Source organism: uncultured Sphingomonas sp., assembly GCF_913777625.1.
Classification (GTDB): Bacteria; Pseudomonadota; Alphaproteobacteria; order Sphingomonadales; family Sphingomonadaceae; genus Sphingomonas.
The window spans coordinates 56438-171780 of sequence record NZ_CAJYTI010000020.1 but is presented as its reverse complement, the minus strand read 5'-3'; the positions used below and the strand labels follow the sequence as shown (position 1 = coordinate 171780).

The 115343-nt window shown below is 67.0% G+C and carries 83 protein-coding genes, 1 tRNA gene and 1 pseudogene (2 of these 85 running past the window's edge); 42 read left to right on the top strand and 43 right to left on the bottom strand.

The window, feature by feature from the left end; all coding sequences use genetic code 11:
* Nucleotides 1-211, bottom strand: the 5' portion of a protein-coding gene (locus tag QZ814_RS10745) for an EAL domain-containing protein (RefSeq protein ID WP_294331824.1). The gene continues 548 nt to the left of window position 1, outside the view; the window shows 211 of its 759 coding nt (coding positions 1-211); the start codon lies at nucleotides 209-211; its stop codon lies beyond the left edge, outside the window.
* Between the two features lie 78 nt (nucleotides 212-289).
* Nucleotides 290-1174: a LysR family transcriptional regulator gene (locus QZ814_RS10740; RefSeq protein ID WP_294331821.1), complete on the bottom strand. Its 885-nt coding sequence runs from the start codon at nucleotides 1172-1174 to the stop codon at nucleotides 290-292.
* Between the two features lie 106 nt (nucleotides 1175-1280).
* Between QZ814_RS10740 and QZ814_RS10735 the strand changes: the two genes are divergently transcribed.
* From QZ814_RS10735 to QZ814_RS10700, 8 genes are all read left to right on the top strand, one after another.
* A complete protein-coding gene (locus QZ814_RS10735; RefSeq protein WP_294332594.1) occupies nucleotides 1281-2828 on the top strand; it encodes a proton-conducting transporter membrane subunit in 1548 nt (515 codons plus the stop codon).
* A gap of 4 nt (nucleotides 2829-2832) precedes the next feature.
* Nucleotides 2833-5235, top strand: coding sequence for a DUF2309 domain-containing protein (locus tag QZ814_RS10730; RefSeq protein ID WP_294331819.1), 2403 nt, complete (start codon nucleotides 2833-2835; stop codon nucleotides 5233-5235).
* A complete protein-coding gene (locus QZ814_RS10725; RefSeq protein WP_294331816.1) occupies nucleotides 5232-5474 on the top strand; it encodes a hypothetical protein in 243 nt (80 codons plus the stop codon). The genes QZ814_RS10730 and QZ814_RS10725 overlap by 4 nt, the downstream gene beginning before the upstream one ends.
* 51 nt (nucleotides 5475-5525) lie before the next feature.
* Nucleotides 5526-6467 (top strand): hydrogen peroxide-inducible genes activator, encoded by a 942-nt coding sequence (locus QZ814_RS10720; RefSeq protein ID WP_294331813.1) that lies wholly within the window; start codon nucleotides 5526-5528, stop codon nucleotides 6465-6467.
* Nucleotides 6468-6540: 73 nt separating this feature from the next.
* Nucleotides 6541-8226 (top strand): ABC transporter ATP-binding protein, encoded by a 1686-nt coding sequence (locus QZ814_RS10715; RefSeq protein WP_294331810.1) that lies wholly within the window; start codon nucleotides 6541-6543, stop codon nucleotides 8224-8226.
* Nucleotides 8216-9277, top strand: coding sequence for an HlyD family efflux transporter periplasmic adaptor subunit (locus QZ814_RS10710; protein WP_294331808.1), 1062 nt, complete (start codon nucleotides 8216-8218; stop codon nucleotides 9275-9277). Before QZ814_RS10715 ends, QZ814_RS10710 begins: the two co-directional genes overlap by 11 nt.
* The gene (locus tag QZ814_RS10705; RefSeq protein WP_294331805.1) at nucleotides 9274-10659 is read left to right on the top strand and encodes a TolC family protein; all 1386 of its coding nucleotides are present in this window, start codon (nucleotides 9274-9276) and stop codon (nucleotides 10657-10659) included. The genes QZ814_RS10710 and QZ814_RS10705 overlap by 4 nt, the downstream gene beginning before the upstream one ends.
* A 149-nt stretch (nucleotides 10660-10808) precedes the next feature.
* Entirely contained in the window at nucleotides 10809-11708 is a 900-nt protein-coding gene (locus tag QZ814_RS10700; RefSeq protein ID WP_294331802.1) for a VacJ family lipoprotein, read from the top strand.
* Here QZ814_RS10700 and QZ814_RS10695 read toward each other — a convergent pair.
* A complete protein-coding gene (locus QZ814_RS10695; protein ID WP_294331800.1) occupies nucleotides 11698-13482 on the bottom strand; it encodes a thiamine pyrophosphate-requiring protein in 1785 nt (594 codons plus the stop codon). The two genes, QZ814_RS10700 and QZ814_RS10695, sit on opposite strands and share 11 nt — an antisense overlap.
* 349 nt (nucleotides 13483-13831) lie before the next feature.
* Here QZ814_RS10695 and QZ814_RS10690 point away from each other — a divergent pair, with 349 nt between their 5' ends.
* Genes QZ814_RS10690 through QZ814_RS10680 form a run of 3 tightly spaced genes read left to right on the top strand, consistent with a single transcriptional unit; the run spans nucleotide 13832 to nucleotide 19591 of the window.
* Nucleotides 13832-16939 carry a response regulator gene (locus QZ814_RS10690; protein ID WP_294331797.1) on the top strand — a complete coding sequence of 1036 codons (3108 nt, stop codon included), beginning with the start codon at nucleotides 13832-13834 and terminating at the stop codon, nucleotides 16937-16939.
* A complete protein-coding gene (locus QZ814_RS10685; protein WP_294331795.1) occupies nucleotides 16924-17796 on the top strand; it encodes a CheR family methyltransferase in 873 nt (290 codons plus the stop codon). The genes QZ814_RS10690 and QZ814_RS10685 overlap by 16 nt, the downstream gene beginning before the upstream one ends.
* Complete coding sequence (locus QZ814_RS10680) at nucleotides 17789-19591, top strand: response regulator (protein WP_294331792.1); 1803 nt, start codon at nucleotides 17789-17791, stop codon at nucleotides 19589-19591. The genes QZ814_RS10685 and QZ814_RS10680 overlap by 8 nt, the downstream gene beginning before the upstream one ends.
* A 5-nt stretch (nucleotides 19592-19596) precedes the next feature.
* On the opposite strand, the gene QZ814_RS10675 is transcribed toward QZ814_RS10680, so the two are convergent.
* The 9 genes and pseudogenes from QZ814_RS10675 to QZ814_RS10640 form a co-directional block, all read right to left on the bottom strand.
* Nucleotides 19597-20583, bottom strand: coding sequence for a substrate-binding domain-containing protein (locus QZ814_RS10675; protein WP_294332590.1), 987 nt, complete (start codon nucleotides 20581-20583; stop codon nucleotides 19597-19599).
* Nucleotides 20584-20642: 59 nt separating this feature from the next.
* Nucleotides 20643-22712 (bottom strand): phosphocholine-specific phospholipase C, encoded by a 2070-nt coding sequence (locus QZ814_RS10670; RefSeq protein ID WP_294331789.1) that lies wholly within the window; start codon nucleotides 22710-22712, stop codon nucleotides 20643-20645.
* A gap of 129 nt (nucleotides 22713-22841) precedes the next feature.
* Nucleotides 22842-23582, bottom strand: a complete 741-nt coding sequence (locus QZ814_RS10665; protein ID WP_294331786.1) for a Crp/Fnr family transcriptional regulator — start codon at nucleotides 23580-23582, stop codon at nucleotides 22842-22844.
* A gap of 57 nt (nucleotides 23583-23639) precedes the next feature.
* Nucleotides 23640-24281: a hypothetical protein gene (locus QZ814_RS10660; protein WP_294331783.1), complete on the bottom strand. Its 642-nt coding sequence runs from the start codon at nucleotides 24279-24281 to the stop codon at nucleotides 23640-23642.
* 178 nt (nucleotides 24282-24459) lie between these two features.
* Entirely contained in the window at nucleotides 24460-24702 is a 243-nt protein-coding gene (locus tag QZ814_RS19205) for a hypothetical protein (RefSeq protein WP_365898516.1), read from the bottom strand.
* Nucleotides 24703-24779: 77 nt separating this feature from the next.
* Nucleotides 24780-25232 (bottom strand): annotated as a pseudogene (locus QZ814_RS19200) (NAD-dependent epimerase/dehydratase family protein); the annotation flags it as partial.
* Nucleotides 25166-26557: a glycosyltransferase gene (locus QZ814_RS19195; protein ID WP_365898514.1), complete on the bottom strand. Its 1392-nt coding sequence runs from the start codon at nucleotides 26555-26557 to the stop codon at nucleotides 25166-25168. The pseudogene QZ814_RS19200 and the gene QZ814_RS19195, both read right to left, overlap by 67 nt.
* Entirely contained in the window at nucleotides 26454-27659 is a 1206-nt protein-coding gene (locus tag QZ814_RS10645; RefSeq protein ID WP_294331781.1) for a glycosyltransferase, read from the bottom strand. Before QZ814_RS10645 ends, QZ814_RS19195 begins: the two co-directional genes overlap by 104 nt.
* Entirely contained in the window at nucleotides 27656-28648 is a 993-nt protein-coding gene (locus QZ814_RS10640) for a glycosyltransferase (RefSeq protein WP_294331779.1), read from the bottom strand. The genes QZ814_RS10645 and QZ814_RS10640 overlap by 4 nt, the downstream gene beginning before the upstream one ends.
* Before the next feature lie 196 nt (nucleotides 28649-28844).
* Here QZ814_RS10640 and QZ814_RS10635 point away from each other — a divergent pair, with 196 nt between their 5' ends.
* Nucleotides 28845-29369, top strand: a complete 525-nt coding sequence (locus tag QZ814_RS10635) for a hypothetical protein (protein WP_294331777.1) — start codon at nucleotides 28845-28847, stop codon at nucleotides 29367-29369.
* The gene (locus QZ814_RS10630) at nucleotides 29273-30352 is read left to right on the top strand and encodes an inositol-3-phosphate synthase (RefSeq protein ID WP_294332588.1); all 1080 of its coding nucleotides are present in this window, start codon (nucleotides 29273-29275) and stop codon (nucleotides 30350-30352) included. The genes QZ814_RS10635 and QZ814_RS10630 overlap by 97 nt, the downstream gene beginning before the upstream one ends.
* Nucleotides 30353-30363: 11 nt before the next feature.
* Here the strand turns inward: QZ814_RS10630 and QZ814_RS10625 are convergent, their stop codons facing one another.
* Nucleotides 30364-30888, bottom strand: coding sequence for a DUF1003 domain-containing protein (locus tag QZ814_RS10625; protein ID WP_294331775.1), 525 nt, complete (start codon nucleotides 30886-30888; stop codon nucleotides 30364-30366).
* Nucleotides 30889-30935: 47 nt separating this feature from the next.
* On the opposite strand from QZ814_RS10625, the gene QZ814_RS10620 reads away from it, so the two are divergent.
* The 6 genes from QZ814_RS10620 (at nucleotide 30936) to QZ814_RS10595 (ending at nucleotide 35774) form a co-directional block, all read left to right on the top strand.
* Nucleotides 30936-31895, top strand: coding sequence for a zinc-binding dehydrogenase (locus tag QZ814_RS10620; RefSeq protein ID WP_294331773.1), 960 nt, complete (start codon nucleotides 30936-30938; stop codon nucleotides 31893-31895).
* Entirely contained in the window at nucleotides 31892-32866 is a 975-nt protein-coding gene (locus QZ814_RS10615; protein WP_294331772.1) for a Gfo/Idh/MocA family oxidoreductase, read from the top strand. The genes QZ814_RS10620 and QZ814_RS10615 overlap by 4 nt, the downstream gene beginning before the upstream one ends.
* Nucleotides 32867-33028: 162 nt before the next feature.
* Nucleotides 33029-33178: a hypothetical protein gene (locus tag QZ814_RS10610; protein WP_294331770.1), complete on the top strand. Its 150-nt coding sequence runs from the start codon at nucleotides 33029-33031 to the stop codon at nucleotides 33176-33178.
* 16 nt (nucleotides 33179-33194) lie between these two features.
* Entirely contained in the window at nucleotides 33195-33788 is a 594-nt protein-coding gene (locus QZ814_RS10605; protein WP_294331767.1) for an SRPBCC family protein, read from the top strand.
* Nucleotides 33788-34978 carry a zinc-dependent alcohol dehydrogenase gene (locus QZ814_RS10600; RefSeq protein WP_294331763.1) on the top strand — a complete coding sequence of 397 codons (1191 nt, stop codon included), beginning with the start codon at nucleotides 33788-33790 and terminating at the stop codon, nucleotides 34976-34978. The genes QZ814_RS10605 and QZ814_RS10600 overlap by 1 nt, the downstream gene beginning before the upstream one ends.
* 13 nt (nucleotides 34979-34991) lie before the next feature.
* Nucleotides 34992-35774, top strand: a complete 783-nt coding sequence (locus QZ814_RS10595; RefSeq protein WP_294331760.1) for an SDR family NAD(P)-dependent oxidoreductase — start codon at nucleotides 34992-34994, stop codon at nucleotides 35772-35774.
* A 40-nt stretch (nucleotides 35775-35814) separates the two neighbouring features.
* Here QZ814_RS10595 and QZ814_RS10590 read toward each other — a convergent pair whose 3' ends face one another.
* Nucleotides 35815-37398 (bottom strand): family 43 glycosylhydrolase, encoded by a 1584-nt coding sequence (locus tag QZ814_RS10590; RefSeq protein WP_294331758.1) that lies wholly within the window; start codon nucleotides 37396-37398, stop codon nucleotides 35815-35817.
* Nucleotides 37399-37526: 128 nt separating this feature from the next.
* Here QZ814_RS10590 and QZ814_RS10585 point away from each other — a divergent pair, with 128 nt between their 5' ends.
* The 5 genes from QZ814_RS10585 to QZ814_RS10565 all read left to right on the top strand — a co-directional run bounded on the left by QZ814_RS10585 (nucleotide 37527) and on the right by QZ814_RS10565 (nucleotide 44470).
* A complete protein-coding gene (locus QZ814_RS10585; protein ID WP_294331756.1) occupies nucleotides 37527-38369 on the top strand; it encodes a CoA ester lyase in 843 nt (280 codons plus the stop codon).
* A gap of 275 nt (nucleotides 38370-38644) precedes the next feature.
* On the top strand, nucleotides 38645-41800 hold the full coding sequence (locus tag QZ814_RS10580; protein WP_294331754.1) for a TonB-dependent receptor: 3156 nt from the start codon (nucleotides 38645-38647) through the stop codon (nucleotides 41798-41800).
* A gap of 145 nt (nucleotides 41801-41945) precedes the next feature.
* The gene (locus QZ814_RS10575; protein WP_294331751.1) at nucleotides 41946-42662 is read left to right on the top strand and encodes a SapC family protein; all 717 of its coding nucleotides are present in this window, start codon (nucleotides 41946-41948) and stop codon (nucleotides 42660-42662) included.
* A complete protein-coding gene (locus QZ814_RS10570; protein ID WP_294331748.1) occupies nucleotides 42659-43693 on the top strand; it encodes a cupin-like domain-containing protein in 1035 nt (344 codons plus the stop codon). Before QZ814_RS10575 ends, QZ814_RS10570 begins: the two co-directional genes overlap by 4 nt.
* A 144-nt stretch (nucleotides 43694-43837) precedes the next feature.
* Complete coding sequence (locus QZ814_RS10565; RefSeq protein WP_294331746.1) at nucleotides 43838-44470, top strand: PEPxxWA-CTERM sorting domain-containing protein; 633 nt, start codon at nucleotides 43838-43840, stop codon at nucleotides 44468-44470.
* A 71-nt stretch (nucleotides 44471-44541) separates the two neighbouring features.
* Here QZ814_RS10565 and QZ814_RS10560 read toward each other — a convergent pair whose 3' ends face one another.
* On the bottom strand, nucleotides 44542-46401 hold the full coding sequence (locus tag QZ814_RS10560; RefSeq protein ID WP_294331743.1) for a methyl-accepting chemotaxis protein: 1860 nt from the start codon (nucleotides 46399-46401) through the stop codon (nucleotides 44542-44544).
* A 280-nt stretch (nucleotides 46402-46681) separates the two neighbouring features.
* Between QZ814_RS10560 and QZ814_RS10555 the strand changes: the two genes are divergently transcribed.
* From QZ814_RS10555 to QZ814_RS10500, 12 genes are all read left to right on the top strand, one after another.
* Nucleotides 46682-48109 carry a glycoside hydrolase family 28 protein gene (locus tag QZ814_RS10555; RefSeq protein ID WP_294331741.1) on the top strand — a complete coding sequence of 476 codons (1428 nt, stop codon included), beginning with the start codon at nucleotides 46682-46684 and terminating at the stop codon, nucleotides 48107-48109.
* Nucleotides 48110-48221: 112 nt separating this feature from the next.
* Nucleotides 48222-51077, top strand: a complete 2856-nt coding sequence (locus tag QZ814_RS10550) for a TonB-dependent receptor (protein WP_294331737.1) — start codon at nucleotides 48222-48224, stop codon at nucleotides 51075-51077.
* 235 nt (nucleotides 51078-51312) lie between these two features.
* Nucleotides 51313-52044 carry a 2-keto-4-pentenoate hydratase gene (locus QZ814_RS10545; RefSeq protein ID WP_294331735.1) on the top strand — a complete coding sequence of 244 codons (732 nt, stop codon included), beginning with the start codon at nucleotides 51313-51315 and terminating at the stop codon, nucleotides 52042-52044.
* 31 nt (nucleotides 52045-52075) lie between these two features.
* Nucleotides 52076-53368: an MFS transporter gene (locus QZ814_RS10540; RefSeq protein ID WP_294331732.1), complete on the top strand. Its 1293-nt coding sequence runs from the start codon at nucleotides 52076-52078 to the stop codon at nucleotides 53366-53368.
* A 34-nt stretch (nucleotides 53369-53402) separates the two neighbouring features.
* Nucleotides 53403-54827: a glucuronate isomerase gene (uxaC, locus tag QZ814_RS10535; RefSeq protein ID WP_294331729.1), complete on the top strand. Its 1425-nt coding sequence runs from the start codon at nucleotides 53403-53405 to the stop codon at nucleotides 54825-54827.
* A gap of 111 nt (nucleotides 54828-54938) precedes the next feature.
* A complete protein-coding gene (locus QZ814_RS10530) occupies nucleotides 54939-55574 on the top strand; it encodes an RpiB/LacA/LacB family sugar-phosphate isomerase (protein WP_294331727.1) in 636 nt (211 codons plus the stop codon).
* Nucleotides 55575-55714: 140 nt separating this feature from the next.
* Nucleotides 55715-56485: a 2-dehydro-3-deoxy-D-gluconate 5-dehydrogenase KduD gene (gene kduD, locus QZ814_RS10525; protein WP_294331725.1), complete on the top strand. Its 771-nt coding sequence runs from the start codon at nucleotides 55715-55717 to the stop codon at nucleotides 56483-56485.
* A complete protein-coding gene (locus QZ814_RS10520) occupies nucleotides 56482-57486 on the top strand; it encodes a sugar kinase (protein WP_294331722.1) in 1005 nt (334 codons plus the stop codon). The genes kduD and QZ814_RS10520 overlap by 4 nt, the downstream gene beginning before the upstream one ends.
* Before the next feature lie 41 nt (nucleotides 57487-57527).
* Nucleotides 57528-59018, top strand: a complete 1491-nt coding sequence (locus QZ814_RS10515; protein ID WP_294332585.1) for a carboxylesterase family protein — start codon at nucleotides 57528-57530, stop codon at nucleotides 59016-59018.
* Nucleotides 59019-59096: 78 nt separating this feature from the next.
* Nucleotides 59097-60134, top strand: a complete 1038-nt coding sequence (locus tag QZ814_RS10510; protein ID WP_294331721.1) for a LacI family DNA-binding transcriptional regulator — start codon at nucleotides 59097-59099, stop codon at nucleotides 60132-60134.
* A 292-nt stretch (nucleotides 60135-60426) separates the two neighbouring features.
* Nucleotides 60427-63738, top strand: a complete 3312-nt coding sequence (locus QZ814_RS10505) for a TonB-dependent receptor (protein ID WP_294331719.1) — start codon at nucleotides 60427-60429, stop codon at nucleotides 63736-63738.
* Nucleotides 63738-65078, top strand: a complete 1341-nt coding sequence (locus QZ814_RS10500; protein ID WP_294331716.1) for a pectate lyase — start codon at nucleotides 63738-63740, stop codon at nucleotides 65076-65078. Before QZ814_RS10505 ends, QZ814_RS10500 begins: the two co-directional genes overlap by 1 nt.
* Here QZ814_RS10500 and QZ814_RS10495 read toward each other — a convergent pair.
* The 7 genes from QZ814_RS10495 to QZ814_RS10465 form a co-directional block, all read right to left on the bottom strand.
* The gene (locus tag QZ814_RS10495) at nucleotides 65075-65671 is read right to left on the bottom strand and encodes a hypothetical protein (protein ID WP_294331714.1); all 597 of its coding nucleotides are present in this window, start codon (nucleotides 65669-65671) and stop codon (nucleotides 65075-65077) included. The two genes, QZ814_RS10500 and QZ814_RS10495, sit on opposite strands and share 4 nt — an antisense overlap.
* Complete coding sequence (locus tag QZ814_RS10490; RefSeq protein ID WP_294331712.1) at nucleotides 65665-67074, bottom strand: radical SAM protein; 1410 nt, start codon at nucleotides 67072-67074, stop codon at nucleotides 65665-65667. Before QZ814_RS10490 ends, QZ814_RS10495 begins: the two co-directional genes overlap by 7 nt.
* Entirely contained in the window at nucleotides 67071-67451 is a 381-nt protein-coding gene (locus tag QZ814_RS10485; protein ID WP_294331708.1) for a diacylglycerol kinase family protein, read from the bottom strand. Before QZ814_RS10485 ends, QZ814_RS10490 begins: the two co-directional genes overlap by 4 nt.
* Nucleotide 67452: 1 nt before the next feature.
* Entirely contained in the window at nucleotides 67453-67701 is a 249-nt protein-coding gene (locus tag QZ814_RS10480) for a hypothetical protein (protein ID WP_294331707.1), read from the bottom strand.
* Nucleotides 67702-67730: 29 nt separating this feature from the next.
* A complete protein-coding gene (locus QZ814_RS10475) occupies nucleotides 67731-68093 on the bottom strand; it encodes a transcriptional regulator (protein ID WP_294331704.1) in 363 nt (120 codons plus the stop codon).
* Entirely contained in the window at nucleotides 68090-68698 is a 609-nt protein-coding gene (locus tag QZ814_RS10470; protein ID WP_294331702.1) for a hypothetical protein, read from the bottom strand. Before QZ814_RS10470 ends, QZ814_RS10475 begins: the two co-directional genes overlap by 4 nt.
* A 114-nt stretch (nucleotides 68699-68812) precedes the next feature.
* The gene (locus tag QZ814_RS10465; protein WP_294331699.1) at nucleotides 68813-71920 is read right to left on the bottom strand and encodes a TonB-dependent receptor; all 3108 of its coding nucleotides are present in this window, start codon (nucleotides 71918-71920) and stop codon (nucleotides 68813-68815) included.
* Nucleotides 71921-72364: 444 nt separating this feature from the next.
* On the opposite strand from QZ814_RS10465, the gene QZ814_RS10460 reads away from it, so the two are divergent.
* Nucleotides 72365-74404 carry an amidohydrolase family protein gene (locus QZ814_RS10460; RefSeq protein WP_294331697.1) on the top strand — a complete coding sequence of 680 codons (2040 nt, stop codon included), beginning with the start codon at nucleotides 72365-72367 and terminating at the stop codon, nucleotides 74402-74404.
* A gap of 57 nt (nucleotides 74405-74461) precedes the next feature.
* On the opposite strand, the gene QZ814_RS10455 is transcribed toward QZ814_RS10460, so the two are convergent.
* The 4 genes from QZ814_RS10455 to QZ814_RS10440 all read right to left on the bottom strand — a co-directional run bounded on the left by QZ814_RS10455 (nucleotide 74462) and on the right by QZ814_RS10440 (nucleotide 82261).
* The gene (locus QZ814_RS10455; RefSeq protein WP_294331695.1) at nucleotides 74462-76069 is read right to left on the bottom strand and encodes an alpha-glucosidase family protein; all 1608 of its coding nucleotides are present in this window, start codon (nucleotides 76067-76069) and stop codon (nucleotides 74462-74464) included.
* 5 nt (nucleotides 76070-76074) lie between these two features.
* Entirely contained in the window at nucleotides 76075-77868 is a 1794-nt protein-coding gene (locus QZ814_RS10450) for an alpha-amylase family glycosyl hydrolase (RefSeq protein WP_294331693.1), read from the bottom strand.
* Entirely contained in the window at nucleotides 77865-79376 is a 1512-nt protein-coding gene (locus QZ814_RS10445) for a tryptophan halogenase family protein (RefSeq protein WP_294331690.1), read from the bottom strand. The genes QZ814_RS10450 and QZ814_RS10445 overlap by 4 nt, the downstream gene beginning before the upstream one ends.
* Before the next feature lie 68 nt (nucleotides 79377-79444).
* Nucleotides 79445-82261, bottom strand: coding sequence for a TonB-dependent receptor (locus QZ814_RS10440; RefSeq protein WP_294331689.1), 2817 nt, complete (start codon nucleotides 82259-82261; stop codon nucleotides 79445-79447).
* Nucleotides 82262-82525: 264 nt separating this feature from the next.
* On the opposite strand from QZ814_RS10440, the gene QZ814_RS10435 reads away from it, so the two are divergent.
* Both QZ814_RS10435 and QZ814_RS10430 read left to right on the top strand, forming a co-directional pair.
* A complete protein-coding gene (locus QZ814_RS10435; RefSeq protein WP_294331687.1) occupies nucleotides 82526-83554 on the top strand; it encodes a LacI family DNA-binding transcriptional regulator in 1029 nt (342 codons plus the stop codon).
* 2 nt (nucleotides 83555-83556) lie between these two features.
* The gene (locus QZ814_RS10430) at nucleotides 83557-85047 is read left to right on the top strand and encodes an MFS transporter (RefSeq protein WP_294331684.1); all 1491 of its coding nucleotides are present in this window, start codon (nucleotides 83557-83559) and stop codon (nucleotides 85045-85047) included.
* Between the two features lie 9 nt (nucleotides 85048-85056).
* Here QZ814_RS10430 and QZ814_RS10425 read toward each other — a convergent pair whose 3' ends face one another.
* Genes QZ814_RS10425 through QZ814_RS10405 form a run of 5 tightly spaced genes read right to left on the bottom strand, consistent with a single transcriptional unit; the run spans nucleotide 85057 to nucleotide 92137 of the window.
* Nucleotides 85057-86085 (bottom strand): cupin-like domain-containing protein, encoded by a 1029-nt coding sequence (locus QZ814_RS10425; protein ID WP_294331682.1) that lies wholly within the window; start codon nucleotides 86083-86085, stop codon nucleotides 85057-85059.
* Nucleotides 86082-87614, bottom strand: a complete 1533-nt coding sequence (locus tag QZ814_RS10420; protein ID WP_294331680.1) for a tryptophan halogenase family protein — start codon at nucleotides 87612-87614, stop codon at nucleotides 86082-86084. Before QZ814_RS10420 ends, QZ814_RS10425 begins: the two co-directional genes overlap by 4 nt.
* On the bottom strand, nucleotides 87611-89200 hold the full coding sequence (locus QZ814_RS10415; RefSeq protein WP_294331679.1) for a tryptophan halogenase family protein: 1590 nt from the start codon (nucleotides 89198-89200) through the stop codon (nucleotides 87611-87613). The genes QZ814_RS10420 and QZ814_RS10415 overlap by 4 nt, the downstream gene beginning before the upstream one ends.
* On the bottom strand, nucleotides 89187-90626 hold the full coding sequence (locus QZ814_RS10410) for a tryptophan 7-halogenase (RefSeq protein WP_294331677.1): 1440 nt from the start codon (nucleotides 90624-90626) through the stop codon (nucleotides 89187-89189). The genes QZ814_RS10415 and QZ814_RS10410 overlap by 14 nt, the downstream gene beginning before the upstream one ends.
* On the bottom strand, nucleotides 90623-92137 hold the full coding sequence (locus tag QZ814_RS10405; protein WP_294331676.1) for a tryptophan halogenase family protein: 1515 nt from the start codon (nucleotides 92135-92137) through the stop codon (nucleotides 90623-90625). Before QZ814_RS10405 ends, QZ814_RS10410 begins: the two co-directional genes overlap by 4 nt.
* A gap of 335 nt (nucleotides 92138-92472) precedes the next feature.
* Between QZ814_RS10405 and QZ814_RS10400 the strand changes: the two genes are divergently transcribed.
* Nucleotides 92473-95721, top strand: a complete 3249-nt coding sequence (locus QZ814_RS10400) for a TonB-dependent receptor (RefSeq protein ID WP_294331674.1) — start codon at nucleotides 92473-92475, stop codon at nucleotides 95719-95721.
* Between the two features lie 207 nt (nucleotides 95722-95928).
* Here the strand turns inward: QZ814_RS10400 and QZ814_RS10395 are convergent, their stop codons facing one another.
* From QZ814_RS10395 to QZ814_RS10375, 5 genes are all read right to left on the bottom strand, one after another.
* Entirely contained in the window at nucleotides 95929-97008 is a 1080-nt protein-coding gene (locus tag QZ814_RS10395) for an acyltransferase (protein ID WP_294331672.1), read from the bottom strand.
* A 16-nt stretch (nucleotides 97009-97024) separates the two neighbouring features.
* Nucleotides 97025-97669, bottom strand: coding sequence for a hypothetical protein (locus QZ814_RS10390; protein WP_294331671.1), 645 nt, complete (start codon nucleotides 97667-97669; stop codon nucleotides 97025-97027).
* Complete coding sequence (locus tag QZ814_RS10385; protein WP_294331668.1) at nucleotides 97666-97938, bottom strand: helix-turn-helix transcriptional regulator; 273 nt, start codon at nucleotides 97936-97938, stop codon at nucleotides 97666-97668. The genes QZ814_RS10390 and QZ814_RS10385 overlap by 4 nt, the downstream gene beginning before the upstream one ends.
* Nucleotides 97939-98086: 148 nt before the next feature.
* Complete coding sequence (locus tag QZ814_RS10380; protein WP_294332582.1) at nucleotides 98087-99388, bottom strand: M20/M25/M40 family metallo-hydrolase; 1302 nt, start codon at nucleotides 99386-99388, stop codon at nucleotides 98087-98089.
* On the bottom strand, nucleotides 99388-102138 hold the full coding sequence (locus QZ814_RS10375) for a TonB-dependent receptor (RefSeq protein WP_294331667.1): 2751 nt from the start codon (nucleotides 102136-102138) through the stop codon (nucleotides 99388-99390). The genes QZ814_RS10380 and QZ814_RS10375 overlap by 1 nt, the downstream gene beginning before the upstream one ends.
* 161 nt (nucleotides 102139-102299) lie before the next feature.
* Between QZ814_RS10375 and QZ814_RS10370 the strand changes: the two genes are divergently transcribed.
* Together QZ814_RS10370 and QZ814_RS10365 are read left to right on the top strand one after the other, a co-directional pair.
* A complete protein-coding gene (locus QZ814_RS10370) occupies nucleotides 102300-103307 on the top strand; it encodes a cyanophycinase (RefSeq protein ID WP_294331664.1) in 1008 nt (335 codons plus the stop codon).
* A complete protein-coding gene (locus QZ814_RS10365; RefSeq protein ID WP_294331662.1) occupies nucleotides 103304-103741 on the top strand; it encodes an Lrp/AsnC family transcriptional regulator in 438 nt (145 codons plus the stop codon). The genes QZ814_RS10370 and QZ814_RS10365 overlap by 4 nt, the downstream gene beginning before the upstream one ends.
* Before the next feature lie 48 nt (nucleotides 103742-103789).
* On the opposite strand, the gene QZ814_RS10360 is transcribed toward QZ814_RS10365, so the two are convergent.
* From QZ814_RS10360 to QZ814_RS10330, 7 genes are all read right to left on the bottom strand, one after another.
* A tRNA-Thr gene (locus QZ814_RS10360) sits at nucleotides 103790-103865 on the bottom strand.
* Nucleotides 103866-104019: 154 nt separating this feature from the next.
* Complete coding sequence (locus QZ814_RS10355; protein ID WP_294331660.1) at nucleotides 104020-107031, bottom strand: TonB-dependent receptor; 3012 nt, start codon at nucleotides 107029-107031, stop codon at nucleotides 104020-104022.
* Nucleotides 107032-107131: 100 nt separating this feature from the next.
* Complete coding sequence (locus QZ814_RS10350; protein WP_294331658.1) at nucleotides 107132-109879, bottom strand: TonB-dependent receptor; 2748 nt, start codon at nucleotides 109877-109879, stop codon at nucleotides 107132-107134.
* A gap of 53 nt (nucleotides 109880-109932) precedes the next feature.
* On the bottom strand, nucleotides 109933-110922 hold the full coding sequence (locus QZ814_RS10345) for a N(4)-(beta-N-acetylglucosaminyl)-L-asparaginase (protein WP_294331656.1): 990 nt from the start codon (nucleotides 110920-110922) through the stop codon (nucleotides 109933-109935).
* Between the two features lie 259 nt (nucleotides 110923-111181).
* Nucleotides 111182-113101 (bottom strand): alpha-L-fucosidase, encoded by a 1920-nt coding sequence (locus QZ814_RS10340; protein ID WP_294331655.1) that lies wholly within the window; start codon nucleotides 113099-113101, stop codon nucleotides 111182-111184.
* The gene (locus QZ814_RS10335; RefSeq protein WP_294331653.1) at nucleotides 113098-115299 is read right to left on the bottom strand and encodes a hypothetical protein; all 2202 of its coding nucleotides are present in this window, start codon (nucleotides 115297-115299) and stop codon (nucleotides 113098-113100) included. The genes QZ814_RS10340 and QZ814_RS10335 overlap by 4 nt, the downstream gene beginning before the upstream one ends.
* Nucleotides 115299-115343: the 3' portion of a GH92 family glycosyl hydrolase gene (locus QZ814_RS10330; protein ID WP_294331652.1), read on the bottom strand. 2277 nt of this gene lie beyond the right edge of the window; only the last 45 of its 2322 coding nucleotides appear in the window; its start codon lies beyond the right edge, outside the window; its stop codon occupies nucleotides 115299-115301. Before QZ814_RS10330 ends, QZ814_RS10335 begins: the two co-directional genes overlap by 1 nt.

Here is a 115343-nt window from a genome sequence, read left to right as displayed (position 1 = left end):
CCTTGACCCGGCAAGCCTGGTCGAAGGCATAGCGGTTCTGGTCGTTTACCTGCGACAGCACGCCATGGGCGCCGGATCCGTCAGCGCCGCGGACCAGCGCCTCGAACGCGAAGGGATTGCCCGTCGTCGTATCGACGATCGGCTGGAAGGCCATGTCGAACGGGATGTCGAAATCGACGCCGTCGCGGCAGCCGGTGCAAATCTTCCGCATCTCCATCCACCTGCGGTTAGCGCCATTTCGATAAGATTTGGCGAACATCCCCGTTTGTGTCGGAAGTGGCAGCAAAAGCTATGCCTTTTGTATGTTGGCATCACGCAACAGCGCGCCGACCAGCGGATTGGGAAAGCGCCGGTCGAGCGTGACGGCGTAAAAGCTCTCATGCACCTGCGGCAGCTCCGCCAGTTCGGCGAGCATGCCGCTGGCCAGCTCGTCGCGCACGACGATGGGCGGCAGCACGGCGAGGCCGACGCCTTCGCGGGCGAGGAGGCGCATCAGCGCCATGTCGTCCACCTCGGCGGCGATCTGGGGACGCACGCCAAGCGTCGCAGCAAGCGCATCGAAGGCGGCGCGGACGCTGCTTTCCAGCGTCGGCAGCACCAGCGGCTGCGTGGCGAGCAGCGCGGCGAGGCCGGTGTCGCCAAGGATGCCGGGGCGCCCGATCAGGCTCACCCGCTGCTCGGCGATCTTGTGCGACAGATAGGGGGTCATCGCATCGCGCGCAGGGGGGCGGTTGGCGAGCACCACGTCGAGCTGCAGGCTCGCCAGCGCCTGCATCAGCTCCGCAGCACTGCCCGAGCGCAGCACCAGCTCGACATCGGCGCGGTGCAGGAGCGGCTGGACGAAGCCGATCTGGAAGTTGCGCGAGAGCGTCGCCAGCGCGCCGATCCGCACCGCCTGGCGCGCGCGGCCGGTCTCGCGCAGCACGTCGAGCAACTCGTCGCCGGTGGCGAAGATCGCGTCGGCATGGTCGAGCGCGATGCGGCCGGCTTCGGTAAGCACCAGCCGGCGCCCCTCGCGTTCGAACAGCGCATGGCCCAGCCGCTCCTCCAGCTTGCGGATCTGGGTGGAGAGCGCGGACTGCGAAACCGCCATGCGATCGGCGGTGCGGGTGAGGTTCCCGTCATGCGCCACCGCCCAGAAATAGCGGAGATGGTTGTAGTTCAGCTCGCGCATGATGGTTCTCTAAAAGCGAACGATATGCGCCATACAATGAATTTTATATGATCGTTGCGCAAGCCTAACGCTCCTTCCACGAAAACACAGGAGATTGGGTGTGAGCATGTGGTGGTTGGCGAATGCCGGGCCGGCGCTTCTCGCCGCAGCGGCGCTCGCGGCGGGCAGCGGGCGGCAATTCCGGCCGGGATGGACGCTGCGGGTCGTACCGCTGGCGGCGCTGCTGGCGCTGATGGCCGCGGGTGCGATGACGGGCTGGGTCGCATGGGCAGGGCCGCGCACGCTTGCTCTGTCCGGCGCCGAGGCGCTGGTCGCGACGCGGTTGGACGTGGTGAGCGTTACTATGCTGCTGCTGGTCAGCTTTGTCGGCTGGGTCGTGGTGCGCTTCGCCGCGACCTATCTCGACGGCGAGGCGCGGCAGGGCAGCTTCATGGCGTGGCTGGCGGTGACGCTGGCCAGCGTGATGCTGCTGGTAACCGCGGGCACACTGCCGCAGCTGGTGTTCGCCTGGATCGCGACCGGCCAGGGCCTGCGCCGCCTGCTGCTCTTCTACCCCAAGCGGGCGGCCGCCCGCCGCGCCGCCCGCAAGAAGGCGCTGAGCACCGGGCTTGCCGATGTGCTGCTGATCGGCTCGGCCGTGCTGCTCTGGCGCGCGACCGGCACGACCGACATCGCCCAGCTGCTTGCGGCGGCCCGCGCCGGCACCGCGCCGGAAGCGATGGCGCTGGCCGCCTGGGGACTTGCGATCGCCGCGATGCTCAAGTCCGCGCAATTCCCGCTCCATGGCTGGCTGACCGAAGTGATGGAAGCGCCGACCCCGGTCTCCGCGCTGCTCCATGCAGGGGTGATCAATGCCGGCGGCTTCCTGCTGATCCGGCTGGCCGACGTGATGTTCGCCTCGCCCGCGGCGCTGGCGCTGCTCGCGGTGCTGGGCGGCTTTACCGCGCTGTTCGGGAGCCTGGTGCTGCCCACCCAGCCGGCGATCAAGACCCAGCTCGCCTGGTCCACCGTCGCGCAGATGGGGTTCATGATCATGCAGTGCGGCCTTGGGCTGTTCTACCTCGCGCTGCTCCACATCGTCGCCCACTCGCTCTACAAGGCGCATGCCTTCCTCTCGTCGGGCGGCGCGGTCGAGCGGATCGCGGCGGCCCGCCGGCTGGGGCCGGTCGCCAAGCCCGACGGGACGGCCGTCGCCCTGGCGATGCTGGGCGCGGCGATCCTCTACGGCGCGCTCGCGATCGGGTTCGGTGCCTGGCACAAGCCGCCCCAGGCGGTGGCGCTCGGCGCGATCCTGGTCTTCGGCGTCGCCTATCTGATCGTGCAGGGCATGAGCCCGACGGCGCCGCGGCCGCTGCTCCAGCGCACGCTCGGCTTTTCGATCCTCGCGACCACGGCCTATTTCCTGCTGCACGGCGTGGCCGAGCGGCTGACCGCCGGCACGCTGCCTGCCGTGCCCGCGCCCGGGCCGTTCCAATGGGTGCTGCTGGCGATCGCGCTGCTCGCCTTTGGCGGGATCGCGGTGGCGCAGGCGATGCTGCCGCTGTGGTGCGACCATCCCGCGGCGCAGCGGCTGCGCACCCATCTCAGCCACGGTTTCTACATCAACGCGCTGCTCGATCGGGTGATCGGCGGCCGGGTTCTCGGAAAGGCTTGATCCCATGTATCGCACGACCGACCCGCAATCGCACGGCCTCCAGCCCAGCTATGTCGGGCTGCTGCTCGACGCCGCCGAGCAGGCCGCCCGCGGCATTCCGCCGCTCTGGCCGCTGGCGACCAGCGTCGCGGTGAACCCCTTCCTCGGCCATACCGGCCGTAGCCTTGCCCGGGCATCGGCCTGGCTGGCGCGCAGCGGCGGCGCCAAGGCGACGATGCCGCGCAGCTGGTACCGGGCGCGGATCGCCGAAAGCGCGATCTACGAGGCGGATCTGTATACCGCCTGGACCGCGACCCCCGCCGCCGAGCGGCCCGACCGCTTCGAGACCTTCCTGATGACGATCGGCGAGGACGACGCCGAGGCCGCGGTGCATCCGACGATCGCGGAACTGGCGGCGGTGTCCGGCGGGGTCGACTGGCCTTCGGTCGTGGCCGATCAGATCGGCGGCTGGGCGGGCAGCTATTTCGATGCCGGCCAGGCGCTGTGGGCCGCGCCGCAGCAGGGCGGCGCCTTTGCCAGCTGGCGGCAGCAGGCGATCCTCGATCGCACGCCGGAGATTTTCGGCCTCGCCGGCTTCCGCGCCTTCGTCGCCGATGCGCCGGAGACGGCCAGCGACACCATCGCGGTCTGCGCCGCCCGGCTGGGGCTGCGGGCCGAGGCGGCCGCACGCTATTTCGAGCGGCTGCTGATGAGCCTGGGCGGCTGGGCGCAGTTCGCCCGCTACCGCCGCTTCCAGGCGGAGCTGGCGAGCGGCGCCGACGATACGCTGGTCGAGCTGCTCGCGGTGCGCCTGCTCTGGGACGTCGCGCTGTGGGAACTGCGTGGCGCGGACCTGCGCCGGCGCTGGGCGCTGGCGGGGCAGGACTATGCCACCCCCGCTCGGCCGGACCGCGATGCGTGCATCGACGCGATCCTGCAGCACGCCGCCGAGATTGCCGAGCAGCGCCGGCTGGCGGATCGCCTGCACGCGCCGCTCGCCCCGGCCGCAGAGGCAGTGGCCCCGCTCGCCGACATGGCCTTCTGCATCGACGTCCGCTCGGAGCCGCTCCGCGCCGCGATCGAGCGGGCGGCGCCGGGCATCCGCACGAGGGGCTTTGCCGGCTTCTTCGGCGTCGGCACCGCGCATCGGCCGCATGCCGCGTGCGACGGCGAGGCGCGGCTGCCGGTGTTGCTGCGGCCGGGCCTGACCAGCGACGATGGCGGGGACCCGCACCTCGAGGCGCTCGACCATGCCAATGCCCGCGGCGACCGCGCCTGGGGCCGGTTCAAGCAGGCGGCGGTCTCGTCCTTCGCCTTCGTGGAATCGGCCGGGTTCGTCTATGGTGCCAAGTTGCTCAAGGGCGCGCTGGGGCTGGTCGCGCCGAAGCAGGCCAAGGGCAAGCCCCGCTTCAACCCGCCGCTGCCGCAGAAGGACGCCGTGGACGCGGCGGAGCGGATCCTGCGCGCCATGTCGCTGACCAGCGACTTCGCACCGCTGCTGATCCTGGTGGGACATGGCGCCGGGGTGACCAACAACCTTCACGCCAGCGCGCTCCAGTGCGGGGCGTGCGGCGGCCATGCCGGGGATGTGAATGCGCGGCTGCTCGCCGGGCTGCTCAACGATCCCGTCGTCCGCAAGGGGCTGGCGGGGCGGGGAATCGAGCTGCCCGCCGAGACGGTGGTGATCGGCGGCCTGCACGACACAACCAGCGACCGCATCCACCTGTTCACCGGCGATGTCGCGGTCCCGGCAGCCTTGCTGTCGCCGGTGGAGCAGGCGCTGGCCCGCGCCTCGGTGGAGGCGGCGATCGCCCGTGCCGCGCGGCTGCCGCGGGCCGAGGGCGCGAAGCAGATCGCGGCGCGCGGACGCGACTGGGCCGAGGTGCGGCCCGAATGGGGCCTTGCCGGATGCAGCGCCTTCATCGCAGCGCCGCGCGCGCGGACGGCGGGTCGGTCGCTGGGCGGCCGCGCGTTCCTTCACGACTATGACTGGCGGGCCGATGCCGACCTGTCGGTACTGGAGCTGATCCTCACCGCCCCGGTGGTGGTCGCCAGCTGGATCAGCCTGCAATATTACGGGTCCAGCGTGGCCCCGGAGGTGTTCGGCGCGGGCAACAAGCTGCTCCACAATGCAGTTGGCGGGATCGGCGTGCTCGAAGGCAATGGCGGCATGCTGCGCGGCGGCCTGCCCTTGCAGTCGGTGCATGACGGCACGCGGCTGGTCCATGATCCGCTGCGCCTGACCGTGGTCGTAGAGGCGCCGACCGAGGCGATCGACACGATCCTGGCCCGACAGGACGGCGTCCGCGCGCTATTCGACAACCACTGGCTGCATTTGCTCGCCATCGACGAAGCGGGGCGGATCGCGTCGCGCTATGCCGGCGGCCTGAACTGGGTGCCGTTCGCCGATGCGGAGGAGGTCGCATGAGGATCGAGGCAAGGCCCTTGCCGCGCACCCAGCGCGAGCCGGAGGTGGAAATCGCCGCGATCGAGCATCGCATCGCCTGGGTGCTGGCGCACCCGGGCACCAGCCCCTGGCTGCGCGCGGCGCTGGAAGCCGCCTTGGCCGGGGATCCGGTCGAGATTGCCAACGATGTCGAGATGCTGCGCCATCTTCTGCTTCCGCGCAGCACCGCGCATGCGATCCTCGCAGCGGCGTCGCGATGAGGAAAAGGCCTTAGGCGAAGCCGTAACATTCGTGCTTTAGTATACCGTTATATGGATCTGAAGACATCGTCCGGCTTCGAGCAACAGGTGAGCCTGCGCCAGCTACGCTATCTGGTAGCGCTGGGCGGGGAAGGAAGCTTCACCCGCGCGGCGGCGCTGTGCGGCGTCAGCCAGCCCTCGCTGTCGCAGGCGATCCGCCAGCTCGAGGAGGCACTGGGCGCGCCGCTGGTGGAGCGGGGCGCGCGGGCCTTCCTAACCCCACTGGGCCGTGAAGTCGCCGAGCGGGCACGGCGCATCCTGCTCGAGGTGCGCGATCTGGGCGAGCTGGTCGGCGCCGGAGACGCGGCGCTGCTCGGCACGATCCGGCTGGGGGTGACGCCGACGGTGGGCGCCTATCTGCTGCCGCGGCTCGTCGCCCGGCTGCACCAGCAGTTCCAGGACCTGCGCGTCCATGTCCGCGAAAATCCGCCGGCGCAACTGGTGGAGGGGCTGGTCGCCGGCGCGTTCGACGTGATCCTCGCGCAGCTCCCGCTTGCCGCCCCCTGCGCCCATGTCGAGCGGCTGTTCCGCGAGCCGCTCCACCTCGCCATGTCCGCCGACCATCCCCTGGCATCGCGCGAGACAATCGGCCGCGACGATCTGGCGGGACAGGATCTGCTGACCTTGCAGCGCGGCTACCGCCTCGCCGAACAGACCATCGCCATCGCCGAGGAGGCAGGCGCGCGGGTGCGCGACGACTATGAGGGCACCAGCCTCGATGCGATCCGACAGATGGCGGGCATGGGCATGGGGCTGGCGGTGCTGCCCGAGCTCTATGTGCGGCAGGAGATCCGGCCCGGCGACGACGTGGTCGCGCGACCGTTCCGCGCCGGGCGCCATTATCGCGAGCTCGGCTTGGTGTGGCGCAGCGGCGTGGCGCGGGCGGCGACCTATCAGCGGCTGGCGGGGGAACTGGTCGCCTGTGTCGAGGACATAGGAATATCCTATCGGTGATATAGCTGCGGCGTCATTGTGCTTATGACGCGGCGCGCGCACTTCACCGGTCGTGAAGGGAGATGACGTAGCGATGGCGAAACAGAAGATCGGCTGGGCGCAGGTGCGCGCGTGGCTGGGCGAGGTGATCGGGCCCGATGGCGGCTATCTGCGGCTGGCGATGGTCTATGGCATCGCCATCAGCCTGTTGTCGCTGGCCACGCCGATTTCGGTGCAGCTGCTGATCAACAGCGTCGCCAAGATCGCGCTGCCCGCGCCGCTGATCACGCTCTCGGCGCTGTTGTTCACGCTGCTGCTGATCGTGGTGATCCTCAGCGCGCTGCGCGTCCACATCATGGCGCTGTTCGAGCGGCGGCTGTTCGCGCGGACCGTTGCGGAGATCACCATCCGCGCGGTCCATGCCCGCAACCCGTTCTTCGCCGACGCCCGCCGCGTCGACCTGTTCAATCGCTATTTCGACCTGATGACGGTGCAGAAGAGCGTGCCGAGCCTCGTGATCGGCGGCTTCACCATCCTGCTCCAGTCGGTGGTCGGGCTGGTGGTGACGAGTTTCTACCACCCGTTCTTCCTGGCCTTCAACGTGATCCTGATCGCGCTGGTCTGGCTGATCTGGCAGCTCTGGTCGCCCGGCGCGATCCGCTCCGCCGTGGCGCTCAGCCATGCCAAGCATGATGCCGCGCGCTGGCTGGAGGGGCTGGGCACCTCGAACGGCTTCTACAAGTCCAGCCGCCATCTTGATTTCGCGATGGACGGGTCGGAGGCGATGACTGCCGCCTATGTCGAGGCGCATCGCCGCCACTTCCGCTACAGCTTCACCCAGACCTGCGCCTATCTGCTGCTCTACGCCAGCGCCAGCGCCGCGCTGCTCGCGATGGGCGGCTGGCTGATCCTGCAGGGGCAGCTGTCGATCGGCCAGCTGGTCGCGGCCGAGCTGATCCTGTCGGGCGTGTTCTACGGCCTCGGCCAGCTCGGCAATTATCTCGACGCCTTTTACGACATGGTCGCCGCCGCCGAGGAAGTCTCGCTGCTCTACGCCATCCCGCACGAGACGCATGCCCGCAGCAGCGAGGCGCCCGGCAGCGGCGAGGTGCGCCTGCGCGAAGTCGAGGCCGGCGACGCCCGCATCGACCTGACCATTCCTGCGGGTGCCCAGCTGGTCGCGGTCGGCGCACCCACGATGGACAGCCGCCTCGCGCTGCTGCTCAAGCGCAACACCCAGCCCGATCGCGGGCTGGTGATGGTGGGCGGCGTCGATCTGGAGGCGCTGGACGTCTATCGCCTGCGCTCCGACGTGATCGTGCTCGACCGGCCGACGATCGTCGAGATCAGCATCCGCGACTATCTGGGACTGGCCGGCGCGGGGATCCCTGCCGGCAAGGTGCTGGATGCGCTTGCGCTGGTCGGGCTCGATGCCCGCATCGGCCAGCTGCCGGAGGGGCTCGATACCCCGCTCGCCGCCTCGGGCTATCCCTTGTCGATCGGAGAACTGATGGCGCTCAAGCTCGCCAACGCGCTGCTCGCCCGGCCCCGGGTGCTGTTGCTGAGCACTCTTTACGACCTGATGCCGCCCGAGCGGCTGACCGCCGCGCTGGATGCCCTGCGCGCGGCCGGCACCACCGTGCTGCTGTTCACCGGCCGTCCCGAGGCGATCCGCCGCGACGGCTATTTGTGGCTGGGCCGCACCGCCCAGACCCGCTTCGAGACGCTCGACCAGCTCCACGCCGCGCTCGCCGATCTGGAGGCCCGCAATGCCCTTTAAGCCGGACCATATCGGCCACTTTCCGACGCTCGCCGCGATGCGCCCGCCGCGCATCGCCCGGGTGATCGCCTGGATGATCGTGATCGTCGTGGCGCTCGCCGCGGTGGCGATGGTCTATGTCCCCTGGGTGCAGACCGCGCCTGGGCTCGGCAAGGTCGTCGCGCTCGATCCGCACGACCGGGTGCAATCGGTCACCGCACTGGTGCCGGGCCGGGTCGAGCGCTGGTTCGTCCATGACGGGCAGGCGGTGAAAAAGGGCGATCCGATCGCCAAGGTGTCGGACAACGATCCCGAGCTGCTCGCCCGCCTCGCCGCCGAGCGTGACCAGGTGCTGGCCGAGATCGCCTCGGTCCAGAGCGCTCGGGCCACCGCCTCGATCGACGTGAACCGCGCGCGGACGCTGTTCAACGAAGGACTGGCCTCCCGCCGCGACTATGAGCAGGCGCAGATCCGCGTCGCCGATCAGGGCGCCAAGCTCGCGGAATCGCGCGCCAAGCTCAACCGGATCGAGGTGTCGCTCAATCGCCAGTCGGTGCAGATCGTTACCGCGCCGCGCGACGGCCGCATCCAGACGATCAACGCTGCCGCGGGCGCAACGCTGGTCAGCGCCGGCACCGAACTCGCGACCTTGGCGCCCGAGGGCGGCACCGAGCGGGTCGTCGAGCTGATGGTCGACGGCCGCGACATCGCGCTTGTCCGTCAGGGTCGCCGCGTGCGCCTGGAGTTCGAGGGCTGGCCCGCGATCCAGCTGAGCGGCTGGCCTTCCATGGCCTGGGGCCTGTTCGACGGCCGCGTCCGGTCGATCGACCCTTCCGCCATGCCCGACGGGCTGTTCCGGGTGCTGATCGAGCCGATGCCGGGCACCCCGGCCTGGCCGAACGACCGCTTCGTCCGCCTCGGCGCCAAGGTGCGCGGCTGGGTGCAGGGCGAGACCGTGCCGGTCGGCTATGAACTCTGGCGCCAGCTCAACGACTTCCCGCTCGAATTCGGCGCCGCCTCGAGCAAGGACGAGGACAAGGGCATGGACGTCTACAAGAAGAAAAAGAAATGATCCGGAAGCTGCTCGCGCTTTGTGCCCTGGTCTTCGCCGTGCCCGCCGCGGCGCAGGGACCGCTCACCCTCGATCAGGTGCTGCGCTCCTCGGCGCAGAACGCCCCCCAGATCATCGAGGCGCTGGCCAAGCAGCGCCAGGCCGAGGGCAAGGCGCTGAGCGCCGAGGGCGCGTTCGACGTGGTGTTCGACGTCGATGCCCAGGCCCGGCCCTTCGGCTATTATGACGGCTCGGTGATCGAGGCGAAGGCCAGCCGCGCGCTCGATAACAATGGCGGCGGACTGTACGCTGGGTACCGCGTTTCGCGGGGCAAGTTCCCGGTCTATGAGGACAAGGCTTACACCAACCAGCTCGGCGAGTTCAAAGTCGGCGCGATCTTCTCGCTGTTGCGCGACCGGGTGACCGACGAGCGCCGCACCAAGCTGCGTCTCGCCGATCAGGATGTCGACATCGCCCGGCTGGATCGCGAAATGGTCGCGATCGGCGTGCAGCGCCGCGCGATGAGCGCCTATCAGGCCTGGGCGATCGCTGGGCTGCGGCTCAAGGCCTATCGCGATCTGCTGGCGCTTTCCGAGAAGCGGCGGTCGCAACTTGCGCGGCAGGTGCAGCTCGGCGCGCGGCCCGAGATTCTGATTACCGAGAACGACCAGAATCTCGCCCGCCGCCGCTCGCTGGTGGCGCAGGCCGAGCAGAAGCTGGCGGAAGCCGCGAACGCGCTGTCCTTCTTCTGGCGCGATCCGAACGGCGTGCCGCTGGTGCCTGCGGTCGAGCAACTGCCCGAAGCGCTGCCCGAACTTGCCATCGCGCCGCGCAAGGCCGGGCCCGTTCTCCGCCCGGACCTCAAGACCGTGTTGGTGCGGATCGATCAGTCGCTCGCCCGGCTGAATCTGGCCGAGAACGACCTGAAGCCGCGCCTCGATGCGCGCGCGGAACTGGGCAAGGATGTCGGCGCGGTCGGGCTGGGCGGTCCGTCGCGCACCCCGGCCGAAGCGATGGTGGGGATCAAGTTCTCGGTGCCGCTCGAGCGTCGTTCGGCCAAAGGCCGCATCGCCGAGGCGCGGGCCGAGATCGACGGCCTGCGCACCCGCCACCGCATGCTGGAGGAGCAGATCGCGATCGAGGTGAAGGGTATCGCGATCGGCATCGAGGGCGCCGATAAGGTCGCCGATCTCGCGGCGCAGGAAGCAGCGCTGGCCGGCAAGATGGCGGCGGCCGAACAGCGCCGCTTCGACATGGGCGCCAGCGACTTCTTTCTGATCAACCAGCGCGAGGAAAGTGCGACCGACGCCCGGCTGCGCGCGCTGGATGCCCGCTACCAGGCGCTGGTGGCGCGTGCGGATCTGGCGGCGGCGACCGCGGATCGGAGCGTGCTCGGGCTCTGACTGCCCCGGCGCACGCATTTTGCCGGAGGAGGGTGCGGGAATGTTACGGCGGCGACGTCATGTTGCTGAAGCGTTAACGAAAGAAACTTCTTGCGGTCCCCTCGGTCCATTTCCCTCCTTGTCGCTCCGTCTCACGGGGCCGGCGTGCGATGATCGGCCCTGCGATCGGTGCGATGCTGTTCGTCCCGCCGGTGGCGCCGGCACTCGCCACCGCCGTCTGGACCGCGCAGTTGCAGAGCGCTCAGCACAGCGCGCTGATGATTGCGACGGAGGAAGTGGCGGCGGCGGTCTCCGAAGCGGGGATGGAAGAGGGGGAAGAGATCGTCGTCTCCGGCCGCCATCGTTCGACCCCGGGGGATCCGCTGGAAAAGGTCAACGCGATTTCGTTCAAGCTGACCCAGCATATCGACGACGCGATCACCGAGCCGGCGTCGCACGGCTATGTGAAGGTGGTTCCCAAGCCGATTCGCATGGGTCTGCGCAACTTCTTCCGCAATTTGCGGGAGCCGATCGTGGCCGCGAATTTTCTGCTTCAGCTCAAACCGGGCAAGGCGTTCGAGACCGTCGGGCGCTTTGCGGTCAACAGCACGATCGGGCTGGGCGGCACGATCGACATGGCCAAGCGCTGCCCGTTCAATCTGCCGCTGCGCGACAACCGCTTCTCGGACACGCTCGGATTTTACGGCGTGAAGCCGGGGCCCTATGTCTATGTGCCGGTCGCCGGCCCGACCACCGTGCGCGACATCGTCGGCGGCTTCGTCGACTTCTTCGCCTCGCCCTTCGCCATCGGCGGGCCGTTCCGCTCGCGTGCCTATGTGATCAGTTCGGCAACGATCCGCATCCTCGACCGCCGCGACCAGAAGGACGAGATGCTTCGCCACGTCGAGGCGACCGACGACGCCTATGCCGCGCGGCGCGACCTGTTCCTCCAGCGCCAGCGCGAGCGGGTGGAGACGCTGCACGCGATGGGGCAGCCGGTCGAGCAGCCGCATCGTTGCCGGCGCAAGGCGCCCCCAGCCGCCGCCGGGACGCCGCCGCCTAGCCTGTGATCTCCTTGGCGATCTGGCGCACCGTTTCCTGAATCACCCCGCCGCGCCGCGCGTCGCCCTTGGTCATCGAGGAGAGGAAGCCCTTGGCCTGGGCGAGCGTGAGGTGCGGCGGGAAGGGCGCGACGTCGGGGTCGGTTTTCACCTCCAGCACCACCGGTCGATCGGCGCGCAGGGCCGCGTCCCAGGCATCGCCCAGCGCCTCGGGCGTGTCGACATGGATGCCCTGCAGGTCGATCAGCTCGGCGAACCGGGCGTAGGGGACATCGGGAATGTCCTGCGTGGTGGGGAAGCGCGGATTGCCTTCCATGATGCGTTGCTCCCAAGTGACTTCGTTCAGATCCTGATTGTTGAAGACGCAGACGATGAAGCGAGGATCCGCCCAGCGTTTCCAATATTTGGCGACGGTGATCAGTTCGGCCATGTTGTTCATCTGCATCGCGCCGTCGCCGACGAGCGCGATCACCGGCCGATCGGGATGGGCGAACTTGGCGCCGATCGCATAGGGCACCGCCGCCCCCATCGACGCGAGCCCGCCCGATAGCGACGCGCGCTGCCCCGCCTGCACGCGATAGTCGCGCGCATACCAGTTGGCGCAGGAACCCGAATCCGAGGTGACGATCGCGTTCGCCGGCAGCCGCGGCGACATCTCCCACACCACGCGCTGCGGATTGACCGGCTTGGCCTCCGCCATGGCGCGTTCCTCGATCGTCTTCCACCATTTGGTGACTTCGTGCGCGATGCCTTCCTGCCAGCTGCGATCTTCCTTGCGCTGGAGGAGGGGGAGCAGCGCGTTCAGCGTCTCGACTGCGCCGCCATGGAGGTTGCACTCCACCGGATAGCGCAGGCCGAGCATCGCGGGGTCGATGTCGATCTGCACCGCGCGGGCCTGTCCCTCCTTGGGCAGGAACTCGGCCCAGGGAAAGCCGGTGCCGATCATCAGCAGCGTGTCGCATCCCGCCATCATGTCGGACGAGGGCTTGGTGCCGAGCAGCCCGATCGTGCCCGTGACGAAGGGCAGGTCGTCCGGCAGCACATCCTTGCCGAGCAGTGCCTTGGCGATACCGGCGCCCAGCGTGTCGGCCAGTTCGACCAGCAGCGTCTCGGCCCCGCGTGCACCCGCGCCGATCAGGATGGCGACCTTCTTGCCGGCATCGAGGATCTCGGCGGCCTGGGCGAGGGCGCTGGCCGGGGGCACGACCTGGGGCCGGACATAGCCGGGGCCGGAGCGGGTAAAGCCATGCTGGAGCGGCGGGGCTTCATAGGCTTCGTCCTGCACGTCCTTGGGCAGCACCACGGCGGTCACGTCGCGATTGGCGATGGCGATGCGGATCGCGCGATCGGTGACATGGCCGAGCTGGGCGGGCGCGGAGACTTCCTGGACATAGCCGCACACGTCCGAGAACAGCCGGTCGAGGTTGAACTCCTGCTGGTAGCTCGCGCCGCGTACGGTGGTCTCCGCCTGACCGGCGATGGCGAGCAGCGGCACATGGTCGAGCTTGGCGTCGTACATGCCGGTCACCAGATGCGTGGCCCCGGGCCCGCCGGTGGAGAGGCATACCCCCAGCTCACCGGTGAACTTGGCATGGGCCGAGGCCATGAAGGCGGCCATTTCCTCGTGCCGCACCTGGATGAACTCGATGCCGTCGCCTTCCGCTTCGGCCCGCTGGAGCGCGCCGAGCACGCCGTTGATGCCGTCGCCCGAATAGCCATAGATGCGCGTCACGCCCCAGGCCTTGAGCCGCTCCACGAAAAAGTCGCTCGTCTGCTTCGCCATCTGCCGTCTCCTGAAGATGGCGGGCTAACGGACGGGGAAGGCGATGGTTCAGGACGAATCGCTCCTCCCCCTTGAGGGTGGGGCAATCGCATATGAAGCAAGGGTCAGCGACATTTCAGAGAACCACCGTCATTCCCGCGAAGGCGGGAATCCATTGCCCTCGGCGCGGGGGGCATGATCCTCGGCATCAGCGCCAATGGATCCCCGCCTTCGCGGGGATGACGGACACGTTTGCCCATTAGCGATTGCCCTCCCTTCCAGGGGAGGACCGGGGTGTCCTGCCGACAGGCTTGCAGGCCCATGGGAAAGACGAGTACCTGCTCTGCAGCCTATCCCATTGAGTTTCCTTATGCCGCCAAGCCAGAATCGCGGGAAGCCGTCGCTTCCTCTCTATGCCGGCCTTGCTGCCCTGCTCGTGTTGCCCTTCGGTGCCGACACGGTGCTGCCGCTCGGCACCGCGACCTGGGCGGGGTATCTGCTGCCGACGGTCATCGCCTATGTCGCAGGTCGGCCGGTGGTACCGCTGGTGGTGGCGGCGATCGCGACCCTGCTCAACTTCGCGGGCTTCACCCTGGCGCCGCCGGGTGTCGATCCCTCGATCGTCCTGGTCAACCGGATCCTGGGCACGGCGATCATCTGGATTCTGGCGGGCATCGGCTTCGCCTTCATCCGCAACCGGCTGGCGATCCAGCGCGAGGAGTGGCTGCAGTCCGGCCAGGTAGGGCTGGCCAAGGCCGTGGCGGGCGAACTCCCGCTCGACGAACTGGCAACGGCGGCATTGCGGTTTCTCGCGGACTATACCGGCGCGCAGGCGGGCGCGATCTTCGTGCGCGATCCGAGCGGCGCCGGGTTCCGCCGTCGCGGCACCTATGCGGTGCCGGGCGACGCGCCGCTTCCCGAATGGATCAAGCCCGGCGAGGGGCTGCTCGGCCAGGCGATCGCGGACCGGCGCCAGTTCGTGCTGGACGACGTGCCGGACGGCTATCTCTATTACGGCTCGGGCCTCGGCCAGGCGCAGCCGCGCACGCTGCTGATCGATTGTACCGAGGCGGACGGCGAAGTAAACGGCGTCCTCGAACTCGGCTTCCCCGCCGCGACCGACCCCAGGGCGCAGACGCTGCTGACGCGGATCAGCGGGCAACTCGGCGTCTCGATCCGATCGGGCAAATATCGGGCCCGCCTGCGCGAGCTGCTGGAGGAGACGCAGAAACAGGCCGAGGAACTCCAGGTTCAGAGCGAGGAACTGCGCGTCAACAATGACGAACTGGAAGCGCAGAGCCGCCAGCTGCAGGACACCGCCGCCCGCCTGGAGGCGCAGCAGAGCGCGCTCGAGCAGAGCAATGCCGAGCTGGAGGCGCAGACCCGCGCGCTGGAACTCCAGCGCGACGAACTCGCCCGCGCCCAGACCGCGCTCGAACACCAGGCCGCCGATCTGGAACAGGCCAGCCGCTACAAGTCCGAATTCCTGGCGAACATGAGCCACGAGCTGCGTACCCCGCTCAACTCGCTGCTGATCATGGCGCGGCTGCTCGCGGAGAACCGCGCGGGCAATCTCAGTCCCGATCAGGTCCGCCATGCCGAGACGATCGAGACGTCGGGCAATGACCTGCTCACGCTGATCAACGACATTCTCGACATCTCGAAGATCGAGGCGGGCAAGCTGGAGCTCCAGCCGCGCCGCATCCGCATCGCCCCGGTGCTCGACAAGCTGAAGGCGGTGTTCGCCGCCTCCGCCACCGCCAAGGGGCTCACCTTCCGCACCGAGCAGGCGAGCGGCGCGCCGGGCGAGATCGAGACCGATCCGCAGCGGCTGGAGCAGGTGCTAAAGAACTTCCTGTCGAACGCGATCAAGTTCACCGCCAAGGGCGAAGTGTCGCTGGGGGTATCCCGGCGGCCGGACGGGCGGGTGGCCTTCACGGTGCGGGACACCGGCGTCGGCATTCCCGCCGAGCAGCAGCAGGTGATCTTCGAGGCCTTCCGCCAGGCCGACGGCACCGTCAGCCGCAAATATGGCGGCACCGGCCTCGGCCTGTCGATCTCGCGCGAACTGGCGCGGCTGCTCGGCGGCGAGGTGATGGTGGAGAGCGTGCCGGGCGAAGGCAGTGCCTTCTCGCTCGTGCTGCCCGATGCCTACGATCCGGCGCTGGTGCAGGCGCCCGCACCGCTGTCGAGCCCCGCGCCGGTCAAGCCGCAGCCCTCCAACCCCAAGCCGGGCCGCCGTCGCAGTACCGAGCCGTGCGAGGACGATCGCGAGACGCTGTCGGGGGCCTCGCGCCTGATCCTGATCGTCGAGGACGATCCCGTCTTCGCGCGCATCCTATGCGACATCGCGCACGAGCAGGGCTTCCAGTGCCTGATCGCCGGAACTGCCGACGAAGGCGCGCTGCTCGCCCGGCAATATGTGCCGAACGCGGTGATCCTCGACATGAACCTGCCGGACCATACCGGCCTGTCGGTGCTCGACCGGATCAAGCGCGACGTGCGCACACGACACATCCCGGTGCATGTCGTCTCGGTTGACGACGACAGCCAGGCGGCGTTGTCGAGCGGCGCCGTCGGCTATCTGTTCAAGCCGGTGAAGCGCGAGCAACTGGTCGACATGCTGGAAGGGCTGGAGGCCCGCATGGCGCAGCGGATGCGCCGTGTGCTGGTGGTGGAGGATGACGCCCAGCAGGCGGAGAGCGTCAAGGCACTGCTCGCCTCACGCGAGGTGGAGACGGTGGAGGCGCATTCCGCCGCGCAGACCGTGGAACTGCTCGGGCAGGACACGTTCGATTGCATGGTGCTCGATCTCAACCTGCCCGACGCCTCGGGCCTCGACCTGCTCGACCGGCTGAGCGAGGACGACAGCGTCGGCTTCCCGCCGGTGATCGTCTATACCGGCCGCGACCTCAGCCAGGACGAGGAGCTGCGGCTCCGCAAATATTCCAAGTCGATCATCGTCAAGGGCGCCAAGTCGCCCGAGCGGCTGCTCGACGAGGTGACGCTGTTCCTCCACCAGGTGGTTTCCGAGCTGCCCGAGCCGCAACAGGCGCTGATCGCCAAGTCGCTGGGCCGCGACGCCGCGCTGGAAGGCCGCTCGATCCTGGTGGTCGAGGACGACATCCGGAACGTTTATGCACTGACGAGCATTTTCGAGCCCCATGGGGTCAAGGTTCGCATCGCCCGCAATGGCCGCGAGGCGCTGCACGCGCTGGAGGAGTCCGCGCGTCACCGCAGTGACCCGGTTGATCTGGTGTTGATGGACGTGATGATGCCGGAGATGGACGGCCTCACCGCCACGCGCGAGATCCGCAAGCAGCCCTGGGGCAAGACGCTGCCGATTCTGATGCTTACCGCCAAGGCGATGGCGCGGGACCAGCAGGAATGCCTCGACGCCGGCGCCAACGACTATCTCGCCAAGCCGCTCGACATCGACAAGCTGCTGAGCCTGGTGCGCGTGTGGATGCCCCGGTGATCGACAACGTCTTCCCGCCGCACGAAGAGATCGAGCTGGACCTGTTGCTCGAGGCGATCTGGCGGCACTACCAGTATGATTTTAGAGGCTATGCGCGCGGCTCGCTGCACCGGCGGATGGAGCGGGCGTGCCATCGCTTCGGCTGCGCGGGGCTGTCGCAGCTCCAGCACCGGCTGCTGCGCGAGCCGGCGGTGTTCGCCGAGTTGATGGGCTTTCTCACCATTCAGGTGAGCGAGATGTTCCGCGATCCCGCCTATTTCCATGCGCTGCGCGAAAGGGTGGTGCCGCACCTGCGGACCTGGCCGTCGCTCAAGGTGTGGATCGCGGGCTGCGCCAATGGCGAGGAATTCTATTCGCTCGCCATCCTGTTCCGCGAAGAAGGGCTGGAAGAGCGGACGATCTTCTACTGCTCGGACATCAGCCCGGCGGCCCTCGCCAAGGCGGAAGCCGGCATTTTCGATCTTCAACGCATCCCGCAATTCACCGAGAACCACCGGCTATCCGGCGGACGTAGCTCTCTTTCCGATTATTATACGGCGGCCTATGGTGGCGCGGTGTTCGACAAGAGCCTTCGCGCCCGCGCCGTGTTCGCGGAGCATAGTCTCGCCACCGATCAGGTGTTTGCCGAGGTGCAGCTGGTGTCGAGCCGGAACGTGCTGATCTATTTCGATCGCGGCTTGCAGGATCGTGCGCTCGGGCTGTTCGGGGAATCGCTGGTGCGCGGCGGTTTCCTCGGGCTGGGCTCGCGCGAGACGCTGCGCTTCTCGCGCCATGCGGCGGCGTTTAGCGACTTTGATGCGGTTGAAAGGATCTACCGCCGCAACACCACCGAACTGCAGGCGCTGGCCGATGCGTGAGCCGGTGAAAGTCCTTGCCGTCGACGATGTGCCGGAGAACCTGATCGCACTGGAAGCCCTGCTGGCGGAGGAGGGGCTGGAGCTGCTCACCGCCGCCTCGGGCATGGAGGCGCTGGAGCTGCTGCTGGTGCACGACGTGGCACTCGCCCTGCTCGACGTGCAGATGCCGGCCATGGACGGGTTCGAGCTGGCCGAGCTGATGCGCGGCACCGAGCGCACCCGCCGGGTACCGATCATCTTCCTGACCGCGGTGGCCACTGACGAGCGGCGCCGTTTCCGCGGATACGAAACCGGCGCGGTCGATTACCTGCTGAAGCCGGTCGATCCCCAGATCGTTCGGAACAAGGTGGAGATCTTCGTCGAACTGGCCCGCCAGCGGCAGGAGATCGCCCGCCAGCGCGATCGTCATGCCGCCGCACTGGCCCGGCTGAATGCGCATCGCGACAATTCGCCGCTCGCCATCGTCGAGTTCGATGCCGGGCAGCGGATCATCGCCTGGTCCGCGGGCGCCGAGCGGATGTTCGGCTGGCGCGCGGCGGAAGTGTCCGGCCTGCGTCCGTCCGAGCTGGAATGGCTCGACGACCAGCATGCCGCCTTGTTCGATACCATGATCTGCGGGATGATCGAAGGCGCGCGGGTGCGGGACATGCGGCTGCTGCGGATGCGCACGGCGGTGGGCGTAACGCTCGATTGCGAGGTCTATGGCTCGGCGCTGCTCGGTGCCGAGGGCGCGCTGCTCTCGGTCAACACCCAGATCCTCGACGTCACCGATCGGATACGTGCCGAGCAGACCCAGCGGCTGCTGATCGGCGAACTCAACCACCGGGTGAAGAATACGCTTGCCTCGGTACAGGCGATCGCCACCCAGACGCTGCGCCATTCCTCGGGGCCGTCGGATTTTGCGCCGACCTTTATCGGCCGGATCCATGCGCTGGCGCGCGCGCACGCATTGCTCAGCAGCACGACCTGGCAGGGCGCGAGCCTGCAGGAACTGGTCGAAGGCCAGCTCCAGACCGGCACGATCGACCCGGCGCGATTCGAGACCGGCGGGCCGGCGGTGGACCTGGCGCCGGAGCCAGCACTCCATCTGGCACTGGTGCTCCACGAACTCGCGACCAACGCGCACAAATATGGCGCGCTGTCGGCGACCGACGGGCGGGTGGCGCTGCATTGGGACGTGCGCGGCGGCGTGCTCGAACTCGATTGGCAGGAACGGGGCGGACCGGACGTGGGCCCCCCGACGCGGCGTGGGTTCGGCACCGCGCTGATCGAACGCAGCCTGAAGGCGGAAGGCGGCAGCGCAGTACCCAGCTATGGGGCAGGGGGCGTCGGTTGGAAGCTCTCCATTCCCTATGCCAGCGCGGTCCGGCTCCGCGGGGAGGCGCGCCCGGTTCGCCCGTCGCTGCCAACGCTGCCCATGGACGGGCAATCAGGACTAGCCGGCAAGCGGGTACTGATCGTCGAGGACGAGCCGATGGTCGCGCTCGAGCTGGCGACGATCCTGGGCGACGCCGGGATGGCGGTGACGGGGCTGGCCGCCACGGCGGAAGAAGCCATGGCGGCGATCGCGGCCACCGCGGCCGATGCGGTCCTGCTCGACGGCAATCTGCAGGGCGCGCTGGTCGACGATGTCGCCGCGGCGCTGGTCGCCCGCAACATCCCGTTCCTGTTCGTCAGCGGCTATGGCCGCGAGCACCTGCCGATCGGGCTGGATACGGTGATGGTAATCGAAAAGCCGTTCGATCCGCGCAGGCTGCTCGCGGCGCTCCAGCGGCTGGTCGTCGTGGAGGCCTGACCTGCTCAGGCAGAATCGCGGACGATCAGTTCCGGCAGCATCGCGACCGATCCGACATTCTTGCCCGCGATCCGCGCCAGCAGCAGCTCGACCATCAGATCCGCGCCATACGCCACGTCCTGGCGAATGGTAGTGAGTGCGGGCGAGGTGTAGCCGGCAAGCAGAATGTCGTCATAGCCGACGACGGCGACGTCGGTCGGCACCTTCAGGCCGCGATCGGCGAGCGCCCGGATCGTGCTCATCGCGATCACATCGGAGGCCGCGAGCACGCCGTCCGGCGCAGGGTTCGACTCCAGATAGGCGCGCATTTCCTGATAGGCGTTTTCGACGGTCAGGTGAATCGGCACCACCGTGTCCTGCACGCCCTGCGCTTCGGCGATGACGCCGTGGAAGCCCTTGTAGCGATCGGCGAACTCCGGGACGTCTGGGTTGCCGAGAAATGCGAGCCGCTTGCAGCCGCGCGCGATCAGGTGGCGCGCCGCCAGTTCGCCGCCGGTCAGATTGTCCGTTCCCACCGTGATCTGGTTCGAGCCGAGTCGCGCAGCGCCCCACACCACCATGCGGGCATATTCGCTGGCGACGCGTTCGATCACGTCGATCTGGTCCGACTGACCGATCAGGAGGATGCCGTCGACTCGTCCGGACGCGATGATGTCGTCGAGCCACTCGGGACCCTGCGGCACGATGCGCGACAGGAACAGGTCATAGCCCCGCCGGGTCAGCGCGTCGGCAAGGCCGCCGAGCAGCCCCATGAAGAACGGATCGGACAGTGCCTGATCCACCTCATGCCCCAGCGGTACCACCACGCCGATCGCACCGGTACGCTGCTTGCGCAGCGCGCTCGCCGTCTGGTTGAGGCGGAAACCGTGTTCCCGTGCCAGCGCGACGATACGCTCGCGCGTGCCACGAGCGACACGGGGGTGATTAGATAAGGCGCGCGAGGCGGTCGAAACCGAGACACCCGCAATCTTTGCCAGTTCGACCAGGCCCACAGACTTCAATTGCGTCGCCCCCCGTCGGACTTGTTCTGTCAGCGCTGACAGTAACGCGTCTATGCGGTTTGTGAAACACCAACCTTCATCAAAGGCGGTTCAGACCAGCCATCCTTGCCATTTTCGATCCGTCCGGCAATTCGTCGGCGGTAACCGGTCGCATCTGGGCTGGCCAGAACGAGGTCGTACCAGCCGCCGGTCTCGTCGAGCGAGACGCGCATTTCCGCAGGGGAAACAGGGCCGTCGCGGTGAATATGGAAGTGGCGAGGCCAGCGTGCGACGAACCCTTGGGGCGCCGAAACGCGTAGCTCGGGCGAGGCGCTGGGTAGTTGCTCCCAGCGAACGGCGCCGGCATGGACCGCGCCCTTTCCAGCGAAATGACGATGGAAGCCGTTGGGGCCGAGCAGCCAGAGATCGTAGCGCCCATCCGAATCGAGCGGCCATTCGGCGATCATCGTACCGCCCTTCGCCAGCGTGAAGCGGCGCGGAAGGGCATCGGGACGCAGTCGGTCGTAGACCTGCACGACGGCCGGCGCGCCGGGGCAGACAAACTGCAAGCCGATCGCGCGCGCATCCAGCGCCGCTTCGTGAACCTCGAGCGCATAGGGCAGCGCCCGGGCGCGGCGAACGCCGGGCTCCTGCGCCGGGGCGGCGCCGGCCGCCGCCGGCGCGCTTGGCTCGGGCTGGCTGGGCAGCGCAGCCGCGCGAACGGCGAGGGGGCGCGGGTCCGGCAGCGCGATCGTGGCGGGCCGGTTCGGGCCGCGAAAATCAAAGGCGCTGGTCAGGTCGCCGCATACCGCGCGCCGCCAGGCGGAGATGTTGGGCTCGGTGACGCCGAACCGCGCCTCGAGGAAACGGATGACCGAGGTGTGGTCGAACACCTGCGAATTGACCCAGCCGCCGCGGCTCCACGGCGATACGACATAGCAGGGCACCCGTGGGCCCAGGCCGTAAGGGCGGCCGATCAATTCCGGCCGCTCGGATTTCGCATCGGCGACACTCGGTACGTGGTGATATTCTCCCTCGGTGCTGATCTGGGAAGCGCCGGCGAGGCCGCCGGGAGCAGCCGGGTCGATCGAGGGCGGGGCAGGCGGCGGCACATGGTCGAAAAAGCCGTCATTTTCGTCGAAATTGACGATCAGCACGGTGCGGGCCCAAACGTCCGGATTGGCGGTAAGCGCGTCGATCACGGCGGCGGTGTAGGCGGCGCCCTGTGCCGGGCTGGAGGGAGCGGGATGCTCGCTGCCCTTGGCATCGGCGATCACCCAGGAAACCTGCGGCAGGCGGCCGGCCAGGACATCGGCACGCAGTTGATCCACGCCATGAGTGGTCAGCGCCCGTTCGTGCAGCGGCGATCCCGGCTTTGCCTCGCGATAGGCGGCGAACCCGACCAAAGGGTTGTCGGTAAAATTGTCCGCCATGTCCTGATAGATTCGCCAGTCGATGCCGGCCGCCTGCAGGCGCTCCGGATAGGTGGTCCAGCGATAGGAGTCCGGATAGCCGCCCTTTTCCGGCAGCTCGTCGTGCGAATTGCCGATCGCCGGGCCGCCGCGCATGCCGCTGGGATCGTTGGTGCCGGTCCACAGAAACAGCCGGTTGGTATTGGTGCCGGTGTGCACGGCGCAGTGATAGGCGTCGCAGATCGTGAAATTCTCGGCCAGCGCGAACTGGAAGGCGAGGTCTTCACGGGTATAGTGGCCCATCGCCCGCTCGGTCTTGGCGGTGGCCCAGCGGCGCATCCGCCCCTCGTCCCAGGCGGCCTGGGCGTCCGGCCAGCTGTGCGGGGTGCCGGCGACGCGCATCAGCTCGAAATGCGCCTTGGTCGAAAGGTGGAACGGCGCGACGAGCCGCCCGTCGGTGGCTTCCTGCGCCCAGATGCTCCGGCCGTTCGGCAGCGGCACGGTCAGCGGATCGCTAAAGCCGCGCACGCCCTTCAGCGTGCCGAAATAATGGTCGAAGCTGCGATTTTCCTGCATGAGGATCACGACATGCGCGACGTCGGCAATCGTGCCGCTGCGGACATCGGCGGCGATAGCGGCAGCCCGCGCGATCGAGGCAGGAAGCGCCGAAGCTGCCGCTGCCTGTGCACCCGCGGCCAGGAACCGCCGCCGTGTCGTACCACCCGTCATGTCCGTCTATACCCCTGTCCCCGAAGCATTGATGCGGTCCGGTGAAGCAGTCGGATGACGGAATGATGACGCCAGGCGCGCCTGCAACGGCAAAATGCCGTCAACTACCTCATCGTGCACGCGGCGGGCTCAGCGCGTGCTTGCGAGTCCCGTGCGCGCGGGGGGCGGGGCGAGCCGCCGACGCTCGGGCGCATCGGCTGCGGACCGGCTGCGGCGCTTGAGCTGCACGACGCCGCCGCGCCACTCCAGCACCTCGTCGCGGCGCATGCTTTGCAGGGTGCGGTTGACGTGCACGCTGGTGAGGCCAAGCGCGTCCGCCAGTGTTTCCTGGGTAAGCGGCATGGCGAAACTGTCCGGGCCGGCGCGGCGGGCGAGCATCAGCCGCTCGTGCATCTCTGTCAGCCAGTCGTGAATGCGCTCATAGGCGCTCATCCGGCCAAGCCGGGCGATCTGGCGCAGTAGATAGGTCTCGTCCAGTGCGGCGCTCGCGGCATAGGCCTCGCGCAGCCCGTCTTCTTCGGAACCGGCAGCCGGGGCGGGGCAGAGCAACGCGTCGCACAGGGCCGTGATCGTGCACGGTGCCACGGGCTGCACCGTGCGGGGCTCCTGGATGACGTCGCCCGGTACAAGGAAACTCAGTATCTGCCGCCTACCGTCGCTGAACAGCTTCACCCGGCCCAGCCATCCCTCCAGAACGATCAGCGGACCGTTGGTTCGCTGCCCGGCGAGCATCAGGTCCCGCGATGCTGCCACCCGGTGCGGCATTTCCGTAGCCAACCGCAAGGCCCGGCGCGCATCGTCGCTAAGGAAAGCAAAGGCGCCAAGTCGACTGGATGCAGCCGCCTCCGCGGGGGGAAGATGGTTCAGCATGATCGACGGCAAACGCGCCGCACCGAACGGAGTTCAACACGAGCGCATTAACAAGGATCAATCAGCGACAATAGACTTTGGCAAGATCAGGGTGCAATCGATCCCGCCTGGAAGCAGAGCGAAGTGCGAGATGGCCCCCAGCTGCTGCGGCAATACATGCTCTACCATGTATTTTCCAAATCCATTTCGGCGGGTATCTGCCGATTGTACGATCGGTACGCCGCGTTCGCGCCAGGATAATTCTACATGATTTGGCGCTAATAGCCACTGGAGTCGCAAAGCAGAATTGCGACCGACGCCACCAAGCGCACCGAACTTGATCGAGTTTGTCGTCCATTCCTCCAGCATCAGCCCAAGCAATACTGCCGCAGCGGCGCGAACGCGCAATATCGGCCCGCCGACCGTGATGCCGGTACCGGCGGCGAAGAGAAACGCGCGCAGCGCGTCACAAGCCAGCAGTTCGAGATCGAGCGCGCTTGCCTGGCTTGCGGCAATATCCACTGCGCGTACCGCCTCCAGGCGCCCTCGCCGATGCGCCGCAGGATCATGCCCGGTTGCCGCTTCTGCGAGGTCCGCCGCATATTGCGCCTCGACCAGGCGATAGGGAAGGTCGTCCCCGGCGTCTGCCGTCCACGCGCAAGGGTTTGGAGTGAACCTATATGGTTCCGGATGAACGCCCGTATCGGCATTGCTCTTCAAGGGTTTCTCCACCCGGCACCACTCCTTCCGCCGGTACCAATCCCGGGCCCCGGTGCCGCGTCCCGGGGACTTGCGGCTGACGAGGGACGCGGCAGTGCGGGGATAGCCCGCTTTCCGGCGTAGGGAGCTACGGCATTGGGGACAGGGTGGATGCGTCGGGTGGAGAATCGGCGCCCGCTTATTCCGCTGCCGCCTCCAGCAAACCGGGTTCGGCGACCGGCGCGGCCATCGCCCGGGCGAACCACGCGCAGGTCCGCTCCAGTCCTTCCGCCAGCGGTACCATAGGCGCCCAGCCGAGCAGATCGCGCGCCCGGGTGATGTCCGGCTTGCGGCGACGGGGGGCGTCCGTCGGAAGCGGATGATACTCGATTGCAATTGGCGTGCCGGTAAAGGCAGCGACCTGTCCGGCCAGTTCGGCCACGGTGATTTCGTGGGGATTCCGAGGTTTATCGGCTCCATTCTCATACTATCGCTATTCATTAGCAGAACAAGCCCTCGTACGAGGTCGGAGACGTAGCAGAAACTGCGCGTCTGGCTGCCGTCGCCGTAGAGTGTCAGCGAACGTCCGGAAAGCGCCTGGACGATGAGGTTCGACACCACGCGGCCGTCATCGAAATGCATGTGCGGGCCATAGGTGTTGAAGATGCGCGCCACGCGGACTTCGGCGCGCCCGGTGCGACAGAAATCATAGGTAAGGGCCTCGGCAGCGCGCTTGCCTTCGTCATAGCAGGCGCGCGGGCCGGTGCAGCTGATCCAGCCGCGATAGTCCTCGCGCTGGGGGCGGATTTCCGGGTCGCCATAGACTTCCGAGGTCGAGGTCAGCAGAAACCGCGCGCCCGCTTGCGAGGCGAGCCGCAGCAGGCGATCCGTGCCAACCACGTTGGTTAGCATCGTGTGCTCCGGATCGACCTGGTATTGCGGCGGGGAGGCGGCAGAGGCGAGATTGTAGATCTGCTTGAACCGGGGGGGCGCTCGCGGATCGTCGCCGGCAGCTCGTCGACGATGTCGCCGCGGACGAATTCGAAGCCGGGGCGGCCCTCCAGCTCATCCAGATTGGATCTATTGGAGGTCTGGAGATTGTCCAAGCACACCATCTGTTCGCCGCGATCGAGCAGTTCGGCGCACAGATGCGATCCGATAAAGTCTGCGCCCCCGGCGATCAGGATCAGCGACGGGTCTTGGTTGCGCGGCATGGCGGCGTTCCTCTCCTGGCACCCCGTCCGGTGGCGCGCGCGTGCTTCGTTGAGATGGGTTTCGAGCTCGGCGGCGCGGTGGCGGGCATCCTGGCCCTCGAACAGCCGTCGCCGCGCGCCGGTGCCGATCGCGACGGCATCGCGGTTCAGCGCCGCGATCGCCTCCTCGGTCGCCCCGGCGAGCAGGATTTCCTCGTCCGGCACGAACAGGCTTTCGATGCCGGCGCAGCGATCGGACAGGATCGGCGTGCCGCAGGCCGCCGCCTCGAACAGTCGCACCGACGGCGACCAGCCGGCGGCGATCATGTCCGCGCGGGTGACGTTCAGCGTCATTCGTGAGGCGGAATAGAAGCCGGGATGCTCGGCCGGCGGCAGATGCTCGATCCGCTCGACATTGGCGGGCCAGTCGATGCTGCCCGGATATTGCGGGCCGGCGACGGCGAAGCGCTTGTCCGGGCAGCGGCGGGCGGGTTCGAGCAGCAGCGCCTCCAGCGTCGGCTGGCGATCGGGGCTGTAGGTGCCGAGATAGCTGAGGTCCCAGCGCTTCGGCACGTCGATCGGGCGATAGGCGTCGGTAGCCACCGAGCAGTAGAGCGCCCGGGCGGCCGGGCTGCCCAGGTCGCGCTCGATCCGGCCGAGCGTTGGCCCGCCGGTGAAGCTCAGATACAGGTCATAGCCGGGGATCAGCGCCGTGCTGAGATAGGCGCAGTCGCCGCGCGCGAGCGCCGCAAGCGTGACCGGGGTATCGATGTCGTAAAACGCGGTCACGCCGCGCGTAGTGCCCTGTACGAACGGACCGACCTCTATCCCATCCGGTACAAAGGAGCCGACGATCACTGTGTCGGCCTCCGCGATCGTCTCGCGCCAGCGATCCAGATCGGCGAGTGAGCGATAATATTCCAGCCGGCAGAAATCGGGATCGGCGAGATCGCGGTGGGCGCCGGAAGACCAGGGCACCTCGCGTTCGAGCAACAGCACGTCATGCCCCCGCGCGGCAAAGGCGCGGAGCAGCGCGCGATAGGTGGTGGCGTGGCCATTGCCCCAGGAGGAGTCGAGGCTGAGGCCGAGGACGATCAGCTTCATGCGGCTTTCCTTTGCGGGGCTGGTGGGATTTGAGGATCTGGTCGACCTGCGTACCGCGAAGGTCGTAGCTGTGCTCGGCCAGAACGCGGGCGCGGGCGGCCTCGCCGATCGCGTGGGCGCGCTCGGGCGTGAGGGCGCGCTCGGGCGTGAGGGCGGCGAGATGCTCGGTGACATCCTGCCCGTCGCGGGCGACCAGCACTTCCTGGTCGGGCTTCAGGAACAGTTCGATGCCTTCCCAGGCGTCGGTGATCAGGCAGGCGGCGGCGCCGGCGGCTTCGAACACGCGGGTGGCGGGCGAGAAGCCGATTGCCGCCATGGAATCGCGCGCGACGTTCAGCACCGCCTGCGGGGTGCAGTTGAAGGCGTTGTGATCGGCGGTGCCGACATGGCCGATCGCGCGGACGTTTGCCGGCAGCCCCTTGTCGTGCCAGCCATTGCCGCCGAGCAGGAAGCGCCGCGCCGAGGCCAGGGAAGCGGCGCGAAGGAAGAATTCCTCGATCCTGGCCTCGCGATCGGGCAGCCGGTTGGCGGGCAGCGCGAGGTCGGCGACGAAGCGCGGATCCGCGGGCGCCGGATGGTGGGTTTCGGGGTCGAGCGCGTTGTACACGGGGTTGCATTCCCTGGCGCCCATCGCGGTATAGGCGTCGATCACCGGGGGGCCGCCGCCATAGGTGAGCACCAGATCGATTTCCGGCAGCATCGCGCGCACCGGATGGGCGGGGGCCCCGCGCATCTCGTCCAGCGTCGCGGCGGCATCCACGTCCCAGAAGATGCGCAGCGCGTCGGGGCGAGGGGCGGTGCGCAGGGCCTCGATCAGTTCGCGATCGAACACGCCGACGCCGCTGGCCTTCACCACTACATCGGCGTGCTGCGCCTCGGCGAGGACGCTGCGCAGCCCTTGCTCGGTTGCCGGGTAGACCACGACCTTGACCCAGGCGGGCGGATCGATGTCGCGGTGTAGCTGGCGGTCGAACGCGTCGGGTTCGTAGAAGGTGATGTCATAGCCGCGCCCGGCCGGGGCCTTGAGAATGCCGCGATAATAGGTTGCGGCACCGTTCCAGTAGGAGGAAAGCAGGCTGGATCCGTAGAATGCGATCTTCATGCGGCTTCCTCGGTGTTCAAAGCGTGTGCGGTTGTCGCCTGCGCTCCCCTCCCGCTTGCGGGAGGGGCTGGGACGGGGGAGAGCGGTTGGGCGCGGGGCGACGTATCGGATAGGAGCGCCACGCCAGCCCCTCCCGCAAGCGGGAGGGGAGGTTTCAGGCCGGCGACGATGGCGAGCAGTTCGTCGACGCGGTGGGCGCAACTGTGGCGGCTGCGGATCGTCTCGAGACCATGGGCGACCAGCGAGGCGCGGAGATCGGCGTCGTCGCGGATCGCCAGAAGGTGGCGGGTCATCTCCGCGCCGTCGCGGGCGACCAGATAGTCGGTGCCCGGGCGGAACAGCAGCTCGGCATCGTTCCAGGGGGCGGAGACCAGAGCGATGCCGCAGGCCAGCGCCTCGAAGACGCGGATGGTGGGGATGCCCGGCAGGATCGACGCATAATAGCGGCGCGGCACGTGCACCGTCGCCAAATGCCGAGCGAAGATCTCGGGCGCGTGCGCGTTCGGTGCCCAGCCATGATAGCGCGCGCCGTGCCGGGCGAGCATCGCTCTGGTCTCGTCGGGATAGCGCACGCCGTAAATGTCGAGCGGCAGGGCGGCCTCGGCGGCAGGGCGGAACAGGAAACGCTCCAGCTCCTCGGTCCGCTCGCCGTCCCCCCAATTGCCGATCCAGACCAGCCCTTCGCGATCACCTTCCTGCGCCGACGGCTGGAAGCGGCGCAGATCGGCAGCTTCGTGCCACACCCAGACGCGGTTGCCCCAGCCCCAGCCGCGATAGACTTCCGCCAGCGTTTCGCCAAAGGCGAGCACGCCGTCATAGTCGTTCAGGTCATAGGCCTGCATCGCCGCGGGCTCGCTCACCGCGCGGTGGTGGGTATCGTGGAACAGCAGCGTGAACCGGCCGCCCATCGCCCGCGCATGGCCGATACGGGAAACCAATTTGAGATCGTTCCACTCGTGCACGATCACCAGATCGGCATCCCCGATCATCCCGCCGGCGTGCACACCGGGGTGTAGGTGGAAGAGCGAAGCTCCGGATAGCACTGATGATAGGCCGTCAATCCCGTCTCGCGAGGCGGAAGGCTCGTCCTACTACTGGCATTTCTATCTGGGCCTGATTCGCGACGACCGCAGCCCCAAGCCGGCGGTCGAAATCTATGCCGAACACGCCGCCGAGATCGGGCTGATGCAGTGGTTCCACTTCCACGACCCGCGGCTGGACGAAGCGGTGGCGTGGATGAAGCGGCTCGGCACGCGCCGCATTCGCACCGGGCTCAGCTGGGCGGACAGCTTCCGCGAGGGCGCGCTCGACTGGTTCGATCGGAAGATGGAAGCACTCACGGATTTCGATGTCACCGTCACCTTCTGCTTCACCCCCGCGCATCTCGGGATCGAACCGCACCATACCAGCCCGGCGCGCGACCCGCAGGCCTTTGCCCATTTCTGCGCCTGGATGATCGACCGCTATGCAGGCACCGCGACGATCGCGCCGTCCGCGGCCCCGGTGGCGCTTGCGGGCAGCCAGCCCGAGCGCAACCCCTTGCTGTTCAACCGCGACGAGCGTCTCGTCGCCGAGCGAAAGTCCGCCTGGTGCTCTCCCCAGATCGCCATGCCATCAATGTCGCGCTGGTCGGCGTCGGCAATTGTGCCAGCTCGCTCGTCCAGGGGATCGCGCATTACCGCGCCGGCGCCAACGACATGGTGGGGCTGATGCATCCCGAGCTGGGCGGCTATGCACCCAGCGACATACGGGTGGTGGCAGCCTGGGACGTGGATGCGCGCAAGGTCGGACAGGACGTCGCCGAGGCGATCTTCGCCAAGCCGAACTGCACCGCCATGTTCTGTGACGAGGTGCGGCATACCGGTGCGAAGGTGCGGATGGGGCGCGTGCTGGACGGCGTCGCCGATCACATGGCGGACTATCCGCAGGACCGCACGTTTCTGCTCGGCGACGATGCGGAGCCGACCAAGGACGAGGTGGTGCGCGCGCTACGCGAAACGCATGCGCATGTGCTGATGAATTATCGGCCGGTCGGGTCGCAGGCCGCCACCGAGTTCTACGCCGAATGCGCGCTCGAAGCCGGGGTGGCGTTCGTCAACATCCCCGTTTTCATCGCCAGCAATCCCGCCTGGGCCGCGCGGTTCAAGGCGGCGGGGGTGCCGATCATCGGCGACGACATCAAGGCGCAGCTCGGTGCGACGATCGTCCACCGGGTGCTGACGAACCTGTTCCGCAAGCGCGGGGTCAAGCTGGAGCGGACCTACCAGCTCAACACTGGCGGCAACACGGACTTTCTCAACATGCTCAACCGCACGCGACTGGCGTCGAAGAAGGAGTCCAAGACCGAGGCGGTGCAGTCCGTCGCCGAGACGCGGCTGGACGACGAGAACATCCATGTCGGCCCCAGCGACTATGTTGCCTGGCAGAACGACAACAAGATCTGTTTCCTGCGGATGCAGGGACAGATGTTCGGCGGTGTACCGATGAATCTGGAACTACGCCTGTCGGTGGAAGACAGCCCGAACAGCGCCGGCGTCGCGATCGACATGATCCGCTGCGCCAAGCTCGCGCAGGACCGCGGGCTGGCTGGCGCGATCCTCCCGGCGGCGGTGTGGTTCTGCAAGCACCCGCCGGAGCAGATGGCGGATGACGAGGCGTACGAAGCGGTGGAAGCATTCATCGCGGGAGCGTGAGGGTGGGATCTTCAATCGATCCCCTGTTCCTTCCGGCTCTCGTCCAGCGCCTCCAGCACCTGGACCGGTTCCACATCGGCATGGATCTCGCTGAAGCCGGGATCGTCCGCCGGGATGTCGAGCTTCTCCGCGATCCGCGCCACCAGCCCGGCAAGCTTGGTCAGTTCGTGCTCGGCAAGCAGACTGACATGCAGGTCGAGATCGGCGCGGCGGTCGGCCGTCGCCGCCATGCGGTTCTGGCTGATCAGCACGAAGGTAGAGAGGAAAATCGCTTCCACCGATGCGACCATCGCCAGCGCGACGAAGGTGGGATCGAAGCGCGGCAACACCGGCAGGACGCCCAGGTTTATCGAAATCCAGAGCCCGAAGAGGACCAGATGCAGCACCACGAACGTCATCGATCCCGTGAAGCGGGTGATCCGATCCGCCACCTTGTCACTGAGCGGTGCGCGCTCGGCATCCTTCCGCTGCCGCGCCGTGAGGTCTTCGATGTTCCGGCGGAGCGTTGCGCCCATGCCCTGGCGTGGTTCGATCATCGCCCAACAACAGCGTGCAAACTCAATTGGTTGCAGGGGGAGAGCGCATGATGCGCGCGGCGATCCTGGAAGGTCCGGAGCAGATCCGCATCGAGACCGCCACGCTTCCCACGCCCGGTCGGGGCGAGGTGCGCATCCGGCTGGAGGGATGCGGCGTCTGCGCGTCGAATGTCGAGCCCTGGCAAGGCCAGGCCTGGAGCCAGTTCCCCGGCGATGCCGGCGGGCTCGGCCATGAGGGCCGGGGGGAAATCGACGTGGTGGGCGAGGGCGTCGTCGGCCTTTCGCCGGGAGACCGGCTAGCGTCGCTGTCGTTTCGCAGCTTCGCCGATTACGATGTGGCGCTGGCCGACATGGTGGTGAAGCTGCCCGACAGCCTTTCCGGCAAGCCCCTCCCGGGCGAGCCGCTCGGCTGCGCGTTCAATATCTTCCGCCGCAGCGACATCCGGCCGGGGCAGACGGTGGCGATCATCGGCATCGGGTTTCTCGGCGCAGTTCTCACCAAGCTGGCGAGCGACGCGGGCGCGCGTGTGATCGCGATATCGCGGCGACAGGAATCGCTCGATCTCGCGAGGCAGTATGGCGCGGCCGAGACGATCCCGATGGACGATCACTATGCCATCATTGATGCGGCGAAGGCGCTGACCGGCGAGGCGATGTGCGAACGGGTGATCGAGGCGGTCGGCAAGCAATGGCCGCTCGACCTGGCGGGCGAACTGGTCGGCTTCGGCGGCAGGCTGGTGGTCGCCGGCTATCATCAGGACGGACCGCGCCAGGTCAACATGCAGGGGTGGAACTGGAAAGGCATCGACGTGATCAACGCCCATGAGCGTGACCCCGCGGTGCAGCTGCAGGGCCTGCGCGAGGCGGTGGAGGCGGTGGCGAGCGGGCGGCTCGATCCGAGCCCGCTCTATACCCATCGCTACCGGCTGGAGGAGCTCGGCCAGGCGCTGGCGGCGACGCGCGACAAGCCCGGGCATTTCGTAAAAGCCCTGGTGATGCTGCGATGAGGCCGCGCGTCGGGTTTCTCGGCACCGGCTGGATCGGTCGCCACCGGATGGAAGTGATGCTTGCCACCGGCGCGATCGAGGCGGTGGCGTTCGCCGATCCTTCGCCCGACTGCGCCGAGCAGGCGCGGACGCTGGCGCCGGAGGCCGCGCAGGTCGATGGCCTGGATGCGCTGCTGGCGCTGGGCCTGGACGGCATCGTCATCGCGACGCCCAGCGCCATGCATGCCGACCAGAGCATCCGCGCGCTGGACGCGGGCGTCGCGGTGTTCTGTCAGAAGCCGCTCGGCCGCACCGCCGCCGAAGTGGAGGCCGTAATCAGCGCCGCGCGCACGGCGGACCGGCTGCTCGGCGTCGATCTCTCCTACCGCCATACCGAGGGGATGCGGGGGATCGCCGAGCTCGTGCGGAGCGGTGCGCTCGGCCACGTCTTCGCGGTCGATCTCGTCTTCCACAACGCCTACGGACCCGACAAGCCGTGGTTCTACGATCCCGCGCAATCGGATGGCGGCTGCGTGATCGATCTGGGTGTCCATCTGGTCGACCTTGCGCTGTGGACGCTCGGCTTTCCGGCGGTGCAGGACGTCCATGCCTCCCTGTGCGCGCAGGGGCAGCCGCTCGGCGTGATGCAGGTAGAGGACTATGCGAGCGCTGCCTTCCGCGCCGGCGACGCCGATGTCCGGCTCGCCTGTTCGTGGCGCGTGCATGCGGGCACCGATGCGGAGATTGCCGCCGTCTTCTACGGCACGGAGGGAGGCGCGGCGCTGCGCAACGTCGGTGGCAGCTTCTACGACTTCGTTGCGGAGCGGTTCGCCGGCACGTCCAAGACGCTGCTGGCGAGCCCGCCCGACGCCTGGGGCGGCCGGGCGGCGGCGGCCTGGGCGGAGCAACTGGCGCGCTCGGCCCGGTTCGACGCGGAGGCGGAGCATTTCGCGCGGTCAGCGGAAGTGCTGGACCGGATATACGGCCGCTGACCCGTCCTTCTATTCCCCTCCCGCAAGCGGGAGGGGCGCGCAGATGGCAAGCGGCCGCTGCGTCGAGCCGTAACTAACCCACGTTATTTCCAGGAAAATTTGCAACCGGCCGCGATGCCGGTGGTTTCCCTCTGCACTCCCCCAAGTGCAGGAGACTGGATCATGGCCACACCGCCGAACGATCCCGAGGTGCGTGAAGAACAGCGTGACCCCGGCTCGACCGAGACCAACCCCGCCGCCACGTCCACCCCGGCACCCGCCGAGGGCGACGACGATCTTCCCCCGAAACAGCCCGGCTCGCCCCGGGGCTGAACCGAACGGAGGCTTTATGGCCGAGACGATGAACCCCGTGTCGCAGGACGACGCGCCGCTGAGCACTGCCAATGACGAACGTCGCGCGATCGACGCGGCGACCGACGGCCCGCTCGTCCAGCGCGGCGACAAGCTGGTGGCGCGCGCGGTGACGATCAACCGCCCGCGCGCCGAACTCTACGCCTTCTGGCGGGATTTCAGCAATTTGCCGCCGATCCTCGATAATGTCGTCCGGATCGAGGTGCTGGATCGCGAGCGCAGTCACTGGGTGGTAAAATCACCTGGCGGCGGCATCGTGGAGTGGGACTCGCGCATCACCGAGGATCGCGACGGCGAGCTGATCGCCTGGGCCTCCGAAGAAGGTGCCGACATCCCCAATAGCGGCCGCATCGAGTTTCGCGACGCCGGCAGCCGCGGCACGGTGGTGGTCGCGACGATCAACTACGACCAGCCTTTCGGCACGCTCGGCCGCGTGATCTCGCGCATCTTCCAGCGCGAGCCGAAGATGCAGGCGCAGCGCGACCTGCGCCGCTTCAAGCAACTGATGGAGACGGGCGAGATCGCCACTTCCTCCTGGACCAAGCAACAACGCGAAGAGGAGCGGGGCTGATGCGCGCACTCACCTGGCACGGCAAGCACGACGTCCGCGTGGACTCGGTACCGGATCCCGAGATCCTCAACCCGCGCGACGCGATTATCAAGATCACTTCGACCGCGATCTGCGGCTCCGACCTCCATCTGTACGACGGCTTCATCCCGACGATGATGGCCGGCGACATCCTCGGCCATGAGTTCATGGGCGAAGTGGTCGAGGTCGGCGCCGGTTCGACGCTCAAGAAGGACCAGCGGGTGGTGGTGCCGTTCACCATCTCCTGCGGCTCCTGCTACCATTGCAGCAAGCACCAATATTCCGCCTGCGAGAACGGGCTCCCGGCGGATAATCAGGACATCGCGCAGGAGATGTACGGCCAGCCCATGGCCGGCCTGTTCGGCTACAGCCACATGACCGGCGGCTATGCCGGCGGCCAGGCCGAATATGTCCGCGTGCCGTTCAGCGATGTCGGCCCGATCGTTGTCCCGGACGGCATCGAGGACGACAAGGTGCTGTTCCTCTCGGATATCCTGCCCACCGGCTGGATGGCGGCGGAAAATGCGGAGATCGAGCCGGGCGATACCGTGGCGGTGTGGGGCTGCGGCCCGGTCGGGCTGTTCGCGGTCCAGTCGGCGTTCCTGATGGGCGCGGAGCGGGTGATCGCGATTGATCATTTCCCGCGACGCCTCGAACTCGCCCGCCGCTTTGGTGCGGAGACGATCAATTTCGAGGAGACCGACACCGCAGCGGCGTTGTTCGAGATGACCGGGGGCATCGGCCCCGACGCGGTGATCGACAGCGTCGGGCTCGAGGCGCACGGCTTCTTTGCCGACAATGTGCTCGATCAGATCAAGAAGTCGACCTTCCTCGGTACCGATCGCATCCATTCGATCCGCCAGGCGATCCTCGCCTGCCGCAAGGGCGGGCGTGTCTCGATGCCGGCGGTCTATGGCGGCTTCGTCGACAAGTTTCCGCTCGGTGCGCTGATGGAGAAGGGGCTGACGCTCAAGACCGGCCAGACCCATGTCCAGCACTATATGCCCGCGCTGCTCAACGCGATCCTGGAAGAGAAGATCGATACTACCTTCCTGATCAGCCACATCCTGCCGCTGGAGCAGGCGCCACAGGGTTACAAGATGTTCCACGACAATCAGAACGAAGTGACCAAGGTCGTGCTGAAGCCCGGCATGGCATTGGCGGCGGAATAAGGAGGCGCAGACCATGGCAAACAAATTTGCGATCGTGACCGGTGCCTCGAGCGGCATCGGCCTGGAACTGGCGCGGCTCGCGGCGCGCGACGGCTATGACCTGCTGGTGGTGGCCGACACCCCGCTGGTCGATGCGGCAGCTGCGCTGAAGGGCGAGGGTGTCGAGGTGCAGTCGATGGAGACCGATCTGTCGACCATCGAAGGCGTGGATCGGCTGCTGGCGGCAGCGGGCGGGCGTCGGATCGACCTGCTCTGCGCCAATGCCGGGCACGGGCTGGGCGGGGGCTTTCTCGATCAGGAAGTCTCCGAGTGGCGACACGTGATCGACACCAATGTGGTTGGGACTGTCTATCTGCTCCAGAAGGTGCTCCGCAAGATGCGCGACACCGGCGAGGGCAAGGTGTTGATCACCGGGTCGATCGCCGGCTGGATCCCGGGCAGCTTCCAGGCGGTCTATAACGGCACCAAGGCGTTCGTGGACAATTTCGCCGCGGCGATCCGCAACGAACTCAAGGAGGTGAAGGGCATCACCATCACCACGTTGCTGCCGGGTCCAGTCGAGACCGAGTTCTTCGAACGTGCCGGCATGATGGATACCAAGGTGGGGCAGAGCGAAAGCAAGTCCGATCCGGCAGACGTCGCCAGGGATGGCTGGACCGCGCTGATGAAGGGGACGGACAACATCGTCTCCGGCATCTCGAACAAGCTGCAGGTGGCCGGCGCCGGGGTGTTGCCGCAGTCATTTACGGCCGAGCAGCATCGCAAGATCGCCGAGCCTGGCAGCGGCAAGAACTGATGCTGCTCCCCTCCCGCGTGCGGGAGGGGGACGCAGGCGTTCAGAGCGCGCGGAACCGGAAGTCCCGGAAACGCGCTTCGCCATCCCCTGCCGCGTACAGCGCAGGGCGCAGCATCAGAAAGCCACCGCGCACATTGTGGTGGTAGCCGGAAACCTCCATCCCCCGATCGAACCGCTTCCATGTTGCTCCGCCATCGCCACGGGTGTGGAAGGAGACGATGTGCCGGTCATTGGTCACGCGGATCTGCATCCGCAGCCCGTGCGGGTTCGCGGGGCGGCCGCGCTCGGCGCCATATTGATGGGTGACGAAGCGCTTCTCGTCGAAGCCCAGCCCGCAATAGAGCTTGTCGTCGTAGAACAGCAGCAGCCCGGCGGTGGTCCCGGACCCTAGCTCGACGTCGCATTCGAACTGATAGGCCTGGTCGCCCGCGATCAGCATCAGTGGCGAGGAATCGCTGGGCGCCTTGCCGCGTGCCTGCATCACGAGCGCACCGTTCGCGACGCGCAGCCGGCTCGATTCATCGGGTGTCGGGCGGAAGAAGTTCCATTTGCTGCCGAGATCGAGCCGCTCGAAGCTGTCCGACAGGCGCTGCCCGTGGGGCAGGATGGTGCCGCCGCGCGGCTTGGGCAGGGGGCGGGAGAGATCGCCGCCCTTCATGCGGAACCAGCCATCCGCGGTCCATTCGATCGGATCGAGCAGCGTCTGCCGGCCGAGCGTCAGGAACCCATTCTCGTAGCCGTGATAGACGGACCACCAGCTGCCGTCCGGCGCCTCGACCAGCGAGGCATGGCCGCGCGACCACCATTTTTCCGTGTCGCTCAGGGTGCGGACCAGCGGGTTGGCCGGGCAGTTCTCCCACGGCCCGTGGATCGAGCGCGCGCGCGCCGCGATCACCATGTGCCCGGTCGGTGGGCCCGCCGTGCCGCCGACCGCGGTGATCATGTAGAACCAGTCGCCATGGCGGTGGATCTTGGGGCCCTCGGGCGAGAAGCCCTCGACCACCCAGTCCTCGGGATAATGCCAGGGGTCATAGACATGCTCGACCGGGCCCGTGACCGACAGCCCGTCGGCTGCCAGCCGCACCCGGTCGCCGCCGGAGAGGAACAGCCAGCGCGAGCCATCCTCGCCCACCGCGTGGCAGGGATCGATATGGTCGTGCAGCCCGAGTGACACGGGATCGCTCCACGGCCCGTCGATATGATCGGCGGAGAGCACATAGATGTCGTTCGGCCGGGCCTTGACCGGCACGTAGAGGAAATAGCGCCCGCCATGCCTGGCGAGGCTGACCGCCCAGACCGAGCCGATATTGCGGGTGAGGGCGGCCGTGCGCGGTTGCCAGTTCACGAGGTCGCGCGAATGCCAGATGGTCAGCCCCGGATAGGAATCGAAGCTGGAGAAGGTCATGTAGTAATCGGCGCCGTCCTTCAGGATCGCGGGGTCGGGCCGGTCGCCGGCCAGCAGCGGATTGAGAAACCGGCCGTCGCCCAGATCGGCGATGCGCTGGTTGTCGAGGCCCCGGCGCCAGTCGGTCGCGGCCACCGCTCTAGCGGCCGCCTCCGAAACATGACTTGCGGCCCAGCCCGCCAGTGCAGCACCGAACGCTCCCCTGCGGCTGATGCGCATCCATCCTCTCCCTTTTGTGCTTTGACACCGGTGACAACGCTATGTTGCCCGGTGCAGCGGTGCAAGCGATGATGATTGGCAAGCGACCGCGATGCTGCCATGGAACGCGAAACAGGGGAGGGAAGGTCATGCGGCTGCGGTCGCTTCTGTTCGTGCCCGGCGACCGGCCGGAACGCTTCGCCAAGGCAGCGGCAAGCAGCGCCGACGCGCTGATTCTCGACCTCGAAGATTCGGTGGTGCTCGAACGCAAGGCCTTCGCGCGCGAGGCGATCGCCGCGTGGCTGGGCGACAGTCCCGAGACGCCGTGCTTCGTTCGCGTCAATCCGCTCGGCACGGCCGTGCTTGCCGACGATCTCGCCGCCATCGCGCCGTATCGCCCGGCGGGCCTGGTGCTCCCCAAGGCGGACGGGGCGGCAGCGATCCGCACGCTGGTGGCGTTGGTCGCGCAAGCCGGTGCTGCCTGTCCTCCGATCCTGCCCATCGCCACGGAGACGCCGGCCGCGCTGTTCCAGCTGGGCAGCTATCCCGAAGTCGCCGCGCATCTCGCGGGGCTCACCTGGGGGGCGGAGGATCTGCCCGCCGCGATCGGTGCGAGCAGCGCGCGCGAGAGCGACGGCGGCTATACCGCACCTTTCTCCATGGTGCGCTCGCTCGCGCTGTTCGCGGCCCATGCCGCCGGCGTGGCCGCGATCGAAACGGTTTATCCCGATATCGCTGACACCGAAGGACTCGTGGCCTATGTGGCGCGAGGGCGACGCGATGGCTTTACCGGCATGCTTGCGATCCACCCGGCGCAGATCGAGCCGATCAACCATGGCTTCACCCCGAGCGAAGCGGAAATCGAGGCCGCGCAGGCGATCGTCGACGCGTTTGCCGCCAACCCTGCGGCAGGGGCGCTCAAGCTGGAAGGGCGGATGATCGATCGCCCGCACCTCGAACAAGCACGGCGCCTGCTCGCGCGTGCACACTGATCGCCGCGCCTTCCAGCGGCGCGTGCAATCCTTTTCAGTCCAACAGATCTGTTGCGCTGCAGCACCCTTGCCGCTGTGGAAGGAACTCTTTCAAGTCATGGCGACGCTGTTACATCGAAAACACACATCGATGTAAAATCAAACCTGTCTAACAGCTTCATGTTTCATTCGTTGACAATGTTGCGGGCGATGGTAGCGATACCGTCGGGGCGAGTGCATCGGGCGTTCGCAACAAAAACGTTTTCCGGCGAAAGATCGCCGGCAGAGGAGGGGACATGAAGGGCGTATCACGTTCTATTGCATTGTCGCGCTCGGCTTCGATGATGGCCGTGGCGGTATGCATGATCGTACCAACGATTGCACAGGCGCAGACCGACAACGTTGCCAGCAAGGTTTCGGCGCAACAGGACTCCGGGCAGGGCGAGGAAATCGTCGTCACCGGTATTCGTGCATCGCTCGAGCGCTCGATCGCGATCAAGCGCGAAGCACCGGGTATCGTCGACGCTATTTCGGCAGAAGATATCGGCAAGTTCCCGGATACCAACCTGGCGGAGTCGCTGCAGCGCATTCCGGGCGTGTCGATCAACCGCACCAACGGCGAAGGCTCGCAGGTGACCGTGCGCGGCTTCGGCCCGCAATATAACCTGGTGACGCTGAACGGCCGCCAGCTCGCCTCCGCGGCGGTGTCGGTGGTCGGCGGCGACGAGAATGCCGATGGCGCGCAGGGCACCAGCCGCTCGTTCGACTTCTCGAACCTCGCGACCGAAGGCGTCCGCACGCTGGAGGTTTACAAGACCGGTCGTGCGGCGGTGCCCTCGGGCGGCATCGGCGCGACGATCAACGTCGTCACCCGCCGTCCGCTCGACAACGGCAGCAAGCCGGGCCTGAACGGCAGCGTCGGCGCCAAGGCGGTATACGACACCAGCGTCGATGGCTGCCTCAACTGCGGCTCGAAGGTTACCCCGGAATTCTCGGGCGTGCTCGGCTGGAGCGATGCCGACCAGCGCTTCGGCGTCGAACTGTTCGGTAGCTACCAGAAGCGCAACTTCACTTCGATTTCGGCGACGTCGAACGACTGGAACATCATTCCCTACAGCACCTTCATCTCGGGTGGCTTCGCGCGCAACAACACGATCTGCCCGGCGAGCCAGACGACGCTGAGCGCGAGCTGCACGATCGTCAAGAACGCGCCGAGCAGCAGTAGCCAGCTGGTCGCGATCCCGAATGACAGCCGCTATCACTATGCGGAGGGTAGCCGCGAGCGCATCAACGGCCAGGCGGTGGTGCAGTTCAAGCCCAACGACGCACTGACGCTGACTGCCGATGCGCTGTTCGCGCAGAACCGCCAGCGTGAGACCCGGTCGGACCTGTCCAACTGGTTCAGCCGACCGTTCGATGAAGTGCATTTCGACGGCAACTCGACCGTCGCCACGGCGACCTATCTCCACGAGACGATCAACGGCTTCAAGGACGAGGGCTTCGAGGCCCAGTCGCGCGCGCAGAAGAGCAAGCTGACCGATTTCGGCCTCAACGCCGATTGGCAGCTGGCCAGCAACCTGTCGCTGCGCCTCGACGGCCATATCTCCAAGTCGTCGAGCCTGCCGGACAATCCGAACGGCGTCAGCTCCACTCTGGTCGGCATGGGCGCGAACGTCGTCGCCCAGCACTCGGTCGATTATAGCGGCGGCATCCCGCAGCAGGACATCACGCTGGGTTCGGTGCCGCTCAACCTGTCGGCGGTGGGCAGCCAGGTCGGGCGCACTTACAAGTCGACGCAGGAGCAGACGGTCAAGGAACTGCGGGCGGACTTCGGCTGGGATCTCGGCAACGAGAGCAAGTTCGAGTTCGGCGCCAATTATCGCAAGACCGACATGCGCCAGACCTTCATCGGCACCCAGCAGACGCTGGGCGACTGGGGCATCGCCAATCCGGGCGACGTCGAGCGGCTGGCGCCGGGTGCGCTCACCTCGTTCTGCCTCGAGTGCAAGTTCGACAAGTATAATCCCGGCTCGGATCCGGACTCGAAGGTCGCCTTCCGTGGCGACGCGGCGAAGATCTACCCGATCCTGTCGTCCTATTATGCCGGCCGCGGCAATGCGGTGGGCATCACCAGCAACAACAACAACCGCGTCAAGGAAGACATCTGGGCGGCCTATGGTCAGGTGACCTGGAAGGGCGAGCTGGGCAACGCGCCGGCGCGTCTGGTCGCGGGCGTGCGCTACGAGCGCACCAAGTCGCGCTCGATCTCGCAGGTCGCGATCCCGTCGGCGATCGACTGGGTGTCGGACAACGACTTCACCGTGGTGGTGTCGCTCAACAACACCAGCCAGTTCGACCAGTCGCATTCCTATGACAACGTTCTGCCGCAGATCGACTTCCAGGTCGAAGTGCAGCGCAACCTGCTCGCCCGCCTTTCGTACAGCAAGACGATCGCGCGGCCGAACTACAACAGCCTGTTCACCGCCACCACGGTGGGCGGCCCGCCGCGTCCGACCAACAATGGCGGCGTCCCCAGCGCGTCGACCGGCAACGCGGCCCTGTCGCCGCTGATCTCGGACAATTTCGACGCGTCGCTCGAATGGTATTTCAAGCCGGACAGCTATGTCTCGGTCGCGTTCTTCGACAAGCGCGTGCACAATTTCGTGGGCAACGGCCAGTTCACCTCGCCGCTGTTCGGCCTGCGCGATCCGAGCTCGGGCGCGGCAGGCAGCCGTTCGGGTCAGGCACTGAGCGCGCTCAACGGCCTCGGCGCGGACATCAGCGACGTGAACCTGTTCGTCATGTCGGCGCTGATCGCCAACCGCGGTTCGGTGGCAGCGGCGACCAACGAGTTCAAGGCCAATTACAACAGCTCGACGCGCGCGCTCGACGACAATTACGTCAAGACGATCAACAACCAGTACGACCTGCGCGGCAACGCGGCCGATCCGCTGTACCAGTTCCAGGTGACGCAGCCGATCAACAACAAGGATGCCGAGATCTACGGCGTCGAACTGGCCGGCCAGTATTTCCTCGGCCGCACCGGCTTCGGTGTTGCTGCGGCGTACACGCTGGTGCGCGGCGACGTGGGCTTTAACCTGGGCGCCGATCCGGGGCAGGACCAGTTCGCGCTGCTCGGCCTCAGCGACACGTTCAGCACCACGCTGATCTACGACAAGAACGGCATCTCGGCGCGTCTGGCCTATAACTGGCGCGACAAGTTCCTGTCGGGCATCAACCGCCAGGGCTCGCGCAACCCAGAGTTCACGGCGCCGTTCGGCCAGCTGGACATGAACATCAGCTACGAGATCACCCCGCGCATCGCGGTGACGCTCGAAGGCATCAACCTGACGAAGGAAAGCGTCCGGACCTATGCGCGCGCCGAGAGCGAGCTGTGGTTCGCGCAGGAGCTCGATCGCCGCTTCCTGCTGGGCGCGCGCTTCAAGTTCTGAGCTACCGCGCACGAGCGCGGAAGGAGAGGGGAGGGCCGTTGCGCTATGCAGCGGCCCTTTCGCTTCCGGTTGAGGCGGTGGCGGCTTTCCGCCATGGTCGCCGCGATGCCGCCCGCCAACGGGCTGATGTACGGATGATGTTCGAATGACGAGACCGGTCGCGCTGGACAATGTGCTCCACCAGGACCTGCGCGTCGCCTTCCGCCACGGTGCGGAGTTCGGCGACGGCGCCAACCAGATCCTGATCTTCCCCACCGAGTTCGAGGCGGTGCAGCGCGAATTTCCGATCCTCTTCCGCGAGGAGCCCGATGCCGGGCTGCAGGCAGTGGCCCTGACCGGCCTGGACCGCGACGAGAACCTGTTCTTCGACGGCACCCGCTGGACCAGCCGCTACGTGCCGGCGCTGCAGCAGCGCGGGCCCTTCTCGATCGGCATTCCCACCGACGGCGAGCCGGACGAGGGCCCAACCGTCCATGTCGATCTCGACGATCCCCGCGTGGGCACTGCCGAGGGCGACCTGCTGTTCCTGCCGCAAGGTGGCGCCACGCCGTATCTCGAGCATGTCTCGCGCGTGCTCGGTCGCATCCATGGCGGCCTTGGCGCGGCGACGCCGGTGTACGCGCTGTTCCAAGAGCTGGGGTTGCTCGAGGCCAATGTGATCGAAGTGACGCTACACGACGCGCAGCGCTATCGGATCGAGGGCTTCCAGATGCTGTCGCGCGAGCGGCTCGAGGCGCTGGATATGGCCGGGGTGGAGCGGCTGCACCGCGCCAATCTGCTGGGCCTTGCCCATCTCGTCGCGGCCTCGCTTGGCAACATCAGCGCGCTGATCGATCGCAAGAATGCGAGCGCACCCCGGTGAACGTGCTCGCCGGCGTCGCTTCGGCCGTTCGGACGGTGGAGGGCATTGCACCCGATGCGATCCCGTTCGACCAACTGATAGCCGACCAGTCGCCGGTGATCCTCAAGGGCATCGCCGCCGACTGGCCGCTGGTCCGCGCCGGCCTGCAGTCGGCCGACGCGGCGATGGATCTGCTCCAGCGCTTCGATGCCGGTCGCCCGGTGGTGACCTTCACCGGCGCGCCCGACATCCAGGGCCGCTTCTTCTATGACGATGCCGGTACCGGGCTCAATTTCGGCAGCCGCCGCGAGCCGCTGACGGCGCTGCTCGACGCCATGCGCCCCCGGATCGGCGATGCGGCGGCGCCGAGCTTCTATGTCGGCTCTACCGATCTCGACCAATATCTCCCGGGGTTCCGCGCGGAGAACGACCTGAAGCTCGACCACCCGATGTTCGAACAGCACCTGGCGAGCATCTGGATCGGCAACCGCACCATCGCCACCTGCCATTACGACATGTCGCACAATCTGGCGGTATGCGCTGTCGGCAGGCGCCGTTTCACGCTGTTCCCGCCCGATCAGATCGCCAACCTCTATCCGGGCCCGCTGGAGCCGACGCCGGGCGGACAGGTGGTGAGCATGGTCGACTTCGGCGACCCCGATTTCGATCGCCACCCGGGGTTCCGCGCGGCGATGGCGACCGCGCAGGTGGCGGAGCTGGCGCCCGGGGACCTGCTCTTCTACCCGGCGATGTGGTGGCACCATGTCGAGGCACTGGCGCCGTTCAACGTGCTGGTGAATTATTGGTGGAACACCAGCCCGGCCTGGCTGGACACCCCGCAGATCACGCTGCTCCACGCGTTGCTCAGTCTGCGGGACCGGCCTGCCCCCGAGAAGGACGCGTGGCGGGCGCTGTTCGACTATTACGTGTTCGGGGAGGCCGAGCGCCCGGCCGCGCATCTCCCTGAGGCGGCACGCGGGCCGCTGGCGCCCATCGATGCCATCCAGGCTCGCCGGCTGCGCGCCCAGTTGCTCCATCGGCTGAATCGTTAACGACATTCGTTAAGCAGGGTTAAATCCAGGACAAGTCGCTGGAACTTGCTGCGCCGCCGCAAGGTTCGTGCAGGGCCGGAATGTGGGCATGCGATCCGTGCACCCGCGCCCGGCCTGTACCACCTTGTTCAGGAGGATTTGCGGATGATTAAAGGCGCTCTGAGCGCGGCTGCCCTGGTTGTGGGCCTGTCGTTTACCCCCGTTGCGGCTTCGGCTGCCCCGATCCTTGGCGGCGCGACAGCCGTCGATCTCACCGCGACCAGCACCTTCGAGTCGCTCGGCTATTCCCTCGCCACCTACGGGACCGCCAGCGCGTTCAAGCTGGGCAACGATATCGTCGCCACGTTCCTGGTGACCGGCGGCACGCGCAACGACTCCACCGGCGCGCTCCTCGTCAACCACAACGGCTCGGGCCTCAACTTCACCTCCGGCAGCAACACGCTGAGCATCGGCAACTTCGTGGTCGACACCGCCAACGGCGTGGTGCGCGGCAGCGCCGCGGCGAACGGCTTCACCCTCGGCACGCTTTCGCTGTTCAACCTGGGCGCCAACTCGACGCTGACGCTGACCAACGAGGCTGCTGCGGCCTTCACCACCACGCTCGGCGCGCCGAACCTTGCCGGGGCCGACATCGGTACCGCGCAGGTCAATGTCGTGTTCGGGCCGAGCGGTGTGCCGGAGCCGGCGACCTGGGGTCTGATGATCGCGGGTGTCGGTTTCGTCGGCGCGTCGCTGCGTCGGCGCCTGCGCGCCACCACGGACGCTGCCGCCGCCTGAGCATCTGCTCCCAAAGGGAAAACGGCCGGGAGATCGCTCTCCCGGCCGTTTTTCGTGCTATGGCTGCGGCCCTAGAAGCTGGCCCAGTCTTCGGCGTTCGTGCTGGCCGTCGCGGCCACGGCGAGCGGCTTGACCGGCGAGACATAGCCGCTGCTGCTCGCCGGCTTGGCGCGCGGGGCTGCAGCGGCCCGGGCTCCACCGATGCGGAAGGTGTTCGCCCGATCGGTGAGGCTGGCGACTTCGGCATTGAGGTTCCGGGCGGCGGCCGAGGTTTCCTCCACCATTGCCGCATTCTGCTGCGTGCTCTGGTCCATCGTCTGGATCGTGGTGGCGATCTGCGAGATCGCCGCGGCCTGGGCCTGGTTGTCGGCAGCCATCGCGCTCACCAACTGGTGCACCTCGGTCGTCGCGGCCGAGATGGTGCCGAGCGCGCCTTCGACCTGCTGGACGGTCTGCACCGCCTCGACGATGTCCTTCTGGGTGGCGCTCAACTGATCCCGGGCGCGGCTCGCTTCCTCTTCGGATCGCATCGCCAGCTGGGAGACGAGATCGGCGACCACGGCAAATCCTCGGCCTGCCTCGCCGGCGCGACCGGCTTCGACGGCGGCGTTCATGGCGAGCACGCGCGTCTGGAAGGCGATCTTGTCCAGGCCTTCGATCACGCTGTCGATGCCCTTGGCGCCTTCGGAAACGCGGGTCATCGCCTGCACTGCGGTGTCGGTGATCATGCGACCGTCATTGACGGTTTCGATCGCGCCGTTGGTGCGCTGGACCGTGGTGTCGGCGGCGCGGGCGGTTGCCTTCAGCCGCTGATCCATCTGGGTCACGGCGGCGGCGGTCTCTTCCAGGCTTGCGGCGTTTGCTTCGGTGCGCTTGGCCAGGTCTTCGGACGCGGCCGCGATTTCGGTCGATCCGGTGCGGATCGTCGTCGCGCTCTCCAGCACCTGCGCGATGAGGGTGCGCAGGCTGACGGTGGCGCGGTTGAAGTTGCCCTTCACCGGCTCGAAGGTGGCGGCCACCGGCGTGTCGATAGTTGCGGTAAGATCGCCGTGCGAGAGCGCGTCGAGCTGCTTGCCGAGCGCCGTGACCAGCGCGGCCTGTTCGGCATCGGCATCCGCCTTGGCCTTGCGCTCGATTTCTTGCGCGATGCCGTTGTCGCGGAAAACGGCGACGGTACGCGCCATCTCGCCGAGTTCATCGCCGCGCTCGCTACCGGGCACCGCCGTCCGCAGATCGCCGCCGGCCAATGCCTTCATCGCACGTTGCAGCGCGTTCAGCGGCTCGGTGATGCCGACGCGAGCGACATAATAGCCGAGGCCGATCCCGATCAGGATCGCGACGATGCTCATCGCCACCAGCGTCGCCACGGTGCCGCCGCTTTGCGCCTGCAGGTTCTGCGAGACGAGGGTCGCGTCCTTCAGCCGGCCATTGTTGAAATCCGCCAATTGCTTGCCCAGCGCATCGATCGCCGGGTCCGCGACCTGAAGCGCCTTCAGCGATGCGGCATCGTCGTTGCGAAGGCCGTGCGCAATTCCCTCGCGGGCCTGCGTATGGATCTCCTCCAGCTTTGCGCGCACCTCGCGCATGAACGGTGCGGTCGAGCTATCTTCGTGCTCGATATCGCCGATCAGCGCCTTCGCCTGCTCGTAGCTTGCCTGCTCCTGCGCAGCCGAGGCGCGGGCGATGTCAGAGCCTCCATCATAGGCCATCACGCGATAGCCGTCATAGGCCATCGTCACTAGCAGGCGGTTGACGCGGGCCAGATGGGTGGCGCTCGGCAACTTGGACAGCGTGAGTGCGGAATAGGCCTGATTGTTGTGGGTGAGGCTGCTGGCGCCGAGCCAGGTCACGATGGCCGGTACCAGACTGATCAGGCCGATCACTGACAGGATTTTTACGGGCACGCGTACCCGTGCAAGCAAAGTCTTCATTCCGGATCCCTCTTGCACCGGCGCCGATCAGGCCGGGCGAACGGCACTCATTATAGAGGGCCCGCGCTGCGCACTGGCATTCCTTCGCCTTTAAAATTGCATCTAAGTGCTTGGAAATCAGATTGAGTTGCCGCCTTTCAAAGCTTGCGTTCCGTAGCGGAAAACGTGCCGTTGCATCACCGAAGCGCACGCGACCTCTCAAAGCCTTGAGGTTGACTGTCGTAGATTCTCCCGCCAACTTGGTAGAAACCGGTGTCATTTTGCCGAGGAGGAGAGGGTCATGGGGTACACGCCTTCCCGTCGGGCGCTGCTCGGCCATGCGAGCGTGGGGGCGGCGATGACGCTGCTGCCGGCCGGCCGAGCTGCCGCCGCCGCTGCCGATCCATGGTCTCGCGCAGAGGCAATTGCCCAGGCGGCGCTCCCGCCAGTCTTTCCGGCGCGCGATTTCGACGTGAGGCAATTCGGCGCGCGCGGTGACGGCGTCACGCTCAACACCCAGGCGATCGCGCGCGCCATCGCGGCATGTGCCGAGGCAGGCGGGGGCCGGGTGGTGGTGCCCTCCGGGCGCTTTCTCACGGGCGCGGTGCATCTCCGCTCGAATGTGAATCTGCACCTGCACGCCGGCGCGACCTTGCTCTTCTCCACCGATCCCAAGGCGTATCCGCTGGTCTTCACACGCTGGGAAGGCATCGAACTGATCAACTATTCCCCGCTCATCTATGCACGCCAGCAGCGCAACATCGCGATCACCGGCGCGGGCACGCTGGACGGGCAGGGCAGCGCGCAACACTGGTGGTCGTGGAAGGGGCCCTGGGGCGGCACCGTCGACCATGGCTGGCGCGAGGGCATGCCCGATCAGCGCAAGGCGCGCTCGATCCTGTTCGACATGGCGGAGCGGCGCGTGCCGGTGGAAAAGCGCGTGTTCGGCGACGGATCCTTCCTGCGCCCGGCCTTCGTCCAGCCCTATGACTGCGAGAATGTGCTGATCGAAGGCATCAAGCTGCGCGGCGCGCCCTTCTGGCAGATCCACCCGGTGCTGTGCCGCAATCTGATCGTGCGCGGCGTCGATATTCTGGGCCATGGGCCGAACAATGACGGATGCGATCCCGAATCCGTCGACGGCGCGCTGATCGAGCATTGCACCTTCGACACCGGCGACGATTGCATCGCGGTCAATTCGGGCCGCAACGAGGATGGCCGGCGGCTCGCCATGCCGGCGCAGAATATCCTGATCCGCGACTGCCGGATGAAGGAAGGCCATGGCGGCGTGGTGGTCGGTTCGCAGATCTCGGGCGGCGCGCGCTGGATCTTCGCCGAGCGCTGCGTGATGGACAGCCCCGATCTCTGGTATGCAATCCGCTTCAAGAACAATGCATTGCGCGGCGGGCTTCTCGAGAATTTCTATTATCGGGATCTCGATGTCGGCACGGTGAGCCGCGCAGCGGTGGCGTGCGACTTCAACTATGAGGAGGGCGCCAGGGGACACTTCGTGCCGCAGTTGCGCAACGTCGTGATCGAGCGGCTGCGTGCGACGAACGCGGCGCGGGTGCTCGACAGCCAGGGGCTGCCCGGCGCGCCGGTGACGGGCCTGCGCCTCAGCGACTGCCGCTTCGACGGCGTCCGCGAGCCGAGCATCGTCCGGCACACGGAGGGGCTGGTGCTCGATCGCGTGGAGGTGAACGGCCGCCCGGTCGACCGGCTCGACTGATCGCCGACCGATACGGACCCAGTTGACGCTGCGAGTTGACACCGGTATCAAAACGTCATCCACCTCTCCGGCCATCACGAGCAAAAATGGAGAGGGGACGAGGAGAGAGATCATGATCAAGGCCTTCGCTTCGCGTTCTGCCTCGAAGGGTACGGGTGCCTCGCTGCTGGCGATTGCGGTGGCGGGGCTGGTTCCGGCGGCCGCCCTCGCGCAGCAGGCGCCCGCCCAGGACGATCCCGCCGCCGTTGCTGCCGAGCAGGAGATCGTCGTCACCGGCTTTCGCGGCGCGATTAGCGCGGCGCTCGACGAGAAGCGCACCGCGTCCGGCGTGGTCGACGTGATCAAGGCCGACGACATCGCCAAGTTCCCCGACAACAACCTCGCCGAATCGATCCAGCGCGTGCCCGGCGTGGCGATCGCGCGCGATGGCGGCGAGGGGCGCAGCATCTCGGTGCGGGGCCTCGGGCCGAGCTTCACCCGCGTGCGCATCAACGGCATGGAGACGATCGCAACCACCGGCTCGTCCGATGCTGGCGGCGGGGTGAACCGCGGCCGCGGCTTCGATTTCAATGTCTTCGCCTCGGAGCTCTTCAACTCGATCACCGTGCGCAAGACCGCCTCCGCCGATGTCGAGGAAGGCTCGCTGGGCGCCACGGTGGATCTGCAGACGGCGCGACCGCTCGACTACAAGAAGCCGCTGGTAGTCGCCGCCTCGGCCCAGGCGGGCTATGCCGATCTCGGCAACAAGTGGACGCCGCGCCTGGCCGGGCTGATCAGCTGGCAGAACCCGGAGGGCACGTTCGGCGTGCTGGTCTCGGCCGCCTATTCGCAGCGCAAGGTGCGCGAGGAGGGACACAGCACGGTCCGCTGGAGCCCCACCGGCGCCAATGGCGGGTTCAATGCGGCCTCGACGCTGCCCGGCTACACCACCGCCCAGATCAACGCGGTACCGGCGAGCAACGGCAGCAACTGGGGCAGCCTGCTCTACCACCCGCGCATCCCGCGCTACGACACCTGGCAATATGACCTGAAGCGGCTGGGCATTACCGGTGCGGTGCAGTGGAAGCCGAGCGACCACACGCTGCTGACGCTGGAGGGGCTCTATGCCAACTCGCGCACCAGCCGCACCGAGAATTACATCGAGGCGATCTCGTTCAGCCGCACCGGTGCCACCGGCAAGCCCGAGACGATCATCCGCGACGGTAAGGTCAACGACCAGAATGAGCTGGTGTACGGCGTTTTCGACAAGGTCGACATGCGGATCGAGTCCCGCCTCGACAAGCTCAAGACCGTTTTCCAGCAGTATAATGCCACGCTGGAGCAGCAATTTTCCGATCGCTTCCGAGCGACGCTGTATGGCGGCTATTCCAAGTCCGACTTCAAGAATCCGGTGCAGACGACGATCACGCTCGATCGCCTGAACAGCAACGGTTTTTCCTGGGATTATCGCGACAATGATCGCGAGCCGGTGATCAACTGGGGCTTCGACGTCAACAACCCGGCCAACTGGTCGATGACCAATGGTGCGTCGGATATCCGCATCCGGCCGCAGGGCGCGGTCAACAAGTTCCGGACGGGCAAGCTCACCACCGAATGGGACGTTGTGCCGAACGGGCTGACCTTCAAGGGCGGGCTGGAATGGCGCAAGTTCAACTATAGCGGATCCGAACAGCGTCGCCTGGTCTCCGAGACTCAGTCGCCGACCCTCACCGCCGCGCAGGTCGCCAGCCTCACGACGTCGATCACCGGGCCGACCGGCGATCCGAAGTACGGCAGCTATCTGATCCCGAACTTCGATGCCTTCGTGAACACGCTTGGCATCTATTGCAACTGCGTGCAGCCCATCAACGGCACCAATATCGACTTCCGCCTGGGCGGGGTGGAGAATGTCAACGCCCGCTCGAGCTTCGTCGATGTCGAGGAGACCGAGAAGGCGGCCTATTTCCAGGCCAATTTCACGATGCCCATCGGCCCCATCACCCTGCGCGGCGACATGGGCATGCGCTTTGTGACCACGAACCAGAAATCGGCAGGCTATGCCGCGGTCAACGGCAGCATCCAGCAGCTGCGGGTGCAGCGCGACTATGACTATTGGCTGCCGTCGCTCAACCTGGTCGCCGAGTTGACGCCCAAGCTGCTCGCCCGCTTCGGTGCCGCCAAGGTGATCACGCGGCCGGGCTTCGGCTCGCTCACCCCCGGCGGTTCGCTGACGATCCAGGCCTCGAACCGCGGCTATTCGACCGGCAATCCCTATCTGAACCCCACCGAGGCAACCAATCTCGACGGTTCGCTGGAATGGTATTTCAACAAGGGATCGCTGCTCTCGGTCGGTGTGTTCCAGAAGAAAATCAACACGCTGTCGGGGGCGAGCATCAGCACGCTGGTGCCGTTCACCGATCTCGGCCTGCCGGCGGAGCTGCTGACCGGCACCGGCGTCGCGCCGACCGACCTGTTCACCTATACCCGCACGATCAACGGTTCGGGCGGCACGCTGCGCGGCTATGAGATCAACTATCAGCACCAGCTGAACTTCCTGCCGGGCTTCCTCAAGAACCTCGGCGTTCTCGCCAACTACACCTATGTGAAGGCGAACATCGTCTATCCGGGCCCGGGCGGCGTCGGCACGGTGACGGGCCCGCTGACCAACCTGTCGAAGCGCTCGGCCAACGGGACGCTGTTCTACGAGGACAAGCGCTTCAGCATTCGCGGTTCGGCGACCTACCGCTCGGGCTATGTGACCGCCTATGCCGGCGGCGCGCGCGAGCAGAGCACCGAGGAGGGCGTGAACTCGACGCTCAATTTCGACGCCTCGGCCTCGCTCAACCTCACCGAGAACATCACGCTGACCCTGGAGGCGATCAACCTCACCAACGAGCCGCAGGACCAGTATATCGACGAGGACAATCGCGTGGTGCTGTTCCACCGCACCGGCCGCCAATTCTACGGCGGTGTCCGCTTCCGTTTCTGAACAGAAACGGCGCGGGGGCGCGATCGATTTCACCCGGGAGCCGACTCGTTCGGCACCTCCACCTTGCGCTCCGGCCGGTTTCGGCCGACCGGGGCGCCTTTGAATAACGTCGCGTACGGAAACCGGTGTCGACCGGCGGCGTATGTGCCGGGGACGGACTATGGAAAGGGACGGAGCATTGGCGGAGCAGGCAAGTGCGGAGGCCATCGCACAGGCATTTGTGGCGGCGCGCCGCGTGCGGCAGGGATTCGCCGCCTACCCGGGCGCGATGCCGCAGACTCTGGACGAAGCCTATGCCATCCAGGCGCGCGCCATCGCGCTGTTCGACAAGCCAATCGCCGGCTGGAAGGTAGGGCGGGTGCCCGACGCGCTGGTCGCACAGTTCGGAGCGGACCGGCTGGCCGGTCCGATCTTCGCCGACAGCATCGTTTGGGCAGATGCGGGGCAGGTGCCGGAGATGGGGATCTTCCGCGACGGTTTCGGTGCGGCAGAGGCGGAGTTTCTGGTGAAGCTGGGGCCGTTGCCGGCGGACTTCGACCGTCCCTGGTCCAATGCCGAGGTGCTGCCCTATGTAGCGGACCTGCGGGTGGGTATCGAGATCGCCAGCTCGCCCTTCGCCGGCATCAACGGTCATGGTCCGGCCGTCACCATTTCCGACTTCGGCAACAATAATGGTCTCCTGATCGGATACCGTATATCTTCTGAAGAGGATTTCCTAAGCCTTCCGGTGTCGCTAACGATCGACGGGGAAGTCGCTGGAACCGGCACCGCGGGCAACATGCTCGACGGACCGATCGGAGCGGTGCGCTTCCTGTTCGAACGCGCGGCCAAGGGCTTGCCACTCGCCGAAGGGCAGTGGATCTCTACCGGCGCCGTCACCGGCGTCCACCCGGTAACGGCCGGGGCGACGGTAGTGGCGGAGTTCGGGCCGGACATGCGGGTCGAGTGCCGCATCGGGATCGCGTGATCCCGGCGCGGACATGGGGTTTGGAGAGGGTATGGCGAAGAACGGCGAGGCCTTGGTGAACGGTGCCGCAGCAAGAGTGGGGCGATATCGCTGGGTGATCTGCGGGCTGCTGTTTGTGGCCACCGCGATCAATTACATCGATCGCCAGATGATCGGGGTGCTCAAGCCGACCATCGCCGGCGAGCTCCACTGGAACGAGCGCGATTACGCCGACATCGTCTTCTATTTCCAGCTCGCGTACGCGATCGGCTATCTCGGCTTCGGCAAGGTGGTCGACGCGCTCGGCGCCCGCTTCGGCTATGCGGTGGCGGTGGTGATCTGGACGATCGCCCATGTCGCGCATGGCGGCGTCCATTCGGTCACCCAGTTCGCCATGGCGCGTTTCGGGCTCGGCATCGGCGAGTCCGGCAACTTCCCCGGCGGCGTGAAGGCGGTGTCCGAGTGGTTCCCGGCCCGGGAGCGCGCGCTGGCGGTCGGCATCTTCAATGCCGGCGCCAATGTCGGCGCGATCATCACCCCGCTGCTCGTGCCGTTCCTGGTGCTCCATTATGGCTGGCGGATGGCCTTTATCGCCACGGGCATCTTCGGGGTGCTGTGGCTGATCGCCTGGCTGGCGCTCTATCGCTCGCCGCAGGATCACCCCAAGGTGACCCCGGAGGAACTGGCCTATATCCAGCAGGATCCGGCCGATCCGGTCGTCGTGCCCAAGGGCCTGTGGGCGAAGTTGCTCGTTACCCGCGAGACCTGGGCCTATGCGCTCGGCAAGTTCTTCATCGATCCGATCTGGTGGTTCTACCTGTTCTGGCTGCCCAGCTATCTGGGCAAGCAGTTCCATCTCGATCTGCTCAGCTTCGGGCCGCCGATCGCCGCCATCTACATCATCTCGGACGCCGGCAGCGTCGTCGGCGGCTGGATGTCCGGCCGGATGATGCAGGCCGGCATGAGCGTCAACAAGGCGCGCAAGCTCACCATGCTGATCTGCGCCTGTTTCGTGCTGCCGGTGTGCTTCACCACCTATATCGAAAGCTTGTGGGTGAACGTGCTGGTGATCGGCGTGGCGGCGGCGGCGCACCAGGCCTTCTCGGCGAACCTCTACACGCTGCCGTCGGACACCTTCCCGCGCTTCGCCGTGGGCTCGGTGATCGGCATCGGCGGCACGCTGGGCGCGCTGGGCGGCATGATGTTCTCGCTCCATGCCGGTGACGTGCTGGAGCGGCTGGGCACCTATGCCCCGCTGTTCCTGCTCGCGGGCGGCGCCTATTTCCTGGCGCTGCTGGCGATCCATGTGCTCTCGCCGCGCCTCGAGCGTGCACGCATCGACTGATTTCCTTTTCCTGTACACTCCCAAGGATTTGCGTATGGCCAAGCCGCTGAAGCTCGATCCCGACCGGCTGTTGCCGGCCGAGGACCGCACCCGTGCGATTGCGCGCGAACTCTATGCGCAGGTCGCCGGCCTGCCGATCATCAGCCCGCATGGCCATACCGATCCGACCTGGTTCTCGACCAACGCGAATTGGTCGAACGCCACTGAGCTGCTGCTCTCGCCCGATCACTATATCTACCGCATGCTCTATTCGCAGGGCGTGTCGCTCGACGCGCTGTGCGTGCCGAGCAAGGCGGGCATGCCGGCGACCGATCCGCGTGCGGCGTGGCGTACCTTCGCCGAGCACCTCTACCTGTTCCGCGGCACGCCGTCTGCCATGTGGCTGGGCCATGTGTTCGGCGAGGTGTTCGGCTTCGAGGTCGCCCTCGATGCCGAGACCGCCGATTTCTACTACGACACGATCAACGAAAAGGTGGCGAGCGACGATTTCCGCCCGCGCGCGCTGTTCGATCGCTTCAACATCGAGTTCCTCGCCACCACCGAGGGCCCGCAGGACGATCTCTCGCCGCACCACGCCATCCGGGAGTCCGGCTGGGGCGGTCGCGTCGTCACCACTTATCGCCCGGACGCGGTGATCGACGTCGAGCATGAGCAGTTCCACGGCGCGCTCAAGATCTTCGCGGAGAAGACCGGTGAGGACGTGTATAGCTGGGAAGGCTATCTCGCCGCGCACGCCAAGCGCCGCGCCGATTTCCGCGCCGCCGGTGCCACCGCGACCGACCATGGCCATCCGACTGCGCGCACCGCGAACCTGAGCAAGGCCGAGGCCGCGGCGCTGTTCGCCAAGATCCTCGGCAGCGACTGGACCCCGGCCGATGCCGAGCTGTTCCGCGCCCAGATGCTCACCGAGATGGCGGCGATGAGCATCGACGACGGGATGGTGATGCAGATCCATCCGGGCAGCTTCCGCAACCACAATGGCGGGCTCTTCCAAAGCCATGGCCGCGACAAGGGCGCCGACATCCCGATGGCGACCGACTATGTCCACGGCCTCAAGCCGCTGCTCGATCGCTTCGGCACCTCGACCGACCTGTCGATCATCCTCTTCACGCTGGACGAGACGGTCTATGCGCGCGAACTGGCGCCGCTGGCGGGCCATTATCCGTGCCTGAAGCTGGGTCCCAGCTGGTGGTTCCACGACAGCCCTGAGGGCATGCGCCGCTTCCGCGAGCAGGTGACCGAGACGGCGGGATTCTACAACACGGTCGGCTTCAATGACGACACGCGCGCCTTTCTCTCGATCCCCTCGCGGCATGATGTGGCGCGGCGGATCGACTGCGGCTTTCTGGCGCGGCTCGTCGCCGAGGGACGGCTGCTCGACTGGGAGGCGGCGGAGCTGGCCCTCGAGCTGACCAATGGGTTGGTACGCAAGGCGTACAAGCTCGGAACACCGGCCTAAGCGCTTGAAAATCGGGGTGCGGCGGGCAACATGGCTGCCGCATCCACAAAATATGAGCGCCGCCGGATAGGCTATGGTAACCGGTGTCGCTGCTAGAGAAGGACGAGGACGATGAAGATTGCGCTGATCACCGAGAACAGCCAGGCGGCCAAGAACGGCATCATCCATCAGGCGCTGACCAACGTCGCCGAGCCGCTGGGGCACCAGGTGTTCAACTACGGCATGTATTCGCCCGAGGATAAGGCATCGCTCACCTACGTGATGAACGGCCTCCTCACCGGCATTCTGCTCAATTCCGGCGCTGCCGACTTCGTGGTGACCGGCTGCGGCACCGGCATGGGCTCAATGCTCGCCTGCAACGCGATGCCAGGTGTGTTCTGTGGCCTGGTGATCGACCCGACCGACGCCTTCCTGTTCGGCCAGATCAATGACGGCAACGCGATCTCGATGCCCTATGCCAAGGGCTTTGGCTGGGCGGCGGAACTCAACCTGGAAGACGTGTACCGCAAGCTGTTCGAAGGCGAGCGCGGGCTCGGCTATCCGAAGGAGCGCGCCGAGATCATGCGCAAGAACCGCGGTATTCTGGCGGACCTCAAGCGCGTGACCTGCAACGACATGCTCACCGTGCTGAAGAACGTGGACCAGGACCTGCTGCGCGCGGCGATCGCCGGCGAGAAGTTCGCGGAATATTTCTACGCCAATGCGCAGGACGCGGCGATCAGCGACTATCTGCGCAGCCTTTCGTAACCCCGGGCCTACTCCGCCCTCCCGCGCGCGGGAGGGGGCTGGGGGGTGGGCCCCCGGCCTTGGCGCGCGGTGAACTTCATGGATAGCGGGGGCCCACCCCCCGGCCCCCTCGCGCAGGCGGGAGGGGGAGAGGGGTATTCATGACCAACCCGTTCGATCTTACCGGCCAGGTGGCCGTTATCACCGGTGCGAACACCGGCATTGGCCAGGGCATTGCGCTCGCGCTCGCGGCTGCCGGCGCGGACATCGCCGCCGTCGGCCGTACGCCCGCCGAGGAAACCGTGGCCAAGGTGCGTGACCTCGGCCGTTGCGCCGAGATCATTTCCGCCGATCTATCGACCATCGAGCCTGTGGAAAGGGTTGTGGACGAGGCTGTGGATAAGCTGGGGAAAATCGACATCCTGGTGAACAATGCCGGGATCATCCGCCGCGCCGACAGCCTCGATTTCACCGAGGAGGATTGGGACGCGGTGGTCGACACCAACCTCAAGTCGGTGTTCTTCCTCTGCCAGGCCGCGGGCAAGTTCATGGTTCGCCGCTTCGGCGAGACCGGCGAGCGCGGGCGCATCATCAACATCGCCTCGATGCTCACCTTCCAGGGCGGCATCCGCGTGCCGAGCTATACCGCGTCCAAGTCGGGCATCGGCGGGCTTACCAAGCTGCTGGCGAACGAATGGGCGGCGAAGGGCGTCAACGTCAATGCGATCGCGCCGGGCTATATCGCCACCAACAACACCGCCGCGCTGCAGGCCGACGAGACCCGCAACCGCCAGATCCTCGAGCGCATCCCCGCCGCCCGCTGGGGCGATCCGGAGGATCTGGGCGGTGCGGCGGTCTTCCTTGCCTCGCGCGCTTCGGACTATGTGCAGGGCCATGTTCTCGCCGTTGACGGAGGCTGGCTGGCACGATGACGTTCGCGTTCTTTGGGGAAATGATGCTGCGGCTGTCGCCGCCGGGCCGCGAACTGCTGCTGCAGACGCCCAAGCTCGACGTGGCGATTGCCGGAGCCGAGGCCAATGTCGCGACCGGTCTCGCCTGCCTGGGCCATGACGTGGCGATGATCAGCGCGGTGGCGGACAATCCGCTCGGCGCCGCGGCCATCGGCGAGCTGCGCCGGCGCGGTGTGAATACCCGCCATGTGGTGTCCGCAGCCGGTCGCATGGGCCTCTATTTCCTCACCCCGGGCGCGGGCTTGCGCGCGTCGGAGATCGTCTATGACCGGGCGCATTCGGTGTTCGCCGATCGCCCGGCCGAGGCATGGGACTGGGACACGCTGCTGGACGGCGTGACGCGCCTCCACCTCTCCGGCATCACGCCCGCGCTGGGCCCGAACACCGCCGCAGCCGCCATTGCCGCAGCCGAGGCGGCGAGCGCGCGCGGCATCGCCGTGTCGTTCGACGGCAACTACCGCGCCAAGCTGTGGGAAGCTTGGGACAGCGATCCGCGCAGCGTGCTGACCCGGCTGATCGGCCATGCCGAGATCCTGTTCGGCAACCACCGCGACATCTCGCTGCTGCTCGGCGAGCATTTCCCCGGCGACGGCCCCGAGCGCCGGCGCGAGGCGGCGGAAGCGGCGTTCGCGGCCTTCCCCAAGCTCCAGCTGATCGCTTCCACGGCGCGGCATGTCGATGACGTCGACAGCCATCGCATCGCCGCGCGTGTCGATATCCGCGACGGCCATCATCAGACCGAGGAGTTGCGCGTCAGCGGAATCGTCGACCGGATCGGCGGGGGGGATGCCTTTGCCGCCGGCGTGCTGCACGGTCTGCTCGAGGGCGGCGACGCCAAGGCGATGGCCGAGGCGGGGCTCGCGCTCACCGCGCTCAAACACTCGCTGCCCGGCGATGCGAGCCTGTTCACCCGCGCCGATCTCGCCGCCTTCGCCGAGGGCGGGCTGGACGTGCGGCGGTGACCAGCCGGCGCGCGGTGCTGGCGGGCGGCTTGGCGCTCACCCTGCCACCGCGCGCCGGGGCCACCGGCGATCCGGTGGTAGAGACGCCGGCCGGGCGCTTCACGGGGACGCGGGAAGGGGGGCTCTCCCGCTTCCTCGGCATCCGCTATGGCAGGGCCGAACGCTTCCGCGCGCCGGTTGCCGTACCGCGCGTGGAGGCCATGGCGCAGGCCTTCGGACCGATCTGCCCGCAGCGCGGCCTGAAGACCGAACCACAGTCCGAGGACTGCCTGTTCCTCAACCTCTGGACGCCGGGCACCGAGCGGTCCGCGCGGCGGCCGGTAATGGTCTATTTCCATGGCGGCGCCTATTCGAACGGCAGCGTCACCGATCCGCTGAACGACGGCGCCACGCTCGCCCGCGCCGAAGACGTGGTGGTGGTGACGGTGAACCACCGCCTCAACGCCTTTGGCTATCTGTATCTCGCCAGGCTCGACCCGCGCTTTCCGGACAGCGGCAATGCCGGCCAGCTGGACCTGATCCTCGCGTTGCGCTGGATCCGCGACAACATCGCGAGCTTCGGTGGCGATCCCGGCCGCGTCTTCCTGTTCGGCCAGTCGGGCGGCGGCGCCAAGATCGCCACGCTGATGGGGATGCCCGCGGCCCGGGGCCTGTTCCACAGCGTCGCGACGATGAGCGGACAGCAGGTCACCGCCTCGGGACCGATGAACGCCACGGCGCGGGGGCAGGCGCTTCTGGAGCGGCTTGGGGGCGGGGTGGAGGCGGCCGCCACGCTGCCCGTGGAAAAGCTGCTGGAAGCGCAGGATGCCCGCGACCCGATCCTGGGCGGCGGCGTCTATTTCGGGCCGGTGCTCGACATGAAATGGCTCCGGCGCCACCCGTTCTGGCCCGATGCCGCCCCACAGTCGCTGGCGATCCCGATGATCCTCGGCAACACCCATGACGAGACCCGCGCGTTCATCGATCCCGCCTCCGAGCGTATCCGTACCCTGAGCTGGGACAATCTCGCCGCGCGCATGGCGCCCGACCTCAAGATCGACATTCTGCCGGAATGGGTGGTGGCCGAATATCGCGCGCACTTCCCGAACGACACGCCGCAGCAGATTTTCTACCGCGCCACCACGGCAGGCCGAAGCTGGCGGGGGCAGGTGATCGAGGCAGACGCCCGCGCCGCCGCCGGGGCCAAGGCGACCTGGGTCTATCAGGTCGATTTCGCCTCGCCGACGCAACCCGTGCGCGGCGCTCCGCATACCATGGACATCGCGCTGGCGTTCGGCACGCTGAGCGCACCCGGATCCTTCACCGGCACCGGCGCGGGGGCGCAGCGGCTGAGCCGGCAGGTAATGGGTGCCTTCGCCGCACTTGCCCGTACCGGCACGCCATCGGCACCCGGCCTGCCCGCCTGGCGGCCTTACACCTTACCAGACCGCGCGACGATGCTGTTCGACACCTCCAGTCGCATGGCCGACGATCCGCGTCGCTGGGAGCGGGAGCTCTTCGCGCGTGTGCCCTATATCCAGCCGGGCAGCTGAAAGTTGATGCGGCGCAGCATCTTATCTGCGTCGTGTCTGGCTATCGCAATCGTTCGCTGCGCCGTATAGCATCGCGCCATGGAGAAGACGGGAAAGCCCACCATCAACGATGTCGCGCGGATCGCCGGCGTCTCCAAAAAGACCGTCAGCCGCGTCATCAATCGCTCACCCCTGCTCAACGACGATACCCGCGCCAAGGTCGAGGCGGTGATCGCCGACCTCGGCTATGTGCCGAACGTCCAGGCGCGCGCCCTGGCGCTGCGGCACAACTTCCTGCTCGGGCTGATCCACGACAATCCCAATGCCCAGATGGTGATGAACGTCCAGGCGGGCATTCTCGAGGCGATCCGGGACACCGAGTTCGAGCTGATTGTGCGCCCGATCGATCGCGGCTCCTCCACCATGCTGGCCGATGTGCGCGCCTTCCTGGAGCGCCAGCGGCTGTACGGCGTGCTGATCCTGCCGCCGGTCTCCGAAAACGACATGGTGGCGACGCTGTGCCGGGATCTCGGCACCCGCTATGTCCGCATGGGTTCCAGCGCCCTCGATGCGCCCGAGCATCTCGTCGCGTCGAACGACAGCGACGTCGTGGTCGAAGCCATCAACCACCTGATCGCGCTCGGCCATCGGCGGATCGGGCTGATCGCAGGCCCCCACGGCTTCCTGTCCGCCCGCGAACGGCGCAAGGGGTTCGAACAGGCGCTGGCGGACGCGGGCATCAAGCTGCCGCGCAGCCTGATTGCCGACGGCACCTACACCTTCGAGAGCGGCCTCGCCGCCGCCGACCGGCTGCTGGACCTTTCGCCGCGCCCGACGGCGATCTTCGCCTGCAACGACGAAATGGCGGCCGCCACGCTGCACGCTGCGCGTCGGCGGGGGATGAGCGTGCCCGAGGACCTGTCGATCATCGGCTTCGACGATACCGCGATCGCCTCGCATATCTGGCCGCCGATGACGACGGTGCACTGGCCGATCATCTCGATGGGCCGCTCCGCAGCGCTCAAGCTGCTCGGCGACTTTTTCGGCGATGAACAAGGCGTTGAAGAACCTTCCTTGTTCCCTTCGACGCTGATTCATCGCGCCTCGGTGGCGCCGCCCCGCCGGATCGACGAATAAGCCGCATGTTGCTGCGCCGTCGCAGCAAGCAAAATTGTTGCAAATCCAGCTATGACACCGGTTGACATACGCAGCCTGGCTGCAACAAATACCCCTAATCAAGCGTGACACAGCGCTTGCGCCAAGGCGGACGATAGAGTCGCCGGGAGCGCGGGAGAGGAACGTCGCGGCCAAAGATGTGTTCGACTGCGCCGGCACCGCCGCGTTGGCGAGTACGGCCGTGCGAGCACTTCCCCCGAGATCCCAGGCCTACGTGCTGGTCGTGCGGACAAGGAACGAAGGGGAGGTCCAGATGGCATATCTTGGCAATTTGCGGCGCGGCGCTGGGGGCAGCCTGCGGGTCGGTACATCACTCGGCGCCCTGGGGCTGGCGCTGGCGACGGCGATGCCTGCCGCCGCCCAGGCACAGCAGGAGACGAGGCCCGAAGCAGCGGAAGGGCAGCGCGATATCGCCGGTCAGGCTGCGGATCCTGCGGTGGACCCGCAGTTCGGCGAGGATATCATTGTCACCGGTTTCCGCGCCTCGTTGCAGAACGCGTTGAGTATGAAGCGGCGCTCCAACCAGATCATCGACGCCATCACCGCCGAAGACATTGCCGACTTTCCGGACGCCAATCTCGCGGAATCGATCCAGCGCCTGCCCGGCATCTCGATCGATCGCGACAATGGCGAGGGCCGCTCGATCACCGTCCGCGGGCTGGGCGGCGATTTCCAGATGACCCGGCTGAACGGCGCGGATGCGCAGAACGTCGCCGGCGGCAACCAATCGGACGCTGGCGCGAACCGAAGCCGCGGCTTCGATTTCAACACCTTCGCCTCCGAGCTGTTCGGCGGCGTCACCATCACCAAGTCGACCGCGGCGGTGAACGACGAGGGCTCGCTGGGCGCGATCATCGATCTCACCACCGGTCGGCCGCTCGCCTATAAGGGCAATCGCTTCGCGCTGGGCAGCGAGGCCGAGTATCGCGACAGCGGCAAGACCTGGAACCCGCGCTTCACCGGGCTCGCCTCGGTCAAGCTCAAGGACAATTTCGGCATCCTCGTCTCCGGCGCCTATCAGAAGCAGGAGCAGCAGATCGATTCCTACCGCCGCAACATCGGCGTGTTCGACTATCTGTATCGCAGCTCGCAGATCGCCGGTGTGACGCCGCCGGTCTATGGCTTTGCCCGCCCGGGCGGGACGGGCGCGACCTTCGGATCGGACCCTGCGGCCTATGCGCTGCTCAGCCCGACCACGATCATCCCGGGGCTGCCCTCGATCAACCGGCAGAAGCTGAAATACGAGCGCCTTGGCCTCACCGCGACGGCGCAGTGGCAGCCGACCGAGCACACCGAGATCATCCTCGACGGCGTTTATTCGAAATATGATCAGGACAGCCAGCTGGCCGGCATCACGCCGATCGGCCTCAACCGCAACGGCACCAACGCGCGCGTGACCCAGAACACGCTGCGCGCGGCGGGTACCACCAATGGTTATGCAGATCGCGTGGCGCTCTATCCGGTGTGCACCCAGAGCGCGATCGTCGATTGCGGGCAGCAGCTCAACGGCAGCAGCGTGCTGCCCGGCTATTTCAACAGCTATAACCCCAACAATCTCAGCGCGTTCGATTACTACAACAATCCGAATTCGCCCGGCTATGTCGCAACCTCGAACCAGACCGGCTACTACACCCAGCTGATCGGCCGCCCGAACACGGTGGTGCGCGCCGCCCATGTCAACGGCGCGGGCCAGGCCGATTATCTCCAGCTCGACCGCGTCGACTGGCGCAGCTCGATCGACACGCAAAGCGGCTCGACCGAGTTCAAGCAGGCGACGCTGAACCTTCGCCAGGATCTCGGCGAGCGGCTGAAGCTGGAGGGGACGCTCGGCTGGTCGAAATCGGTGTTCAACGCGACCGGCTATCTCGCCGAGGTCAACGCGATCGATCAGAACGGCTATGTGTTCGACGAGCGCGGCGGCGGCAAGATGCCGGTGTTCAACCCCGGCTTCAACGTGGCGGATCCCAATGCCTGGTCGCTGGTCAAGGGGCTGTCGACGATCCGCGTGTTCAAGAACCAGGTGAGCAACGAATATCGCGTCGCGCGACTGAACTTCGCGTTCGAGGCGGTGCCCGAGATGACGATTCGGTTCGGCGGCACCTACAAGAAGTTCAACTATGGTGCGGACCAGCAGCGCCGCAGCCAGTCGATCGAGGCGCTCAACCCGACGCTGGCCGAGGCAAAGCTGAAGATTACCGATCTCGGCCGCGTCTATGGCTTCGGCGACGGCCTGACCCTGCCTGCGGGTACGCCGACCAGCTTCTTCGCGCCCGAGCTCGGCAAGTTCATCAATGCCTTCGGCATCGACTGCAACTGCGTCAACAAATGGGGCGATTTCCGCGTGGTGGCCGACGGCCGTCAGGGCGGCGGGGTACAGGAGCGCGACATTTCGGGCTTCTTCCAGGTCGATTACGACCTGACGCTGTTCGGTGGTCCCCTTCGCGGCAATGTCGGCCTGCGCGTGGCCAATACCAAGGTGAACGGCAGCGGCAATGTCGGCGGGGCGGACGGCATTCCGGGCATTCCCGTTGTCGCTACCAACGAATATTGGGATTGGCTGCCCTCGACCAACATCAACTGGGAAGCGAAGCCGGGGCTGATGATCCGCTTCGCCGCCGCCAAGGTGATGTCGCGCCCGCAGCTGGCCAGCCTGACGCCCGGCACCACCTCCTTCACCACCGCGCTGTCGACTGCGGGTGCGGCGCCCTCGGTCACCGTGGGCAACCCCTATCTCAGCCCGTTCCGCGCGACCAATTATGATCTCAGCATCGAGAAGTACTTCCGCAAGAACGGGCTGATTGCGGTGGCGCTGTTCCGCAAGGATATCGAGAGCTTCCCGCAGCAGCTGGCGGGCGAGGCGCCGCTGTCCAGCATCTTCGAGCCGGCGATCTACAACCAGATCCTGAACTCGCTCACCGATCCGCAGCTCAAGGCCTATGCGCAGAATGGCGGTACCTGGGCGATCCGGCGCTTCAAGGATGCGCCCGGCGGCACGATCAAGGGCCTTGAAGTCAATCTGCAGACCGATTTCTGGTTCCTGCCCGCGCCGTTCGACAAGATGGGGGTGCTCGCCAACTACACCCATATCGCGTCGTCGCTCAGCTACCTCACCGGCACCGTGCTCTCGACCACCCAGGCGGGCGGGGCGGGGACCGCGCAGAACAGCTATGCCACCGCGCCGTTCCTCAACACCTCGCCGGATGCGTTCAACGCCACGCTCTATTACGAGAACGACGTCTGGTCGCTGCGCTTCTCCGGCGCCTTCCGCAAGCGCTACGTCAACCGCTTCCCGCTGGCGACGGGCACCTGCTCGGTGGGCACCACCACCAATGCCGGCGCGGCGTGCAACTCGCCGGTGTTCGCGGACTTTGGCTATAACGAGGACCAGTTCAACCTGGATGCGGCGTTCGGCCTGAACGTCACCAAGTTCGCTCGCTTCACGCTGGAGGCGCGCAACCTGACCAACCAGCCGCAATACCGCACCATGTATGCCGCCAACCCGGTCTCGCAGACCTATGGCAGCACCGGGCGGATCGTCACCGCCGGCCTGCGGCTGAGCTTCTGATGCGGATCCCCGGGGCGGTTGCCCTGCTGCTGGCATCGGCCGCCCCTGCGCTTGCGCAGCAGTGGCCGGTGCCCGCCTTTCCCGGTGCCGAAGGAGCGGGGGCCACGGCGCTGGGCGGGCGCGGCGGCAAGGTGCTGTTCGTCACGACGCTGAACGATTCCGGTCCCGGCAGCCTGCGCGCAGCGGTGGAAACGCCGGGGCCGCGGACGATCCTGTTCCGCGTTTCCGGCACGATCAAGCTGGAAAAGCCGCTGCGCATCCGCGAGGGGCGGGTGACGATCGCCGGCCAGTCGGCGCCGGGCGACGGCATCACGCTGCGCGACCATCCGCTGGAGGTCGCCGCCGACGATGTCGTGATCCGCTATATCCGCTCGCGGCTGGGCGACGAGAGCCGCACCGAATCCGACGCGATCTGGATCCTGGCCGGGCACCGGATCATCCTCGACCATGTCTCGGCGAGCTGGTCGGTGGACGAGACGTTGTCGGCCTCTGGCAACTATACCCGACCCGATCAGGGCTTCTGGGACCTGACCGTGCAATGGTCGATCATCGCGGACTCGCTTACCCATTCGCTGCACGCCAAGGGCGAGCATGGCTATGGCAGCCTGATCCGTGGCGGGCGGGGCGCGAAGATCAGCTTCCACCACAATCTCTGGGCCAATCACGAGGCGCGGATGCCGCGCCCCGGCAATTACAGCGGACCGGAGGTCGACCCGCTGGGCGCGTTCTTCGATTTCCGCTCCAACGTCTTCTACAATTGGGGCAAGGGCTGGTCCGGCTACAATGCCGACAAGGCGACGCTGGCCCGCTACAATTTCGTCGACAATGCCTATGTGATGGGCCCGCAATCGGAAAAGGCGATCGCGTTCCACGAGAGCAACATGCTCGCCAAGGCCTGGTTCGCGGGCAACAGCATGAACGGCACGATTCCCGGCGATCCGTGGAGCCTCGTCGACGGCATCTCGCCCGAGAGATTTCGGCTTGCCGCGCCGGTGCCGATGCCGGCGGTGACGCGCGATTCTGCAGTGCAGGCCTATGAACGGGTGCTGGCGAGCGCGGGCGCCTCGAAGGTGCGCGACAGCGTCGATGCGCGGATCGTCGCCGGCGTGCGCGACCGCACCGGGCGCCAGATCGACAGCCAGCGCGAGGTCGGCGGCTGGCCCGAGCTCGAGAGCACGCCGGCGCCGCAAGATAGCGATGGCGACGGCATCCCCGATGCCTGGGAAAGCGCCCATGGCCTCAATTCCCATGATGCACGGGACGGCAATGCCGACCGCAATGGTGATGGCTGGACCAATCTGGAAGAATGGCTGGCGGACGTCGCAGCAGGGCGGGGCTAGCGGCCGGCGGCGACGCTTTCGCAGGTGGCGTGTTCGTGTCCGGGCTCGGGGTTGGTTTCGTTGATCCGTACCGTTCGGGAAAGCCGCCGAACGATCGGCAGCCAGATGGGGGATTGGTAGATCCGCACATCATATCCGTCATCGCTGAACGCATAGCCCCAGGTGCTGACCTCGCAGGTCAGCATCGGGGAAAGCCGTCGGACCTCCGCAGGCGGATCAATTTCGTCTCCAAGCACGAAGCCGAGCCCAAGAACGCCAACGGTTCCGAGCAGCAGAGAAGGTCCCAGCGGCGCGAAGGCGAGGACGCCAACGGGAATGCGCAGCCATGCGGTCGGGATCGCCCAGGCGGCAGCCGCGACGATCCAATAGGCGTACAGAATGCCGATGCCGAAAGCGGTGTTGGCATCGCGCCAGGACCATTGCAGTCCCGTTGCGCGGCAAAAAGCCACCAGACCCAGATAGGCGAGCGCCCACCCCAGTCCGCGTCGTAGTGCCGGACCGTCGCTGCCGCGCCAGCGCGCGACGAGGATCGAACCCGCCAGCGGCGCGGCGAACAGCGACAGCCAGGTCATGTAGAAGGCGACCATCAGCATGGCAGCGCTTCCTTCCCCTTGGGGGCGGTGGGGGCCTCCCCTCGCGTCACGCGCGACAGCACCGCCTCCAGCACCGGTGTCATCACCCCCAGCCGGCGCGCCTTGATCACCAGATTCCACAGCGATTCGAACTTCTTCCAGCCGGCCGCATAGAAGAAGTGCTTGGCGCGGTGTCTGGGCCCATCATGTGTCCACGCCGCGCGGCCGATATTCTGCCAGCGGTAGAAGTCGCGATAGGCGCGGTCATAGCCGGCTTTCAGCGCCTCGGGTTTCAGCCGGGCCGGGCGATACACCACGTGTCGCGTGTCGTAGCGGTCCCAGTCCGCGCAGGTGATCCGCCCTTCCGCCGCCAGTTTCCGATGCAGGCGCGTGCCGGGATAGAGGGTCTGGATATGGAAGGTCGCGGTGGTGATGCCGTGCCGCACCGCCCAGTCGACGGTGCGGTCGAATACGTCGTCGCCGTCCTCGTCCATGCCGAACACGAACGAGCCGTTGATCATGATGCCGAGGCCCGACAGCCGCCGTGCGACCTCGGCATAGTCGCACGCGAGGTTCTGCTTCTTGTTGCTCGCGGCGAGGTTGGCGGGGCTGAACGTCTCGAACCCGACGAACAGGCTGCGAAGGCCCGCTTCGGCGGCGCGCTCGATCAGGTCGCGGCGCAACACCGCATCCACGGTTGCGGCGCCCTGGAACAGCCGGCCCATGCCGCGCATCCCTTCGAACAGTGCTTCGGCGAAGCGACGATCGCCGAGCAGGTGATCGTCGAGAAAATAGAGGTGGCGGCCGGGCAGTCGCTCGATCTCGGCAAGCGCGGCGTCGACCCGCTGGGTGTAGAAGGAGCGGCCGCCGGCGAAGAAGGCGTCCTTGTAGCAGAAGTCGCAATGCTGCGGGCAGCCGCGCGTCACCACCAGCGAATTGGGCACAAGATAGCGGTTGCGCTTGATCAGGTCGCGCCGCACCGGCGGCAGATGCTCGAGGCTGCGCCCGCCGCCCGAGACAAAGCGGGCGCGCGGGGTGCCGGCGCGCAGGTCGCGCAGGAACGCGGGGAAGGTCTGCTTGCCGGGGCCGAGGAAGATGGTGTCGGCATGCGCTGCGGCCTCGTCGGGCAGCGCGGTGACGTGCAGCCCGCCGAGCGCGACATGGCAGCCGCGCGCTCGGTAGCGATCGGCGATCGCATAGGCGCGATGGGCGTTGGTGATGTAGACCTGGATCACCACCAGATCGGGCGCATCGTCGTCGCGCCAGGTCTCGACATGATCGTCGACCAGTTCCACCACGTCGTCGGGCGCCAGGAACGCGGCGAGCGTCGCGAGGCCGAGCGGCGGGAACAACGCGTATTTGATCGGCCGCCAGAACGGGCTCTTCGCCTCGGCGAGCGCCGGCAGGATCCTCTTGACCTTCATGACCGGGCTCCGGCGAGGACGGGGAGGACGAGGCTGGCACCGATCGCCAGCACCGCAACGGCAGCAAGAAGCACCGCAGCGGCAGCCAGATCCTTGGCCGCGCCGATGGCAGGATCGTGGGCGGCGCAGACGCGATCGGCGAGGCGCTCGATCGCCGTGTTGAGTGCCTCCGCCACCCAGACGAGCGCGCAGGCCAGGATCAGCCAGCGCCACGCCTCCATCGAGACGCGCAGCGCAAGGCCGGCAATGCCCACCAGAAGCGTCGCGGCGAGATGGATCCGGGCGTGCGCTTCCGCGCGCACCAGTCGGCACACGCCGTGCGCCGCGTGGCGGAGGCTGCGCCAGCGTTTTTCGGCGAAGGCGAGACAGACCGCCATCTCAGACGACCGGCTCGATCGTGATCAGCGTCGCCCGGTCCAGCTGGAGCCGCGCGCGGAGCCTGCCGCGGCGATCGGTGCGGGCGAACAGGCCGCGGCACGGCAGGATGCGGTAGAAGCGGTAGGGCAACAGCCCGTTCAGCCGGATTCGAACCGGCGCGCCCGCTTGTCCGGGTGCTAGCCACAGGGCGCGGCCGCGTCGGTCGCCGAGATTCACCGCATGGTGATTTTCGGGGAAGTTGCTTTGCATTGCAAAGTTTTTAGGCAAAATGATGCTCCTCATGCCGGGCGCGTCTTCGTCGCGCCGCTATCGGCGGTCGTCTCCCGCGCGCGCGCCTGGTGGAGCACGGCTTCCAGCGCGGCGAGATAGTCGGCGAAGCGGGTACGCCCCACCGAGGTCAGCCGGCAGCGGGTGATCGCGCGGCGGCCGTCCTGGTCCTTGGATTGAATCAGGAAGCCGGCTCCCTCCAGCACTTGGAGATGGCGGGCGAGATTGCCGTCGGTCAGTCCACACAGCGCCTTCAGCTCGGAGAAGCCCAGGCCCTCGGCATGACCGGCGAGCGACGTGACGATGCCGAGGCGTGCGCGCTCGTGGAACACGCGATCGAGCCCCGCATAGGCGTAGGGCGCCGCGCCGCTCATGCCGCCGCCGCCCGTACGGCGCGATGCAGCGCCAGTCCCACGAGCAACTGGCCCACGCCAAAGGGCAGGGCCATCGACCAGGGCGAGGGGGTGCCGCCGCCCGCGCAGGCTGCCAGCACAACGAAGCCGCAGCCGAAATACCAGGCGGCGGGTAGCAGGATCGTCCGGGGCAGCATCGGGATGGCGGAGAGGCCGGCAAGCGCGATCAGCACCTGCCACAGTCCGGGCAGCATCCAGGCGCTGTCCGGCGCGACGCGGAGCAGCAGCAGCGCGAGGCCGGCACCGGCGACGAGGAAGGGCAACAGGATCCGCAGCGTGCCGGCGATCAGCTGTTCGGCCATCGATCCGTGCACCCGCCGCGCTCGGGCAAGCGCCTCGCCACCGATCAGTGCCACCGCGACCAGCGCGACCAGCGACCAAAAGCCGACGAAATGCAGCGGCGTCGCCATAAGTAAGGGCGACATCGTCTGCACCACGCCGGCGAGCAGCGCGAGCACGCCCGTAGCCGACACGGTGGCCGGGGTCAGCCCGTCGAAGCGGGTGCTGGCGACCATGCGCTGCTGGATGAAGGCCAGATCGGCCATCGCACGTTCGAGATCCGTCATGCCGACTCCACTTTGCATTGCAAAGCTATGTCGGTCGGCTCGCTGCGGTCAACAAGAAAAAGGGGGCGGCCGCCGTGGCAGCCGCCCCCAGGCGCTTCTTCGTGGAGAAGGGCGTCAGAAGCTGCCGCGCAGGCCGACGAGGAACTGGCGGCCGGGCTTGTACTGGGTGAAAGTCGCGTTCGGGAACTGGAAGTAGGAACGCAGCGTCGCGTCGGTGAAGTTCGAGACGTTGAACGTCAGCTGCGGCGCCTTCTTCACGCCCAGGATCTTGTCCAGGTCGAACGACGACGAGAAGTCCCAGCTGGTATAGTCCGAATTGAACAGCGCCGCGGCGGGGATGCTGTTCTGCGAATTGCCGCTGCTCTGCGAGCCCTCGCGCGAGGTGGTCGACACCCGCAGCATCACGCCGTTGCGCTCATAATAGCCGGTGATGTTGTAGGTGAACGGCGCCACGCCATAGGCCTGGGCCGGGCCGTCGCTGGTCTGGTCGACGATCGTGGCGTTGGCGTTGAAGCCGAAGCCGCGCACGCCGAACTTCTCGGTGAGGAAGTCGAGCGGCTGGACCCACTGGAATTCCAGGCCGTTGATCTTAAGCTTGTTCGGCACGTTGATCTGGCTGGTCACCAGCACGGTCGCCGCGCTGGGCCCGCCGCGCGAGTTCAGCGCGATCTGCTGGGTCGGGTTCAGCGTATCATAGGTGATGCCGTACTGGGCCAGCGCCGAGAAGGGCACCGTGTTGTTGACGTTGGTGGTGAAGCCCTCGATCGACTTGCGGAAGGCGTTGAAGCTGATCACGCCCTCGCGACCGAGATAATATTCGAAGCCGAGATCGATGTTGGTCGAGAGATAGGGCTTGAGCGCCGGGTTGCCGATGGTTGCCTGGTCGGCCGAGGGTGCACCGAAGCTGACGCCCGGCAGCTGGGCGGCCGGATCCGGGCGGGTCATCGTCTTGGACGCCGCCAGACGCACCACCGCATGCGGACCCACGTCATAGGCGATCGTCGCCGCCGGCAGCCACTGGGTGTAGCTGTTGCGGGTGGAGACGATGTTGACGATGTTCGGATAGCGGCTGCCGTCCGCGATCTGGGTGCCCGCGGCAGTGGCGTTGCGCGGATCGGCGAGCGAGACGCGGCCCTCGATCGTCTGGATCGTGTTCACATAGCGCACGCCGACATTGAAGCGGAGCATGTTGCCGCCCAGTTCCTGCTCGCCGTTCAGCGTGGCGAAGGCCGACTTCACGACTTCGCGGATCAGGCCGCCGCTGGCGCCGGTGTTGGAGCCGCCGCTTTCCGGCGCGTTGGCGTGGTACAGATCATAGTTGCTCGCCTTGCGGAACGCATCCCAGTCGACCGTCACGAAGCCGGCGGGGCCGGGCTTGAGGTAGCTCGGGAAGGAGGCGTTGGGGATCAGCGAGCCGGCATAGGTAACCGGGCCGCTCATCCCGGTGCTGTAGCCGGTGCCGAGGCCCGGATAGGTGGGATAGGCGGAGGTGGGCGCCGCACCCTTCACGTTCAGCCCTTCGCAGGGCGGCTGCGAGTTCGGGCTGGGCAGATACACGCTGGGGTTGTTGCCGCACGCCGCATTCTGCCACGGGCCGGTATTGTCAAAGCCGCGGATGCGACGCGACGTATCGTCATAGGCGGCGCCGACCATCAGGTTCAGCGCGCGATCGCCCCAGGTCACGTCGCCGCGAACGCCCTTGTTCTTGTTGAGGCGGCGCTCGTCCTGCATGTTCACGCGGCTGCCGGTGTACCAGCCGAAATTCGCCGGATTGTTGAGGTCCAGACTGCTCTGGATGGTCGGGATGCCGCCATTGTTGGTGTAGGTGACGGTGCCGCCCTGGCCGAGCGGCGTAGTGGCGCCGACGGTCGGGCTTTCGCGGTGGAAGGTCGACCGGGCATAGTTGGCCTGCAGGTTTGCCTTCAGCTTGTCGTTGATCTGCCATTCGGCGCCGGGGTTGACGCTCCACAGCTCGGTGGTTTCGTAATAGGGGCGGAATTCGTCGAAGAACTGGGTGTTGGCGAAGGTGCCGCTGGTGACGGTGCAGCCGTTGCTGCAGTCCGACTTGTCGAACTTCAGGTTGAGCGGGATCGACGCGCCGTTGCGGCCGATCCAGGCCATGTCCTCGCGGATCAGCTCGTTATGCTTGTAGCCGTAGAGGCCGTCGACGTAGAAATGCAGTGAATCCGACGGGCGGAATTCGGCGCTGGCGATCGCGTTGATGCGATCGCGCGGACCGCGAATGTCGGCGATGCGGCCGAGGCGCGGGATCAGGCCGTTGTCGATCTGCTGGATCGAGGCGCCGGGATTGTTGGCGAGCAGGAAGTTCTTGTCGATCACCGTGCCGGCGACCAGTCCCGCACCGGCGCCGGTGGGCACGGTTGCCGGGATCGTCCAGTTGCCGCCACCAGTCGAGTTGCAGCCCGAAGTGGCGCCGCACTGCGCCGCGGTCAGCGCGGGATTGGTATAGCCGATCGTCTCGAAGCCCTTGGTGCGGGTGTAGAGTCGCTGGGCGGAGACACCGGCGAGGATGCCGATCGTGTCGTTGTGCCAGCTGCCGATCAGCGAACCGCGCGCGCCGATCTGCTTGGCCGGCTCCTGGTTCGAGCCCTGGATGTTATAGGCGACGAATGAGTCCGCGCGATCGAACGGTCGGGCCGAGCGCAGGTCGACATTGCCGGCCGCGCCGCCTTCCAGCAGGTTGGCGGTGTAGCTCTTGTTCACCGTCAGCTTGGTGAACAGGTCGGTCGGGAAGAAGCTGAGGTCGACCGAGCGATCGGTGCCCTGCGCATCGGTGGCGCCCGACGAGGCAACTGCGATCGGCGCGCCGTTCAGCGTCACATTGGTGAAGTTGGAGCCGAGGCCGCGGATCGCGACGTTCACGCCTTCGCCGGTCACGTCGCGGGTGATGGTGATGCCGGGGATGCGGTTGAACGACTCCGCGATGTTGGTGTCGGGGAACTTGCCGATATCCTCGGCAAAGATCGAATCCGTGAAACCGGTCGCATCGCGCTTGGCGTTGACCGCCTTGGCGAGGCTCTGGCGATAGCCGGTGACGACGATTTCCTGCTCGCCGCCCTGGGCCGCGGGGACCTCGCTGGCCTGCGGCGCGGCGGGGGCGGTCTGGCCCCATGCAGCGGAGGCGCAGCTCGCGCTCAGGATCGTCGCGCACAGCAGGGCGCTGCGAGCAGGTCGAAAGCGGCGGTACATGGTCGTCATCATCAGGTCCCCTCAGGTGATTTTCGGCGTCTGGCCGATCGTTGCTTTTCGAAATGGGCGGCAGCGCACACGGCGCGCATCGACCCGTGGCGCCATCAGGGGCGCTACAGTCGATGCGGGTGGTGGCGGTGTGGGTCCGGTCTGGCGCAGCGCGACGCAGCGCCCGGCGCCCCTATGGCCCGGTGCTGTTCTTGTACGGCGACATGTGCGTCTTGAGCCCCATGCTTCCTCATCCCCGCTGCGCGCGGGTCTATGCTGCCCGCGTCATGTTAGCGCTACATGTTAGCGTTATCTTTCATGCTTTGGTCTGGCCGTCAATGGGCGAATGGCCAGACCATCGGCTTTGCCTGCAGCTGTGGCTTTCGCACCAATGACACGTAGAAATGTCGCATTTGCGCGCGTTACGCTGCCGTGTCAGACAGGTGCGGAAGAGAAAAGGGGGATCCGATGCGCGCTGTTCGTCTTGGCTTGTTGCTCGCCACCGCGGCGATTCTGCCCGCTGCGGCACAGACTCAGAAGGCGGATCTGATGACCGCGCCCGCCGATGCGCGCCATTACACGATCAGCTCCACCGCGGGGAAGCATGGCGACGTCTGGTCGTGGATGCTGCCCGACGGCCGGATCGCCTACCGCATGTCGATGTCGCTGCGCGGCTGGGTCACCGAGACCGACGAGGTGGTGACGATCGGCCCCGATGGTCGACCGACCGCGCTGGCGGTGCGCGGCTTTACCGATAGCGGCGACGCGACCGAGACTTTCAGCGTCGACGGCGCGGGCGTCGCCCGCTGGAAGACGGCGGTGGATTCGGGCGAGAAGCCGTTCGGCAAGGCACGCTACAACAGCTATGGCGGCCCTTGGCTGGCGGGCGAGCAGGACATCAACGCGCTGGTCGCGGCCGGGCCCGCAGGCATCGATTTGCTCCCCAACGGCCATGCCAGCATCACCATCGGCAAGGCGGTCGAAGTCGACGGGCCCGGGGGCAAGAAGACCCTGAAGCTCGCCTTCGTGCAGGGCACCGGCTTTTCGCCCTCGCCGGTCTGGCTGGACGCGCAGAACCGCTTCTTCGGCTTTTCGGGCGGCATGGTGTTCCTGCCCGCCGGTTTCGAGGCCGCCGGCCCGAAGCTGAAGGAGGTGCAGGACAAGGAAACCGCCGCGATGGTGCGCGAGGTGGCGCACCGTTTCCTCAGCCCGGCCAACCGGACGCCGACGCTGGTCGACCATGTGCTGCTGTTCGACTCGGTCCGCGGCAACTATCTGCCGGACCAGGCGGTACTGATCGCCGACGGCAAGGTCGCCAAGATGGGGCCTGCTGGCAGCATCCGCGCGACCAAGGACATGACGGTGATCGACGGGCGCGGCCGCACGCTGCTGCCCGGCCTGTGGGATTCGCACCAGCATGTCGGCGACGACTGGAACCTGCTCCAGAACGTGGCCACCGGCATGACCAATTATCGCAGCCCGGGATCCTCGATCGAGGATGCGCAGAGCATCTTCAAGCGCCGCGCGGCAGGCGACCTGCTGGCACCGGACGGCAAGGTCTCGGTGATCATCGACAAGAAGGATCCGCTGGCGGCCCAGGGGGCGCTCACCGTCTCCTCGGCGGCGGAGGCGATCGCGGCGGTCGACAAGATCAAGGCCGCGGGCATGTGGGGGGTGAAATTCTACACCTCGATGGACCCGGCCTGGATCGCACCGGCGGCGGCCGAGGCACACAAGCTCGGCCTCCACGTCCATGGCCATGTGCCCGCACACATGCGTCCGCTCGACGCGGTGCAGGCGGGCTATGACGAGGTCACCCACATCAACTTCATCCTGATGCAGGCGATGCCGCAGGACGTGGTCGACAAGGCCAATACCGCCGCCCGGCTGGAGGGACCGGCCAAGTATGGCAAGGACCTCAACCTGGACTCGCCCGAGCTGCGCGCCTTCTATGCCGAGCTCGCCAAGCGCAAGACGATCATCGATCCGACGCTGACCGTTTGGGAACCGTTGATGACCTCGGACGGCAGCGCGGTGCCGCCGGAATATGCGGCCTTCGCCGATGTCGCGCCGCCGGCGGTCGCACGCGGCTGGAAGATCGGCGGCTATCCGCTGTTCGACGGGCTGACGCGCGCCGATTTCCGCAAGAGCTTCGGCAAGATGGTGGAAGTGGTCGGACGGCTGCACCAGGCCGGGGTGCCGATCGTCGCCGGTACCGACGGCTATGGCGTGGAGCTGGTGCGCGAGCTGGAACTGTACCAGCAGGCCGGCCTGACCAATGGCGAGGCGCTGCAGACCGCGACCATCGTGCCCGCCCGCATGGTGGGCATGGCGGACCGGGTCGGCTCGATCGCACCGGGCAAGACCGCCGACATCATTCTGGTGGAAGGGGACGTGCAGAAGGACATCCGCAACCTGCGGCACGTCCACACCGTGTTCCTCGACGGCTATCGCCTCGACGGTGACCAGCTGCGCAAGGCCAGCGGTCTGAGCGGCATGCCCAAGTAAAAAATTGGGGGCTGGCATCGGGCCAGCCCCCAAAGGTCTCCCGGGTGGGGAGGGGACTCAGCGCGCGAGCAGCGCGGCGTAGGGTGGAAGCTGGGTGGTGGTGGCGCCGTTGAGCGCCTCGACCGGGGTTGCGTCGTCGAGGAGCCCGGCAGGCACCAGAACCTCGGAGTCAGAGAGATTGAACGCGCAGACGAGGCGCTCGTCGCCGAGCGTGCGGGTGAAGACGAGCAGCGCCGCGTCGGCGTGCAGGACCTCCATCGATCCCTCGACCAGCGCCGGATGCGCGCGGCGGAGCGCGATCAGTCGCTGGGTGAGGCGGAGCAGCGAGGCCGGATCGGCCTGCTGGACATCGGCGGCGCGCGCGCTGTGGTCGGGACCGAGCGGCAGCCACGGCCGTGCGGCGGAGAAGCCGGCCTGCGGTGCGTCCGCCACCCAGGGCATCGGCGTGCGGGCACCGTCGCGGCTGAGCGTCAGCGGCCAGTTGGCGATCGCCTCCGGGTCCTGCAGGTCCTCATAGGCGATGTCGACCTGGGTGAGGCCCAGTTCCTCGCCATAATAAAGGATGGCGTTGCCGCGCAGGCAAAGCAGCAACAGCATCTTCATCGCGGCAAAGGCGGCGCGGTGGTCGGGTGCGACCCAGCGCGAGAGCGCGCGGGGGGCATCGTGGTTCTCGAACGCCCAACTCGGCCAGCCCGTGCCCGGCGTGTCGGGCCATTCGGCAACGGCGTCGCGCACCAGCGTGGGGGTCAGGCGATCCGCGTAGAGGAAGTTGAAGCCATAGGCGCTGTTCAGCCGCGTCTCGCCGGCGGTGAACAGGTGCATCTCGGCTTCCGGCGACGGTCCGCCGACTTCGGCCACGGTGAAGCGGCCAGCATACCGATCCGCCAGCGCACGCAGCTTCTCCAGCAGCAGCGGGATGTCCGCGTGGCTCTGATTGTAGATGTGCTGCTGGAAGTCGAACGGACGGGTGCGGGGGAGCCCCGTGTCCGGCGCAGGCGGGTTATCGCGCAGTTCGGGATCGTGCATCGTGAAGTTGATCGCATCGAGCCGGAAGCCGTCGACGCCGCGATCGAGCCAGAACTTGGCGGTGGCCAGCGTGGCGGCCTGCACCTCCGGATTGTGGAAGTTGAGGTCGGGCTGCTCGCGCAGGAAATTGTGGAGATAATATTGGCCGCGCCGCGCGTCCCAGGTCCAGGCCGGGCCGCCGAAGACGGACTGCCAGTTGTTGGGTGGGCTGCCATCGGGCTTGGCATCGGCCCAGACATACCAGTCGGCCTTCGGATTGGTCCGGCTGGTGCGGCTCTCCCGGAACCAGGGATGCTGGTCCGAGCTGTGCGAATAGACCTGGTCGATCAGCACCTTGAGGCCCAGTGCATGCGCACGTTCGATCAGCGCATCGAAGTCCTCGAGCGTGCCGAACACGGGATCGACGCCGCAGAAATCGGCGATGTCATAGCCAAAGTCCCGCATCGGTGAGGTAAAGAAGGGCGAGATCCACACCGCATCCACGCCCAGCGCCGCGACATGATCGAGCCGCGCGGTGATCCCGGGCAGGTCGCCGACACCGTCGCCATTCGAGTCCGCGAAGCTGCGCGGATAGATCTGGTAGATCACCGCGCCGCGCCACCAGGGCCGGGTTTCGGTGGAAAGGTCACGCATCGACATCAGGTTCACTTGGGCGCTCCGGCCGCGCACACGGCGTAGCCGAACGCGGGAAGGGAAAGGGAAAGGCTGCCGGGGGCGACAGCGCCGGCGGGGCAGGCGCCCGCCAGGGTGCGGAAATCGGTGGAGCCGGTCTCGACCTGGACGTTGCCGGTCCAGGGCTCGGGGCTGGTATTGAAGGCAATCACGGTCTCCGCGCCGGTCTTCGGATCGAAGCGGGAGACGGCGAACAGGCCGGGCTTCTCGCTGGCGAAGCGGGTGACCTGGCGGCCGCGGGTGAGCGCCGGATGGCTGGTGCGCAGCCGGGCAAGGGTCGCGATCTCGCGGAACAGCGGGTGGCCGGGGTTGAAGCTGGCGGTGGCGGTGGTTGCGCTGGTGCCGAGCAGCGTGTTGTCGTTGTAGCTCGCCACCTGGCTGCCGAACATGTCCTCACGCGCGTCCTGGTCGTTGCCGTCGCTGACGAAGCCCTGTTCGTCGCCCGAATAGATCGTCGGCACGCCGCGGAGCAGCAGCAGCATCGCCTGGGCGAGCTCGACGCGCTGGAGCAGTTCCTCCTGCCCGATCTTGGGCAGCGCCTGGCGGATGAAGGTGGCGATGCGGCCGGCATCATGGTTGCTGACGAAGGTCGGCAGGCGGCGGGCGGTGGCTTCGCCGCCCTCGTACAGCACATCGGCGGCGAAGGCCTTGGCGAGTCGATCGGTGCCCTTGCCGCTCATCACGTCGGTCACCGCCTGGTTGAAGGCGAAGTCGAGCACCGCGGGGAACTTGTCGACGCGCGTGTGCTGGGCGAGCGCCGCCACCTCCGGATCGGCGACCTCGCCGAAGATGTGGAAGTTGGGGATACCCCGGGCCTTGGCGCGTGCCAGCATGGCGGGGACGAAGGCTTGCCAGAATTCCGGGTTCACGTGGCGCGCGGTATCGATGCGGAAGCCGTCGATGCCGAAGCGGTCGATCCAGCCGCCGAAGATCTCGATCATGCCGGCGACGACGCGCGGATGCTCGGTCATCAGGTCGTCCAGCCCGACGAAATCGCCCATGGTCGAGCTCTCACCCTTGAAGGTAGAGTCGCCGCGATTGTGGTAATAGATCGGATCGTTGAGCCAGGCGGGGACCTTTACCCTCTTCTCCGCCTCGGGGACGAACGGCGTGTAGGCATAATCCGGTCGGGTGAGCTTGGCGAAGTTGGCCGCGCTGTGGTTGTCGTCGCCCGCAAAGCCTGGGTTGATGGCCGCGCCGGTGACGCCGCCCTTGCGGCTGTACGGATAGTCGGCGCGGCTGCGGTAGCTGCAATCGCCGCATTCGCGATACTGGATCACGTCCGCCGTGTGGTTCACGACGATGTCCATATAGACCTTGATGCCGCGCTCGTGCGCCGCATCCACCAGCGCCTTGAACTCGGCATTGGTGCCGAAATGCGGGTCGACCTGGGTGAAATCGGTGATCCAATAACCGTGATAGCCGCCCGATTCCTGCCCCTTCGGCCCCTGGACGGGCTTGTTCTTGAAGATCGGGCCGACCCAGATCGCGGTGGCGCCCAGCGCCTGGATATAGTCGAGCCGGCGGATCACGCCCTTCAGATCGCCGCCATGATAGAAGCCCTTCGACGTCGGATCGAAGCCGGTGACGAGCCGGTCGCCGGTCAGGCCGCCGCGGTCGTTGCCGGTATCGGCATTCTCGAAGCGATCGGGCAGGAGGAAGTAGAGCACCTCATCCTCGGGCAGCCGATCGCGATAGGTCTGGGCGGCGACGGGCGTCGCGGCTAGCGCGCTGGCGAGCAGGGCGAGGGCAGTCTTGCGGATCACGCGGCAATCTCCGTGTCCGCGGCGCCATGCGCGCGGACGAATTCTTCATGGCTGGGCATCTGGGCGACTTCGCGGGCGTTCAGCTTGGCGAGCAGGTCGAGATATTCGGCGATCTGGGCGCGCGGCGGCTGATCGGCGAGGGGATGATATCCCTGGGCAGTGATGCCTTGTCCGACAAGCACTTGCAGCCAAGCGACGTCGCTGAACAGGTCCCCGTCCTCGCGAACGATCTCGCCGCCCCCGCGCCACAGCGCGATCTTCTCGGCCAGGCCGTCGGGCAGGGGTGTTTCGCGGCGTTCGCGCCAGAAGGGCTCGTCGCGGTCGTTGGCCGCGTAATGGAGGAGGATGAAGTCGCGGATGCGCTCGATCTCGTGCACGGCCTGCGCATTGTACGCGTCGCGCAGCGGCGCAGCGGGCCGGCGGCCGGGGAACAGCTTGAGCACGCGCTCCACGGCGGACTGGATGAGGTGGATGCTGGTCGATTCCAGCGGTTCGAGAAAGCCGCTGGCGAGCCCGATCGCGATAACGTTGCCGGCCCAGGCCCGGTCTCGTCGCCCCGCGCAGAAGCGGATCGGGCGCGGGTCGGCCAGCGCCGGCGCGTCCAGCCCCTCGAACAGTGTCGTGGCAGCCTCGTCGTCGGACAGGTGACGGCTCGAATAGACGATGCCGTTGCCGGTGCGGTGCTGGAGCGGGATCCGCCACCGCCAGCCGGCAGCATGTGCGGTCGCGCGGGTATAGGGGGTGAAGTCGCTGGCGCGAGCGCTGGGCACCGCGAGCGCACGGTCGCAGGGCAGCCAGTGCGACCAGTCACGGTAGCCGACGCCCATCGCCTCGCCGATCAGCCGTGCATGGAAGCCGGTACAGTCGAGGAACAGATCGCCTTCGATCCGGCGATCCCCATCGAGATGGAGGGCCTGCACGTCGCCGGTCTCGCCGGCGCGCGCGACGGCTTCGATCCGGCCTTCGTGTCGAACGACACCGCGCGTTTCCGCATAGTCGCGCAGGAAGCGGGCGTAGCGCCCGGCGTCGAAGTGAAAGGCATAGGGCATTTCCGGCAGCACGCGGGCCGTGCGCGCCGGGCCGCGCTGCATCCGGTTCGCGAGCGCCGCGACATTGTTGAGCGCATAGGCGGCGAGCGGCTCAGCTACGCCCTCGGACAGCCCGCGCAGCCAGGTGTGGCGGAAGGCGAGCAGGCCGTTGTCGCGGCCGACATCGCCGAACGCGTGCATGTAGCGGCCGCCCTGGGTCCAGCCGACGAATTCGATGGCGAGCTTGTAGGTCGCTTGCGTCGCCGCGACGAACGCATCCTCGTCGATGCCGAGGCTGGCGTTGAACAACCGGATCTGCGGGATGGTCGCCTCGCCGACGCCCACCGTGCCGATTGCATCGGATTCGACGAGCGTGACGGTAAAGCCGGGGCCGAGGAAGCGGATCAGGGCCGCCGCGGTCATCCACCCGGCCGTTCCGCCACCGGCGACGACGATACGATATGGTGCTGCGGTTGCCATGGCGAACCCCCTCCGGTGCCGGCGGTACGGCCCGGTCTTCCCCAAGCGGAAAACCGGGCCGCCGATCCTCAGAACTTGTACGTGATACCGAGGTAATAATCCCGGCCGTAGCGCTGATATTCGCGCACCAGCCGCTGGTCGCCGGCCTCGGTGGTGACGAAGGGCTGGTCGGTCAGGTTCTTTGCCTGCGCCAGGATCGACAGACCCTTGAGCGGACCGGCCTGGAATTCATAGCCGATCTGCGCATCGAGCACGCCTTCCGACCTGCCGGTACGGAACTCGGGGTTGGCCGAGAGACCCGCCAGCTCCGCCAGGAAGCTGTCGCGCCAGCGATAGGTGGCCCGTGCCTGGAAGCCGTTCTTCTCGAAATAGGCAGTGCCGGTGGCGATCCACTTGGACTGGCCCGGGATGGTCACCGCCTGGGTCGGGTTGCTGCCATAGACGACGCGGCTGTCGACATAGGTCGCGCTGGCGAACACGCCGAACCCGTCGAGCGCGCGAGCGAAGGTGCTGAACGGCACCGACGCCGTCGCTTCCGCACCCAGGATGTCACCGCGGCCGGTATTGGCCGGCGTCGATACCAGGCCGAACTGCGCGTTCTGCGAGCGGATGATCGCTGCCGCCGCCGGCGGCACCGCCGAAAGCAGCGCCGAGAAGTCGTACAGCGTGCTGTTGTTCGGATCGACGAAGTTGGTGAGGTGCTTGTAGAAGCCGCTCAGCGCCAGATAGCCGCCGCCGGGCAGATACTTTTCCACCGACACGTCGATGTTGGTCGACTGGTACGGCCGCAGGCGGAAATTGCCACCGTTCGAGCTGAACGGGCTGTTCTGCGGCAGGCTGCCGAGACCGAGCTTCGACAGGTCGATGCCCACCGCCTGGGTGATGCGCTCCTGGTCGAGGCGCGGGCGGACCATGGTCTGGGCCGCGCCGAGCTTGACGTAGAAGGCGGGCATCAGCTCGAGGCTGAAGGTCGCGGAGGGCAGGACATAGGTGTACTTGGTGCTGTCCTTCACCGGCGAGGTGGTGACCACGCCGTTCTGCAGCGCCGCGATCGCGCCCGACGAGCCCTGGTCGGTATGCACCACCTGCACGCCCAGCGAGCCCTTCAGCGCCTTGCCGCCGACCAGGCCGTCGATGTTGACCTTGGCGTAGCCGGTATAGACCTTCTCGGTGATGGTGTTGTCGCGCACCAGCGAGTCCGGGCGGTTGTCGTACACCGCGTTGAGCAGGCTGTAGACCTTGAGCGGGTCATAGGTCAGCATCTTCGGCACGCCGAGATAGGCGAGCGCGACCTGCTGGCTCAGCACCGCGTCCGCAGGCACCGAGAAGCTGGTCGGCGTGCCGCTGGCCACCGTGCAGTTCGTGCCGCCGCCCGGCGGGCACAGGAAGTAGGAGGTGTAGCGGCTCTTCTTCTCGCGACGGCTGAAATTGCCGCCGATTTCCCAGCTCTTGACGATGCTGCCGTTGAACTCGCCGTTGAAGCTGGCGCGCAGCGACTTGAGGTCGTCCTCGAAGTCCGGGCGGTTGAGGAAGCCGGCCTGCACCACGGCCTGGGTGCCGTTATAGCCCCAGCCGCGCGGATCGGTCAGCTTGATGACATTGGTGTTGGTGTAGTCGAGCGTCGGCACGATGCTGTAGGTGCCGTTCGCGGTCTGGTTGATCTTGATCGTGTCCTTCGCGCCCGACTGGTTATAGCCGGTGCCGGAATAGGTCTCGAGCAGGAAGTCGGTGCGGTTGGCGTGGCTCCAGCTGGCATCGACGACGAAGTGGATGCTGTCGCTCAGCTTCAGGTCGTTGTTCCAGCCGAACGAATAATTCTCGGCCTTGCGCTTGTTATAGTCGTTGCGCTGGACGGCGACGACGTTGGTCAGTGTCGCGCTGGTCACCAGACCGTTGGTCACCGTGTAGCCGGGCTGGATCGTTGCGTTGGAGCCATAGGCCGGGGCGATCGGGAACTCGATGCCGCGCAGGCGCTGGGTTTCCTCGAAGTGCGAATAGAGCGCGTCGAAGGTCGAGTGGAAATTCTCGCTTGGCTGCCATTCCACGGTCGCGACGCCGCCATAGCGCTTGAGCAGGTTCGACTGCACATAGGGCTTGGCACCGCCGAGGAAGAGGTTGTTGCCGGCATTGGACTCCTTGGGGAAGCCCCAGGCCGCATAGCGCTCGATCTGGGTCGGCGTGTTCTGCGCCGAGACGCCGAGCGCGATGCCCAGCGTGTCGTTCATGAACTTGTCGACATAGGTGGCCGAGGCGCGATAGCCGTAGCGGGTGCCGTCCGGGTTGAGTGCCTTTTCCTCGTTCAGCTGGCCGCGTGCGGCGACGACGAAGGTGCGCTTCTGATCGAGCGGGCGCAGCATGCGCAGGTCGACCGTGCCGGCGACGCCAGCCGCGATCAGCGAGGCGTCGGCCGACTTGTAGACGTTGACGTTCTTGAAGAATTCCGAGGGATACTGGTCATATTCGACGCCGCGATTGTCGCCGACGGTCACCTGCTCGCGGCCGTTGAGCAGCGTGGTGGAGAAGTCGGGGCCGAGGCCGCGGATCGACAGGCGCTGGTCGCGGCCTTCAAGACGCTGGGCGGTGACACCCGGGATGCGCGCCAGCGAGTCCGCGATCGAGACGTCGGGCAGCTTGCCGATGTCCTCGGAGGATACCGCGTCGACGATCAGGGCATTGTTGCGCTTGATGTTAGCCGAGGAGGCGAGGGCCGCGCGGAAGCCGGTGACGGTGATCGTCTCACCTTGCTGGACGTCCTGCGCATCGGCGGCCGGGGTGGCGGCATCCTGCGCGACGGCGGCGGTGCTGAAGCTGAAGGCGATCGCGGCGGCGCTGGCGCCGAGGGCGATACGTGCGGCGCGACGGCCGCGGAACGTGCTGAATACCATGTCTCTCCCCAATCTCGTCTGTTCTGCCGGCTCTTGGGTGGCCGGATGATACCCGCCCCATGCGGGATGCGCTGGATCTGCGCAGCGCCGCATTCAATCTTGCAAAAGGGGGTATGGAGGCCAGCCGCTCACATACGTATTCAGGCCGGATACGGGGCAGCTGCGGCCTTTTGGCACCATCGGGACGATTGACGTGGGGGCGCCTGCGCGCCCATGCATAATATGCGATGCGGCGAGGACGGCCGCACGCCGGGAGGAAGCGGGATGGGCATGCAGCGCAAGCCTACATCATTCGATATCGCGCAGCTGGCGGGGGTTTCGCAGCCCACCGTCTCGCGCGCGCTGCGTGGCGAGGCGGGGGTCAACCCGGCAACGCGGCTGCGTATCGAGTCGATTGCTAAGCAGTTGAACTACCGCGTCGACAAGGCCGCCTCCAATCTTCGTACACGACATTCGCAAACGCTGGCGCTGCTGTTCTTCGAGGACCCCACGTCTGACGATTCGCTGATCAATCCCTTTTTTCACTCGATGCTGGGATCGATCATTCGAACGTGCGCAGAGCATAATCACGATCTTCTGATCAGCTTTCAGCAGCTCTCCAGCGACTGGCACACCGATTATGAGGATGCGCGCAAGGCCGATGGCCTGATCCTGCTCGGCTATGGCGATTTCGAGCTGTATCGCGCCCGGTTGAAGGCGCTGCAGGATGCCGGCACCCATTTCGTCCGCTGGGGATCGGTGCTGTCCGAAGGCGCCGGGTTGACCGTCGGCTGCGACAATCGCGGCGGCGGGGCCGAGGCGACGCGGCACCTGCTCGGGCTCGGCGCCAAGCGCATTGCATTTTTGGGTACGGCGTCGAGCCATTATCCCGAGTTTCACGAGCGCTACCGCGGCCATGCCCAGGCGCTGGCCGGCGCAGGCATCGCCGAGGATCCGGCGCTCCAGATCGACGCGATCACCACGGAGGAATCCGGGGCGGCCGCAGCCCAGGCGCTGCTCGACAGCGGCGCGCAGTTCGACGCGATCCTCGCGGCGAGCGACCTGATCGCGATCGGCGCGATGCGGGCGCTCCAGGCCGCGGGCAAGCGCATTCCAGAGGATGTTTCGGTGATCGGGTTCGACGATATTCCGGCGGCCAGTTCGGCCAGCCCGCCGCTGACGACGGTGATGCAGGATGCGCGCCTGGCCGGCCGCACGCTGGTGGAGACGCTGATCGGGCGCATCCGCGAAAAGCCGGTGGGCCCTGCGCTGCTGCCGACCAAGCTGATCGTCCGCAAGTCGTGCGGGGCGTGAGGGTGGAGAAGCCGCGCCAGTCCTTCGCCGGCCTGTGGAACATCAGCTTCGGCTTTTTCGGCATCCAGATCGGCTTCGCGCTGCAGAACGCGAACATGAGCCGCATCTTCCAGTCGCTGGGTACGCGGCTGGACGATCTGCCCGCGCTCTGGGTTGCGGCGCCGCTGACCGGACTGCTCGTGCAGCCGATCATCGGGCATCTCAGCGATAAGACCTGGCTGGGCCGGCTCGGGCGGCGGCGACCCTATTTCCTGGGGGGCGCGATCCTCGCCGCGCTGGCGCTGCTGCTGATGCCGGAAAGCCCGGCCCTGTGGTTCGCGGCCGGCTTGCTGTGGGTGCTCGACGCGTCGCTCAACATCTCGATGGAGCCGTTCCGCGCGTTTGTCGGCGACATGCTCCGAAAGGACCAGCACAGCGCCGGCTATGCGGCGCAGACGGCGTTCATCGGCATGGGCGCGGTGCTGGGATCGATCTTCCCCTGGGCGCTCGAACATCTCGGCGTATCCAACGCCGCGGTCGCGCACGGCGTGCCGGACACGGTCAAGTACGCCTTCTGGTTCGGCGGGGCGGCGCTGTTCTGCTCGGTGCTGTGGACCGTCCTCACGACGCGCGAATACAGCCCGGCCGAAATGGCGACCTTCGACGGCCCCGCTGCGGCGGACGACGGCGCGGCGGTGCGGCTGCTCGCAGCACGACGCCCGGCGGCAGGGCTGCCATGGATCGTGGCCGGGGCGCTGGTCGTGCTCGCGGTCGCGCGGTTCGCGCTGGAGAAGGAAGTCTATCTGCTCGGCGGCCTGCTGATCGCCTATGGCCTCGCCCAGATCGTTGCGATCCTGCGGGCGCGGGCGGGCAAGGCGAGCATGCTCGGCCATATCGTCGGCGACTTTGCCGGCATGCCCCAGCTCATGCAGCGGCTGGCAGTGGCGCAGTTCTTCAGCTGGTCGGCGCTGTTCATCATGTGGATCAACACCACGCCGATCGTGGCGGGCGTATTTTACGGCTCCCCTGATCCGAAGAGCGCCGGCTATCAGGAGGGCGCCAACTGGGTCGACGTGCTGTTCGCCACCTATAACGGCGTGGCCGCGGTGGCGGCGCTGACGCTGCTGCCCTTCCTCTCCGCCCGCTTCGGCAAGGCGCGGACGCACATCTTCGGGCTGGTCTGCGGCGCCGCGGGCTATGCCAGCTTCTTCCTGGTGCGCGATCCCCATTGGCTGGTCGCCAGCGAGATCGGCATCGGCATCGCCTGGGCGTCGATCCTCGCCATGCCCTATGCGATCCTCGCCTCCAGCCTGCCGCAGGCGAAGCTGGGTATCTATATGGGCCTGTTCAACGTGTTCGTGGTGGTGCCGCAACTGCTGGTCGCGACCGTGATGGGCTCGATCATGAAGCGCTTCTTCCCCGGCGAGCCGATCTGGACCATGGCCTTCGCTGCGGCGACGCTGCTGTTGGCGGCGCTGGCGATGCTGCGGGTGGCGGCGCTGTCGCGGGATTAAAGGGCGGCCTTAGCCCGGGCGCCGCGCGTCGAGCGCGATCCGCAGCATCTTGCGGGCCATCTGGACCTGATCGGGAGTCGGGTCGCCGAGCACGCCGCGGGCGGGCGGGGGGAGATGCTCGACGGGCGGGCCGTTGGTTTGAAAGACGAGGTGGTCGAACATCGCCCGCCAGGCGGCGCGCTGATCGGCAGGCAAAGCGCGGATCGAGAACAGGGCGTGGAGCAAGGCATCCTGCGCGCCGAGCACGTCCTTGCGCGCCGGGTTCCACCAGTAATTGGCGAACAAGTTCACCGCCTCCAGCGACTCCACCGCGTGCCACCAGTGGAACGGGATGTAGAGCGCGTCGCCCGGCGCGAGTTCCGCCACCTGGGCATGCACGGCCGCCTCGGCATAGCGGGGGAAGCGGGCGAGATCGGGTGCGGCGGGATCGACCAGGCTGATCGGCGTGCCGGCCGGCGTCAGCTCGATCGGGCCCATATAGAGATTGCCCACCTGCTCGGGCGGGAACAGGGTGAAGCGTCGTCGCCCGGTGACGACGATGCCGACATTCTCCATCTGGTCGTAATGCGTCGCGACCTTGATGGCATTGCCCAGCCATAGCCGCGGCGGCACGCCCTCGATCCAGTCTAGCGCATTCTCCTCGACAAAGCCGGGCAGCAGCTCGGGCGCGGGGATCGACTGCACCGCCATGGCATAGCCGGTGGGGCGCTCGTGCTCGCGCAGCAGCCGGTCGAGGAACGGCCCGAGCGGCGAGGTGCCGCGCAGGAAATTGAGGCCGCTCATGTCTTCGTTGTAGAAGAAGCGCCCCTGGATCGCCGGATCGCCGACAATGGCGTTGACCGGCTGATCATGCGCGAAGCGGCGCAGATAGGCGACGGCCGCCGCATCGCCCTCGCGGCTGGCGCGTACCGCGGGCCAGTCTGCGGCCAGCCCGCGGAAGACGACCGGCTGGCCGGCCGGGCGGATCTCGGTGTGGAAGCGGGCGCGGTCGATCGGCCCCAGTTCGCGCACCGGGCGCGGCGCGGGGAGGGACGTCACGACGCCTGCCGCAGCGGGGGCTGGGCGCAGCCGATCTGGCGGAGATAGTCGTCCTGAAGGGGCATGGCGTCAGCCGTTTCGTCAATCACTTGGGCGATGTGCTTGAGGCGCTCTAGCGTCTCGGCATCGGATAGCAGATCGGCGACCGGATGATAGCCCTGCGGCACCACGCCCTGGCCGTTCATCACCGCCAGCCAGCTCGCCTCGGGAAACAGCTCTTCCTGTTTCCGGAAGATGCGGCCGTTGCGCCCGAACATGGCGAGCTTTTCGCGCAGCCCCTCGGGCGGGTCGAGGTCGCGGCAGCGGCGCCAGAAGGCGGAATCGTCGCGCTCGGTGGCCTTGTAGTGGAGGATCAGGAAGTCGCGGATATCGACATATTCCTGCGCGGTGTCGCAATTGAAGCGGTCGATCTCCACCGCGTCGAAGCCGCGCGTCGGGAACAGCGCCATCAGCCGGGCTATGCCGGACTGGATCAAATGGATGCTGGTCGATTCGAGCGGCTCGAGAAAGCCGCCGGCCAGCCCCAGCGCCACGACATTGCCGATCCAGGCGCGATCGCGGTGCCCGGCGCGGAAGCGGAGCGGGCGGGGTTCGGCCAGCGCCGGCCCGTCGAGATGGGCGAGCAGCGTCGCGATCGCCTCGTCTTCGGAGAGATAGTCGCTGGCATAGACATAGCCGTTGCCGATGCGGTGCTGGAGCGGGATGCGCCATTGCCAGCCGGCAGCGCGCGCGGTGGCGCGGGTGAGCGGCACGCGATCGCCGCCGAGCGCGCAGGGCACGGCGACGGCGCGGTCGCAGGGCAGCCAGTGGCTCCAGTCGTTGAACGTCGCGCCCATCGCGCCTTCGATCAGCAGGCCCTGAAATCCGGAGCAGTCGAGGAACAGATCGCCTTCGATCTCGGCGCCGGACTCCAGCCGCACGGCGCGGACATGGCCGTCCTCGCCCTCTTGCAGGACCTGCGTGATCCGCCCCTCGGTGCGGTGCACGCCCAGACCCTCGGCCAGCCGACGAAGAAAGGCGGCATAGAGGCCGGCGTCGAACTGGAAGGCATAGCCCAGCTTCGCCAGCGGTGAATTGGGCTGGTCGGGGCGCGGATGGGCGAAGCGGCCCCGCTTGCCGGCCGTGATGCCGATCGAATAGGCATCGAGCGGGGTGGTGTCGCCCAGCGCCCGCGCCTTGAGCCAGAAATGGTGAAACTCCACCCCGAGCATGTCGAGGCCATAGACGCCGAACGGGTGGACATAGCGCGTGCCGATCCGGCGCCAGTCGACGAACTCGATGCCGAGCTTGTACGTCGCGTTGGTCTCGCGGACGAACGCCGCCTCGTCGATGCCGACCATCTGGTTGAACAGCACGATGTGCGGGATCGTCGCCTCGCCGACTCCGACCGTGCCGATCGCGTCGGACTCGACCAGGTCGATCGAGAGCCCCGGCATCCGGCCCAGCAGCCGGGCAAGCGCTGCGGCGGCCATCCAGCCGGCGGTGCCGCCGCCGACGATCACGATCCGGCGGACCAGATCATCCCTCACACCGGCGATCCCGGCACGGCGAAGGGCGATTCCTCGGTGAAGGAGAAGGTGGGAAGCGCATGCGGAGGGGCAGCCGCGGGCTTGGGCTGCGGCGCGATGCGGGCGAGGAACTCGCCGTGCGTCGGCATGTGCTGCGCGGTTTCCCAATAGCCCTGACGCATCTGCTCCAGCGCCTGCGCGACCAGATTCTCGTCGAGCGCGTCGGCCGAGGGCTCATGCTCTTCAGGGACGATATGCTGGCCGAGGCAGACCGCGATCCAGCTGGGATTGGAGAACAGCTCCATGCCTTCGCGGAACAGCCGGCCCTTGGTGCGGAACAGCTCGAGCTTGCGGGCGAGGCTGTCGGGGATGTCCATCGTCCGGCAGCGGTTCCAGAACGGCGTGTCGGTGCGCTCGGTCGCCTTGTAGTGGAGCACGATGAAGTCGCGGACATCGTCGTACATGTCGCGCATCTGGCGGTTATACTCGTCGCGCTCGATTTCGGCGAAGCGCTTGTCCGGGAACAGCGCGATCAGCCGGGCGATGCCGCTCTGGATGAAGTGGATGCTGGTCGATTCCAGCGGCTCGATGAACCCGCTCGACAGGCCGAGCGCGACCACGTTCTTCCGCCACATCTCGCGCCTGCGCCCGGTGACGAAGCGGATGCGGCGCGGATCGGCGGTGGGCGAGCCCTCCAGCGAGGCGAGCAACTGCGCCTCGGCGGTGTCGTCGTCGAGAAACTCGCTGCAATAGACCAGGCCGTTGCCGACGCGGTGCTGGAGCGGGATCCGCCATTGCCAGCCGGCGTCGCGCGCGGTGGCGCGGGTATAGGGCGTGGGTTCGCGGACATTGGCGCAAGGCGCGGCGACGGCGCGGTCGCAGGGCAGCCAGTGGCGCCAATCCTCATAGCCGGTCTGCAATGCCTCTTCGATCAGCAGACCGCGAAAGCCCGAGCAGTCGATGAACAGGTCGCCCTGGATCGTCCGCCCGTCGGCGAGCGTCACCGACTGGACGAAGCCGTCCTCGGGCCGCAGCGTCACGTCGGTGATCCGCCCCTCTATCCGCTGGATGCCACGCGCTTCGGACAGGCGGCGGAGCAGTTGCGCATAGAGCCCGGCATCGAAATGGAAGGCATAGGTAAGCTCGCGCACCGGCGTCTGCGCGGTGGGCGAGGGGCGGCCGAACTTGCCCAGCGAGGCGGCGACGCCGCTCATCGACCAGGCGGTGATGTCCGGCATCGGCCGGCGTGCCCGCTCGCGCAGGTAGAGCTGGTGGAAATGCACGCCCTGCAGATCCTGGGCAAAGGCGCCGAAGGGGTGGAAATAGCTGTCGTTCAGCCGCCCCCAGTTGCGGAACTCGATGCCCAGCTTGAACGTGCCCTTGGTCTCGGCGAGGAAGCTGTTCTCGTCGAGGCCGATCATCGCATTGAAGGTGAGGATCGGCGGGATCGTCGCCTCGCCGACGCCGACCGTGCCGATCTCGTCGGACTCGACCACGGTGACGCGGGTATAGCCGTTGTTGAGGAAGCGGGAAAAGGCCGCCGCCGCCATCCAGCCGGCGGTGCCGCCGCCGACGATCACGACTTCGCGGATGCTATGCTCGTTCATGCAACTGTCTCAACTGGGCGGCGCGGAACACGGCCGGGGTGGGCAGGGGCGCGATCGCCTGGGCAAGGCGCGCGCGGATGGCGTGCATGGCATGCTCGGCCTCGGCCGGCGGTACCGCGTCGGCGAGCGGATCGATCCGCCGCGGGCGCACGCCCTGGCCGAACAGCACGGCGAGCCAGCTGTCGCGGTCGAACGTCTCTTCCTCGTAGAAGGGCAGCCGGCCCCGCTCGCGGAACAGGCGGAGGGTGCGCGCGAGCGACTCCGGCGGTTCGGTGCTGGCGATATCCTGCCAGAAGGCGCCCTTGCGGCGGCTGGTTACATAGTGGAGCAGCACGAAATCGCGCGCGCGGCGGGCTTCGGCAAGGCTCTGGCGGTTGTATTCGGCCTGTTCGAGCGGATGCGGGGCGCCTGCCGGCAGCATCGTGATCACCCGGTCGATCGCGCTATGGGCGAGGTGGAGGTTGGTCCATTCGAGCGGCTCGATCGACACCGCGGCATCGCCGATCGCAATGACGTTGTGCCGCCACGGTTCGAGCGTGGCGCCAGGATCGATCGCGATCGGTTCGCCTTGCGCAGCCGGTTCTGCCGAGGTGAAGACGCGGCCGGATTGCAGCGCGCCGTGCCATTGCCATCCGGCGGCCTCAGCCTCCACCGTCTCGACGGCGGACAGTTCGGCCGGCATTGCGGGCGACAGGAGCAGGCGATCGCAGGGGAGCCAGCGCCGCCAGTCCTCCCGCGCCGCACCGAGGGTGCCATGGAGCCGCGCCGCCGGGCCGGTACAATCCAGATACAGGTCCGCGACAAGGGTGCTGCCATCGTCGCGCGCCACCGCCGCGATGCCGCCCTCAGGAGCGGGTATCGTGCCCGCCAGCGTGCCCTGCTCGACGCGAACGCCGACATGGCGGCAAAAGGCGGCGAGCATCGCGGTGTAGCGCGGCAGGTCGAGCACCAGCCCGAACCCGTGCTCGGCAAACGGTCCCTCTGCCTGCGGGAGCATGAAGCGTCCCGCCGCCGCCATCGCAGCCGCTGCGGAAAAGGCATGGAACGGCGCGACCGATCCCGTCGCGGCCGCCCGGGCCCAGAGCAGGTGGAACGGCGCACTGCCCATTGCCTGCCCGTGCGGGCCATAGGCGTGGAGGTAGTCGCCGGCGTCCGCGCTGTCGCCGCTCCAGCCAAGGAAGCGGGTACCGAGCCGATAGGCGCTGCCCGTCCGCAGCACGGCATCGTCGATCCCGATGCCGAGATCGTCGTGGAAGCCGAGGATCGAGGGCAGGGTGCTGGCGACCCGGTCCGCCAGAGCGTCGGCCGGCGGCGCCACCGGCAGGATGGCGACGTCGAGCATCGGCACGCGCCGCTTGAGTGCCGCCGCCGCCGACCAGCCGGTGACGCCGCCGCCCACTACCAGAACGCGGCGTGGTCCGCTCATGCCGCCGCCGCCATCGCGCAGTAGCGATCGATGTAGCGCAGATGCTCGGGCACGCGTGCGACGGTGGCGGCGATCTCCGCCTGCAACGCCTGCATGCCGCGCAGCAGCACCGCTCTGTCCGGCTGGTCGGCGCGCGGATCATAGCCCTCCGGCACGATGCCCTGGCCGACATACACCGCGATCCAGCTCGCATCGAGGAACACGCCCTCGCGATACTTCACCACCCGGCCGGCGCGGCGGAACAGCTCGATCTTCTCGGCGAGGCTGTCCGGCACCTGCATGGTCCGGACATAGTTCCAGAAGTCCGTGTCGGTGCGGCTGGTCGCGTGATAATGGAGGATCAGGAAGTCGCGGATGCGGTCATATTCCAGGTCGATCAGCCGATTGAACTCGTCGCGATCGACCGGCGAGATCTGCTTCTCCGGGAACAGCTCGATCAGCGCGGTGATCGCCTGCTGCACCAGATAGATGCTGGTCGATTCCAGCGGTTCGAGGAAGCCGCTGGCAAGCCCGATCGCCACGCAGTTATGCGCCCAGCTCCGCCGGCGCCGCCCGGCGCGAAAGCGGAGCGGGCGGGGATCGGCAAGGGCGGCGCCCTCCACGGCTTGCTTCAATGCCCGCGCGGCGTCGTCGTCCGAGGTGAAGGCGCTGGCATAGACATAGCCATTGCCCGTGCGATGCTGCAGCGGGATCCGCCAGCGCCAGCCTGCCGGCATCGCGATGGCGCTGGTGTAGGGCGTCATCGCGGTCTCTGTACGGCACGGCATCGCCACGGCGCGATCGGCGGGGAGCCAGTGGTTCCAGTCCTCGAACGGCTCCGCCAGCGCTTCGCCGAGCAGGAGCGAGCAGAAGCCCGAGCAGTCGATGAACAGATCGCCTTCGATGACCTGCCCATCATCGAGGCGGACCGCGATGATGTCGCCGCTCGCGCCGTCGCGCAGCACGTCGACGACGCGGCCCTCGGTGCGCCGGGCACCCAGGCCCTCGGCGATCGCGCGGAGATAGGGCGCGAACAGCAACGCATCGAATTGATAGGCGTAGCCGAAGGTGGAGGCGAGCGCGTCGGGATCCGTTTCCGGCAGGTCGAAGCGGTTGGCGCGCGCCAGCATGCAGGCATAGGAGAACTGCTCGAGCGGCGGCACCTCCACGCCCTGCGCACGCAACCGAGCCCAGTAATGATGAAAATCCACCTCGCCCTTGCCGCGGCCGAAGGTGCCGAAGGGGTGGATATAGCTGTCGCCCAGCTTGCCCCAGTCGCGGAATTCGATGCCCAATTTGAACGTACCGCGCGTCCAGGCCATGAAGTCGGCTTCGCGGATGCCCAGCTTCTCCACGAAGCCGCGAATATGGGGCAGCGTCGCCTCGCCGACACCGATCACGCCGATCGCTTCGGATTCCACCAGATGGAGGGCGCAGCGGCCGGGGAGCAGCTTTGCCAGAGCCGCGGCCGTCATCCAGCCGGACGTGCCGCCCCCGACGATCACCACCTTCTGGGTCGAACGCAACCCCATCGACTCTCCCCCGTGTCTCTTTTCCGGTAGGTTTCCAGCAATCTAGTGGCCACTGTCAAACCTGTTCGCTGGGGCGGTGGCCAGCCCCCGCATTTTTCCGGACGTTGCATGGCTGCAACACGCGGTGCGAAAAGACGGAACATTGTTAGCGCTCGCATTGTCATTATGCTGCGTTTTGGTTCTAATACGACTCAAGACAGAAGCCTCGGGATCAGCCTGGGCATAGAGGAAGGGGAGGAGTGCGCGGCATGTCGCAGCCGAAGGTGCATCGTTTTCAGAAATCCACAATGTTTCTGCGGAGTGTCTCCGCCACGGCGCTTTGCGTAGCGGGCGTGATGGGGGTCGCACACGCGCAGACCGCCGCTCCGGCAGATCCGCAGACCGATCAGACCCAGGCACAGACGACGCAGGATCAGATCGTCGTCACCGGCATCCGCGCCAGCCTTGCCACCGCTCAGTCCATCAAGCGGAACTCCGACACCGTTGTCGACGCGATCACCTCGCAGGATATCGGGTCGCTGCCGGATCGCTCGGTGACCGAAGCGCTCCAGCGCGTGCCGGGCGTGTCGATCAACCGCTTCGCGGGTTCGAACGACCCGGATCACTTCTCGGTCGAGGGCTCGGGCGTCGCGGTGCGCGGCCTCACCTTCGTTCGTTCGGAATTCAACGGCCGTACCGCGTTCGCGGCGGGCGTGGGCGGCCAGGCGCTCAACTTCGCCGACGTGCCGTCCGAACTGCTCGGCTCGGTGATCGTCGCCAAGAACACGACTGCGGAAATGATCGAAGGCGGCCTTGCCGGTACGGTCAACCTCAACACCCGCAAGCCGTTCGATCGCACCGGCCTGCACGCGGCGGGCAGCATCGAAGCCAATTATGGCGACATGCGCAAGAAGTGGACGCCGACGATCTCGGGGCTCATTTCGAACACCTGGGATACCGGCATCGGTCGCTTCGGCCTGCTCGCCAGCGGCGCCTATTCGCGGATCCAGAGCCGCTCGGACGGCCTGCAGATCGCCAACTACCAGACGCGTGACAACACGCTGGTGAATGCTGCCAACACCAACGGCACCCTGGTCTGTCGCAACCCGCTCCCGGGCTCGTCCGACACGCGGACGCTGCCGGCCTCGGGCGCGGCCTGCGGCAGCGTCGGTGCCGCCGGTGCCGATGGCTTTGCCGACTATGCAACCTCGCGCGTCGCCCCGGTGGGCGGCCAGTTCCGTACCCAGCTGTTCGATCGCAAGCGCGACGGTGCGTCGCTGGCGGCGCAGTTCGAATCGATCGACCACCGCACCACGCTGACCGCGGAATATGTCCGCTCGCACACCACGCAGGAGTGGAGCGAGTACACGTTCGAAACCGCACCGGACCTTGCCGAATACACCACTTATCCGAAGGGCTGTCTCCAGAATGCGGATGGCCCGGCAAACTCGGCGGGCAATGCCACGTCGCGCGCGCAGTGCCCGGTCGGCAAGTTTCAGGACTTCACCTACGACAGCGATGGCCTTTTCCAGTCGGGCTATATCGTCAACACCAGCAACGCCTGGCGCGGCAACCCCGCGAATTCGCCTTACGTGCCAATCGGCGGCCTGCAGCAGTCGCTGGCGCGTCGCCAGTCGAAGGAAGAGACGCTCAACCAGGACTGGAGCCTGCGGCTTCGTTCCGAACTGACCGATCGCCTGACCGTCACCCTCGACGGGCAGGTCGCCAAGTCGCACCGCCAGCAGCTCGACTTCTCGGTGTTCGGCTCGAGCTTTGCCGACCAGGAGCTCAACATCTCCGGCAACCTGCCGACGGTGATCCCGCACAAGCCCCAGTATCTGGCCTATAACTGGTCGGGTTCGGCGAGCGCGCCGCTCGCCGCCGCCACCGAGTCCCAGTATTTCACCGATCCGCACTTCCAGTTCTGGCGGGCGGCGATGGACCATCTCGAGGACAGCACCGGCACGCAATATTCGTTCCAGGGTGACCTCGAGTACAAGTTCAACGACGATTCCTTCGTGCGCCGCGTGAAGTTCGGCGCGCGCTACCAGGATCGTGCGCAGACGGTGCGCTACTCAACCTATAACTGGGGCATGTTGAGCGAAACCTGGTCTGGTAACCGTCCGGTCAACTTCGCCGACACGCCGGCCAGCCAGATGGTGCGCTACGACTTCCCGAACTTCTTCCGTGGCCAGACCGCTGCCCCTCCGGGCGCCTATTATTATGGCGGCGACCTGATCAACGACTATGCCGGCTCGGTGAAGTTCTTCCAGTCGATCCAGGCCCAGGCGACCGCCCTTGGTGCCTCGCCGAGCTGGGTGCCGCTCGCGTCGCGCAGCGGCGTCGTGCCCGGCACTTCCTATCTGCCGTCGGAAATCCAGCCGGTCAGCCAACTCGATAGCGCCGCCTATGGCATGGCGAGCTTCGGGTCGGACACGTTCCTCGGCAATATCCGTTTCTCGGGCAATGTCGGCTTGCGTTGGGTGAAAACCAATGTCCGCTCGGAAGGCTCGATCGGTGTACCTAGCCAGCAGGCGTTGAACATCCTCGATCCGTACAGCGTACGCTGCGCCGCGACGGTGCCGACGGGTGCGCCGGCTGGTACGTTGCCGCAGGTCCCGGGTGGGGTGTGTACGCTGGGCGCGTCGGGTTATGCGCAGCTCCAGCAGTTCGCGGGCGCGGGTGTTACCCGGTTCGACGCTGCCACGACGCACTACAGCTATCTGCTGCCGAGCATCAACCTGAAGTTCGGCCTGTCGAACGACCTGCTGATCCGCCTGGCCGCGTCGAAGGTGCTGACGCGTCCGGAAAACTCGTACATCCGCAACTTCCTGACCATTGGTCTGGGCACCAGCGGCGAGCTGACGGCGACGGCAGGCAACCCGTACCTCAAGCCGGCGACGGCCTGGCAATTCGACGCCAGCCTCGAATGGTATTTCGCGCGGGTGGGCTCGCTGACGCTGAACGGCTTCTACAAGAGCATCGACAATTTCTTCTACCAGCAGATCACCAACCGGTCGATCACCAGCAATGGTGTGACGAAGGACGTGTTCGTCCGTGGTCCGGCCAACTATAACGGCACGGGCAAGATCAAGGGCTTCGAAATCGCGTACCAGCAGACCTACGACTTCCTGCCGGGCGCGCTGAAGGGGCTGGGGATCTCGGCGAACTACACGTTCATCGACAGCCAGGGGCTGCCGAACAGCTTCCTCAACACGGGCTCGCCGTCGAACGTCTCGACGGTCAAGCCGGGGAACCTGCCGCTCGAGCAGTTGTCGAAGCACAACGTCAACGCCGCCATTTTCTACGAGCGCGGACCGATCTCGGTGCGTGCGGCGTATAACTGGCGCTCGCGCTTCCTGCTCACCGCCTCGGACGTGATCTTCCCCTATTACTCGATCTTCAACGAGCCGACGGGAACGCTCGACGCATCGCTGTTCATCAACGTCACCAAGGACGTGAAGATCGGCGTGCAGGGCGTGAACCTGCTCAACGAGGTCACCAAGACGACGCAGGCCTATACCGGCGATCCGGACAAGCTGGCGCCGCGTTCCTACTTCATGAACGACCGCCGCTATTCGATCATCCTGCGCGGCAGTTTCTAACCGGCTTCTGCCACCGGCAGGGGGGAGAGAGGGCTCCGGCGTTCGCGCCGGGGCCCTTTTCTGTTGGAGATGCGCGGATCGGAGGCCGGCGCGCCCTTCCCCGAAAACTGCCAACCCCTGGCGCTGCCCCTCGCGAGCTGGGCCCGTTTACAGCGACCAGGCGTGAACAAGGCCATGCCGGCAAAGGGACGGCCAAAAGCGGCATTGTCACGACGGCTTCCGAGCCAAGGGCGCGGCTTCCTCCTCGATCGATGCGGGCGCGTCACCGGTCAGACGTTTCCGCAGGATCCGCAGCAACGGCACCTCGATCCAGGCGTGGAAGCCCAGGGACACGCCGATGGTGATCACCAGCAGGATCGTGAGAATGACCAGCCGCAGCGCAAGCGGTCCTGCCGGAAATGGCAGCACGAAGGAAAATACCAGCGGGTGCAGGAGATACAGTGCGTAGGATGCTGCACCGAGTGCGAGCACGAAGCGGCTGCGCACCGCGATGCCCGTTCGCTCGAGTTGTAGGAGCCCCAGCACGACCGCGGCAGCGGGCAGGCCGAGCGCGACCACCCGCATCTGGTCGGCGGCGGCACCTTCCCGCCCATGGAGGCTGGGCTCGAACGCATAGAGCAGGGCGGTCCCCGCCACTATCAGCGCCATGGAGAGGGCGCGGGGCGACGGCACGGCCCGTCGGTCCACCCACAGGAAAATCGCCAGACCGAACGCGAACTCGGCCAGCAGCGGCCAGTCGCGTGCCGTGATGCCGGTCAGTCGCCCCCCATAGGCCAGCGCGAACAGGGCGATAATGGCGACCGCCGGTGCGCGGCCCGGGCCCGCGCGCAACGCGGCCGCATAGACGAGATAGAACACCAGCTCATAGACCAGCGTCCAGCCGACGAAGAGGATCGGGGGACGCCCGTCCGCGCCGTACAGGAACAGGAGCGACCGGCCGATCCAGCCGAGCGCCGCGGCGGCGGGCATGGCGAGGAGCACGAGCAGGCCCAGCAGGCAGGTCACGATCCAGTAAGGCGGCAGCACCCGGATCACGCGGTGCGCGAGGAAATGGCGGTGGTCGTCGCTGCTGCTCCATGCGATGATGAAACCACTCAGGACGAAGAACAGGTCGACCCCGAAGCTGCCATAATGCCACGGCACCGATGCGGCCGGGATGAGCGCGAAGTGGAAGAGGGCGACATTGACCGCAGCGAAGGCGCGCAGCGCCTGCAGGTTGTAGAAGACCTGCGGGGCAGCGTCCGCGCCGCGCGTCGCGGCCTTCCTTGCACGCGCCGTCGCCTTCATGCCCGACCTCCCCCCGTCATGCGAAACCCCTTGTCGTCTCGGCTTCTCGGGCCTCGCCATGCCAGTGGCGCAGCAAGGTGATGGCGAGCGCCTGAATCGCGAAGGTCACCGCCGGCAGTACCGCGCAGGTTTCATCGAGCACGACGAGGCCGGCGAGCAGCGCCAGCGTGACCGTGGCCGCCGCGCCCAGGCGCTGCGCGGCAGCCGCCCGGCGCCAGTCCCGCTCGGCTGCGAACCACGCGAGGAGGGTGTCGCTGCCGATGCGGAGCATCAGGAGGAAGGAGAGCATCGGCAGTGCGGCTGCGTTGCCGGCATTTACCCGCGGTACGACGGTTTCGCCCCTGGCGAAGGCGCCGATCATGTCGGCGTACGGCGGGTGCACATACGGGTAGCCGGCAAGGATACCGAACGACAGCAGCGCCGCCCCAGGCAGGATCAGCCCGAGGATGAAGGTATAGCTCGCCAGGGTCAGCCGCCCCTCGATATGGGCGGGTAGCGCGCGCCAGGCTGTCGCCAGGCACCCGGTGGCGAAGAACAGGCCATGGCCGTCTGCTACCGCCTCGTCGAATTCGGCTGCCATCGCGAGCTTCCATCCGTGGCGATCCGGACCGAGGCTTGCCATCGCCACCGCCATGATGCTCCGTGCCAGCAGCCCTCTCATGCGAATGCGCCTGCCGGGACGACGGGCGCGGATGCGGCCCCGGCTTCGTGTGCGAGCGCGAGCCCCGCTGCGGTCAGTCGATAGGCATGGCGCGGCGGCCGCCCCGGCGCGGTCGGTTCGCGCCATTCGGCCGCTACCAGGCCGAGCTCGGTCATGCCCATCAGGGCCGGACAGAGCGCACCCGAGTTCAGGCCTGTGCTGTTCATCAGGCCATAGCCGTGGATCCAGCCCGGCGCCTCCGCCACCAGGGCGGCGAGCAGCGTCAGCATCTGCGGCGAAGGGTGTCGACCTCGTACCATGACAGCAATCGTACATATGTAGAGTTATTTGGCAATCCGCCTTTCTGTGCCGACGAAATCTTCCATCCCCGGCCGTCCGCGCGAGATTTCCCACCGTCTGCCGGTTGAGCAAAGCGGCTCAGCGACGCGGTTGCGCGCTCAACCGGGTGATCAGGAGGGCAGCGCGTTTGGCCTGCCGACGGATGCTGGCGAGGTCCACCGTCTCGCCCGGCGCATGATCGCCGGTGCTGTAGGTGCCGAGCCCGGCCAGGCTGTCGACATCGTGCGCGACGAACGAGATGTCGCCGGCGCCGCGCTTCAGTGGATCGAGCGGAGGCATTTCGGCGAGGCCGAGGTCGCGGTTGACGTCGTTCAATGCCGCGAGCAGCGCTCGGTTGCCGGGAGTGGGAGCCATGGCAGGATAGCCTTCGCCGAATTCGATCTTCGCATCGGTGCCCGGCGCGTGGGCGGCGACGATCGCTTCCATCTTTGCCCGCACCCGCGCGGTCTGCTCCACGCTGAGCGTGCGGAAGTCGCCGGCGGCGACTGCCGTCGCAGGGATGATGTTCGTCTTGCCCGCGGCGCTGGCCACGCCGCTGTCGTCGATCTGCGCACGCGCGCCGCCGGCGACGATCCCCGCGTTGAAGGTGAGGTTGGGCTCGGGCAGTTCCGCGCGGAAGCGCGCCAGGATCCGGACCAGCTCGTTGACCGCGCCATCGCCGAACGCGGGCGTGAAAATCAGCGAGCTGTGGCCGGTCTTGCCGGTCGCGGTGATCCGCCAGTCGGTGACCGAGCGGCGGGCAATCGAGCCCATGTCGCGGCCGTCCTCGATCACCAGGCCCTCGAAATCGAGCGCCACATCGGCACGCTTGCCGGCGGCAATCAGGTCGGCGCGGGACAGCGTCTGCGGGGTGCCGGCATCTTCCTCGTCGCCGGTCAGCACGATCTCGATGTTCGCGCGCTTGAGTGCGCCGGCGGCCTGCATCGCGCGCAGCGCGGCGACGATCACCACCATGCCGCCCTTGTCGTCGCCGGCGCCGGGGCCTTCGGCCTTGTCGCCGGTGCGGACGAAGGTCTGGAACGGCGAACTCGGCTCGAAGACGGTGTCAAGATGACCGATCAAGAGGATCCGCTTGCCGCCGGGCTCGCCACGATGCGTGGCGATGAGATGGCCGGCGCGATGCGCGGCCGCCATCGGCTTCCATGTCACCGTGAAGCCGAGCGGTTCCAGCTCGGCGCGCAGCATCGCGCCAACCTTGGTCACGCCTTCGAGGTTGAGCGTACCGCTGTTCTGATCGACCAGCCGCTGGAGCAGCGACACCGAGCGTTCATATTCCGCATCGACCGTCCGGGCGATCATGGCCTCGGGGGCGGAGAGGCGTTGCGCTTCGGCCGGCGTTGCCGCCAGCGCCAGCGCGCCAACCAGCAGACCCCGCACGATCACAGCCGCGCCCCGCCAAGCTTGTAGGTCAGCTGGAGATAGAAGCTGCGCCCGACCCCGTCGAACCACGAGATGTCGTAATAGGGATAGGAACCGTAGGTGCGGTCCTTGATCGGGTCCTGGTCGAACAGATTGTTGATCGTGCCCGACAGCCGGATGCGGTCGGTGACGCTATACTGGGCGGAGAGGTTGAACAGATAGCTGGCCTTGATCCGGCCGGTCTCGGCATAGTTGGGCAGTTCGCCGAGCCGCTGGCCGGTCAGGGTGGTGGAGAACTTGCCCAGATCCCAGGTGAGGCTGGCCGTGCCCTTGTCGCGCGGAATGTCGTAGCCGCTGTCATAGGCGAGTTTGCTGATCACCGGGTCCCCCGGATACTGGCGAATGCTGTGGGTGAACACATAGGTGTAGCTGGTGCTCAGCGCGAATTCGCCGAAGCGGGCCGTCGGCATCCGCACATGGGCGGCGACGTCGATGCCGTCGGTGGTCTCCTCGGCGACGTTGATCGGATTGATCGATACGCTTTGCAGCCGCCCGTCGAGCGCGCCGCCGGCATAGCGCTGCACCCGGGCAAGCGCGTCGACGCAGGTCGGCGATGCGATGTCGACCGTGCTGCCCGCCACCGTCTTGCCGATCCGGCAATCGGCCTCGTCGCGCAGCAGCGTGTCGATGTTCATGTCGAGCACCTGGTTCTTCATCGCGACGCGGAAATAATCGACGGAGGCGTCGAAATGCCGTGACGGTTGCCACACCACCCCGGCGTTGATCGAGGTCGAGGTCTCCGGGCGCAGCTTACGGTTGCCGGTTCGGCGCGAGACGATGCCCTCGTCGGCATAGCTGCAATTGGTGATGTCGCTCGGCTGGCCGGGGTCGGTGCGGCATAGATAATAGTCGGTGCCCGAGGGATGGGTGTTGCCCGGGCCGCGGAACACATAATTGAGGTCCGGCGCGCGGAAGCCGGTGCCATAGGCAGCGCGCAGCATCAGCCGGCTGGTCGGCCGCACGATCGCCCCGAGATTATAGGTGAAGCGGCCGAAGCCGTTGCCGGCAAAGGCGTAGTGGTCGTAGCGCCCGGCCGCGTCGATCTCGAGGAACGACAGCGCAGGCAGGCGCAGTTCGCCGCCCAGGCCCCAGTGGCGGCGCGTGCCCCGGCCGTCGGAGTCGATCAGGCCGACATAATATTGGGTCAGCGCCAGTGGATCGGGCTTGAGGTCATAGCCCTGGTTGCCCGCTTCCGCCGAAACTGCCAGCCCGGCCTTGCCGCCGGGCAGCCGGAACAGATCGGTACTGCTCACCGTCGCGGCGAGGTTGTTCACCCAGCTCTTCGGGTTGTAGACCGATGTTGCCGTGATCGAGCGATATTCGGCGGGGGTGAGGGGCTTGTAGAGCCGCGCCGGATCGGCATCGAACTCGGCATAGCCCGAGGTCGGGTCGACCCCCACCTGCGGCCCGAGGAAGAAGTCGTTCGCCTTGGAGATGACGACGTGCGGGAAGGCCACCCGCGCGCTGTATTCGGCATGGTTGACGCTGAACTCGTAGCTCCAGCTGTCCGCGAACCGACCCTTGATACCCGGCGTGACGTTGTAGCTGGTCGATCGGTTGCGGGTGAGCCCCTGGTCGAGCCCGCCCATTTCCTCGGGCGTGAACTGGCGGGTCCAGTTGTCGAGCTGGGCGCCGCTGTAGGTCTGGTCCGCCGTCAGGTGGTTGGGATTGTAGAAGGTGCCCTCCTCATTCCCGTTCGGCGCGATATAGTTCCAGCTCAGCACGTCGCGGAACAGCTTGAGGCTCGAGCGGCTCGCCTGCACGTCGAGGAACAGCTCGGCGCGGTCGCTGAGCGTGAAGCCGAGCGCGCCATAGCCGCTGATCGACTGGCGCTCCGAGATCATCGTGCCATAGGCGACGGACTTGTTGCTGCCGCAGAAATAGCCGTCGCCGTCAATCGTGTCGCGGCCGGCGCGGGCGGCATAATAGGTGGAGCCGCCGTTGAGCGAGGAAAGCGCATCACACGTCGCCTTGCCGGGATTGATGTAATAGAGATATTCGTCGGCGCGCAGGAAAGTGCGCCGGGCGAGCGCCGGGCCGGTGGGATCGTCGGCGGTCGAATCCTGGTTGCGCCGCTGATATTGCCAGAGCGGCCGCTGGTCGAGCAGCTCGACGCCGACGACGCCGTGGAAGCCGCCCGTCTCCCAGCCGGTGGTGACGCTCAGCCGGTGCGAGGCTCCGCCGCCATGTTCGGTATCGCCGAAGCGATAGTCGATCCGGGTGCCGTCGGGCTTCGACTTGAGCTGGAAATTGACCACGCCCGAGATCGCGTCCGAGCCGTAGATGGCCGAGGCACTGCCGCTCAGCACCTCGATCCGCTCGATCAGGCCGACGGGGATGTTCGAGATGTCGGTGAAGTTGCTGTTGCCGTTGAAGGGCAGCGGGAAGTCGGCGATCCGGCGGCCGTTCACCAGCACCAGCGTGTGGTTCGGCCCGAGGCCGCGCAGGTCGACCTGCTGGGCGCCGGGGGTGAAGTCCGCACCGGCGAAGCTTTGCTGACTCTGCGTCTCGCCGCCATTCTGGGTGATCGCGCGCAGCACGTCGGGAACGCTCTGATAGCCGTTGCGCAGGATATCGTCCGCGGTGATCGTCGTTACCGGCGCCGGGCCTTCCTTCTGGATGCGCGGGATGCGCGAGCCGAGCACGACGATTTCCGCGCTTGCCGGCTCGTCCTGCGCTGCCGACGGCACCGTCTGCGCCTGGGCCGCCATGGGGAGCGCCCAAAGGCTGCACCCTGCCAGAAAAATACCCGTCCGCCCTTGTCGCATGAACTCGACCCCCTCGAGAGATTGTGACATATTGATACGCGAAATCGTCAAACTGGAATAACAAAAATGCAATTCGAGACCATTGGAGGCACGATTTGCACTGGATGACGAGGCGGAGGTCGTTGCTCGCCGCCGCGTTGGCGCTGCCGCCGCTGTTGCGCGCAAGCGGCGCGCGCGCGCTTGCGCGCACCGGCCCGGCCTATAGCTATTATGTCGTCGGCGATCCGCAGGCGACGCGCACCGCCGCCACCGCGCCCGCGCTGATGCTGGTGGGCGGCGGCGACTGGGACTATGCCGCGTTTCGCTGGTTCGCCGCGCGCGCGGGACATGGCCGCATCGTCGTGCTGCGGGCATCGGGCGAGGGCCAGGCGGGCGAGGAGATCTACCATCAGGTCGGTGGCGTTGCGTCGGTCGAAACCATCGTCTTCCACGATCGCAGCGCGTCGAGCGACCCGCGCGTGCTTGCCATCCTGCGTCGTGCCGACGGCATCTTCCTCGCCGGCGGCGACCAGGCGAATTACGTCCGCTACTGGAAGGACAGCCCCGTAGCCGATGCGCTGGATGCGCATGTCCGTGCCGGGCGCCCGCTGGGCGGCACCAGCGCCGGGCTCGCGATCCTGGGCGGCACTGCCTATGGCGCGATGGACGGCGGCAGCATCGACAGCGCCGCGGCGCTCGCCGATCCGGCCGGTCCGGCGGTGACGCTGGTCACCGGCTTTCTTCACCTGCCACGGATGGCGCATGTCGTGACCGACACCCATTTCAGCGTGCGCGACCGGCTGGGGCGGCTGATCGCATTCGTCGCCAAGGCGCAGCAGGCGGATCCGCACGCCGTCGGGCTCGGAGTCGACGAGGGGGCGGCGCTGTGCGTCGAGGCGGACGGAACGGCGCGGCTCCATACGCCCCCCGGCGGCCATGCCTGGCTCGTGCAGCCCCAGGCCCCGGCGGTGCTTCGGCCGGGACAGCCGCTCGACTGGAGCGGCGTGCGGATCACAGGCATCGGCCCGGATGGAGCGATCGACCTCGATACCCTGCGCGTGACGCGGCCGGCATTCACGGGCGTTGCGCGCGTGGCGGCGGGCAGGCTGATCGACGCGCCGACGCCGGGATGACGGCGCGCGGGGAAGAGATCGACCAGCGGCTGCTGGCGCTGCTGCGGGCGGATGCGCGGCGCAATGTCTCCGAACTCGCGCATCTACTCGGGGTGTCCCGGACCGCGGTGTACAGCAGCATCGAGCGGCTGGAGCGGCAGGGGACGATCGCCGGCTACACCGTGCGACTGGGCGACAGCTACGATCGCAGCCTGATCCGCGCGCACGTGATGATCAAGGTCTATCCCAAGGCGACCCACGCGACGCAGGACCAGCTTGCGATGATCCCCGCGGTGGCGGCGCTCCACGCGATTTCGGGGGAATATGACCTGATCGCGATGCTGGAGGCCCAGACCGTAGGACAGTTGAACGACCTGCTCGATGCGATCGGGGCGATGGAAGGCGTCGAGCGCACGACCTCCTCGGTCATTCTCGCAACCAAGCTGCAGCGCTGATCGAAGCCGCCGCCTCCGCGGCGCGATTGGAAATGGCGAGGCTTCCCGTGGTGCCGGTTGCAGGAATCGAACCCGCGACCTTCGGTTTACAAAACCGCTGCTCTACCAGCTGAGCTAAACCGGCCCTTGCGCGTACCGCTGAGCGGGGCTGACGGGCATCTGAGCGGTTTGCCGCCACGGGTCAAGCGGGAAGGCATACAAACCTGGCCGTCGCGCCCACAAAAAAACGCCTGCCCACCGAGGTGGACAGGCGCAGGTGCTTGGGAACTACTGCGGGTTCAGAACTTGACGGTGGCGCCCACCGCAACCTGGCGACCCAGCGAGTCATAGCGTGCCGACAGCGTGTTGTTGCGCGACAGGCCATAGTTGTACGAGTTGGCGAGGATCGGCGGATCCTTGTCGAGGATGTTGTTCGCCGAGATGCGGAACGCGAAGATCTCGTTCACGCGGAAGTTCGCCGCCAGATCGAAATAGTTGTACGGCGCGATCCGGTAGAAGGTCGTGCGGGCATTCGCCGCCGTGCCGCCCAGGGCCGCGTCGCCTGAGTTGGTGGTGTTGGTCAGCGGGCCGATATAGCGCCAGTTCAGCGAAAGCTGGAACTTCTGGTTCGGCGTGCTGTAGGTGGTGCGCAGCGTGTGCGACCAGCGCGGGATGAACTGGCCGCAATTGTCGCCGAAATAGCCTTCCGAACAGTCCTTCGTCGGCAGGATCGGCGAGTCCTGGCCGCCGAGCAGCGTCGACAGCGAGCCGTTGAAGTCGAAGTCGAGCTTGCCGATCCGGTCGCCCAGGCGAAGGGCATATTGCGCCTGGAAGTCCCAGCCATGCGCCTTGGACTTGTAGTAGTTCGTCGTGCCCTGGCGGATGAACCCCGTGGTCGGGTTGGTGTTCGGGGTGCTGTACAGCGTGCCGTCCGCATTGCGCACAAACGCCTTGCAGAAGAAGTCGCTGGCGGTCTGCACACAGCCGGTCGAGAAGTAATTATAGTCGTTGTAGCCGATCGAGTTGTTCAGATCGATCAGGTACCGGTCGACCGACAACGTCAGGCCCGGCAGGAAGCGCGGACGCAGGACCACGCCGACGGTCTTGGTGTAGGCCGTTTCCGGATCCACCGTGAAGCCGCCGCTGCGATAGGTGCAGCCGACATCGGTGGGGCAGAGCAGGGTCGCGCTGCCGTAGAGATTGTCGGCAAGGCCCGTCGCCTTGCACGCCGCACGCGAAGCCTGCGGGGCGCCGTACACGGGAACCTGCTGGCCCGTCTTCGGATCGATCGTCGTGCTGACCAGGGTCGGTGCGCACGGGTCGCTATAGGCCGTCGTGATCCGGCCATAGCTGACGTTCGCGCCCTGGCTGGCTTCCACCACCGTCGGTGCGCGCTGGGCACGATTGACCGAGCCACGGAACGTGATGTCCTTGACCGGCGACCAGACCAGTTCGGTCTTCCAGGTGGAGAAGGTCTTCGGGTTGGTGTTGTACTTCGACAGGCGGAACGCGCCGTTGAACTGCAGCAGCTCGGCGAACGGCTTATGCTCGACGATCGGCGCCTGCAGCTCGGTCATGCCTTCCCAGACATGCTGGCCGAGCGCGTTGTCGGTGCCGCCGTTGAGGTCGCGGTAGATCGCGTCGGCATAGCTCTTCAGCTTGTCCTCGCGATATTCGGCACTGAACGCGATCGCCAGGCCCTGTTCGGCCCAGGGGCTCTTGATGCCCATCTTGCCCAGGTCGCCCTGCACGGTCGCGATGCCCTGGTAGAGCGTGTTGATCGTGGTCGTGCGGCCGTAGGTGCCGTTGGTCAGATAGTTGTAGAGCGCCAGGTTGTTGGTCGCCGAGTTGGCGCTGAACGGATCGAAGGGCAGGCAGCCATCGGCCGTGCCCGAGGCGCAGGTTGCCTTGCCGTTGACCAGCACGCTGTCGAGCGACTTGTTCACCCGCGCATAGTCGAGCGCGCCGGTGGTGAAGTCCTGCCGGTTGCGGGCATAGACGCCGCCCACGTCATAGCTCCACCCCTCGGCGAAGCTGCCGCGGATGCCGCTGCTGATGCGCGTGCCCTGGTTGATGTACGTGTCTTCCTGGTCCGGCACGCCCGAGAAGCGATAGCGCAGCTCGATCGGCACGGCGGTGCCGGTGCCGGCGTTGCTGCCGCAGATCGTCTGCGACTGGCTGGCGGACATGAACGGGTTGTTGCACTTGACGATGTACGGGCTGTCGCTGATCGCGGTGTAGCTGAACACGCGCGCCGGGAAGAGGTTGACCGACTTGTCGCGGAACCACATCGCGTCGGTGTAGAGCGTCGCGGCTTCGGAAATCTCGAACTGGGCGAAGCCGCCGGCGTTCCAGCGATGCGAATCGCGCTGGAAGGAATAGCCGTCATACGGGTTCATCGCCACGGCGGTGGAGTAGGGGACGAAGGTCCGGCTGCCGTCGGGATTGTTGATATAGGCGTTGCCGTTGTTCGGGCCCGAACGCGGCGAGACATAGCCGGTCTTGGTATAGGTGGAGGTGCTGCAGGACAGCGGGCCGTCCTTCACCGACTGGATGAGCTGGCAGCCCGAGGTCTCGCGCGCCGCATACGGGACGAGATCGCCCTGACGGTAGTTGACATAGGCCTGGAGGTGCAGGCGGTCGTCGAGCAGCTTCTTGCCGACGGTGAGCGCCACGTCGGCGCGACCGCCATCGACGGCAAGGCCGTGCGCGGGCTGGGCGAAGTTGTAGTTCTTCGCGACCTGCGAGATCAGCCCCGGCGTGTTCTGGTGGACGTAGAAATTATAGTTGCTGTCCAGCCGGATACCGGTGAAATCGCGGTCCATGACGAAATTGACGACGCCCGCGACCGCGTCCGAGCCGTAGACGGCCGAGGCGCCGCCGGTGAGCACATCGGTCCGCTTGAGCAGCGCGGTGGGGATCATGCCGACGTCTTCGCCGTTCATCGTGCCGAGACGCTTGCCGTCGACGAGCACCAGCGTGCGCTCGAAGCCGAGGTTGCGCAGCTTGACGCGCTGGCGGCCGTCCGAATCCTGATAGTTCTGCTGGCTGTCCGGCGCGACCTGCGGGAGGCGGTTCAGCACATCCTCGATGTTCACCGCGGCCTGGAACTTGATCGCTTCGGCCGTGATCGAGGTGATCGGTGCGGCGGCCGTGGTGTTCGGGCGGGTGATGCGCGAGCCGGTGACGACGATGGTGTCGCTGGAAGGCGCGTTCTGGTCGGCGGGTGTCACGTCCTGCGCCATCGCCGGCGCCGCGAGGAGCGTGGCGAGGCAACTGGTTGTTATCAGCAGCTTGTCGATAGTTCGCATGAAGATCCCCTTTTGGTTTTCGTTGGTTGATGCATGTCTCCCCATAGACATGCGAAAAGGGGAGCCACGGCGATTGCCGTGGCTCCCCCGTCATTCCGGATTACATCCGGAAGCTGGCGCTGATCGAGAAGGTCCGACCATTCTTGTACAGCGCGGTCGGCGCCGACGGCGTCGAGCTGTACTGGTAATAGGTCTCGTCCAGCAGGTTCGATGCGTTCGCCGTGATCGTGAAGTTCTCGAGCACCTTGTACGATGCCGAGAAGTCCAGCTGGCGGTACGAGTCCGTATAGTCCGCCGACGAAAGGCGGCCGAACACGTAGAAGTACTTTGAGCGATAGTTGTAGCTCACGCGTGCCTGGAACGGCCCGCTCTCGAAATACGGCACGATGTTATAGGTGTCGCGCGAGAGATAGGGCAGGCCCTGGCCGCTGATGCCGGTGTCCGCATCGGCGAAGGTGTAGTTCGCCTGAATGCCGAAGCCATAGGCGATCGGCGTCTGCGCGGTCAGCGAGAAGCCGGTGACCGAGGCGCCGCCGCCGTTGATCGGCTGCGAGATCGCATAGTCACGCGTCTGCTGCGTCAGCGGGTTGGTCAGGCGCAGCGTGACGTTGCTGTTCGAGATGTAGTTCGAGATATCGCGGTAGAAGATTTCCGCCGAGATATAGCCGCTCTTGGTGAAGTACCATTCCGCCGACAGGCCGAAGTTCGTCGCCGCATAGGGCTTGAGGTTCGGATTGCCCGCGCTGCCGGTGCTCTGCGTGTCGTCCAGCGAGAAGGAGCCGGCGAGCTGGGAGTAGCGGGGCCGTGCGATCACCTTCGCAGCAGCGGCGCGCAGCACCACGCCGGGACCGGCATCATAGGCGATGTTGAACGCTGGCAGGAACCGGTTGTCGGTGCTCGACGAGGTCTGCGGGATGACCTGTCCGTTCGAGCTCAGATAGTAGAAGCTGTCGTCCTGCGTGCTGACGAAGCGACCGCCGATGTTCCCGCGGAACTTGCCGGTCTCGAAGTTCGCCTGGACGTAGCCGGTGTAGATCTTCTCCTTCACCTTGAAGTAGCTGCCGGTGTCGAGCGACCGCGTGACGTTCAGCGTGCCCGGCGCGGTGAGCGCGGCGATGGCCGCATCCTTGGTCAGCGTGGCGTAGGGCGTGCCATTGCCGGTGGTCGACAGCCCGTCATACAGGTTGCCGGCGAGCGTGTAGGAGCCGAGATCGGCCAGCGTGAAGGCGCGGTTGGTGAAGGTCGCGCCGCCATAGGTCAACTGGCGGTTGAGGTGGTCGTTGTAGCGACCGCCGAACAGGATCTTGACGAACGGACCGAAGGCGATGTCGCGCTCGAAATCGAGCTGACCGTACTTCTCCTTGTCGAGCGTCTGGTCGGCATCGGTGATGCCGCCGATCTGCGCGCCGTAGAAGCCTGCGCCGTTGGTCGCGGCGAGCACCGCCGGCTCGGTCTGCAGGCGCGATTCACCCGGCGAGGTGCTCACCCAACGCGAGCCGTCGCTGGCCGGATACTGCCAATCGAGCATCGTGTTGCGGCCGTTGGCGCCGACGGTGAAGCCCTGCAGGGTACGGAAGTTCAGCAGATATTCCGGCTGCTTGCCACCCGATGCGCGGGTCCAGCCGACATTGCCGGTGACCTTCCAGCCGTTGACGTCCCAGTCCATCGCCAGCGTGCCGCTGTCGTTCTTGATGCGCGTGCGGCGGAAGTTGGTGTCGAGTTCGCCGGTCCAGTTGGTGCCGGTGCCCGCGCCATAGGTGGCGGAGGTGATCAGCCCGTTGGTGATCGTCGCCTGCTGGATCAGGTTGCCGCGGACGTTGTAGCTATATTCGGAGTTGCTGAAATTGTCGTAGTTGCCGCGGATGACGAGGCCGGTCGCGGTCAAGGTCAGGTTGTCGGCAGGCTTCCACTGCATCGCGCCCGAGAAGCTCAGGCGCTCGCGGGTCTGCTGGAAATATTCGTGCGCCAAGAAAGCGGGCAGGCGAGCGTTGACTAGGTCCTTGTAGCTGCCGCCATTGACCTTCAGGTTCGGGTTGGTCGGTACCGGGTTGCCACTGGCGTCGGTGATGACGTTGCCGTTATTGTCCTGCTGGAAGAAGCTCTTGCCGGTCAGGTAGCCATACACCGCGACACCCGCGCGAGCGAGATACTGGCGATCATAGCCGACCGAGCCGAGCACGCCGAACGTGCCGGAATCATTGTGCCAGCTGTACAGCACCGAGGCGCGCGGGCTGCCGCGCTCGGACCGGTCGTTATAGGCATAGCCCGCCGATGCGGTGATCGTGTTCGGCTTCAGATCCAGGGGCTTGCGGGTTACGACGTCGACGGTGCCGCCGATCGCGCCTTCCTGCAGCCGGGCTTCCGGCGTCTTGTAGACGATCGCCTGGCTGATGATTTCGGGCGAAAGGAGCGAATAGTTGAAGCTGCGGCTCGACCGGTCCGACGGGTTGCCGCCCCAATCGGCCGAGGCAACCGAGTGGCCATCGATCAGGATGCGGTTCAGCGCGGGCTCCAGACCGGCGATCGAGACCTGCTCGCCTTCCCCGAACTGGTGGTCGACGGTCACGCCCGGCAGGTGCGACAGCGATTCCGCGATGTTGCGGTCGGGGAACTTGCCCACGTCTTCCGCGCTGATCACGTCGACGATCGCGTTGGCCTTGCGCTTGGTCGCGGCGGAATCCGCCAGCGAGCGCGCATAGCCGGTCACGACGATCTGATCGCCTTCAGCGGCAGGCGTTTGCTGATCGGCGGTCTGGGCGGCTGCCGGCGCGACCAGCGCCAGCGACGCCGCGCCGAACGCGGCGGTAAAGCTGGTCGAAACCAGCAGAGACTTCCGAAAACCCCTCATCACTTTATCCTTCCTTTTGCCCCCGGGCTGACATGGTTCTGCGCTGGCGTACGCTAGCCTTTGCGCAGGCTCTCTGCGGCGAGCACGCTCGTCGCTCCCCCCAAGTTGGTAACCGCATAGGTAAAGCCGGGCTGCAGCGCATAGGCGCCGACCAGACCGTCGCGGTTAATCGCCAGGAACGCGACCTGCGCGTCCTTGACGGCATCGCCCCGCAAGCGGGCAATGTGCAAAACAGCTTCACGGCAAGCCTCCATCGGGGGCATGCCCGCCCGCATCGAGGAGACGATCCGCGCAGATCCGGCGATCCGGGTTACTTCCTCGCCCACGCCGGTTGCCGTGGCGGCGCCGACATCGGGTTCGACCATCAGGCCGCACCCGGCCTGGGGCGAGTCGCCGACGCGGCCGCGCAGCTTGAACGCCATGCCGGAGGTGGTGCAGGCGCCGGCCAGCCGACCAGCGGCGTCGCAGGCGACGATTCCGATCGTGTCATGGTCGAGCGCCGAACCACGCTGGTTCTCGATGTTGGCGATTGGCTTGTACTTGGCGGTCTTCAGCCACGCACGCCACGCCGCCTCTGCCTCGGCGGTCAGCAGCTTGGTCCTGGGGAACCCCTGCTCGATCGCGAACTGGCGGGCGCCTTCGCCGACCAGAAAGGTGTGCGGCGTCCTTTCCATCACCCGCCGCGCGACCGAAATCGGGTGGAGAATGTCCTCCAGCGCGGCGACCGCACCGACATTGCCGCGATCGTCCATGATGATCGCGTCGAGCGTCACATGGCCGTCGCGGTCCGGATAGCCGCCATAGCCGACCGAGTGGTTATTGGGATCGGCTTCGGGCACCCAGGCGCCCGCTTCGACCGCATCGATCAGCGAGCCACTCTTCTTCCACTGGGCATAGGCGGCCGCATTGGCGGCTGCACCGAAATCCCAGGTGGAAACGATCAGCGCGCGCGCGTCGTTCGGCTGTGCCAGCGCGGCATGCGTCGGCAGCGCCACGGCGCCTGTCACCCCCCACTTCAATGCATCGCGGCGACGGATTCCCATCGGAGCAACCCCCTCGAAACGCCGCATTTTTGCGGCACAATCCCATGTTGCGGTGCGTCATATGTCTGTCACCGCATCGAAGGGATGCTGTCATAGGTGCCACATCAATACAATACCATTTCGGAAAATTGGTTTTATATATGGCAACGTCCGAGGCGCCTGCCGTCCTTTTTCGGGAAGGATGTTGCGCCAATGCAACGCGCCGGCGCCCGAACATGTCGGACGCCGGCGCGCGTGGTCTTGGTACTGGGCAGGAACGTCAGCGGGGCGTGGTGAACCCGCCGATTTCCGCGATCGCCAGCTTGGCTTCGGGCAGCGCCGTTTCGGCAAAGGTCAGCCGCAGGAAACGTGCCGCGCGCGCCTTGGCGAACCCGATGCGCTGCGTCGACAGGGCATAGGCGATGTTGCTGAACTCGCCGGTCGCAGCAGGATCCCAATTGGTACCGTCCACACTGGTCTCCGCCTGGTAGCCCTTGGGCGGCGCCGCGCCGATCATCACATGGCGCGACGGCGTCAGGCTGAAGCCGGCAAGCGTGGTGGTTGCGCCCAGATCGATGGTGATCGTCGCGGGCGTGCCCGGGCGCGGCGCCGGGAGCGTCAAGATCGTGCCAGGATCGCGATCCAGCAGCTTTTCTGCACCCGGCGCGCTGGCTCCGGCGATCGTCCAGCCGCGCGTATCGAGCACGGTGGGGTCGGACGATATGATCGGCGCGACCGGTGCCGGTGCCACCGCACGGAACAGGGCGAATTCGCTGATTGCGGGGCAGGCGGCCGCCTCCAGGATGCGCAGCCGCACGCGGCGCGGCGCGACGGGCTGGGGCAGGCGGAGGATGCGCTGCGCCGAGATGCACTGCTTCTCCGCGAGTTGCTGCCAGGCGCCGTCGATCTCGGCATCCACGGCGAAGCGCGTCACCCGCACGCCGAGCGGCAGATATTCGCGCAGGCGAATCACGTCGAAGCGGGTGCCGGGCTTGAGGTCCAAGGTGAGGGTGGGGGTGTTCGCGCCGTCGGGCGTCGACCAATAGGTCTCGCGATTGCCGTCGAGCACGCGCGCTGCCTCGAAGCCGGGCCCGCGCACCGCGCTGGCATGGGCGACCGCGCTCTTTGCCAGGTCCTGCGCAAAGGTCGCGCGGATCGCGTCGCCGAAGCTCTTGAGGATCTTCACGTCCTGGTCGGCGATGCGGCCGCGGCGATCGGGCGGCAGGTTGAGGTTCAGATTGGTCCCACGGCCCACCGACTCGTCATACAGCTGCACCAGCCGCTCGGGGCTCTTCACCCGCGAATCCTCGTCGGCATGGTAGAACCAGCCCGGGCGGATCGAGACGTCGGTCTCGGCCGGCCACCACAGCGCGCCGCCGCGCACGCCCGAATTGCCCTCGCTCTGTACGTACGGGTGGTTGGGCATGGTCGGCCAGCAGGGGTCGCCCGCCACGCCGTCCTCGTTGCCCACCCAGCGGATATCGGCGCCGAGCGGATCGAAGGTGCAGGCATCGGGCTGGAGCTTGTGGACCAGCGCGACGATCGACGGCCAGTTGTAATAGGCCGGCGCGTCGATCTTCCGGGTCTCGCGCGCGCCGCCATAATAGCCGTCGCCGCCATTGGCGCCGTCGAACCACACTTCGAACAGCGTGCCGTACTGGGTGCAAAGCTCGGTCAGCTGGGCGCGATAATAGCTGATGTAGCCGGGGCGGCCATATTCGGCATGGTTGCGGTCCCAGGGCGAGAGATAGACGCCGAAGGGCAGGCCGGCGCGCTTGCACGCGTCCGACATCTCGCGGACGATGTCGCCCTGGCCGTTCTTGTAAGGGCTGTTGCGGATGCAATGCTCGGTCAGCGTCGTCGGCCACAGGCAGAAGCCGTCGTGGTGCTTGCAGACCAGGATCAGGCCCTTGAGCCCACCCGCCTTGGCTCCCGCGACGATCTGGTCGGCGCTGAAATCGGTGGGGTTGAAGGTCTTGGGATCCTCGTCCCCATAGCCCCATTCCTTGTCGGTGAAGGTGTTCATCGAGAAATGGATGAAGGCATATTGCTCGCGCTGGTGCCATTTCCACTGGCGGGCGGAGGGCGTGGCGCCGAACGGCTGGGGTGCTGCGGTCTTGGCCGCGCTGCCGGCGGCATGCGCGATCGCGGGCGAGGCAAGGCCTGCGGCGACGAGCGCTCGGCGGGAAAGGGTCGTCATTTGCGTTCTCCGGGGAGGGGTTCGGGGATAAGCCAGGTCTCGGCGACCTGATGGCCGCGGCCGCTGCCGCCCATGCCGGCGGGCCGTGTCCAGGCGAGGTCGAGCGTGCCGCTTCGGGTGGCGGCGACGGGGATGTCGAATTCGACCGTCATCGGGTTGGTCTTGCGGTCGAGCGGGGGGTGGATCTCGATGCCGCCCGTGGCGACGAGCCGCATCGGCAGCCAATAGTCCTCGCCCGCATAGGTGGCGATCAGGCGGTAGCGGCGCTTGGGGTCGAGGCCGGTATACTGGAGCCGCAGCGGGGCGTCGTAGAGACTCTCGGCATAGCTGATCCACGACATTCGCCAGCCGTCCTCGGGCGTGCGATCGGCAATGCCCTCGACGGCGCCGTCGAAGCGCAGGGGATCGGTGGCCGGGCTGCTGCCGCGAACGAGGTGGGGGGCGTTCCAGGGATCGCCGAGATCGTCGTACAGCGCGCCGTCGCGCGTGCGGGCATAGTCGGCGAGCTGGGCGGGTGTCCGGGTAGCCAGCTGGCGCTCGATCCAGACGCGGTCGTTGAGGTCGACATCGACGCGATCGAGATTGGCGCCGCGCTCGATGGTGGTGGCACCGTAGCGCTTTACACTGAGCTGGAGCCGCGCGCCCTGCCACAGTCGTTCGGCGAGCGCGAACAGCCGGGTACGCAAGGCAGGCACGGGGGCGGGATCGGGCTCGGCGAGCCGGGCACGGGCCGTGGCGGCATCCGGGGCAGCAAGCGCGGCGGCTTCGCGCGCGCGGGCGGCGATCAGTCGGTGGCGGACGATCGCATCGTACACCGCACGGTAGCGCAGCGCATCGATCCGCCAATCGGCCCAGGCGGCGGGATTGAGGCCATCCACCAGCGCCAGCGTCGCGTCGATCCGCGCATTGGCGGCGGGATCTCCCACCCAATTGTCTTCGAGCGCGAACAGCGCCTTGGCCGCAGTGGAATCGCCGATGAAGCCGGCGGCATAGTCGCGGGCAAACGCTTCGGCTGTGGTGTGCGGATCCCAGCCCAGGCGGAACCAGAGGAACTGGTTCACATCGTCGTTCACGCCTTCCGAATAGGTGACGAAGCCGCTGCTGCCCGGATCGAGATGCCGGAACAGCGCCGTCATCGCGCGCGGGCGGGGGTTGATCGGCTCGCGGCCTTCGGTGAGCGCGAAGGCAGGGCTCCAGCGGTCGACCGGCACCTGCGCGTGCATGGTGTGGGCGATGTCCGGGTAGAGCAGCAGCCGATATCCGGCGGGCAGATTGCGGCGCTGGACAGCCACCGGGTCGCGGGTCTGCGGGCCGGCGAAGATGCCGGTCAGCCAGCGCGGACGGCGGGCGAGCTGGGCGTAGAAGGCGTCGAGCCCGGCGGCATCGAAGCCCTGGGTCGAGACCCATATGCTCGCGGCGGGATTGCGCCCGTGCAGCGCCGCCGCTTCCTCGGCGACGAGGGGGAAGAGGTTGGCCGGGGCGGCATGGCCCGGGTCGCCGCCGGGCACGTACAGCGCGTCGACCTGCGGCAGCTGCCCGAGCAGCGTGCGGAAGCGGCCAAGCTCCGCATCACGCTCGGCCGGCGTCGCATAGTCATGGAGGTTGGGATAATAGAGCGCGAAGTCGATGCCGAGCCGGTGGGCGATTGCGCCGATGCCACGCAGCGTCTCCAGCGGCGGGGCAGGGAAGAGCGGGCTGCTGTCGTCATCGTCGGAGATCGGCGCGATCACCTGCACGCCGCTTGCGCCCCATAGCGCGAAGTCCTCGATGCGGCGCTGGAACATCGCCAGCGTCCAGGCATCGTAACTGTTGTTCTTGGCGCGGTAGCCGATCTGGGTGAGCCGCACGGGGCGCGCGGGCGCGCTGTCATAGCGCAGGGGCCGGGCGCCCGTGCGAAGATACCAGCCGGCGCCATAGACAAGCCCGCGCGTTGCCTGCGCGGTGATGACCAGCGTGTCGCCGATGCGCCGGACCGCGAAGCCCTCGCGCGGCAGGTGACGCGGGGCGACCTTGCGCCAGGTTGACCGCTGCGCCGCGGGCAGGGCGGCGGCAACCGCGTCGCTGGGTGCAAGCAACACGCGGGCGCAGGCCGCGTGGCGCTCCGCCAGCCGCGTGCGCAGCAGATCGGCCGCCACCTCGCCGCCCTTGCCAGCGGCGACGCAGGGTGTCGTCGTCAGAAGCGCGGCGGCGAGCAGCATCAGGCGCGCACGTGGCCACCGGACGGCGGACGGTCGGCCGGCGC

Bases quoted from the DNA above. Each gene is read 5' to 3' on its own strand.
- QZ814_RS10740 (WP_294331821.1), bottom strand. From the start codon at position 1,174: ATGCGCGAGCTGAACTACAACCATCTCCGCTATTTCTGGGCGGTGGCG.
- QZ814_RS10735 (WP_294332594.1), top strand. From the start codon at position 1,281: ATGTGGTGGTTGGCGAATGCCGGGCCGGCGCTTCTCGCCGCAGCGGCG.
- QZ814_RS10730 (WP_294331819.1), top strand. From the start codon at position 2,833: ATGTATCGCACGACCGACCCGCAATCGCACGGCCTCCAGCCCAGCTAT.
- QZ814_RS10725 (WP_294331816.1), top strand. From the start codon at position 5,232: ATGAGGATCGAGGCAAGGCCCTTGCCGCGCACCCAGCGCGAGCCGGAG.
- QZ814_RS10720 (WP_294331813.1), top strand. From the start codon at position 5,526: ATGGATCTGAAGACATCGTCCGGCTTCGAGCAACAGGTGAGCCTGCGC.
- QZ814_RS10715 (WP_294331810.1), top strand. From the start codon at position 6,541: ATGGCGAAACAGAAGATCGGCTGGGCGCAGGTGCGCGCGTGGCTGGGC.
- QZ814_RS10710 (WP_294331808.1), top strand. From the start codon at position 8,216: ATGCCCTTTAAGCCGGACCATATCGGCCACTTTCCGACGCTCGCCGCG.
- QZ814_RS10705 (WP_294331805.1), top strand. From the start codon at position 9,274: ATGATCCGGAAGCTGCTCGCGCTTTGTGCCCTGGTCTTCGCCGTGCCC.
- QZ814_RS10700 (WP_294331802.1), top strand. From the start codon at position 10,809: ATGATCGGCCCTGCGATCGGTGCGATGCTGTTCGTCCCGCCGGTGGCG.
- QZ814_RS10695 (WP_294331800.1), bottom strand. From the start codon at position 13,482: ATGGCGAAGCAGACGAGCGACTTTTTCGTGGAGCGGCTCAAGGCCTGG.
- QZ814_RS10690 (WP_294331797.1), top strand. From the start codon at position 13,832: ATGCCGCCAAGCCAGAATCGCGGGAAGCCGTCGCTTCCTCTCTATGCC.
- QZ814_RS10680 (WP_294331792.1), top strand. From the start codon at position 17,789: ATGCGTGAGCCGGTGAAAGTCCTTGCCGTCGACGATGTGCCGGAGAAC.
- QZ814_RS10670 (WP_294331789.1), bottom strand. From the start codon at position 22,712: ATGACGGGTGGTACGACACGGCGGCGGTTCCTGGCCGCGGGTGCACAG.
- QZ814_RS10665 (WP_294331786.1), bottom strand. From the start codon at position 23,582: ATGCTGAACCATCTTCCCCCCGCGGAGGCGGCTGCATCCAGTCGACTT.
- QZ814_RS19195 (WP_365898514.1), bottom strand. From the start codon at position 26,557: ATGAAGCTGATCGTCCTCGGCCTCAGCCTCGACTCCTCCTGGGGCAAT.
- QZ814_RS10645 (WP_294331781.1), bottom strand. From the start codon at position 27,659: ATGAAGATCGCATTCTACGGATCCAGCCTGCTTTCCTCCTACTGGAAC.
- QZ814_RS10640 (WP_294331779.1), bottom strand. From the start codon at position 28,648: ATGATCGGGGATGCCGATCTGGTGATCGTGCACGAGTGGAACGATCTC.
- QZ814_RS10635 (WP_294331777.1), top strand. From the start codon at position 28,845: ATGCAGTGGTTCCACTTCCACGACCCGCGGCTGGACGAAGCGGTGGCG.
- QZ814_RS10625 (WP_294331775.1), bottom strand. From the start codon at position 30,888: ATGATCGAACCACGCCAGGGCATGGGCGCAACGCTCCGCCGGAACATC.
- QZ814_RS10620 (WP_294331773.1), top strand. From the start codon at position 30,936: ATGATGCGCGCGGCGATCCTGGAAGGTCCGGAGCAGATCCGCATCGAG.
- QZ814_RS10615 (WP_294331772.1), top strand. From the start codon at position 31,892: ATGAGGCCGCGCGTCGGGTTTCTCGGCACCGGCTGGATCGGTCGCCAC.
- QZ814_RS10610 (WP_294331770.1), top strand. From the start codon at position 33,029: ATGGCCACACCGCCGAACGATCCCGAGGTGCGTGAAGAACAGCGTGAC.
- QZ814_RS10605 (WP_294331767.1), top strand. From the start codon at position 33,195: ATGGCCGAGACGATGAACCCCGTGTCGCAGGACGACGCGCCGCTGAGC.
- QZ814_RS10600 (WP_294331763.1), top strand. From the start codon at position 33,788: ATGCGCGCACTCACCTGGCACGGCAAGCACGACGTCCGCGTGGACTCG.
- QZ814_RS10595 (WP_294331760.1), top strand. From the start codon at position 34,992: ATGGCAAACAAATTTGCGATCGTGACCGGTGCCTCGAGCGGCATCGGC.
- QZ814_RS10590 (WP_294331758.1), bottom strand. From the start codon at position 37,398: ATGCGCATCAGCCGCAGGGGAGCGTTCGGTGCTGCACTGGCGGGCTGG.
- QZ814_RS10585 (WP_294331756.1), top strand. From the start codon at position 37,527: ATGCGGCTGCGGTCGCTTCTGTTCGTGCCCGGCGACCGGCCGGAACGC.
- QZ814_RS10580 (WP_294331754.1), top strand. From the start codon at position 38,645: ATGAAGGGCGTATCACGTTCTATTGCATTGTCGCGCTCGGCTTCGATG.
- QZ814_RS10575 (WP_294331751.1), top strand. From the start codon at position 41,946: ATGACGAGACCGGTCGCGCTGGACAATGTGCTCCACCAGGACCTGCGC.
- QZ814_RS10565 (WP_294331746.1), top strand. From the start codon at position 43,838: ATGATTAAAGGCGCTCTGAGCGCGGCTGCCCTGGTTGTGGGCCTGTCG.
- QZ814_RS10560 (WP_294331743.1), bottom strand. From the start codon at position 46,401: ATGAAGACTTTGCTTGCACGGGTACGCGTGCCCGTAAAAATCCTGTCA.
- QZ814_RS10555 (WP_294331741.1), top strand. From the start codon at position 46,682: ATGGGGTACACGCCTTCCCGTCGGGCGCTGCTCGGCCATGCGAGCGTG.
- QZ814_RS10550 (WP_294331737.1), top strand. From the start codon at position 48,222: ATGATCAAGGCCTTCGCTTCGCGTTCTGCCTCGAAGGGTACGGGTGCC.
- QZ814_RS10540 (WP_294331732.1), top strand. From the start codon at position 52,076: ATGGCGAAGAACGGCGAGGCCTTGGTGAACGGTGCCGCAGCAAGAGTG.
- uxaC (WP_294331729.1), top strand. From the start codon at position 53,403: ATGGCCAAGCCGCTGAAGCTCGATCCCGACCGGCTGTTGCCGGCCGAG.
- QZ814_RS10530 (WP_294331727.1), top strand. From the start codon at position 54,939: ATGAAGATTGCGCTGATCACCGAGAACAGCCAGGCGGCCAAGAACGGC.
- kduD (WP_294331725.1), top strand. From the start codon at position 55,715: ATGACCAACCCGTTCGATCTTACCGGCCAGGTGGCCGTTATCACCGGT.
- QZ814_RS10520 (WP_294331722.1), top strand. From the start codon at position 56,482: ATGACGTTCGCGTTCTTTGGGGAAATGATGCTGCGGCTGTCGCCGCCG.
- QZ814_RS10510 (WP_294331721.1), top strand. From the start codon at position 59,097: ATGGAGAAGACGGGAAAGCCCACCATCAACGATGTCGCGCGGATCGCC.
- QZ814_RS10505 (WP_294331719.1), top strand. From the start codon at position 60,427: ATGGCATATCTTGGCAATTTGCGGCGCGGCGCTGGGGGCAGCCTGCGG.
- QZ814_RS10500 (WP_294331716.1), top strand. From the start codon at position 63,738: ATGCGGATCCCCGGGGCGGTTGCCCTGCTGCTGGCATCGGCCGCCCCT.
- QZ814_RS10495 (WP_294331714.1), bottom strand. From the start codon at position 65,671: ATGCTGATGGTCGCCTTCTACATGACCTGGCTGTCGCTGTTCGCCGCG.
- QZ814_RS10490 (WP_294331712.1), bottom strand. From the start codon at position 67,074: ATGAAGGTCAAGAGGATCCTGCCGGCGCTCGCCGAGGCGAAGAGCCCG.
- QZ814_RS10485 (WP_294331708.1), bottom strand. From the start codon at position 67,451: ATGGCGGTCTGTCTCGCCTTCGCCGAAAAACGCTGGCGCAGCCTCCGC.
- QZ814_RS10480 (WP_294331707.1), bottom strand. From the start codon at position 67,701: ATGCAAAGCAACTTCCCCGAAAATCACCATGCGGTGAATCTCGGCGAC.
- QZ814_RS10475 (WP_294331704.1), bottom strand. From the start codon at position 68,093: ATGAGCGGCGCGGCGCCCTACGCCTATGCGGGGCTCGATCGCGTGTTC.
- QZ814_RS10470 (WP_294331702.1), bottom strand. From the start codon at position 68,698: ATGACGGATCTCGAACGTGCGATGGCCGATCTGGCCTTCATCCAGCAG.
- QZ814_RS10465 (WP_294331699.1), bottom strand. From the start codon at position 71,920: ATGATGACGACCATGTACCGCCGCTTTCGACCTGCTCGCAGCGCCCTG.
- QZ814_RS10460 (WP_294331697.1), top strand. From the start codon at position 72,365: ATGCGCGCTGTTCGTCTTGGCTTGTTGCTCGCCACCGCGGCGATTCTG.
- QZ814_RS10455 (WP_294331695.1), bottom strand. From the start codon at position 76,069: ATGTCGATGCGTGACCTTTCCACCGAAACCCGGCCCTGGTGGCGCGGC.
- QZ814_RS10445 (WP_294331690.1), bottom strand. From the start codon at position 79,376: ATGGCAACCGCAGCACCATATCGTATCGTCGTCGCCGGTGGCGGAACG.
- QZ814_RS10440 (WP_294331689.1), bottom strand. From the start codon at position 82,261: ATGGTATTCAGCACGTTCCGCGGCCGTCGCGCCGCACGTATCGCCCTC.
- QZ814_RS10435 (WP_294331687.1), top strand. From the start codon at position 82,526: ATGGGCATGCAGCGCAAGCCTACATCATTCGATATCGCGCAGCTGGCG.
- QZ814_RS10415 (WP_294331679.1), bottom strand. From the start codon at position 89,200: ATGAACGAGCATAGCATCCGCGAAGTCGTGATCGTCGGCGGCGGCACC.
- QZ814_RS10410 (WP_294331677.1), bottom strand. From the start codon at position 90,626: ATGAGCGGACCACGCCGCGTTCTGGTAGTGGGCGGCGGCGTCACCGGC.
- QZ814_RS10405 (WP_294331676.1), bottom strand. From the start codon at position 92,137: ATGGGGTTGCGTTCGACCCAGAAGGTGGTGATCGTCGGGGGCGGCACG.
- QZ814_RS10400 (WP_294331674.1), top strand. From the start codon at position 92,473: ATGGGGGTCGCACACGCGCAGACCGCCGCTCCGGCAGATCCGCAGACC.
- QZ814_RS10395 (WP_294331672.1), bottom strand. From the start codon at position 97,008: ATGAAGGCGACGGCGCGTGCAAGGAAGGCCGCGACGCGCGGCGCGGAC.
- QZ814_RS10390 (WP_294331671.1), bottom strand. From the start codon at position 97,669: ATGAGAGGGCTGCTGGCACGGAGCATCATGGCGGTGGCGATGGCAAGC.
- QZ814_RS10385 (WP_294331668.1), bottom strand. From the start codon at position 97,938: ATGCTGACGCTGCTCGCCGCCCTGGTGGCGGAGGCGCCGGGCTGGATC.
- QZ814_RS10375 (WP_294331667.1), bottom strand. From the start codon at position 102,138: ATGGCGGCCCAGGCGCAGACGGTGCCGTCGGCAGCGCAGGACGAGCCG.
- QZ814_RS10370 (WP_294331664.1), top strand. From the start codon at position 102,300: ATGACGAGGCGGAGGTCGTTGCTCGCCGCCGCGTTGGCGCTGCCGCCG.
- QZ814_RS10365 (WP_294331662.1), top strand. From the start codon at position 103,304: ATGACGGCGCGCGGGGAAGAGATCGACCAGCGGCTGCTGGCGCTGCTG.
- QZ814_RS10355 (WP_294331660.1), bottom strand. From the start codon at position 107,031: ATGCGAACTATCGACAAGCTGCTGATAACAACCAGTTGCCTCGCCACG.
- QZ814_RS10350 (WP_294331658.1), bottom strand. From the start codon at position 109,879: ATGAGGGGTTTTCGGAAGTCTCTGCTGGTTTCGACCAGCTTTACCGCC.
- QZ814_RS10345 (WP_294331656.1), bottom strand. From the start codon at position 110,922: ATGGGAATCCGTCGCCGCGATGCATTGAAGTGGGGGGTGACAGGCGCC.
- QZ814_RS10340 (WP_294331655.1), bottom strand. From the start codon at position 113,101: ATGACGACCCTTTCCCGCCGAGCGCTCGTCGCCGCAGGCCTTGCCTCG.
- QZ814_RS10335 (WP_294331653.1), bottom strand. From the start codon at position 115,299: ATGCTGCTCGCCGCCGCGCTTCTGACGACGACACCCTGCGTCGCCGCT.